The sequence below is a fragment of the Streptomyces sp. NPDC049687 genome (assembly GCF_044465285.1).
Lineage (GTDB): Bacteria > Actinomycetota > Actinomycetes > Streptomycetales > Streptomycetaceae > Streptomyces.
Map to the genome: position 1 here is coordinate 283598 of NZ_JBITLN010000006.1, position 115343 is coordinate 398940.

A 115343-nucleotide genomic window follows, 5' to 3' on the forward strand; every position below is an offset into this window, starting at 1 on the left:
GTCGCGGCTGAGGAAGCGGGCGAACGACGAGCCGAGCAGCAGGAAGAAGGCGACGTGCACGACCGCCGCCAGCCGCCGCTCCTCGGGTGGGGTGTGTCTCATCCTCCGTGTCTAGCGTGGCGCACCCCCGACCGCATCAACCGATCGGCTGACATCGGGATCGTCCGAACCGCCCCCGGACCGGCTCCTGTCGACCGAGCCGCATCCGACGGACGCGCCCGGAGACTGGCATCGACACCCGCCGCCATCCTCCGGAAAGGTCCCCGATCCCATGCCCGCCAAGAACCTCACCGCCAACCGTGCGGCCCTCGGCCACCGCGTCGGCTACGCCCTGCGCCACCCCGACCGCGTCCCCCGGCATCTGGCCCGCGCCGCCCGTGACCTGTGGCTGCGTCACCGCCACCCGGACCACGTCTCGTACTACCGCGCGGTGATGCGGTCCGACACCCGCGCCGACCCGGACGCGGCGGTCGGCAGCCGCAACCGTGAGCGATGGCTGGCGCTGGGGGCGATGCAGTTCGACTACCTGGTCGGCCACGGGCTGCGCCCCGAGCACCGCATGCTGGAGATCGGCTGCGGCAACCTGCGCGGCGGCTGGCGGTTCATCCGGCACCTGGAGCCCGGCCACTACACGGGCCTCGACATCTCGCCCGACATCCTCGTTGCCGCGCAGGACACGATCGTCGAGATGGGCCTGCAGAAACGGCTGCCGTACCTCACGCCGGTGCGGGACCTGACCCTGCGGTTCCTTCCCGACGCCCACTTCGACGTCGTCCACGCGCACAGCGTCTTCTCGCACTCGCCGCTGCCGGTCATCGAGGAGTGCCTCGCCCATGTCGGCCGCCTGCTCGCGCCGGGCGGCTGGTTCGACTTCACCTTCGACCGCACCGAGGGCGAGGAACACCACGTCCTGCGGGAGGACTTCTACTACCGCACCGAGACCCTCGTCGCACTGGCCGAGAAGCACGGTCTGCGGGCCCGCTTCATGGACGACTGGGAGGCGCTCCCGCACGGCCAGTCGAAGATCCGCGTCACTCGCCCCGACAACCTCGGACAACGCTGACCCGGCCCCACCTGGTCTTTGTAAAGTGAACCTCACCAGTCCACGTGAACACGGAACCTGTGAGGTACACCCGAACCATGCCGACCGAAACGTTTGAGTTCCAGGTAGAGGCACGTCAGCTGCTGCAGTTGATGATCCACTCGGTCTACTCGAACAAGGACGTCTTCCTGCGCGAGCTGGTCTCCAACGCCTCCGACGCGCTGGACAAGCTGCGCCTGGCCAAGCTGCGGGACGACACCCTCGATGCCGACGTCTCCGACCTGCACATCGAGATCGACACCGACGCCGGGGCCCGTACCCTCACCGTGCGGGACAACGGGATCGGGATGTCGTACGACGAGGTCGGCCGGCTGATCGGCACGATCGCCAACTCGGGAACGGCCCAGTTCGTCAAGGAGTTGCGCGAGGCCCAGGAGGAGGGCGGCGCCGAGGGGCTCATCGGGCAGTTCGGCGTCGGCTTCTACTCCGGCTTCATGGTGGCGGACGAGATGACCCTGGTGACCCGGCGCGCGGGGGAGACCCACGGCACCCGATGGTCCTCGCGCGGCGAGGGCACGTACACGCTGGAGAGGGTCGACGACGCGCCGCAGGGCACCTCGGTCACGCTGCACCTGAAGCCCGCGGACGACGAGGACAAGCTGCACGACTACACCTCGGCCTGGACGATCAAGGAGATCGTCAAGCGGTACTCGGACTTCATCACCTGGCCGATCAGGACGGTCCCGAAGCCGGGCGAGGACGGCGCCACGCCCGAGCCCGAGACGCTGAACTCGATGAAGGCCCTGTGGGCGCGCTCGCGCGAGGAGGTGTCCGACGACGAGTACCACGAGCTGTACAAGCACATCAGCCACGACTGGCGCGAGCCGCTGGAGACGATCCGGCTCCAGGCGGAGGGCACCTTCGAGTACCAGGCCCTGCTGTTCGTGCCGTCGCACGCCCCGCACGACCTCTACACCCAGAACTACAAGCGCGGTGTGCAGCTGTATGTGAAGCGCGTCTTCATCATGGAGGACTGCGAGGCGCTGCTGCCGCCCTACCTGCGCTTCGTCAAGGGCGTGGTCGACGCGGCGGACCTCTCGCTGAACGTCTCCCGCGAGATCCTCCAACAGGACCGGCACATCCGGATGATGCAGCGTCGGCTGACCAAGAAGGTCCTGTCCACGGTCAAGGACATGAGGGAGACCGCCCCGGAGCGGTACGCCACGTTCTGGCGGGAGTTCGGTTCGGTCCTGAAGGAGGGGCTGCTCACCGACTCCGACAACCGTGACACCCTCCTCGCCGCCGCGTCCTTCGCGACCACCCACTCCGACGACGAGCCGACGACGCTCAAGGCCTACGTCGAGCGGATGAAGGAAGGCCAGGAGGACATCTACTACCTGACCGGCGAGTCCCGCGAGAGCATCGAGAACTCCCCGCACATGGAGGCGTTCCGCGCCAAGGGCATCGAGGTCCTGCTGCTCACCGACCCCGTCGACGAGGTCTGGGTCGACGTGGTCGGCGAGTTCGAGGGCAAGCGGCTGCGGTCCGTCGCCAAGGGCGAGGTCGACCTCGGCGCGGAGGACGGCGAGCAGGCGGAGGGCGAGCGGGAGAAGCGGGGTGAGGAGTACGCCGGTCTGCTCGGCTGGATGAAGGAGCAACTGGGCGACGACGTCAAGGAGGTGCGCCTCTCCTCGCGCCTCACCGTCTCCCCGGCCTGCATCGTCTCCGACGCGGGCGACCTCACCCCCGCGCTGGAGAACATGTACCGAGCGATGGGGCAGGAGGTGCCGAAGGCGCCGCGGATCCTCGAACTCAACCCCGACCACCTGCTGGTCAAGGGCTTGAACCAGGCCTACAGGGAGCGCGAGGACCGCACCGGGCTGGCCGGGACCGCCGAACTGCTGCACGGTTTGGCGGTGCTCGCCGAGGGTGGCCGACCGAAGGAGCCCGGGCGGTTCGTGAAGCTGGTGGCGGACCATCTGGAGCGCGCTCTGTAGCGACCGTCGTGGGGTTTCCGGGCAGGAGGGGGCCTGCCCGGAATCTTCACGGTGCACCCACCAAAAATTCTGGTTGCTTGAGTCAATTAAATGGGCCTACGATGCTGCCCGTCGCGCAGACCAGCATCCCCGGAGGCCCGACCATGTCCCACGCGCATCCCCGGCCCGCACCGACAGGGGGGTCCGCCGCGCCGCGGGCCGGCCTCGTCGTCGCCGTGCTGGCCTTCGGCGGGATCGTGGTCTCGCTGATGCAGACGCTGGTCATCCCGATCGTCCCCGAACTGCCGAAGCTGCTGGACGCGCCGGCCTCGGACACCGCCTGGGCGGTCACCGCCACCCTGCTCGCCGCCGCCGTCGCGACCCCTGTCATGGGCCGGCTCGGCGACATGTACGGCAAGCGCCGGATGCTGCTGGCCAGCATCGTCATGCTGATCGCCGGATCGGTGACGGCCGCGCTCAGCGACACGCTCCCGCCGATGATCGTCGGCCGGGCCCTGCAGGGGCTCGCCTCCGGTGTCATCCCGCTCGGCATCAGCATCATGCGCGACGAACTGCCCGCCGAGCGGCTCGGCTCGGCCACCGCGCTGATGAGCGCCTCCCTCGGCGTCGGCGGTGCCCTGGGTCTGCCCGCCGCCGCGCTCATCGCGGACCACTACGACTGGCACACGCTGTTCTGGACGTCGGCCGTGCTCGGCGCGATCGCCGCCGTGCTCGTCCCGCTGATCGTGCCCGAGTCGACGGTGCGCGGCGGCGGCCGTTTCGACGTGCTGGGCGCCCTCGGCATGGCGGCCGGGCTGGTCTGTCTGCTGCTGGGCATCTCCAAGGGTGCCGACTGGGGCTGGAGCAGCGCCACCACGCTCGGGCTGTTCGCCGCCGCCGCCGTAATCCTGCTGCTCTGGGGACTGTTCGAACTGCGCGTCCGCGACCCCCTGGTGGATCTGCGCGCCACCGCCCGCCGCCAGGTGCTGGTGACCAACCTCGCCTCGACGGCCTTCGGGTTCTCCATGTTCGCGATGTCCCTCGTGCTTCCCCAGCTCCTGCAGCTGCCCGAGGCGACGGGCTACGGTCTGGGCAGGTCGCTGCTGGTCGCGGGACTGGTGATGGCCCCGACGGGGCTGGTCATGATGGCCACGGCGCCGCTCTCCGCGCTGGTGTCGAGGGCGCGGGGGCCCAAGGTGACCCTGATGCTCGGCGCGGTGATCGTCGCCGCCGGGTACGGGCTCAACATCGTGCTGATGGACGCCGTATGGGAGCTGGTGCTGGCCTCCTGCGTCATCGGCGCCGGCATCGGTTTCGCCTACGGGGCCATGCCCGCGCTCATCATGGGCGCGGTGGACCCCTCCGAGACCGCGGCGGCGAACAGCCTCAACACCCTGATGCGGTCCATCGGCACCTCCACCGCGAGTGCCGTCGCCGGGGTGATCCTGGCGCAGATGACCACGGCCTTCGAGGGCGTCGCGCTGCCTTCCGAGAACGGGTTCAAGGTGGTCATGGCGGTGGGGTCGGGTGCGGCGGTGCTGGCGCTGCTGGTCGCGGCGTTCCTTCCCCGGCAGCGGAAGACCGCCGAGGAGAGGCCCGCCGAGGAGGAGCCCGCGGTGGTGGGGCCGGACGCGGTCGAGCGGGACGAGCAGGCCGAGGGTGCCGCCGTCGCCGCCCCGCTGGCCCGTGCGGTCGCCGAACTGGTCGCGACGGTGCCGGGACTCGGCGGCGGGCATCCGCTACGCGGCCATGTGCGGGGCACGGAGGGCGTGCCGGTGGGCGGGGCCGCCGTGACCCTGATCTCGCTGGGCGGACGGCAGGTGGGCCGCGCGGTCACCGAGGGCGACGGCTCCTATGCCGTCGAGGCGCCGGGGGAGGGCACGTACGTGCTGATCACCGCCGCCGGCGGCCACCAGCCGCACGCGACGACCGTGGTGGTCGGGGCGACTCCGGTGACGTACGACGTCCTGCTCACCGGGAGCAGCGGGCTCGCCGGAGTGGTGCGCTCCGCCGACAGCGCGGCGCCGGTCGCGGGGGCGGTGGTCATCGTCACGGACGTGCGCGGGGATGTGCTGGCCTCCACGCGGACGGACGGCATGGGTGAGTTCGTCGTCGCGGAGCTGGTGCCGGGGGCGGTGACCCTCGCGGTCAGCTCGCCCAAGCACCGGCCGCTGGCGCTGCCCGTGGAGATCGGCGCCACCGGCGTCACCCGGGTGGACGTCGAGCTGTGGGCCGGCGCGCAGGTCCGGGGCACGGTGCGCGGCGCGGGCGCCCCGGTGGGCGATGCGCGGGTGACCCTGTTGGACGCCGCCGGCAACGTCGTCGCCTCCGCCAGGACCGGGAGCGACGGGGCGTACGCCTTCTCCGACCTGGACGGCGGTCAGTACACGGTCATCGCGACCGGCTATCCGCCCCGGGCGACCGGCGTCAGCCTCGCGGGCGGAGACGTGGACGACCACGACATCGAACTCGCGCACGTCGGCGAGTAGTTCACCCGTTCCTCCTCGAGCGGACCGGCATCCGCCCCACTCGGGTGCCGGTCCTTTTCCCGGCACCGCCGTCGTTCCGGAGACCGCCGCTCCTTCTCGGAGACGGCCGTTCCGTCTTGGTAACTCGGCGCCGGCCCCTCAGATCCGGCCGGCCCTCCGCTGCCGACGCAGCAGCAGCCCCAGATAGAACCCGCCGACCACCGCGGTCACCACGCCCACCGGCAGCTGGGCCGTCTCGTGGACGCGCTGGGAGGCGAAGTCGGCGGTGACGACGAGGAGCGCCCCCGCGCAGGTGGCCGCCGCGAGATTGGGGCCCGGAACACGGGTGAGACGGCGGGCCAGTTGGGGTGCGACCAGCGCCACGAACGGGATCGGGCCGGCCGCGGCGGTGGCGACCGCGCAGGCCGCGGTGGCCAGGACGAGCATCATCAGCCGGGTGCGCTGCACCGGCACCCCCAGCCCGCCCGCCGCGTCGTCGCCCATCTCCAGCACCTTCAGCCGACCGGCCGCCGTCGCGACCAGCGGCACGACGACCAGGAGTCCGTACGCGGCCGGGCGGACCTCCTGCCAACCCCGGCCGTTGAGGCTGCCGTTGAGCCACACCATGGCCTGCGCGGCCTGGGTGAAGCGGGCCTTGGCGAGCAGATAGGCGTTGACCCCCTGGAGCAGCGCGCTCACCCCGATGCCGACCAGCACGAGCCGGTAGCCGTGGACACCGCGCCGCCAGGCGAGCAGGTACACCAGCAGGGCGGTGGCCAGACCGCCGCCCACCGCGCCCACGGCGATCCGCCCGCCCGTGCCGCCGGCCACCAGGACGACCAGCAGACCTCCGGTGGCGGATCCGTAGGTGAAGCCGACGACGTCCGGGCTGCCGAGCGGGTTGCGGGTCAGGCTCTGGAAGAGCGCCCCGCTCAGCCCGAGCGCCGCCCCGACCAGGACGCCGGTGAGCAGCCGGGGCAGACGCAGCTCGTTGACCACGAAGTTCGTGCGCCGGCTGCCGTTGCCCAGCAGGGTGCGCACCACGTCCGCCGGGGAGATCGAGTACTCCCCGGTGCCCAGGGCGAGGACGCCCACACCGGCCGTGAGGGCCAGCATCGCCAGACAGACGGTGAGTGCCCGGACCTCCAGCCGTACCGACAGGCGGTGGGAGCGGCTGCGGACGACGCGTGCGCGCCGGACGGCCGGACTGGTCGCCGTCATGCCGCCACCACCCTGCGGTGGCGCACCAGCGCGATGAACACCGGCGCGCCGACCACCGCCGTGACCACGCCCGCGTCGAGTTCGTCGGGGCGTACCGCGACCCGGCCCAGGACGTCGGCGAACAGCAGCAGGGAGGGCGCGAGCAGCAGGGACAGCGGCAGCGTCCAGCGCTGGTCGGCGCCGGCGATCAGCCGGGCCATGTGCGGCACGGCGAGGCCCACGAAGACCAGCGGCCCCACCGCCGAGGTCGCCGCCCCGCACAGCAGGGTCACCGCCGCCAACCCGAGGAAACGGGTGCGGTCGAGACGGGCGCCGAGCGCGCGGGCGGACTCGTCGCCCAGCGCCATCGCGTTGAGCGGCCGGACGAGGGACAGCGCCAGGACCAGTCCGGCCACGACGAACGGGGTGAGGGTGGTGAGCGTGTGGGCGTCCGTCCGGGCCAGCGAGCCCACGCTCCAGAACCGCAGCTGGTCCAGGGCCTGCGCGTCCAGCAGCATGAGCGTCTGTCCGACGCCGGTGAACACGGCGGCCACCACGGCCCCGCCCAGCGCCAGCCGCTCCGGAGTGGCCCCGCCGCGTCCGCCGGAGGCCAGCGAGTAGGCCAGCAGACCGGCGGCCACCGCGCCGGCCATCGCACACCACACCGACGCCCACACGCTGGTCAGACCCAGGACGGTGAGGGCGAACACGACACCCGTGGCCGCTCCCGCGTTGATGCCGAGCAGCCCGGGGTCCGCCAGCGGGTTGCGGGTGAGCGCCTGGATCAGCGCGCCCGCCACGCCGAGCGCGGCTCCGGCGGCGATTCCGGCGAGGGTGCGGGGCACGCGTACGTCCCAGACCACGGAGGCCGCGATCGACCCGTCGTCGTGCAGCAGGACGTGCACCACCGTCGAGGGCGCCAGCGAACGCGACCCGATCGCCAGGCTGAGCAGGACCGCCCCCAGCAGCAGGAGCAGCGCGCCGAACACGGCGAGGGTGCGGGCGGCGGTGCGCCTGCGCACGGGCGGGCGTTCGGAACGTCGTACGGTGGCGGTGGCGCCCCCCGGGTCAGCCGTCAACTGTGCCCTCCGCACGCAGGAGTTCGGTGATGCGGCGCCCCAGCGCCTTCTTGTCGATCTTCCCGACCGAGGTGCGCGGGAACGCGTCGACCAGCTCCACGCGGTCGGGCAACTTGTACGCGGCGACTCCGCGTTCGGTGAGGAAGAGGGCCAGCTCCCGCTGGGTGGGGGCCTCGCCGCGCGGGACGAGACAGGCACAGGTGCGCTCGCCCAGGGTCGGGTCGGGCATCCCGACCACGGCCGCGTCGTGCACGCCCGGATGGGCCAGGATGTGGTTCTCCAGCTCCTCGGCGGAGATCTTGTCGCCGCCCCGGTTGATCTGGTCCTTCTCCCGTCCCTCGACGACGAGATGGCCCGAGGGCAGGACCCGCACCAGGTCCCCGGTGCGGTAGAAGCCGTCGGAGGTGAAGGCTCGCGCGTTGTGCTCGGGTGCCCGGTAGTAGCCGCGCAGGGTGTAGGGGCCGCGGGTGAGCAGCTCGCCGGTGCCGCCCGGTGGGACGTCGTGGCCGTCGGCGTCCACGACCCGGATCTCGTCGGCGGGGGAGAGCGGCCGGCCCTGGGTGCGCAACACCAGCTCCTCGGGGTCGTCCAGGCGCGTGTAGTTGAGCAGGCCCTCGGCCATGCCGAAGACCTGTTGGAGCGTGCAGCCCAGGGCGGGCCGGACCCGGGCGGCCGGCTCGGCGCCCAGCTTGGATCCGCCGACCTGGAGCAGCTCCAGCGAGGAGAGATCGGCTTCCTCCCACTCCACCGCGTCCAGCCACAGCAGGGCGATCGGCGGCACGACGGCCGTGGCCGTCACCTTCTCCCGCTCGACCAGTGCGAACGCGTCCTCGGGGCTGGGGGTGGGGGAGAGGACGACCGTGCCCCCGGCCATGAGGGTGCCGAGCAGGCCGGGGCAGGCGAGGGCGAAGTTGTGCGCGGTGGGCAGGACCACCAGGTACACGGTCGACTCGTCGAAGCCGCAGACCTCGGCGCTGGCCCGCACGTTGTACCCGTAGTCGTCGTGCGTACGGGGAATCAGCTTCGGCTTCCCTGTCGTGCCGCCGGACAGCAGCAGCACCGCCACATCCGACGGATCCGGTACCGGCAGGGGGACGGGATCGGCGTCGACGTCCGCCAGGGCGGTGAACTCGGCCGGGTCCCCGGCGACCAGGACGTGCTCGACCGAGGGCACCGCCTTGCGCAGGGCGCGCGCGAGGCCGCGGTGGTCGAAGTGGTCGTGCACGTCGGGGATGGCGTACGCGGTCGCGCCCGCCGTCTCCGCCACGTGCACGATCTCGCTCTCGCGGTGCGCGGGCAGCGTCAGGACCGGAATCGCCCCGGCCCGCAGCAGACCGAAGAACAGCACCACGAAGGCGTCCGTGTTGGGGAGTTGGACCACCACGCGGTCACCCGTCCCGATGCCGAGCCGACGCAGGCCCGCCGCCGTGCGGTCGGCGCGCAGGTCCAGTTCCGCGTACGTCCAGCGGTCGCCGTCGGCGTCCACGAGCGCCGTACGCCCCGGAGCGCGCTCGGCCGTCTCCCGCAGGAGCCGGTCCAGCGGCTGCCCCCGCCAGTACCCCTCGGTCCGGTACTGCTCCGCCGGCGCTTCGGGCCACGGCACCCAACCGTCGAGCATGATCGACTCCCGCCTGCTGTTGAGGAAAGGCTTGCCTGACGCTCCGTCGGGGGTCAAGCCCGCAGGGGGATGGCCCGACGAGCCCGGACGTGTGATCTGGACGCGCCTCCGATCCGGAGGCTAGGGTCTTCGTGAATTAGGTTAGGTTAACCTAAGTTCAGGGAGGTAGGTCCTTGCTGCGGTATCGGAGCGCGGAGGCGGAACTTCCAGGAGAGCCCGTCGAGTTGGCGGCGGGGCTGGCCGAGTCGGGCCTGTTCGACCGATACGTCGTCTATGAACGCGAGGGCGACTTCTGGTTCGCCGGAGGGGCGCTCGCGGAGGTCGTCGTCACACGATCCGAGATCCGCTGCAGCCGCCTCGGCGAAGAGGACGCGGCCCCACTCGAACCGCACCCGCTGGGCCAGGTCCGGGAACGGCTTGCCCGGGTGGACGTCGAGGACTGGCGCGCCTACGGCTGGATGGCCTTCGAGCTCTCCCATCTGCACGCCGGCCGGCCCGACCGGGCGGGCGACGGCGAACTGCTCCATCTCCTCGTGCCGCACAGCGAAGTGAGGCTCCGTCAGGACGGGACCGCTCTGGTGCGCAGCGCGGACCAGGAGACCCTGGAGGTGCTGCTCGCCCTGCTCCGGAACCCCGTCGTGCGGCCCGCCCCCGTGCCCCGGCCGATCGAGGTGACCGACACCGAGGGCCGCTACGCGGAACTGGTCGCCCGGGCGATCGAGGAGATCCGGACCACCGGTCTGCAGAAGGTGATCCTCTCCCGGACCGTCCCGGTGCCCTTCGGGGTCGACTTCCCGGGCACCTATGTGTACGGCCGCACCCACAACTCACCCGCCCGCTCCTTCCTGCTGAACCTCGGCGGGCGCCGGGTCGTCGGCTTCAGCCCCGAGACCGTGGCCGAGGTCGGCGCCGACGGGGAGGTGGTCACCCAGCCCCTGGCGGGCACCCGCGCCCGTGGCCTCGGCGAGCAGGAGGACGAGCGGCTGCGCGCCGAACTCCTCTCCGACCCCAAGGAGATCTCCGAGCACGTGCTCTCCGTGAAGCTGGCCGAGGAGGAACTCGCCACCGTGTGCCGACCGGGCACGGTCTCGGTGCGCGACCTGATGAGCATCCGGCGGCGCGGCAGCGTCCAGCACCTCGGATCCAGCGTGCACGGCCGGCTCGCCGACCAGGCGAATGCCTGGGACGTCCTGCGGGCCGTGTTCCCGGCCGTCACGGCCTCCGGCATCCCCAAGGCCCCGGCCTTCGACTGCATCGCACGGCTGGAGGAGGGGCGGCGCGGCATCTACAGCGGGGCCGTCCTGATGGCCGGCAGCGACGGCGGCCTCGACGCGGCACTGGTGCTGCGCAGCCTGTTCGAGGAGGACGGCCGCACCTGGCTGCGGGCCGGGGCCGGCATCCTCGCGGGGTCGACGCCGGAACGCGAACTGGAGGAGACCTGCGAGAAGTTGCGCAGCGTCGCGCCGTACGTCGTGCCCGCGCCGGGGCAGGAGCCGGCGTGCGCTTAGGGGAACTCGTCGTCGACGTCGGACCGTTGCGGGAGAGCAGGAACTTCCGGCTGGTGTTCGCCACCCAGGCGATCTCCATGCTCGGCACCCATCTGACCTCCGTCGCCGCAAGCCTGCAGATCTACGACCTGACCGGCTCCTCGGTCCAAGTCGGCCTGATGAGTCTGGTGTTGGGCCTGTCCCTGCTGGTCGGCCTGGTGGCCGGAGGCCTCCTCGCCGACCGGACGGACCGGCGCCGGGTGATCCTGGTGACCCGGGCGATCACCACCCTGGGCATCGCGGGCCTCGCCGTGAACGCGGCCCTGCCCCACCCGCAGGTGTGGTTCGTCTACGCCGCCGCCGTCCTCGCGGGTGGCGTCAGCGGCCTGGGCGCACCGGCCATGATGGCGGTCACCCCGTCCCTGGTCGTCCCCGGACAGCTCGCCGCGGCCGGGGCGTTGACCACGCTGACCGCCCAACTCGGCGGCATGATCGGCCCGTCGCTCGCCGGAGTGATCGCCGCCGGCCCGGGCATCGCCCTGTGCTTCGCGATCGACGCGGCCGTGTACGTCGTGGGCCTCGCGCTGCTCGCCCCGCTGCCGCCGCTGCCCCCGGACGGCCCGGCCGAGGCGCAGCACCCCCTGAAGGCGATGCGGGAGGGACTGCGCTTCCTGCGTGGCAACCAGGTCGTGGCCGGGCTGCTGCTCATCGACGTGTGCGCGGTGGTGTTGGCGATGCCGTACGCGCTCTTCCCCGAACTGGGCACCGAACACTTCGGCGGCGGCCCGTCCACCGTCGGCCTCCTCTACACCGCCCCCGCGGTCGGCTCCTTCTTCGGGGCGCTCACCAGCGGCTGGACGGGCCGGGTGCACCACACCGGGCGAGCGCTGATCGGCTCGGTCGCGGTGTGGGGCGTGGCCGTCACCGGCTTCGGACTGAGCCCCGACCTGTGGCTCGCGCTCGTCTTCCTGGCCCTGGCCGGCCTCGGCGACACCGCCTCGGAGATCCTGCGCCGGGCCCTGCTGCTGCACGTCACACCGGACCACCTCCAGGGGCGGGTCGGCAGCCTCTGGCTCGCCCAGGCCACCGCCGGGCCCTCCGTCGGCAACGTCGAGACGGGCCTGGTCGCCCGCGCCCTCGGCTCCTCCACCGGCGCGGTCGCCCTCGGCGGCCTCGTCTGCCTGGCGGGCGTGGCGACCCTCACGGTGGCGATGCCGGGACTGCGGCGGGCGACGCTGCACGGACCGGGAGCCGCGGGACCGCCCGCGGGCGAGGGGGCCGAGGCGCCCACGGACCGGCAGGGCGGGAGCCCGGCGGCAGTGCCTGCGGACGAGCGGGCCGGAACGGCTGACGCGGGCGACTGACGGCCGGGGGGAGGGGCGGTGCCGGCCGCGTCCGGTGACGGGGCGAGGGCGGCGGGGACCGCCGTGTCGGACAGCAGGAGGAGAGGGACAGGGAGGCCGGGGCGGTATGCCGAGTGTGCGGGTCAACGGAGTCCGGCTGCACTACGAGGTCGACGGTGACGAGAGCGGTGACCCCGTGGTGCTGGTCATGGGCCGCGGCGCGAGCCTGCGGGCCTGGCATCTGCACCAGGTGCCCGCCCTCACCGCCGCCGGACACCGCGTCGTCACCTTCGACAACCGGGGCATCCCGCCCAGCGAGGAGTGCGCCGAGGGCTTCACCGTCGACGACCTGGTCGCCGACACCGCCGGGCTCGTGGAGCACCTCGGCCTGGCCCCCTGCCGGTTCGTCGGCACGTCCATGGGGGCGTACGTCGTCCAGGAACTGATGCTGGCCCGGCCCGAGTTGGTCCTCCAGGGCGTCCTCATGGCCACCCGGGGCCGTCGTCGGCTGGTCCTGGGCCGACCCGATGGCCGGCCTCGCCATTGCCGCCATCGCCATCAAGGAAGGCCGCGACGCCGGCAGGGCAAAGGCTGCTGTACGCCCGCTGCGGCGAGCAGCGCGGCGCTGGAGGCCGCCGCGGACGAAGACGGGTGCGGCTGCCGTCCTGGATGCTCCTGCTGCTCGTGAACATCACGTTGCCAACTCGTCGTCGGCTCGCTCGCCCCGCTGATACTGGCCGGGCAGCGGCGGGAGGGCGGGCAGCAGGGTGGAGTGGACGGTGTGGGCGGGACTGGCCGCGGGGCTGCTGATCGCGGTGGTGACCGCGCCAGTCGGGGTGTCAGGAGCGGTGTTCCTCCTTCCGGTCCACCTGAGCGTCTTCGGTGTGCCGAGTCCGGCGATCACGCCGACGAATCTGCTGTTCAATGTGGTGGCCGGGCCGGGCGCCCTGTGGCGGTACCGCCGCGACGGCGCTCTGCGCGGCGGCCTGGCCCGGCGTCTGGTCGTCGGCACCCTGCCCGGCGTCGTCCTCGGAGCCGCGATCCGCGTCTTGGCTCTCCCCGGCCCCGGCGTCTTCCGGCTCCTGATCGCCATCCTGCTGCTGCCGCTCGGCTTGTGGCTGTGTGTCCGTACTCTCGCTCCGGCCCGCCACCGGCCGGACGCCGCGACAGAACCGTCCACGGCCGCGCTCACCGCCCTGGCTCTCGGGGTGGGTGTGATCGGCGGCATCTACGGCATCGGCGGCGGATCCCTCCTCGGGCCGGTCCTCGCCGCCCGCGGCCTGCCCATGACCAGGGTGGCGCCGGCCGCCCTGGCGGCCACGTTCGCGACCTCCGTCGTCGGTGCCACCGCGTATGCGGTCCTGTCCCTGCTCAGCTCCGGGGACGTCGCTCCCGACTGGTGGCTGGGGCTGGCCTGCGGGGTGGGCGGCCTGGTCGGCGGCTACCTCGGGGCCCGGCTTCAGCCCCGCCTGCCCGAGACCGTGCTGCGGCTCCTGCTCGGCATTCTCGCCACCGCCGTCGGCGGGATGTACGCGCTCCAGGCCCTGACGTGAGCCCGTCCGGGCTCGAGCGCGCCGCCTGTCACATAGCGGCCGCCGTTCCGGCACTACGAGGAAGCCGTCCACGAGACATCCTTCGCCCGCTGATCCTTGCGCGGCGCCGAGGCGAAGACGTCAGCCACGAAGAACGCCGACTTCGCCCGAGAACGGTTCATTTCATGTGCATCCGCACCACCAGCATGCCCCCACACAGGACGGCGAGACAGACCTGAATGAACTGCCAGCGCTTCAGCCGTGCCGCGGCGCGCTCGACAGGGGCCCGGGTCTGGGCGAGGGCGCGGTTGACGGTGCGCTGAGTGGGAGTGAGCTCCCCGCCGGGCGGTCGTTTGAGGCTGGTGGTGACCCAGGGGCTGCCGCCCGTGTGGGCGCGACCGGCGAGGATCGGGACACCTTGTCGCTCGCAGATCCGGACGATGTGCCGGTACCAGCCCCCGTAGCGGCGAACCTCACATTAGGTTAGCCTCACCTAAGTGTCTATCCAGGGGGTACTGGTGCAGCGCACCCTGCTCAACGGAAAGATCCACCGGGCCACCGTGACCCAGGCCGATCTGCACTACGTGGGATCCCTGACGATCGATCAGGACCTCATGGAGGCCGCCGACATCGTCGAGGGCGAGGTCGTCCAGGTCGTCGACATCGACAACGGCTCCCGCCTCACCACCTACGCCATCACCGGCGGACGCGGCAGCGGAGTCATCGGCGTCAACGGCGCCGCCGCCCATCTACCTGACCAGTTCTCCGGGTCCTTCCCCCAGCCGCCCCAGGAGAGGAACTGAGCCATGGCCAATCCCTTCGACGACGAGAACGGCGTATTCCGCGTACTGGTCAACGACGAGGGCCAGTACTCCCTCTGGCCGGACTTCACCCCCGTCCCGGGCGGTTGGACCAGCGTCCACGGCCCGGACAGCAGGGCCGCCTGTCTGGAGCACATCGAGCGCCACTGGACGGACATGCGCCCGCGCAGCCTGGCCGAGGCCATGCGCGGGGCCGGCGACTGATGGCGCCCCGCCCGGTCGTGGAGGACGTCCTGCCCCTGTCGCCCACGCAGGAGGGCATGATCTTCCACGCGCTGTACGACGCCGACGCCCCCGACGTCTACACCGGCCAGATGTCCCTCCGTCTCGAAGGACCGCTGGACGCGGACCGGATGCGCACCGCCGCCGGCGCGCTGCTCGCCCGCCACGCCAACCTGCGCGCCGCCTTCCGCACGCAGCGCTCCGGCCGCCCGGTCCAGGTCGTCGCGAGCGCGGTGCGGACACCCTGGCAGGACACCGACCTGACCCCCCTGCCGCCGGACGAACGCGAGCCCGCACTGGAGCAGTTGCTCGGGCGGGACCGGTCCGAACGCTTCGACCTGGCCCGCCCGCCCCTGCTCCGGTTCCGCCTGGTCCGGCTCGCCGAGCGCGATCACCGCCTGGTGATCTCCTCCCATCACCTGCTCTGGGACGGCTGGTCCGCCCCCGTCCTGGTCCGCGAACTCTTCCGGCTGTACGCCACGCACGGCGACCTCACCGCCCTGCCCCGCGTCCGCCCCTACCGCGACTACCTGGCCTGGCTGGCCCGGCAGGACCGGGATGCCGCCCGGCAGGCATGGCAGGCGGTGCTGGCCGATCTCGACGAGCCGTCACTTCTCGTACCCCGTCCGGACGGCCGACCGGCCGGGCAGCCCGAACGCCTCGTCCTCCGCCTCACCCCACGGGACACCGCCGCACTCAACACCACCGCCCGCACCCGCGGCCTGACCGTCAGCACGGTCCTTCAGGGCCTGTGGGCGGTCCTGCTCGGCCGGCTCACCGGCCGAGAGGACGTGGTCCTGGGCGCCACCGTCTCCGGCCGCGACGCGGACGTGCCCGGCATCGACACGATGGTCGGCCTGTTCATCAACACCTTGCCCGTGCGCGTACGGCTGCGCCCCGCCGAGCCCCTCGCCGACCTGCTCGCCCGCGTCCAGACCGAGCGGTCCGCGCTCCTTGGCCACCAGCACCTCGGCCTCGCCGACATCCAGCGCGCCGCCGGGCACCCCACGCTCTTCGACACCCTGCTGGTCTTCGAGAGCTACCCCATCGACGACGACGGCATCGCCCGCGCCCTCGGCTCCGACGGCACCCTGCGCATGACCGGCGTCTCCGTCCACGACGCCACGCACTACCCATTGACCCTGACCGCGCTCCCCGGCCCGCGGCTGACCCTGACGCTCGCCCACCGGCCGTCCGCTCTCGACGGCCCGGCGGCGCAACGGATCGCGGCGCAACTCCTGAGCCTGTTGAGGGCGTTCACCGAGGATCCCTCCCGCCCCGTCTCCGCGCCGGACCTCCTGTCCGACGACGAACACCGCACGCTGCGTGAGCGTGCGAGCGGCACGGCCCGCCCCCTCCCGCACCCCACGGTGCCGGCCCTCCTCGCGGACCAGGCCGCCCGCACCCCGCAGGCCATCGCCGTACTGCACGGCGAGACCACCCTCACCTACGCCCAACTCCACTCCCGCGCCGACCGATTGGCAGCAGCCCTGGCCGAACGGGGCGCGGGCCCGGAGTCCGTGGTCGCCGTGGCCCTGCCCCGTGGCACGGACCTGGTGACCGCCCTGCTCGCGACCTGCAAGGCCGGGGCGGCCGTCCTGCCCGTCGACCCGGCCTATCCCCGCGAACGCATCGCACTGATGCTGGAGGAGGCCGCACCCCGACTCGTCGTCTGCGCACCGGCCACCGGTGAACAGTTCGGTATCGCACGGGAGCTGGTGTGCCCGCCGGACCGGACCGCCAGCACGCGCCCCGGGGCCCCACCCCTCAGGCCCGACCACCCCGCCTACGTCGTCTTCACCTCCGGCTCCACCGGCCGCCCCAAGGGCGTGGTGGGCACCCAGCGAGCCCTCGCCAACCGGCTCGCCTGGGCGCGGGAGTCGGCAGTCGGCGACGAGCCGGGAGTCCGTATCGCCAGGAGCCCCCTCAGCTTCATCGACGGACTCACCGAACTCCTCGGCGCTCTGGCCACCGGTGACGCCGTGGCCCTCGCCGACGACGACGCGACCGGCGATCCCACCGCCCTCGCCGCCCTGGCCGCCCGCACCCGGGCCACCACCCTCACCGCCGTCCCCAGCCTCTACGCCACCCTCGTCGAGTCGACCCCGCCGGGCGCCTTCGCCACCGTCCGCACCTGGATCTCCAGCGGCGAACCCCTGCCCGGCCCCCTGGCCGAGGCGATCACCCGACGGCGGCCGGGGGCCCGACTCCTCAACCTCTACGGCTGTTCGGAGGCCGCCGGCGACAGCCTCGCCCACCTGTACGACGGTGCGGAGGGCCCGGTCCCGCTGGGGCGGCCCATCGCCAACACCCGTGTCCACGTCCTGGACGCCCATCTGCGCCCGGCGCCCACGGGAGCGGTCGGTGAGCTGTACCTCGCCGGGGACGGACTGGCCCGCGGCTATCTGAACCAGCCCGGCCGCACCGCCGAACGGTTCGTCGCCGACCCCTACGGCCCGCCCGGCAGTCGCCTCTACCGCAGCGGCGACCTGGCCCGGCAGCGGGCCGACGGCACCGTGGAGTTCCTGGGCCGGGCCGACGACCAGGTCAAGATCCGGGGCTTCCGCGTCGAACCGGGCGAGATCGAGACGGCCGTACGGGCCCTGCCGGGAGTGGCGCGGGCGGCGGTGACGGCCCGCCGGGACGGTTCGGCGCCACAACGGCTGGTGGCGTACGTGGTGCCCGAACACGGCACAGTGGCGGAACCAGCCGCCCTGCGCCGTGCCCTCGCCGAGCGGCTGCCCGCCCACCTCGTCCCCTCCGCGGTCGTCGTTCTGGACGCCCTGCCCCTCACACCCAGCGGCAAGCTCGACCGCCGCGCGCTCCCGGCCCCCGACTACTCCGGGGCGAACACCTACGCGCCACCGCGCACCGAACCCGAGAAGGAGCTGTGCGCCCTCTTCGCCGAGGTGCTCGAACGGGAACGGGTCGGCGTGCACGACGACTTCTTCGAACTCGGCGGGGACAGCATCGTCACCGTCCGGCTGTCCGACCGGGCCCGACGGGCGGGGCTCACCCTCTCGCCCCGGGACGTGTTCACCCACCGCACCCCCGCCGCCCTCGCCGCGTCCCTCCCGGACGACGGCCCCGCCGCGGAGGACTTCACGGCGACCGGCGCGCCGCTGGTGTCGCTCAGCCCGTCGCAGCTCGACAACGTCAAGGCGAGGTGGAGGACCCGATGAGCAACGAGCCCGCCGGCTTGGCGGACGACGGCACCCTGGTCCAGGACGTCCTGCCGCTGTCCCCGCTGCAGCAGGGCCTGCTGTTCCACGCCCTGTTCGACGAGGGTGCCCAGGACGTCTACACCATGCAGACCCTCGTCGAGATCGAGGGCCCCCTGCGCCCCGCGCTGCTGCGCACCGCCGCCGAGGAACTCTTCGCCCGCCACGCCAACCTGCGCGGCGCCTTCCTCCACGAGGACCTGGAGGAGCCGGTCCAGGTGGTGCTCAAGGAGGTCCCCGTGCCCTGGCGCGAGGCCGTCGCCTCCGACGAGGACGAGGTGGCCCGGCTCGCGGCGGCCGACGCCACGGCCCGCTTCGACCTGACCGACCCCCCGCTCCTGCGCCTCACCCTGGTCTCCCACGGCGACAGCCGCTGGGTGCTGATCCTCACCAACCACCATCTCCTGCTCGACGGCTGGTCGATCCCGCTCCTCGTCCGCGAACTGCTCCAGTTGTACGCCGCCCGCCTCGCCCCCGGCCGGACCGCGCCTTTGCCCGGCGTCCGGCCGTACCGCGACTTCCTGGCCTGGCTCGCCTCCCGCGACCGGGACGCCGCTGCCCGCGCCTGGCGGGAGGCACTGGCCGGAGCCACCCCCACCCTGCTGTCCCCCAGGCCCGCCGGCGTGGTCCCGGTGCCACCGGAACTGCACACCGTGCGGCTGACCGAGCAACTGACGGCCGAGGTGGGCCGGCTGGCACGCACCTGTGGCGTCACCGTCAACACGCTCGTCCAGGGCCTGTGGTCCCTGCTGCTGTCCCGGCTCACCGGCCGCGACGACGTCCTCCTCGGCGCCACCGTGGCCGGCCGCCCCGCCGGACTCACCGGCGTCGAGGACATGATCGGCCTGTTCATCAACACCGTGCCGGTCCGCGCGACCGTACCGCCCGGTGAGACCGTCAGCGCCTTCCTGCGCCGACTCCAGGACCGGCAGGCCGAGTTGCTGGAACATCAGCACCTGGGGCTCACCGAGATCCAACGGCTCTCCGGGACCCGCGGGGACCTCTTCGACACTCTCGTCGTGTTCGAGAACTACCCGATCGACAGCGCGGCGGTGGCGGAGGCGGAGGCTGCCTCGGGGCTGCGGATCACCGGCGTCCAGGGCTCCGGCGCCACCCACTACCCGCTGACCCTGGCCGTCCTCACCGGACAACGCCTCGCGGTGGTGTTCGAGTTCCGGCCCGACTGCTACGAGCGGACGCAGGTGGAGGAGCTGGCCGCACGCTTCGAACGTCTCGTCCGTGCGGCGCCGGCCGACCCCGACGCCCCACTGGCCTCCCTCGACGTCCTCGCGCCGAAGGAGCGGGACGCGCTGCTCGCGGCCGGGGCGGGGGAGCGGTCGCCGGTGCCGTACGCGACGCTGCCCGAGGTACTCGAGGAACGTGCGGCGGGTACCCCGGACGCCCTCGCCGTGGTCGGCGGGGGGCGACGGCTCACCTTCGCCGACCTCACCTCCCGGGCCAATCGGCTGGCGCGGCTGCTCGTCGAGTCGGGTGCGGGGCCGGAGCGGATCGTCGCCCTCTGCCTGCCCCCGACTCCGGACGCCGTCGTCGCGCTCCTCGCCGTGCAGAAGGCCGGTGCCGCCTATCTGCCGCTGGACCCCGCCTGGCCCAGGAAGCGGACCGCCGGGATGCTGGCGGACGCCCGCCCGGTCGCGCTGCTGACCGTCACCGGGAACGACCTGCCGACCGACGTGCCCGTCGTACTCCTCGACACCCCCGCCCTCCTCGACCGTTTCCCCGACACGGACCTCACCGACGCCGACCGCCTTGCCCCGCTGCTCCCCGAGCACCCCGCCTACGTCATCTACACCTCGGGTTCCACCGGGCGCCCCAAAGCGGTCGTCGTACCGCAGCGGGCGATCGTCAACCTCTTCGCCGCCCACAACGCCGCCCTGCACACCCCCGCCACGGCGGCCACCGGCGGACGGCCCCTGCGGATCGGGCACGCCTGGCCCACCGCCTTCGACGCCTCCTGGCAGCCCATGCTGTGGATGTTCGCCGGGCACGAACTGCACCTCGTCCCCGAGGACGTCCGCCGCGATCCCGACGCGCTGCGCGGCTTCCTCGCCGCGCACCGCATCGAGTTCATCGAGCTGTCGCCGTCCCTGGTGGGGGAGTTGGTCACCCGGGAGGGCTGGCGGGCCGACCTCAAGGTGCTGGGGGTCGGCGGCGAGGCCGTGCCGCCGGACCTGTGGCGCACCCTGAGGGAGACGGACGGACTCGCCGTCCACAACCTCTACGGACCCACCGAGTGCACCGTCGACTCGGCCGACTGCGACCTCGCGCTCAGCGAACGGCCAGCGATCGGCCGGCCGGTCGCGGGAGGCCGCCTGCTCATCCTCGACGGACACCTCAACCCGGTCCCCGTCGGCGTCGAAGGCGAGCTGTACGTCGCCGGCGCCGGCCTGGCCCGGGGCTACCTCGGGCGCCCGGGCGCCACCGCGAGCCGCTTCGTCGCCGACCCCTTCGCCGGGCAACCGGGCGCCCGTATGTACCGCACGGGGGACATCGCCCGCTGGACCGAGGACGGCCTGGTCGAGTGCCTCGGCCGGGTCGACGACCAGGTGAAGATCCGCGGCTACCGGATCGAACCCGGCGAGATCGAGGCCGTGCTCCTCGACCACGCACTCGTCGAACGCGCGGCGGTCGTGGTCCGCGAAGACGCTCCGGGCGTGCGCCGCCTGGTCGCCTACGTCGTCACGGTCCCCTCGGCGCCGCCCGCCGCCGACACCGCCGAGCTGCTGCGCCGGGCCGTCTCCGCCGTCCTGCCCGACTACATGGTGCCGTCCGCGTTCGTCCCGGTCGACGGCTTCCCGCTCACCCTGAACGGCAAGCTGGACACCGCCGCCCTCCCCGTCCCCGCCCGGCCGGACGGGCCCGCCGCCCAGCCGCCCACGACCCCCACCGAACGCCAGCTCGCCGACCTGTTCGCCCGGGTGCTCGGCCTGGAGGAGGTCGGGGTCCACGACAGCTTCTTCGCGCTCGGCGGCGACAGCATCGTGTCCATGCGGCTGGCCGGCCGGGCCCGCGCGGACGGGCTCGCGCTCTCCCCCCGCGATGTCTTCGAACAGCCGACCGTGGCCGGGCTGGCACGGCGCGCCACCGCGACCGCGCCTCGTGCGGCGGACCCGGCCGCGGGGACCGGTGACATCCCGCTCACCCCCGCCCTGAGCCGCCTGGTCCACCGGGGCGGACCCTTCCGTGCCCTCAGCCAGGCCCGGTTCCTCAGGACCCCGGCCGCGATGGATCTCGACGGGCTTCGCCGCATCGTCCAGACGCTCCTGGACCGGCACGACATGCTGCGCGCCACCCTCACCCACGAGGACGGCGAGTGGCGACTGCGCGCCGCCCCCGTCGGCACGGCCCGCGCCGCCGACCGCGTACGCCGGATCGACGCCGCCCAGCTCGACCACACAGCGATCGGCACCCTCGTACCCGAGGCGTTCGACGATCTCATGACCGAACTCGACCCCGCGTCGGGGGAGCCGGCCCGGTTCCTGTGGTTCGACGCGGGGCCGGGACGTGAGGGGCGGCTGCTGGTCGTCCTGCATCACCTGGTCACCGACGCGGTTTCCTGGGGCATCCTGGTCGCCGACCTGGCCGCCGCCTGGGAGGGCGGACCGCAGCCGCCGCCGGTGACCTCCTTCAAGGAGTGGGCGCGGGCCCTGCACACCGAGGCCCGCTCGCCGAAGCGGACCGCCGAACTCGCCCTGTGGCAGCGGATCGTGGACCACCCCGAGCCGCCACTGGGAGCCGCACCGCTGGACCCCGCGAAGGACACCGTCGCCACGGTCCGCGGCCACTGGAGCGTCCTCGGCCCGGAGGTGACGGCAGCTCTGCCCGGGGAGTCGGTGCAGGACGTGCTGCTCACCGCGCTGGCCCTCGCCGTCCCCGACTGGCGTCGCGAACTCCACGGCACGCGAGCCGGCGACGACACCCGCGTCCTGATCGCCCTGGAGAGCCACGGCCGCGAGGAGCACCTTCTCCCCGGCGCCGACCTGTCCGGCACCCTCGGCTGGTTCACCAGCCTCTTCCCGGTCCGGCTCGACGCGGGCGCGCCCCCCGCGGACGACGGGGTGGCCCGGATCCGCGCCCAGCTGGCCGCACTCCCCGACAAGGGGATCGGATACGGCCTGCTGCGCCACCTCAACCCCGACACCGCCGCCTACCTCGCCGGACTGCCGGAACCGCAGATCGGGTTCACTTATCTGGGCCGGCTGACGCTGAGCGAGCGACGGGCATCCGACGCCTTCACCGGTGCGCCCGAGACAGGCGCCATGGGAAGCGGCGCCGACCCCGGGATGCCCGCCGCCCACCCCCTCGCCGTCGACGCGGGCATCACCGACGGGGAGGACCCCGCCGGACCGGTCCTCAAGGTCTGCTGGCGCTGGCCGGAACGCCTCTTCGCGGAGCCGGAGATCGAACGGCTGGCCGCCCTGTGGACCACGTCCCTGGAACTCCTGCTGAAGGGCGGTACCCCGTGACGCGGACGAGCCCGGCCGCTGATCTCGCGGCCCGCAGGCGCGAACTGCTCCGCCGCCGACTGGAGTCGGCCGGCCTGGCCGACACCCCGGCCCGCTCCGAACGCATCCCGCCCCGTCCCCCGGAGCGGGGGCCGCTGCCGCTGTCGTACGCCCAGTCCCGGATGTGGTTGCTCCAGCGCCTCGACCCGGACAGCCCTGCGTACAACGTCTGTCTGGCCATCCGGTTGCGCGGTCCGCTCGACGCACGAGCCCTGCACAGGGCCCTGCAGGGCCTGCTCGACCGGCACGAGGTGCTGCGGACCCGTTACCCGGCCGGTGACGACGGCACTCCGGAGCAGGTGATCGACGCGAGGGCCGAGGTGGTCTTCGAGAGCGTCGACCTGGCGGGATTCCCGGAAGAGAAGAGCGCCGAGTCGGCGAGGGCCGCCTCGGCGACCCCCTTCGACCTGGCCGCCGCGCACCCCCTGCGGGCCCTGCTGCTCCGGCACGCTTCGGACGACCACACGCTGGTACTGACGGTCCATCACATCGCTTGGGACGGCGGAACGTTCGACGTCCTCTCCCGCGACCTCTCCGTCCTCTACCGCGCGGCCGCCGAGGGAACGCCGCCCGAGTCGGCCCCGCTGCCCGTCCAGTACGCCGACTACGCCGTCTGGCAGCGCGCCACCTGGACCGACGAGCGGCTCGCGGCGGACCTCGACCACTGGCGGACCGCGCTCACCCCGCCGCCCCGGCCGCTCACCCTGCCGGTCGACGCCCCGCGCGCCGACCGGCCCACCGCGCACGGCGGCCGCCGCTTCCGCACCTTCGCGCCGGAGGTGACCGACCGCCTCACCACCTGTGCGCGGAACGCGGGCGCCACTCCCTTCATGGCCCTCCTCGCGGGCCTGGCCGCCCTCCTGCACCGCACCACCGGCGCCACCGACATCCCCATCGGCTCGGCCGTGATGAACCGCGACCTCGCCGGACTCGACCAGCTCGTCGGCAACTTCGGCAACACCCTCGCCCTGCGCGCCGACCTCACCGGAGACCCGGGATTCGCCGAACTCCTCGAACGGGTCCGCCGGTCGTGCACCGACGGCTACGCCCACCAGGACATGCCGTTCGACCGGCTCGTCGAGCTGCTGCGCCCGGAACGCCACCCCGGCCGCTCGGTGTACTTCGACGTCATGCTGCTCTTCCTCACCCAGGGACTCCAGGGCCCCGAACTGCCCGGCGTGAGCGCCGCATGGGAGACCGTCCACAACGACACCACCCAGTTCGACCTCTCCCTGGAGGCGTTCCTCGTCGGCGGACAGCTGCGGATCGAGGCCACCTACCGCAGCGGCCTGTTCGCCGCCGCCACCGTCGACCGTCTGCTGGGCCAACTGGAGACGCTGCTCGCCGCCGCGCTGGCCGAGCCCGAACTACCGGTCTCCGCACTGCCGTTGATGGGGGAGGACGACAAGCGACGGGTCGTCGAGGAGTGGAACGCCACAGGCCGGCCCGTTCCCACGACCACCCTGGTCGACCTGCTCGCGCCCCGCAGCCCGAACGCCCTCGCCCTCGTCGCCGAGGACGCCCCGCACGGTCTCACCCACGCCGCACTCCACGCCCGCGCCAACCGCCTCGCCCGTCTCCTGATCGCCCGGGGGGTCGGCCCCGAACGCCTCGTGGGCGTCGCCCTCGACCGTGGCACCGACCTGGTGGTCGCCCTGCTCGCGGTCCTCAAGGCGGGCGCGGCCTACGTCCCGCTGGACACCGGATACCCCGCCGAACGCCTGGCGTTCGTCCTCGAGGACGCGGCACCGCAGGTGGTGCTGACCTCCGCCGAGGCCTCCGCGCGGCTCCCCGCCGACCGGGTACCGCTGCTGTTCCTCGACGACCCGAGCAGCGCGGCCGCCCCGGACGCCGAGCTCACCGACGCCGACCGTCTGATCCCCCTCCTCCCCGAGCATCCCGCCTACGTCATCCACACCTCCGGCTCCACCGGCCGCCCCAAGGGGGTCGTCGTCCCGCACGCCGCGATCGTCAACCGGCTGCTGTGGATGCAGGAGACCTACCGACTGGCCCCGGACGACAGGGTGTTGCAGAAGACGCCGACGAGCTTCGACGTCTCCGTCTGGGAGTTCTTCTGGCCCCTCGTCAGCGGTGCCACCCTGGTCCTCGCCCGCCCCGGCGGCCACCGCGACCCCCGCCACCTCGCCGATCTCATCCGCGAACAACGCGTCACCACGGCCCACTTCGTGCCCTCCATGCTCCGGGTCTTCCTGGACGACCCCGCCGCCGCCCAGGCCCGGGGCGTCCTGCGCCGGATCGTCTGCAGCGGCGAAGCCCTGCCCACGGAACTCGCCGACCGCTGCACGCACCTGCTGCCGGGCACCGCGCTGCACAACCTCTACGGCCCCACCGAGGCCGCCGTGGACGTCACCGCCTGGCCGGCCGCCGAGGGCACCCGCTCGGCCGCCGGATCGGTGCCGATCGGCCGCCCGGTGTGGAACACCCGCACCCTCGTCCTGGACGCCCGACTGCGCCCGGTACCGCCTGGCGTCCCGGGTGAGCTGTACCTGGGCGGGGCCCAACTGGCCCGTGGCTATCTCGGCCGCCCCGCCCTGACCGCCGACCGCTTCGTCGCCGACCCCTTCGGCCCGCCCGGCGCCCGTCTCTACCGCACCGGCGACCTCGTGCGCTGGAACAGCGACGGAGCACTGGAGTTCCTCGGCCGCTTGGACGACCAGGTGAAGATCCGAGGCTTCCGCGTCGAACCGGGCGAGACGCAGGCGGCGCTGGCCGCACTGCCCGGCGTGTCCCAGGCAGCGGTGACAGTACGTCAAGACAACTCGGACGAGCCGCAGTTGATCGCGTACGCCGTACCGCGACCCGGAGCCGGCCCGGAACCCCTCCGGATGCGCGAGGACCTCGCCCGGACGCTGCCGGACCACCTCCTGCCCGCCGCCGTGGTGCTCCTGGACGAGCTGCCGCTGACTCCCAACGGCAAACTCGACCGCCGCGCCCTGCCCGCCCCCGACCTCGCCGCCCTGACCACCACGACCGGCCCGCGCAGCGACTCGGAGGCGGTACTGTGCGCGCTCTTCGCCGACCTGCTCGGTCTGCCGGCCGTCGGCGTGCACGACGCGTTCTTCGCCCTCGGCGGCCACTCTGTCCTCGCGACCCGCCTCGTCGCCCGCGTGCGCGCCGAGCTGGGCGTGGAGCTCCCGCTGCGGGCCGTGTTCGACACGCCCACGCCGGCCGGCCTCGCCCCGCTCCTGGAGACACCGGCCGTACCGGCCCACGCCACCCTGCGCCGCTACGACCGCCCCGACCGCCTCCCCCTGTCCTCCGCCCAGGCCGGACTCTGGTTCCTGCACCGCATGGCGGGCCCCGACCCCAGCTACAACATCCCCACGGCCTACCACCTCACGGGCCCCCTCGACCCGGCCGCCCTGCGGACCGCCCTCGACGACGTGGTGGCCCGCCACGAGGCCCTGCGCACGGTGTACCCGGACGTGGACGGCACCCCTCACCAGCAGGTCCTGCCCGAGGCGTCCGTCCCCTTCGCGCAGGTGTCCACCCGCCCCGAGGATCTCGACGCCAGGATGCGTGAAGGGGCCGCCCACCGCTTCGCGCTGGACACCGAGATCCCCGTACGCGCCACGCTCCACGCCCTCGCCCCCGACGAGCACGTCCTCCTGCTGCTCGTCCACCACATCGCCACCGACGGCTGGTCGGCCGGCCCGCTGCTGGCCGACCTGGAGACCGCCTACAGCGCCCGGCTCCGGGGGACGCGACCCGAGTGGCCCGCACTCCCCGTGCAGTACGCCGACTACACCCTGTGGCAGCAACGGCGAGACGAAGAGGGGGACTTGGCGTACTGGACGCGGCAACTGGCCGATCTGCCGGAGGAACTCCAGCTCCCCATCGACCGGCAGCGTCCCGCCGTCCATGACCACCGTGCGGGCGCCGTGGACTTCACCGTCGACGCCGAGACCCACCGCGCCCTGCGGGAGCTCGCCGCCGACACCGGCGGCACCGTCTTCATGGCGCTCCAGGCCGCCGTGGCCGTGCTGCTCGCGCGGCTCGGCGCCGGGGACGACATCCCGCTGGGCGCCCCCGTCGCCGGGCGCGGCGCCCCCGCCCTCGACGACCTCGTCGGCCTCTTCGTCAACACGCTCGTCCTGCGGACCGACGTATCCGGCGACCCCACCTTCCGTGCGCTGCTCGGCAGGGTCCGCGAGACCGACCTGGAGGCCTACGCCCACCAGGACCTGCCGTTCGAACGGCTGGTGGACGCGCTCGCCCCGACCCGCTCGACGGGCCGCCACCCCCTGGTCCAGGTGATGCTCGCCCACCAGCAAGCTCCCGACGAGCAACGGGAGTTCGCCGGGCTCACGCTCAGCGATCGCCGCGTAGACTTCTACACCGCGAAGACCGACCTGGCCTTCCACCTGTTCGAGAAGGCCGACACGGGCGGGATCACCGGCTCCCTCGTCCACAGCGAAGATCTCTACGACCGCGAGAGCGCGCGGGACATGACGGAACGGCTCGTCCGGCTGATCGCCGATCTCGCCCGCCACCCGGACCGCCCGATCGGCGCCGCCGACGTCCTCACCCCCCACGAACGCACCCTGCTCCTGGGCGAGTGGAACGACACCGCCCGGCCCATGCCCGTCACCACCCTCACCGCCCTGGTCGAGGAACAGCTCGCCCGCACCCCGGACCTGATCGCCGTCGAGTACGGCACCCCGGACGGCCCGTCCCTGACCTACGCGGAACTCGACGCCCGCGCCAACGCCCTCGCCCACCGCCTGCGGGAGCTCGGCGTCGGGCCCGAGCGCTGTGTGGGCATCCATCTCGAACGGTCCGTGGAGATGGTCGTGGGCCTGCTCGCCGTGCTGAAGGCGGGCGGCGCGTTCGTGCCGCTCGAACCCTCCTGGCCGGCCCGCCGGATCGCCGAGGTGTGCCGCGGCGCGGACCTCACGGCGGTGCTGAGCCGTACGCCGGAGGACCTGGACGGCCCTCCCGTGGTCGAGGTCGATCTCAGCGGCCCGACACCCGTTGCCGAGGCGCCCGAGGTCACCGTCGACCCCGAGGGCCTCGCCTACGTCATCCACACCTCCGGCTCCACCGGCGTCCCCAAGGGCGCGATGATCCGGCACCGGGCCATCGCGCACCGGCTGCTGTGGCAGCGCGTCCTGCTCGGCTTCGGCCCCCGCGACGCCGCCCTGTTCAAGGCACCCCTCGGCTTCGACATCTCCATCAACGAGATCTTCCTGCCGCTGGTCCACGGCGGCCGCGTGGTCATCGCCGAACCCGGCGGCGAGCGGGACGTCGACTACCTCCTCGACACCCTCGAACGCCACCGGGTGACCTTCACCTATCTGGTCTCGTCGATGCTCGACCTGCTGCTGGAACTCGACGGCTTCGCCGCGCGGGCCCGCTCCCTCTCACACGTGTGGTGCGGCGGCGAGGTCCTCACCCCCGAGCTGTTCGCCCGCTTCCGCGCCGCGAGCGACGCCGTCATGTACCACGGCTACGGCCCCGCCGAGGCCACCATCGGCGTCAGCCACGTCGTCTACCGCACCGGAGCCATCCGCAGCGCCGTCTCCATCGGCCGCCCCAACTCCAACACCCGCCTCCACGTCCTCGACGACCGTCTCCGGCCCACCCCCGTCGGCGTTCCCGGCGAGCTGTACGCCGGCGGCGTCTACCTGGGGCGCGGCTATGTCAACGACCCCCGCCGCACCGCCGACCACTGGGTGGCCGACCCCTTCGGCCCGCCCGGCGAGCGCCTCTACCGCACCGGCGACCTGGTCCGGTGGCGCCGCGACGGCACCCTGGAGTTCCTGGGCCGGGCCGACAACCAGGTGAAGATCCGCGGCATGCGCGTCGAGCTGGAGGAGATCGAAGCGATCCTCGAACAGCACCCGGCCGTACGGCGCGGCGTGGTCGTCGTCCGCGAGGACACCCCGGGTGTCAAACGCCTCGCCGGCTACTGCCTGGCCGCCCCGGACGCCGTGGCCGACCTGCGCGACTGGCTGCGCGGACGGCTCCCCGAGCACATGGTCCCGGCCACCCTCACCGTGCTGGACGCCTTCCCGCTGCTGCCCTCGGGCAAGGTCGACCGGGCGGGCCTGCCCGCCCCCACGACCACCACGAGCGCGGGGAACCGGCCGCCCGCGAACGAGCGTGAGCGGCTGCTGTGCAGGCTCATCGCCGACGTCCTCGGCCTGTCCGACGTCGGCGTCGACGACAACTTCTTCACCCTCGGCGGCGACAGCGTCGTCTCGATCCGCCTGGTCACCCTGGCCCGCCGGGCCGGCCTGAACCTCAGCCCCCGGCAGGTATTCCAGTCACCCACTCCCGCAGGCCTGGCCGCGCTCGCGGCCGCGCCGGAGCCGGCCGCGGTCGCCCCCACCGACGACCCGGTGGGCGAACTGGAGCTCACGCCCGTCATGCACGGCTCCTACGACGGCCTCGCCCAGGCCGTGCTGCTGGTGACCCCGCCCGGTCTCACCCTCGAAGCGCTCACCGCGGTCCTCCAGGCGGTCCTGGACCGGCACGACATGCTGCGGGCCCGGCTCACCGGGGCGCCCGGCGCAGACCTGCGGCTCGTCGTCCCCGCCGAAGGCACCGTGCGGGCCGAGGCGTTGGTCAGCTGTTCGGGGGATCTCGCCGCCGCCCTCGCGCGACTCGATCCTCGGGCGGGCCGCATGCTCCACGCCGTATGGTCACCGGAGACCCGCCGACTCCTCCTCGTAGCCCACCACTTGGTCGTCGACGGGGTGTCCTGGCGGATCCTCGGCACCGATCTCGCGGAGGCCTGGCACGCGGTCTCCTCCGGCACACCACCGCGGCTGCGCCGCACGGGCACCTCCTTCCGCCGCTGGAGCGAACTCCTCGTCCAGAACGCGCGGACACCCAAGCGCCTCGGCGAACTTCCCTGGTGGAAAGAGGCTCTGACCCGAAGCGGCCCACTCCTCGACCGCGTCTTCGACCCGACGGCCGAGCTCCGGGAGCGGACCGTCGTCCTCCCCGACGACATCACCGCACCGCTGCTGACCTCCGTGCCCGCCGCCTACGGTGCCGCCGTGCCCGACGTACTGATCACCGCGCTCGCCTTGGCGGCGACCTTGTGGCGGGGAGCAGCCGGCCCGCTGCTCGTCGGCCTGGAGGGACACGGCCGTGAGGAGCAACTCGCCGACGGGGTCGACCTGTCCACCACCGTCGGCTGGTTCACCACCGTCCACCCCGTCGCCGTCGACCCCGGCCCGCTCGATCCCGATGAGGCCCTGACCGGCGGACCGGCCGCCGGGGCCGCCCTGAAGCGCGTCAAGGAACAACTGCGCGCCGTCCCCGACCACGGTCTCGGCCACGGTCTGCTGCGCCACCTCAACCCCGACACGGCGCCAGAGCTGGAGAAACTTCCGCAACCCCAGGTCGGATTCAACTACCTGGGCCGGTTCACCGCGTCGGCCGCCGGAGAGGAACCCTGGGCGCCGGCCCCCGAGGCACCCGTGGTGCGGGTGCCGCCGGCCCCCGGACGGGCCGCGCCCTTCGGGCTGGAGATCAACGCCGTCGCCGTCCAGGACGCGGACGGCGTCCGGCTGCACGTCTCCGCGGCCTGGCCCGAGGGCTTCCTGACGTCCGCCGAGGCGGACGGGCTGCTGGAGCTCTGGGAGCGCGCCCTGCGCGGCCTCGTCCGCCACGTCCGGGCCGCCCCGGACACGCTCAGGGGCCTCACCCCGTCGGACCTTCCTCTGGTGGACCTGACACAGGAGGACATCGACGACTTCGAGAACGACCTCGACGAGTTCTGAGTGATTCCGAGTGAGGGAGCGGAGGAACCGGTGACATCACACCCACCGACCGCGGACGCATTGCTCCGTGCGGTCACGGACACGTTCGACCCCGACGAGCGGCCGGGCGAGGACGACAGCCTCATCTCCTGGGGCCTGGACTCGATCACGCTCATGAGGATCGCCGGCGGCTGGCGGCGACAGGGCGTGCGGATCGGCTTCGCCGAACTGGCCAAGGAGCCGACCCTGCGCGCCTGGCGTGCCCTGCTGGCCGACCGCGCCGGCAGCGCGGAGCCGGCCCCGCCACCGCCCCCCGCGCCCACGCCGGACTCCGCGCCCTTCCCCCTCGCCGTCATGCAGCACGCGTACTGGATCGGCCGCGGCGAGGACACCCCCCTCGGCTCCGTCGCCGCGCACCTCTACGTCGAGTTCGACGGCGCCGGCGTCGGGCCCGGCCGCCTCGAGGAGGCCGTACGGGCCCTGGCGGCACGCCACGGCATGCTGCGCGCACGCTTCACCGACGACGGCCGCCAGGAGATCCTCCCCACGCTCGCGCACCCCGCCACGACCGTCCACGACCTGCGGGAAGCCGACGAGAAGACGGTGGCGGAACGCCTGGAGGAACTCCGTGACACGTCCTCGCACGCCCGGCTGGACGTGGCGGACGGCCAGGTCTTCTCCGTACAGCTGTCACTGCTGCCCGAGGGACGCACCCGGCTGCACGTCGACGTCGACATGCTCGCCGCCGACGCGCTCAGCTACCGCGTCCTCCTCTCCGACCTCGCCAAGCTCTACGCGGACCCGCGGGCGCCGCTGCCACCGATCCGCACCGGTTACCCCGACTACCTCGTGGAACGAGCCGATGTACGGCGGCTGAGCCGGGACCGGGCGCAGGAGTGGTGGCGCCGGCGCGTGCCCGAGCTGCCCAGCGCCCCCGACCTGCCGCTCGTCCCCGAGGCCGAACGCGCCGACCCCACCCGGGTGACCCGGCGCCACCACTGGCTGCCGCCCCAGGAGAAGCTGCGGCTCACCGCCCGCGCCCACCAGCACGGGCTGACCCCCGCCATGGCGGTCGCGACCGCGTTCTCGGAGGTGCTCGCCGCCCGGAGCGGACAGCCGCGCTTCCTGCTCAACGTCCCGATGTTCGACCGGCGCGGCTCGCACCCCGACGTCGATCTGCTCGTCGGCGACTTCACCAGCTCCGTGCTCCTCGACGTCGACCTAACCGGTGACGCCCCGTTCGCCGCACACGCCCGGCGACTCCAGGACCGTATGCACACCGACGCCGCCCACTGCGACTACTCGGGCGTGGAAGTCCTGCGCGACCTCTCCCGCGACCGGGGCGAACAGGTCCTGGCGCCGGTCGTGTTCACCAGCGCGCTCAACCTCGGCGAACTGTTCGACAGCGGGGTGCGCGGGACCTTCGGCGAGCCCGTGTGGATCATCTCGCAGGGGCCTCAGGTGCTGCTCGACGCCCAGGTCACCGAGGTCGACGGGGGCCTGCTGGTCAACTGGGACGTCCGCGAGGACGCCTTCCCGGCCGGGCTCGTCGACGCGATGTTCGCCGCCTTCCACGGCCTGATCACCCGCCTCGGCACCGACGACACCGTCTGGGACCGAGCGGTACCCGCCCTGCTCCCGGCCGACCAGACCCGGGTGCGCGCCGCCGCAAACGCCACCGCAGGCCCGCGCAGCCACCGCCTCCTGCACGAGGCGTTCTTCGCCCGAGCAGCCGAGCGACCCGACGCCCCCGCCCTGTTCTGGGGCGACGAAGGGGTCCTGACCTACGGTGAGTTGGCCGACCGTGCGCTGCGCTGTGCCGCCGCTCTCGTCGGGCGCGGCATCCGCCCCGGCGACACCGTCGCCGTCAGCCTCCCCAAGGGCCCGGACCAGATCACCGCCGTCCTCGGCGTCCTGGCCGCGGGTGCCGTCTACGTCCCCCTCGGCGTCGACCAGCCACCCGCCCGCCGCGACCGCATCCGGGCCACCGCCGGATTCCGCACGATCCTCACCGACGGCCGGCCGATCGACGGCCAGGACGCGCTGCCAGTGGCGGACGCCGTCCTCGGCGCACCCCTCGGGGCGCCGGTGCGGGTGGACGAGGAACAGCCCGCCTACGTCCTGTTCACCTCCGGCTCCACCGGAGAGCCCAAGGGCGTCGAGGTTCCGCACCGGGCGGCCGTCAACACCATCGACGACCTCAACGACCGTTATGCCGTGGGACGTTCGGACCGCTGTCTGGCTCTCTCCGCGCTGGAGTTCGACCTTTCCGTGTACGACGTCTTCGGGCTCCTCGGCGCCGGCGGTTCGATCGTGCTCGTGGACGACGACGACCGCCGCGAGGCGGGGGAGTGGGCGCACCTCATCCGCACCCATCACGTCACGCTGATCAACTGTGTGCCCCCGCTGCTCGACATGCTGCTCCTCGCCACCGGACCCGGCGAACTCACCGGACTGCGCGTGGTGTTGCTCGGTGGCGACCGGGTCGGCACCGACCTGCCCGGGCGTCTCGCCCGACGGGCGCCCGGCTGCCGCTTCACCGGACTCGGCGGCACCACCGAGACCGCCATCCACTCCACCGTATGCGAGGTGACCGACGGTCGGGTACCGGCCCACTGGCGGTCGGTGCCGTACGGCACCCCGCTGCGCAACGTGCGCTGCCGGGTCGTCGACGCGCGCGGACGGGACTGCCCGGACTGGGTGCCGGGCGAGCTGTGGATCGGCGGGGACGGGGTGGCGCTCGGTTACCGGAACGATCCGCAGCGGACGGCCGAGAGGTTCACCGAGGCGGACGGCGTGCGCTGGTACCGCACCGGTGACCTCGCCCGGTACTGGCCCGACGGCGGTCTGGAGTTCCTCGGCCGGCGCGACCACCAGGTGAAGGTGCGGGGCTTCCGGGTCGAGCTGGGCGAGGTGGAGGCGGCCCTCGCCGGGCACCCCGCCGTACGCCGGGCCGTCGCCGGGACCGGTCAGGGGCAGGGCGTCCAACTGACGGCCGCCGTCGCCGCCGTAGGGGTCACGGAGGACGAACTCCGGACGTGGGTACGGACGCTGCTGCCGCCCCACATGGTTCCGGCCCGGATCGCGGTCGCCGGGGAGCTGCCGCTGACGTCCAACGGCAAGCTCGACCGGCGTGCGGTGAGGGAGTTGTGGGAGGGGGAGGAGTCCCAGAGCGAGCATCGGGCGCCGGAGACCGCGCTCGAGACGGTGGTCGCGGGAATCTGGGCGGACGTCCTGGCGGTGGCACGGGTCGGGCTGGACGACGGGTTCTTCGCCCTCGGGGGCGACTCCGTGCTCGCCACCGTGATCGTGGCCCGGCTGCGGGAGGCGCTGGACACCTCCGAGGTGTCCGTCCGCTCCCTGTTCGCGAGCCTCACCGTCGGCGGCATGGCCGAGCGGCTCACCGCCGAGGAGTCGGCACCCGGCCGGCTCGAACAGGTCGCCGCCCTGCACCTGGAGATCGAGTCGATGTCGGCGGAGGCGATCGACGCGGCGCTGGGGGAGGGGTAGGGGACGAGGGGCCGCGGGACTGCACCCGCGGCCCCGGGGCTCACTCGTCGAGCTTGGCGAACCCGGGCTCCAGGTTGTCCAGCGCCCAGGGGATGCCCAGGGCCGACGGGCTGCGCAGCTGGCTGATCGTCTCGACGTCGGTGACGACGTAGTCGCCGTTCTTCACCGCGGACATGCTCTTCACCAGGGCGCTCGACTCGAACGCCTGCTGCAGGTCCTTCGAGGTGAACGCGATGACCGCCAGGTCGGCGTCGAGCTTGTCGAGCTGCTCGAAGGAGAGTTCGCCGGTGGGGGAACCGTTGACCGTCTTGATGTTCGTGATGGACGGGGTGAGCTTCAGTCCCAGTTCGCCCATCAGTTTGGCCGCGAAGTCGTCCTCGGAGGCGATCGTGTAGATCTTGGCCGGGGTGTTGCCGATGGAGAGGCTGTACGTCTTGCCGGCCAGGCCCGGGTGGGCGGTCCTGACCTTGTCGACGGCGGCCTCGGTGTCGGTGATGACCTTCCCGGCCTCCGCCGCCTTGCCGACGGCCTCCCCCACCACCTGGACGTGCTCCTGCCAGGACTGGCCGCCCCAGGCCCTCTCGTAGCCGATGGTCGGGGCCACCGCCGCCAGGTTCTTGTAGTCCTTGTCGAGCTGGAAGTCGGAGGTGGCCAGGATCAGGTCCGGCCGGAGCGCGGCGACCTTCTCGAAGTCGACGCCGTTCATGGTGTCGAGCAGCGTCGTCTTCTTGGTGTCGATCCTGTCCTTGAGCCACGGATAGACGCCGTCGGAGGCGAAGGCGTCTTTTGAGATGCCGACCGGGGTGATGCCCAGCGCGTAGAGCGCGTCGATGTCGTCGGTACCGCCGCCGCCGATCACCACGATCCGCTCGGGCGCCTTGGTGATCTCCGTTTCGCCGAACTTGTGCCGGACGGTGACCGGGAACGCGGCGGAGGAGGCGCTCGCCTTGTCCGAGGAGGCCTGCTCCTCGTCGTCCTTGACGGACCCGCAGGCCGTCAGTCCCGCGGCCAGGGGGAGAGTGAGAAGGGTCGTGAGGAGCTTTCTCGACATGCGGATCCTTTCCTTCACTTCCTTGCCTTGAAAGGGAGTGGGTCAAGCGGTCCTGGGCTCACGGCCGGTCCGTGAGGTAGCCCCCCATGGCGCGGAAGTAGTCGCCGGCCGCGTACTCCGTGCCGTCGTCCGTGCGCAGCCGGCGGACGAGCAGCCCCGGGTGCCGCCCGGTGTGCGCTTCGGGGCCGGCCACGATCGCCACGCCGTCGCCCTCACGGATGAAGATCCGCCCGGGGGTCCCCCCGTAACGCCCTTCGGAGACCGCGGCCGAGACGATCCGCAGACGTCGGCCTCGGTGGTAGGTGAACGCGTTCGGATACGGGTCGGACTGGGCCCGCACGAGCCGCTCCAGCCGGTCCGCCGGCCACCGCCAGTCGATGCGGCTGTCCTCAAGCGCCCTTTTGTGGAAGAAACTCGCCCGGCGGCGGTCCTGGGGCTGCCACCGGCCGCCGTCCCGGCCGGAGGCGATCAGGTCGAGGGACTCGCGCACGATCGGCCCGATCAGGTCGACCGTGCGGTGGAACAGGTCCGTCACCGTGTCGGCGGGCCCCACCGGAACCGCGCGCTGGACCAGGATGTCCCCGGCGTCGAGCTCGGCGTTCATGCGGTGCGCGGTCACACCGACCCGTTCCTCCCCGTTGATCAACGCCCAGATGAGCGGGGAGAAGCCGGCGTACGCGGGCAGCAGCGAGTCGTGGATGTTGAGCGTGCCGTGCGGGGGCAGGTCGAACAGCTCGGGCGGCAGCCAGGTGCGCCAGTTGTTGGCGACGATGATGTCCGGACGGGCCGCGCGGACCGCTTCGAGGAGTTCGGGGTCGTCGGGGCGGTTGCGCAGCAGGACGGGGATGTCGTTCTTCTCGGCCAGTTCGGCGACGTTGTCGTCCCAGATCTTCTCGTAGGCGTGGTCGCTCTTGGGGTGGGTGAGCACGAGGGCGACCTCGTGATCGGAGTCGATCAGGGCCTGGAGCGTGCGGTGCCCCCAGGTCTGGTAGCCGAGCATGACGACGCGCAAGGCGGTTCTCCCCTCCGACGGCTCCATTGCAAGGTTAGGCTTACCTTATCTAACATGTGGCTGCCTGAGGGAGGCGATGCCACGGTGAATGCACCGCATCTGGGATCGGACATCAGCCACGACGTCCTCGGAATAGGTTTCGGCCCGTCAAATCTCGCCCTGGCCATAGCGATCGAGGAACACAACGCCGGACTCCCGCCCGAGCGCCGGCTCAACGCCCTCTTCCTGGAACGCCAGCCGCGGTTCGGCTGGCACCGGGGCATGCTCATCGACGACGCGACCATGCAGGTCTCGTTCCTCAAGGACCTGGTGACGTTACGGAACCCGGCGAGCGACTTCAGCTTCCTGTGCTTCCTGCGCGAGCGCGGCCGGCTCGTCGACTTCCTGAACCAGAAGACGCTCTTCCCACTGCGTGTGGAGTTCCACGAATACCTCGAGTGGGCCGCCGAACGGGTGCGCCACCTCGTGGCCTACAGTCACCACGTCGTCTCCATCGACCCGGTGCGGGACGAGACCGGGACCGTGACCTGCTTCGACGTGGTCTGCCGGGACCCCGCGCGTCCCGGCCGCACCCTGACCCACCGGGCCCGCGACATCAGTGTGGCGGTCGGCCTGGAGCCGCACGTGCCGCCCGGTGCGGAACTCTCCGAACGTGTCTGGCACAACAGCGAGTTGCTGCCCCGGGTGGCCGAACTGACGACCGAGGGAGCGCCGGTGCGCCGCGCCGTCGTGCTGGGCGCCGGGCAGAGCGCCGCCGAGACCGTCGACTACCTCCACCGTTCCTTCCCCGAGGCCGAGATCTGCGCGGTCTTCGCCAAGTACGGCTACACCCCGGCCGACGACAGCCCCTTCGCCAACCGCATCTTCGACCCGGAGGCGGTGGACGTGTACTTCACCGCGCCCTCCGAGGTGAAGCAGTCCCTCTTCGACTACCACCGCTCCACCAACTACTCCGTGGTGGACATGGATTTGATCGAGGCCCTGTACGCGACGGCCTACCAGGAGAAGGTCACCGGCCGTGAGCGGCTGCGCTTCCTGAACGTCTCCCGCATCCGTGACGTACGGCCGAAGGGCGACGGCTCGCTCGGCATCGCCGTGGAGTTCCTGCCCACGGGCGAGGAGCAGACCCTGGAGGCCGACCTCCTGGTCCATGCGACCGGATACCGCCCCCGCGACCTCACCGCCCTGCTCGGCGAGGCCGCGAAGGTCTGTCTGCGCGACGACGGGGACGCGGTCCGCATGACCCGCGACCACCGCGTGGAAACCGCCCCCGACGTCACCGCCGGCATCTACGTCCAGGGCGGCACCGAGCACACCCACGGCCTCACCTCGACCCTGCTGTCCACCACGGCGGTCCGCGCCGCGGAGATCCACGGCTCCCTGCTCGAACGGCGGACGACCCCGGTCTGACCACGCGGATCACCCCACGCCGGCCGCGCGCGGCACCACCGCCCCGCCCGGCGCGGGCGGCTCCCGCTTCGCGCGACACCGGCCCTCTCCGCATGCTTGAAGTGGCTCGAACGCCGACTCTATGTTGCAGGAGCAATCACCGGCGGGGAGAGATGGGGCATGACCTACGTCGAGGACGAGTTGACCAGTCAACCCGAGTGCTGGATCCGGGCCGCGCACGAAGCCGAACGGTTCGCGGGGGTGCTGCCGGTGCCGGGGGAGCGGGTCGCGGTCGTCGGCTGCGGCACCTCGTACTTCATGGCCCAGGCGGCGGCCGCCCTGCGCGAGGACGCGGGCCGGGGCGAGACGGACGCCTTCGCCGCCTCCGAGTTCCCGTGCCACCGTCCCTACGACCGGGTCGTCGCCCTCACCCGCTCCGGCACCACCACCGAGGTGCTCGACCTGCTCACCAGCCTCAAGGGACGCACCCGCACCACCGCCGTCACCGCCGACCCGCACACCCCGGTCATGAAGGCCGCCGACCAGGTCGTCGTCCTCGACTACGCCGACGAACGCTCCGTCGTGCAGACCAGATTCGCGACCACCGCCCTCACCCTCCTCCGCGCCCACCTCGGCCTGCACACCGACGCCGTCGTCACCGACGCCCGCACGGCCCTCGCCGAACCTCTGCCCGAAGGGCTCGTGGAATGCGGCCAGTTCACCTTCCTGGGGCGCGGCTGGACCGTGGGTCTGGCCCACGAGGCGGCCCTCAAGATGCGCGAGGCCTCCCTCTCCTGGACCGAGGCGTACCCCGCGATGGAGTACCGGCACGGCCCCGTCAGCATCAGCACCGCCGGTACGGCCACCTGGATGTTCGGTGAGGCGCCCGACGGCCTGGCCCAACAGGTGGCGGACACCGGCGCGTTGTGGGTGCCCGGCGGGCTCGACCCCCTCGCCGAACTGGTCCGCGCCCAGCGCCTCGCCGTGGCCGTCGCCGCCGCCCGCGGCCTCGACCCGGACCGGCCCCGCCACCTCACCCGCTCGGTGATCCTCTGACCGGCCGACCCCGGAGTTGCCGTGCCCCTCACCACCACCGGCGAGCTGGTCACCCGTGCCCGCGCGGCCCGCACCGCCGTCCCCGCCTTCAACATCATCACGCTGGAGCACATCGAGGCCGTCGTCACCGGCGCCGAGACCGTCGGCGCGCCCGTCGTGCTCCAGGTCAGCGAGAACGCGGTCAGGTTCCGCAGCGGGCGGCTGCTCCCGCTCGCCCGCGCCGCCGCCACCGCCGCCGAACGGGCCGCCGTACCCGTCGCGTTGCACCTCGACCATGTCCGCAGCGACCCCCTGCTCCGCCAGGCCGCCGACGCCGGCTTCAGCTCGGTCATGTACGACGCCTCCCCGCTGCCGTACGACGAGAACCTCGCCACGACCCGGGCGGCCGCCGACTGGGCGCACTCCCAAGGGCTCTGGATCGAGGGGGAGTTGGGCGAGATCGGCGGCAAGGGGGCCCACGCGCCCGGCGCCCGGACCGACCCCGCCGAGGCGCAGGCCTTCGTCACCGGCTCCGGGGTCGACGCCCTCGCCGTGGCCATCGGCAGCGTCCACGCGATGACCACCCGCACCGCCGCCCTCGACCACGCCCTCCTCGCACGGCTCGCGGCAGCCGTCGACGTGCCGCTCGTCCTGCACGGCTCCTCCGGGGTCCCCGACGGCGAACTGACCGCCGCCGTCGCGGGCGGCATCGCCAAGGTCAACATCGGCACCGCCCTCAACCAGGCCATGACCGACGCGATCAGGGAGTACCTCGACGACCGTCCCACGGCGGTCGACTCACGCGGCTATCTCGGCGTGGCACGCCAGGCCATGGCGAGCACGGTGGAACGGACCGTCCGCCTGATCAGGTGCGTCTGACCGACCTCAGCACCACGAACTTCGGGTCACCGGCGACCAGTTCGCAGTTGCCGAACAGCCGCCTCAGCTTCACGTGGTAGCCCAGGTGCCGGTTGCCCACCACCCACAGTTCGCCGCCCGGCCGCAGCGTGCGCCGCGCACCCGTGAACATCCGCCACGCCGTCGCGTCCGTCGTCGCCTGGTGGGAGTGGAACGGCGGGTTGGTCAGCACGACGTCCACACTGCCGTCCGGCACCCCGGTCAGCCCGTCCCCGACCCGGAACTCGGCGTGTCCCGGCACCCCGTTCGCCTTGTACGTCGCCTGAGCCGAGGCCACCGCCTGGAACGACTCGTCCGTGAACAGCACCTCGGCCTCCGGGTTGGCCAGCGCCACCGCCGTACCGACGACGCCGTTGCCGCAGCCCAGGTCGACGACCCTGCGGGTGCCGTCCGTCGGCGGCAGGTGCTGGAGGAAGAACCGGGTGCCGATGTCCAGCCGGTCGGCGCAGAACACCCCCGCGTGGTTGACGACCGGGCGGCCGGACAGCCGGGCGCCGACGTCGCCGGGAAGGTCGTAGGCGTACGGCCAGGGGTTGGCCGGCCGGTGCAGCGACGGGTCCGGGGCGCAGAAGATCAGCCGCGCCTTCTGCCGGGCCAGGGAGGTGCGGGTCGGGCCCAGGATCCGCTCGAACAGCTGCAGGGTGGAGGTGTGGATCTCCTTCACCATGCCGGTGCCGACCACGACCGTGTCCGCGTGCACGGCGGGCGCCAGCCGCAGCAGTTGGTCCTCCAGGAGCGCCAGGCTCTTCGGTACTCGTACCAGGAGCACGTCGATGCGCTCGGGCACCGGATCCTGCGTGGTGAGCAGCCGTACCGAACCGGCCTCGACGTCGGCCCGCGCGAGGTTCGCCCGGGTCGCCTCCTGACCCAGCCAGGAGTCGGTGATCTGCACCGGGCCATGGGCCGCGAGCGCCGTGACCAGTGCGCCCCAGCGGTCGCCCAGCACCACGACCGTGCCGGACAGGGGGACGTCCTGCTCGGCGAGGTGGCGGAGCAGATAGGCGTCGGAGGCGTCCCAGGCACGCAGCCTGTCGCGCGGATCCTCGGGGTAGCGGGCCAGGGCGACCTCGCCCCACGGCGTCGTCATAGGGTCGTTCATCGTGCCCCAGGCTAGCCGAGCCGCAGCTCAGACCGGGTGTCAGCCGGGTGCGGGAGGATGGGCGCATGGACGGCGAGCTGTTTCCCCGCGAGCGCGCCCTGGTCGCGCCGGGCGCGGTGCACGTGCCCGACTGGCTGGACGCGGACCGGCAGCGCGAACTCCTCGACGCCTGCCGGGAATGGGCCCGGCCCCCCGCCGGCCTGCGCACGGTCCGCACCCCCGGCGGGGGCACCATGAGCGCGCGGCAGGTCTGTCTCGGCTGGCACTGGCATCCGTACGCGTACGCCCGCACGGTCGTCGACGGGGACGGGGCGCCGGTGAAGCCCTTCCCCGCGTGGCTGGGCGAGCTGGCGCGGCGCGCGGTGGCGGACGCGCTCGGCGCCGACGCCGGGCGGTGGACGGCCGCGTACGACATCGCACTGATCAACTTCTACGACGGCGACGCCCGCATGGGCATGCACCGGGACGCCGACGAGAAGTCCGACGCGCCGGTGGTCTCCCTGAGTCTCGGGGACGCCTGCGTCTTCCGCTTCGGCAACACCGAGACCCGTACCCGGCCCTGGACCGACGTGGAGCTGCGCAGCGGCGACCTGTTCGTGTTCGGGGGCCCGTCCCGGACGGCGTACCACGGGGTGCCGCGCGTTCTGCCGGGCACGGGACCGGCGACGCTGGGGCTGACGGGGCGGCTGAACGTCACCCTGCGGGTCAGCGGTTTCACCGACGCCACCTGAGGAAACCGAGGAGCGGATCATGGGAGACTCCCCCTCATGAGCGGCAAGGCGGACCCCCGGCCGGCGGGGGAAGGAACCACCTCGAGGGCGCGTTTGGACCGGGGGCGGGGTGCGCTCGGGCCCGCGTTGGAGCTCGTGCACACCGGGCGGGCGCCCACCCGTGCCGTGCTCACCGCGGAACTCGGCGTCACCCGTGCCACGGCCGGCGCGGTCGCCGCCGAACTGGAGGCGCTCGGCCTGATCCGGGTGGACGCGCGCCCCGGTGCCGCCGCGGGTTCGCAGGGCCGGCCCTCGCACCGGCTCGACGTCGCGGAGGAGGGCCCGGTCACCCTGGCCGCCCAGGTGCACGCCGACGGGTTCCGTGCCGCGCTGGTGGGTCTCGGCGGGCGGATCGTCGCCACCACGCCCAGCTGCGAGGCCGTCGACGCCGACCCCACGAAGGTGCTCGGTGCCGCCGTCGACGCCGGCGCGGAGCTGCTGCGGGAGACCGGCCGCCGGTGTGTGGGCGCCGGGCTCGCCGTACCGTCCGCCGTCGCCGAACCCGAGGGCCTCGCCCTCAACCCGCTCCACCTGGCGTGGCCGGTCGGCGCGCCGGTGCGGGAGATCTTCGCCGAGCGGGTCCGCGCCGCCGGGATCACCGGCCCCGCCTTCGCGGGCAACGACGTCAATCTCGCCGCCCTCGCCGAGCACCGGCACGGGGCCGGACGCGGCGCCCGTGACCTGCTGTGCGTGGCCACCGGGCACCGGGGTGTCGGCGGCGCGCTGGTCCTCGACGGCCGACTGCACACGGGCAGTTCGGGCCTCGCCCTCGAAGTCGGCCACCTCACCGTCAACCCCGAGGGCCGCCCCTGCCACTGCGGCAGCCGCGGCTGTCTCGACGTCGAGGCCGATCCGCTGGCCCTTCTCAACACCGCCGGCCGCGACCCCGGCCCCGAGGGCTCCCTTCTCCATCAGGCCGACGAACTCATCCGCGAGGAGTACGGCGATCCGGTCGTCCGCGCGGCCGCCGAGGCCCTCATCGACCGGCTCGGGCTGGGCCTGGCCGGTCTGGTGAACATCCTCAACCCCGACCGGATCATCCTCGGCGGTCTGCACCGCACCCTCCTGGACGCCGACCCCGACCGCCTGCGCGCCGTCGTCGCCGACCGCAGCCTCTGGGGCCGCAGCGGCGGAGTCCCCATCCTCGCCTGCACCCTCGACCACAACAGCCTGGTCGGAGCGGCCGAGCTGGCCTGGCAGCCGGTGCTCGACGACCCGCTTGCGGCGCTGAGCGCGGCCTGATCCCCCAGGGCCCGGCGGGGACCGACCCTCGCCCCTGCCCGGCCTCTCGCCAAGGGGCGGCGGCGACCCGCGGGCCGGTCGCGGACCCGGATCACACAGGGGGTCGGCGTCGGCCCCGGGCCGCTGGATCGGAAACAGGATGTCGGGCGGTTCCTCGGGGACATGGAGGTGCGAAGTAGGTTTGATGTCATGACCGACCAGATCACCGTGAGTGTCCTCGGAACCGGCATCATGGGCGCGGCGATGGCCCGCAACCTCGCGCGCGCCGGACACACCGTGCGCGCGTGGAACCGCACCCGCGCCAAGGCCGGGCCACTGACCGCCGACGGAATCACCGTCACCGACAGTCCCGCCGAGGCCGTCCAGGAGGCGGACGTCGTCCTGACCATGCTGTACGACGGTCCCGCCGCCCTCGACGTCATGCGCGAGGCCGCCCCCGCCCTGCGCTCCGGCGCCGTCTGGGCGCAGTGCACCACCGCCGGCATCGAGGCGATCGGTGACCTGGCCGCCTTCGCCCACGAGCACGGCCTGGTCTTCTACGACGCGCCGGTGCTGGGCACACGCCAGCCCGCCGAGGCCGGGCAGCTGACCGTCCTCGCGGCCGGCCCGGCCGACCACCGGGACGCGGTCGCGCCCGTCTTCGACGCGGTCGGCGCGCGCACGGTGTGGACCGGAGAGGACGGCGGCGCGGGCAGCGCGACCCGCCTGAAGCTGGTGGCCAACAGCTGGGTCATCGCGGCGACCGCCGCGGCCGGTGAGGTCGTCGCCCTCGCCCGGTCCCTGGACGTCGACCCGGAGGAGTTCTTCGGGCTCATCGAGGGCGGCCCGCTGGACATGGGCTACCTGCGCGCCAAGGCCGGCCTGGTCCTCGACGACCGGCTCACCCCGGCCCAGTTCGCGGTGGCGACGGCGGCGAAGGACGCCCGTCTGATCGTCGAGGCGGGCCGCAGGAACGGCGTCCGCCTGGACGTGGCGGCCGCGAGCGCGCAGCGCCTGGAGCGGGCGGCCGCACAGGGGCACGCCGACGAGGACATGGCCGCCGCCTACTTCGCCAGCTTCGACGAGAACGCCTGACAGGAACCACCTGAGGCCGGGTGCCCGGAACGCGGCCCGGGCCGTCACACCCCGACGGCTCGGCGCGGCCGGGGAACCCGGTGATCGACAGCGCGCTCCCGGGACACGGCCCGACACGATCGGGCCACCGCTCCCGCCAGGCCCTCAGCGCCACTCGACGCCGAAGGCCCGCGTGGAGGTGTACTCCCCAGGGGGTACACGCAATGCCGCTGGCGGTACGACGACCCGGACCCCCTCCCGGCGGGACTCTCGAGGCATCGCAGCACACGAGGACCCCTGAGGAGATGACCGAGATGAACACCCTGGCGAACTGGGACGGCGGCGGCCCCGGCCCCTGGATCCTGTTCTTCCCGCTGATCTGGGCGGCCGTCGTCGTCGGCGTGGTCACTCTCCTGCGCCGCACCGCGGGGCGCGGACGCCGCGGGCCCTGGCACCCCGTGGACCGCCCCACCGGCGACTCGCCCCTCGCCGTCCTCGGCCGGCGCTTCGCCTCCGGCGAGATCGACGAGGACGAGTACTGGCGCCGGCTGTCCGTCCTGGACGAGCAGTTCGGCCGCTTCGACCACAAGGGCGGTGCGGCATGACGACCGTGACCGGCACACGGACGGCCGCCCGGGTCACCGACGCCGTGAAGGTGTACGGCGTCGGCGACACCGCCGTACGGGCCCTGGACGGGGTGACCCTGGCCTTCCCGGCCGGACGGTTCACCGCGATCATGGGCCCGTCGGGCTCCGGCAAGTCCACCCTGATGCACTGCGCGGCCGGCCTGGACACCCTCACCTCGGGCACCGCCCACATCGGCGACACCGAACTGGGCGCCCTGGACGACCGCCGTCTCACGCTCCTGCGCCGCGACCGGGTCGGCTTCGTGTTCCAGGCGTTCAACCTGGTCCCCACCCTGACGGTGGAGGAGAACATCCGGCTGCCGCTGGACCTCGCGGGCACGCGCGGCGAGGCCGAGTGGATCGACGCCCTGGTCGATGTCGTCGGCCTGCGCGACCGGCTCCACCACCGGCCCTCGGAGCTCTCCGGCGGCCAGCAGCAACGCGTCGCCGTGGCCCGGGCGTTCGCCGGCCGCCCCGACGTCGTGTTCGCCGACGAGCCCACGGGCAATCTCGACTCCCGCTCCGGGGGAGAGGTGCTCGGGCTCCTCGCCCGTACGGTGCGCCAGACCGGCCGCACGGTCGTCATGGTCACCCACGATCCGGTGGCCGCCGCCCACGCCGACGAGGTCGTCTTCCTCGCGGACGGACGGTTCGTCGACCGCATGGAGACCCCTACCGCCGACCGTGTCCTGGACCGCATGAAAGCGTTCGAGGTGCCGTCATGACCGCGTCCCTGCGCCTCAGCCTGTCGTCACTGCGCGCCCACAGGCGCAGGTTCGCCGGAACCTTCCTCGCCGTCTTCCTCGGCGTGGCCTTCCTCGCCGGAACCCTCGTCATGGGCGACACCCTGCGCGCGAGCTTCGACTCGATGTTCGGCAGCGCCACCGCCGGCACCGACGCCGTCGTGCGCGGCGCCGACGCCATCACCACCCCCGGCGAGAGCCGGGGCGTGCGCCGACCGGTCGACACCTCCCTGGTCGAGGCCATCGAGGCGGTGCCGGGCGTGGCGGCCGCCGCCCCCGACATCCAGGGCGCCGGCCAGCTCGTCGGCGGCGACGGCAAGCCGATCGGCGGCCAGGGCCCGCCCACCCTGGCGGGCAACTGGATCACCGACCCGAAGCTCAACCCGTACCGGCTCGCCGAAGGCCGGGTCCCCGCCCGCACCGGCGAGGTCGTGGTCAACCGCGGCACCGCCGAGAAGGGCGGCCTGCGGATCGGTGACACCACCATCCTCCGTACGCCCGACCCGGTGCGCGTGACGATCGTCGGGCTCGCCACCTTCGGCGGCGAGGACGGCATGGCCCAGGTGACCTACACCGGCATGACCCGCGCCGACGCCGAGAAGTACCTCACCGCCCGCCCCGGGCAGGCCGCGAGCATCGTGGTCCGCGCCGACCCCGGGGTGAGCCAGACGCAGCTCGTCGACCGGCTGACTCCCACCCTGCCCAAGGGAGTCGAAGCGATCACGGGTCAGGAGTCGGCGCAGGAGAACAACGACATGATCGCCAGTCAGTTCCTGACGGTCTTCACCACGTTCCTGCTGGTGTTCTCCGGAGTCGCCCTGCTCGTCGCGACCTTCTCCATCCACAACACCTTCGCCATCGTCGTCGCCCAACGCACCCGGGAGAACGCCCTGTTGCGTGCCCTGGGCGCCTCTCGCCGCCAGGTCACCGTGGCCACCCTCGTCGAGGCGAGCGCAGTCGCCGTGACCGCCTCGGCGGCCGGACTCGCGGGCGGCATCGGCATCGCGGCCGGACTCCAGGCGCTGTTCCCGGCCATCGGTTTCCCCTTCCCCGAGGGCGACTTGGTGATCAGCGGCCTGTCGTGGGCCCTGCCCCTCGCGGTCGGCGTCCTGGTCTGCCTGGGCTCCGCGCTGGTCCCCGCCGTACGCGCCGGACGTACCGCTCCACTGGCAGCGCTGCGCGAGACGGCCCTCGACGCCTCCGGCGTCTCCCGGCCGCGCGCCGTCACCGGCACCGTTCTGATCGCCCTGGCGATCGCGGTCACCCTCACCGGCGTCCTGGTCTCCCCTTCCGTGTGGCTGGCGGGCTCCGGCGCCGTCCTCGCCCTGGTCGCGTTCGTCGTCCTCGGCCCGGTCGCCTCCCGTACGGCCGTACGCGTCCTCGGCAGCCCCCTCGACCGGCTCCGGGGCGTCACCGGCGGCCTCGCCCGGCGCAACGCACTGCGCAGCCCGAAGCGGACGGCCGCCACCGCGAGCGCCCTGATGATCGGCGTGGCCGTGGTGTCGCTGTTCACCGTGTTCGGGGCCTCACTGAAGGCCACCATGGACCAGACCGTCTCCCGGTCCTTCGCGGGCGACGTCGCCGTCAGCACGCCCTCCTTCGGCGCGGGCGGCAGCGGGCTGAGCCCGAAGCTCGCCCCCGCGATCGGCGCGCTCCCGGAGGTCGACACCGCCGTGGGCCTCGGCCGCGGGGTCGCCGAAGTGGACGGCAAGGGACGGGCGCTGACCGTCACCGACCCGGCAGCCCTGGCACGCACCTTCGACCTCGGCGCCGTGCGGGGAGATCTGCGCACCCTCGGCACCGACGGCCTCGCCCTGAGCGAGAAGGAGGCGGACCGGCAGGGCCTCCACATCGGCGACCGGGCCCGGCTCGCCTTCACCGACGGCGAGAAGAGGACCTTCACCGTCCGGGCGGTCTACGGCCAGTCGGAACTCGCCGGCGACTACGTCATCACCCGCGCCGCCTGGGCCCCGCACCGCACCCAGGACGCCGACACCCTGATCGCCGTCTCCTTCGAGGACGGCGTGAGCACCGACACCGGCAAGGCGGCCGTCGAGAAGGCCGCCGCCCCCTACGGCAACCCCGAGGTCCAGACCCGCGACGCGTACGCGCGGTCCTCGGCCGGCGGCATCGACATGATGCTGACCCTGGTCTACGCCCTGCTCGCCCTCGCGGTCCTCATCGCGCTCCTCGGCATCGCCAACACCCTGACGCTGGCGATCCACGAACGCACCCGCGAACTCGGCCTGCTGCGGGCCGTTGGGCAGACCCGGTCCCAACTGCGGGCCATGGTCCGCTGGGAGTCGGTCCTGGTCGCCGCCTTCGGCACGGCGGGCGGCCTGATCCTCGGCGCCTTCCTCGGCTGGGTGCTGGTCCGGGCCTCCGACGGGGCGAGCGACAGTGCGTTCGCCTTCGCGGCACCGCCCACGCAACTCGCCGTGGTGGCCCTCGTGGGCCTCGCCGCCGGAGCCCTCGCCGGCCTGCGTCCGGCCCGGCGTGCGGCCCGCCTGGACGTACTGCGGGCCGTCGCCACCGAGTGACGTGCCTCCGAAAGGCAGGTCACCGCCCGGTCAGCCGACGACGGCCGACCGGGCGGGAGCATGGGCGGCCCGGTGCGCGTCCACGGCGACGACCTCCGGGAACCGCGGCGCGATCTGCTCCCGGGGCGTACGGCGCGGCGGACGCGCCGACCGCTCCGGGGCGGAGACCGCGGCGGGCAGTGTGAACCAGACGACCTTGCCGGAGTCGCCGTCCGGCCGCGCGCCCCAGCTCTCGCTCATGGCGGCCACCATGGCGAGCCCGCGCCCGCCGGTGGCCAGGGGCGCGGCGTCCTCGACGTCTCCGAGCACCGGAAGTCGCGGATCGTGGTCGTGCACGGAGACGGTGAGCCGCTCCAGCAGCAGCTCCATCTCCACGACGCACATCTTGTCGGGCTGGGCGTGCAGGTGGACGTTGGTCAACAGCTCCGTCACGCCTAGCGCGGCCCGGTCGATGAGGGCATCCAGATGCCAGTAGCGCAACTGCGCCGATACGATTCTGCGGACCTGGCCGATCCGCGACGGCAGGGCTTGGAGCTCCACCGTGCAGTGCCTGCTTGGGTTGCTGATCACGGCTGCGACTCCCCGACTGAGGTCCGGAAGAACACGGAGTTCGGATCGATCGAGCAGAGCTGCTGCGCAAGGCGGCCGCCTGCTGCGGTGTCCGGCGGGCTGGTTCGCAGCGTTATCGCCGGTAAACCCAGAGTGACGTGAGAACAGCGTGACTCAGGGGGTGCGGTGGCGCAACTCGCGGTCGCTCAGCGGTTGCGTCCCGCGGCCTTCCGTACGGCCTCGATGAACCGGCTCGCCGCGGGCGGCCCGGGCTCGCCCGGCGCCGGGTCGTGGTCGCCGAGCGTCAGCAGGTACCGGTTGCCGTTGAGGTCGGCCAGCGCCCGGTCCTCCGGGGCGAACCAGGGCTTGGAGGCGCGGACCGCCTGTACCGGCGCGCTGTCGATCTCGCTGCCGTAGCTGGTGAGCAACTCCAGCCTGCCGCCGCTGATCCGGACCTGCCCGGCCCGGGTGAGCGAGCGCAGCCTCTTTCCGATCCGCACGCCCGACGCCGTGAACTCCGGCTCCGCCATGCCTCCCCGCCCCCTTGCGTTCGAACTCAGGTGAACGAACTCGTCGTCTCAGTGATCCAGTGTGCGCCCCGGTCCGGGGACCCGCGTCCCGTCCGGGGCCCTCAAGGCCGACGGGAAGGTGACGACAGGCCCTGGGCCCGTCCGGGAGCTCCGCCCCACCCGGTGCAGTCTGCACGCGCCCGGCCTCGAGCACCAGTACGCATGACACACCGAAGGGGCTCTTCAGGAGCACTCGCGCGAATGCGCCCCCCGTGTGCCCGCACCCGCTCCCCAGGACCGCCTTTGAGGCCCCCAAAGGAGTGTTTATGCAGGTGAGAAGCGGTGTCGAAGGTGCTTATGATCGGTGCGTCGGCCGCGCCGGGCGCCGTCGGCGCGCAGCATGTAAGGAGCTCCTGCCGTGACCACCCCTCAGCAGACCCGGACCGGCGCCACCCTCGACGTCGACCACAGCGACACCCTGTACCGCGACTGGCTGAAAGAAGCCGTCCGGAAAGTCCAGGCCGACGCCAACCGTTCGGCCGACACCCACCTCCTGCGTTTCCCGCTCCCGGACGGCTGGGGCATCGACCTCTACCTCAAGGACGAGTCGACGCACCCCACCGGCAGCCTCAAGCACCGCCTCGCCCGCTCGCTCTTCCTCTACGGCCTCTGCAACGGCTGGATCCGGCCGCAGCGCCCGGTGATCGAGGCGTCCAGCGGCTCCACGGCCGTGTCCGAGGCGTACTTCGCCAAGCTGATCGGCGTGCCCTTCATCGCCGTCATGCCGCGCACCACGAGCGCGGAGAAGATCCGCCTCATCGAGTTCCACGGCGGACAGTGCCACTTCGTCGACGACCCGCGCACGATGTACGAGGAGTCGGCCCGCCTCGCGGCGGACACCGGCGGCCACTACATGGACCAGTTCACCTACGCCGAGCGGGCCACGGACTGGCGCGGCAACAACAACATCGCCGAATCCATCTTCCGCCAGCTGGAGCGGGAGCGGTTCCCCGAGCCCGCCTGGATCGTCGCCACGGCCGGCACCGGCGGCACCTCCGCGACCCTCGCCCGCTACGTCCACTACACCCAGCGCGACACCCGTATCTGTGTCGCCGACCCCGAGAACTCCTGTTTCTTCGAGGGCTGGACCACCGGCGATCCGGACGTCACCTGCGACTGCGGCTCACGCATCGAGGGCATCGGCCGGCCGCGCATGGAGCCGAGCTTCGTCCCGGGTGCCGTCGACCGCATGATGAAGGTCCCGGACGCGGCCAGCGTCGCCGCCGTACGGGCCCTGGAGCAGGCGATCGGCCGCAAGGCGGGCGGCTCGACCGGCACCGGCCTGTGGAGCGCGCTCAAGATCGTCGCCGAGATGGTCGCCGCCGGCCACCGGGGCAGTGTGGTCACCCTGCTGTGCGACCCCGGCGACCGCTACCTCGACAAGTACTACTCCGACACCTGGCTGGCCGAACAGGGCCTGGACATCGCCCCGTACACCGCGGCGATCGAGTCCCTGCTGGTGACGGGCGTGTGGCCGGAGTGAGTCGTAGACCGTGCGGCTGAGCCACAAGCCCTACGACGGTGTCGTGAGCCGCCGTTCCAGCCGGCTCACCGCGTCCCGGAAGGACCGCCCCAGCCCCGGCCTCGCCAGCCGCAGCGCACCCCTGACCGGCCCCGGCCCGTCCGCGGCGAACGTCCACCGCACCTGCGTCCCCGCGCCGGCCGGCACAAGCCGCCACTCCTCGACCAGCGCCCGGACCAGCGGCGCGTTGGTGACGTCCACCCGGTAGGCGTACAGCTCCGGATCCTTCGCCGCGAGCACCGTCTCCCGGAACCGCGTACCGCCCAGCAGCCGGATGTCCCGCCCCGCCCCGCCGTCGAGCGGCTCGGCGGACCTGACGGCCGGAAACCACTCGGCCCAGCCGGAGACGTCCGCGGCGAGTGCCTGGAAGACCCGCTCCGGGGAGACGGAGACCTCCCGCGCGAAAACCATCCGCACCGGAGCGGTCCCGACGAAGTCGAGCCCTTCAGCGCGCAGACGACGGACCATGACGACAACCCCCCCAGGGCGTGTGTGACAGTAGCGTCGTCCGCCCGGAGGGCGGGCGGGACCTGCACCACACGCCCTGGGCCGACGGTCGCGTCACCCTAACGGGCACCCCGTCAGAAGTCTTCCCCCGCGACCGATTCACCGGCCACCACCAGCCGCCGCAGATGCTCCGAGATCTCCGCGCGGGCCGCGCCCGGCAGGCCCGCGTCCGTGACCAGGGTGTCGACCTGCTCCAGCGCCGCGAACGAACTCAGGCCCACCACGCCCCACTTGGTGTGGTCGGCGACCACCACCACCCGGCGCGCCGACTGCACCAGACGCCGGTTGGTCTCGGCCTCCGCCAGGTTCGGCGTCGACAGGCCGGCCTCCGCCGATATCCCGTGCACACCGAGGAACAGCAGATCGAAGTGGAGCGCCGCGATGGCCTGGTCGGCGACCGGGCCCACCAGCGAGTCCGACGGGGTGCGCACCCCTCCGGTCAGAACGACCGTGGCCGCGCCCTGGCGGGGGCCCGAGGTGCGCTGGGCCACGTGGAAGACGTCGGCCACCCGCACCGAGTTCGTCACCACGGTCAGGTCCGGCACGTCCACCAGCTGATGCGCCAGCGCGTACGTCGTCGTACCGCCCGACAGCGCGATCGCACTGCCCGGAGCGACCAGCTCCGCGGCGGCCCGCGCGATGTCCTCCTTGGCGGTCAGCTCCAGGCCCGACTTCGCCTCGAAACCCGGCTCGTGCGTGCTCGCCTCCACCACCGGTACGGCGCCGCCGTGCACCTTCTCCAGCACGCCCTGCCGGGCCAGCGCGTCGAGATCGCGCCGGACCGTCATGTCCGACACGCCGAGCTTCCGGGTCAGCTCGTTGACCCGGACACCGCCCCGGCGTCGTACCTCGTCGAGGATCAGGGCGCGGCGCTGCTCCGCGAGGAGGTTCTGATTCTCGCTCACGTACGCTCCGGTCCTTTCCTCGAACGGCTCGACAGGCCGGCTCACCTGCTGCGACGGGGATATTCTCCCCGGCCGCGGTGCGCGGGCGTCCCATCCTCGCACGACCGGCCCCGCCCTGTGCCACCACCCCGACGCGTGCATGCCAGCCGGGACGGATGATCTCCGCGCGTCGCGCGGATCGGGAAGATTCCCCGACCGGAGGTGTAGGAGACCCCCGAAGTGGAGATCCTTGTGCCCGCACGGGCACATCGAGGCGTGTCATGGGGGAAGTGCGAACAGTGGAACGTTCCTCTGCGGGCAGAGCGGCCCTGGAGCTCCTGGTCCATGGCGTGGGCGGGGCCACGCCCGAGAAGATGCTGAACGATCCGCGCACGGTGCGGATCACCGGCGACGACACGGCGGCGGTGTACCGGCGCGCCGAGGACGCCGACGCGGACGCTCCGGCGGCCGACGCGAACACCACGGCCGGCGACCACGGCGGCCGGCCGATCCCGGAGGCCTACGTCTGGTCCAACCTCACCTCCGGCAACGGCACCCGCGCCCTGTGGCTGTTGCTGCTGCCTTTCATGGTCGTGAACCTCGCCCACTGGATGCGCCCGGCCGCACGGGAAGGCACCCGCGCGGTCCGCCTGTACGGGCTGCTCGTACGGCTCGCGGGCCTGAGCCTGACGGTGCTGCTCGTCGCCGCGGCCTGCGAGGTCGCCCTCGACCTCACCGCCTGGCAGTGCGCGGGCACGCCCGCGTGCGCCGCCCGCCACTCCTGGCTGGGCTTTCTGTCCCCCACCGGCTCGAACGGCGGGTGGTGGAGCCTGCCGGGCCGTCGGCTCGCCCTCGCGGCCCTGGTCCCGACCGCCCTGACCGGCCTCCTCTGGTACCTCGCCCACCGCACCTGGCGGGCGTACGAGTCCCAGGAGCCCCTCGACCGCGGGCCCGGGCCCGAGAACGGCCCGGGCCACACCGCACTGAGCCGCCCCGGCTTCTGGTACGGCCGCCGACTGGTGGCCCGCCTGCGCGCGGCCCACACCGCGGCGGGCCTGCTCACGGTGGCCGCGGCGGTCGGCACGGCCGCGGCCCGTGAGGACCGCCGCCCCGGCGGTCCGGCCCTCCTGGACACGCTCGGCCGACTGCTGGAGGTGTCCCTGGCCGCCGGCGCGCTCGCCGTGGTCTGGGTGGTCTGCCGACGCGGCCGCAGCGAACGCCGTCTGGACCGCCGTATCGACGCCCACCTGGTGCACCGGCTCCCCCTCACCGCCCTCGTCCTCCTCACCCTCACCCTGGTGTACGCCGCCTGGGCCCGCCCCGGCTGGCGGTCGTCGGGCCGCCTCCCCGGCGACGCCGCCTTCGGCGGAATCGCGCTGGCCCAGGGAGCGCTGGTGATCGCCCTGGCCGTGGTCGCCCATGTCCTGCACCGGGGGCCGAAAGGGGCCTCCGCGCCGGGGGGACCCGAAGCGGCCGATGCGGGGCGCTCCGCGTTACGTGGTCTCGGCGGGCCCGCTGTCGCCATGCTGGCCTGTGCCCTGGGCGGAGTCATGTCCGGCGGCGTGTCGCAGCGCGTCTCGGACTGGCTGGACGGTACCGGGACCTTCCTCCACGGCCCGCCGGTGCTGCTGACCTGGCAGGCCTCCGTGATCCCCGTCCTGCTCGTCGTCCTGCTCGTGCTGATCGGGCTGCTCGGCCGGCGGGCCTGGCTGCTCACCCGGGCCGAGCGCCTCTCGGTCGCCCGCGACTACGACGCCGATCCGGGTGACCCGGCCCGTACCGGCCGTATCGCCCGCACCCGAGCGATGGCCACACTCACCGACCGCGGACCGCTCCTCGTCGCCGTCACCTCCACCACGACCCTGCTCCTCGGCGCGGGCGCCCTCGTCGGAGCCTTCGGCACCGGTAAGACGCCGGTCCGGGCCACAGAGGCGGCCGGGCCCTTCGTCCAGGGCGCCGCCCAGACCGCGCAGGCGCTCGGATCATGGCTGATCGGCCTCGGCTTCATCCTCTTCGTCACCTGGGGCAGGCGCGCCTACAAGGACGCCTCCGCACGGCGCACCATCGGCATCCTCTGGGACGTCGGCACCTTCTGGCCGCGCGCCGCCCACCCGTTCGCCCCGCCCTGCTACGCCGAGCGCGCGGTGCCCGACCTCACCTGGCGCGTGGCCACCTGGACCCGGGCCACCGGCGGCCGCCTGGTCATCTCCGGCCACTCCCAGGGCAGCGTCCTCGCAGCGGCCGCCGCCTGGCAGCTGAAGCCCTCCGACCGCAAACGCGTCGCCCTGCTCACCTACGGCTCCCCGATCGAACGCCTCTACGGCCGTTGGTTCCCTGCCCACTTCGGTCCGGCCGCGCTCGTCGCCCTCCACGAGGACATCGACTGCTGGCGCAACCTGTACCGGCTCACCGACCCCATCGGCGGCCCCGTGCGCCTGTCCGGCGACGACTGCGGCCCCGAGGTCGACCGCGAAGCCCTCGCGGACCCCCTGGCGTACGGCCGCACCGCACAGCACCCGCTGCCCGCCCCCATCCTGGGCCACTCCGACTACCAGGCCGACCCGGCCTTCGCCCAGGAACGCGAGCGACTGCTGGCCCGGCTGCGCCCGGAGGTGCCCGTCCAGCGGGGCTGACCCCGATCAGGGCAGCTCGGGCAGGTCGTCCGCGTACAGCAGCGTCAGATCGTCCGTGCTGGGCTCCGGCAGCTGCGCGACCCGGCTCGCGTGTCGCTCCACCATCGCCTCGAACGTCTGGCGTGCCGTACGCCCGTTGCCGAAAGCGGGTCCCTTGGGGATCTCCGCGAAGTACTTCAACAGTGCCTCCGTGGTGCCCGGCGCGAGCCGGTACTCGTGCTCCTCGGCCTGCTGCTCCACGATCCGCAGCAGCTCCTCGGGGCCGTAGTCACCGAAGGTGATGGTCCGGGAGAAACGGGACGCCACGCCGGGGTTGACCGTCAGGAAGCGCTCCATCTCGGCCGTGTAGCCCGCGACGATGACGACCACGGAGTCCCGGTGGTCCTCCATCAGCTTCACGAGCGTGTCGATGGCCTCCTTGCCGAAGTCACGCCCCGCGTCCTCCGGCGACAGCGCGTACGCCTCGTCGATGAACAGCACACCGCCGTGCGCCCGTTGGAACGCCTCCTGGGTGCGGATGGCCGTGGAGCCGATGTGTTCGCCGACCAGGTCGACCCGGGACACCTCGACGAGATGGCCCTTCTCCAGCACGTCGAGCGCGGCGAGGATCTCGCCGTACAGACGGGCGACGGTCGTCTTGCCGGTGCCGGGGGAGCCGGTGAAGACCAGATGGCGCTTGACCGAGGCCGCCTTCAGCCCCGCCCGCTGCCGGCGCCGGCCGACCTCGATCATGTCGGTCAGCGCCCGCACCTCGCGCTTCACACTCTCCAGGCCCACCAGCGCGTCGAGTTCACCGAGCACGTCCTTCGACGTCCGCGCCGAGGTCTCCGGCTCGCCCGAAGCGCCCGGCTCGGGCACGGTCGCCCGCTGCTCGGGGATCGGACCGAGCAGGCCGGAGGAGTGGGCCGCGGTCTGGACGGCCGTCTCCGACGCCGCCGGATTACGGGCGCCGCTCTCGTCGCTGGTGCAGTCCTCGACCAGGGGCCCCGAACCGGGCGTCGCCTCCGCCCCGCCGTCCGCGAACTCGTACCCCCCGCGCGCGCAGCGCTCCGTACGGCATCTGCGCAGGGTCGTACGGCAGCCGTCTATCACGTGGAAGCCGTAGCCGCCGCTGTTCGTCACCCGGCAGTGGAGGAAGCTGCCGCGGCCCCCGGCGGAGACGTAGAAGCCGGCCTCGGCGGGGGAGTCGACCGTGCAGCGCTCGACGGTGGGGTCGGCGCCCTTGGTGACGATCACACCGGTCTGGACGGTGTTCACCGTGCAGTTGTTGAGCGTGCCGCCGCTGCCGTGGTCGCGGAACCAGGCGCCGGTCGCCGCGTCCCGGATCCGGCAGTCGTCGAGCTGGGCGGTGGCGCCGTCGCTCACCGACACGGCCGTGTTGCGCACCTGCGACAGGTCGCTGTCGACGACGTCCGCGCGCGAGCCGCGGTCCAGGACGAACAGGGCGTCCGGCACGTCGTGCACCCGGCAGGCATCGAGTACGGCGGTGGCGCCGTCGCTCACCCAGACGGCCGGGTAGTCGCCGGTGCTGTCGAAGATCTCGCACTGGTTGGCGTCCACACGGGTGCCCGGATCCCACACCGACAGCCCGTTGCGGCCGAACTGACGCACCGTCGTGCGTGTCAGTGTCAGCACGGAGCGGGACCGCAGGTCGACCGCGTTCTCCGGGATGTCGTGGATACGGCAGTCGGCCAGGGTGAGCACCGCGTCCGTGTCGAGCGTGACGCCGTCGGCGGTGGTGCGGTGCACCTCGCAGTCGGTCAGGTGGGCGGTGGCCCGCGCGGTGATCTGCACCCCGCTGCCCCGGACCTCGTAGATCTCGCAACCCACCGCTTCCAGGCCGGTGTTGTCGCCGGTGACGCTCACGCCGGTGCCGGAGGCGTGGTGCACCCGGCAGCGCTCGAGGCGGGGGTGCGCGGCCCCGCGCACCGCGATGCCCGCCTGCCCGGCCGCGACGATCTCGCACTCCTCGAAGACACCGCCGCCGCCGTCGACCACGGCGATGCCGATGCCCGCCGGGTTGTCGACCGTGCACCGGCGGACCGTCGGACGGGCGCTGCCGCGCACCTCGATGCCCGAGGCGGACCGCGTGACGATCCGCATGTCCAGCAGTTCCGGCGTGCCCTCCTCGACGAGCACCGCCGGGGCGGCCATGTCCTGGCCCTCCACGTGCAGGTCCTGCACCACCGCCGAGGCACGCACCGTCAGCGGCACCCCGTCCACGGGCGCGATCCGCACGGATCCGGGGGAGCCCTCCGGGCCGCGCAGGGTCACCGACCGGTGCACGACGAGGTTCTCCCGGTAGGTGCCGGGAGCGATGGTGAGGACGTCGCCCTCGGCCGCGGCCTCCAGGGCGGCGGCGAGCGATGCGTACTCACCCGTGCGGCGGCGCCACCTCGATGTGCCGGTGTGCGTCACCTGGACCGTGCCCTGTGCCATGGCGTTGCTGTGCCCCCACCTCGTCGTACGCGGGTTTGATGCCGAATCATGCAACATTCGGCCGGACCACCGTAGCGTGCGCGCGGGTGGTGGGCTGACCAGAGACGCGAAGGCGTCAGCTGCCAGTACCGGTACGGCCCCAGTCGGGGCCCGCCCGGTCCCAGGCCTGGTCCCAACGTGCGTACCGGCGGCGGACCATACGCCAGACGATCATCCGCCGGCCGCCCTCGACCGCGCCGGCGGTGAGCAGGGCCGCGCCGAATCCGGCGAGCACCGCGTGTGTCGTGGCGGTGGCGGAGTCCAGTGGGCGGGCCACCAGCCGGCCGTGTTCGTCCGTCCATATCGCGAAGTGGTCGCCTCGGCGCGGGGTCTTGAGGCTCGCGAGGACCGTGCCGTGCCGGGTGGTGCCGTCCGGGGCGGTCCAGTCGGCGAGGACCCGGCTGCGGGCGTCCCGTCCGGAGGCGGTCTCGGGGTCGGCCTCCAGCGGCGAACCGGCCACCTTCCGCACCACGGTGGCCGTGACCTCGTGCCGGGCCTGTCGCTGCGCGCGGACCGCCTGCTGCAGGGAGTCCTGTGCCACGGCGCCGACCAGGGAGCCGGCCACGGGCGCGACGAGGAGGATCAGCAGCAGCGCCGACAGCGCCACCCACGCCTCGACCAGATCCGTCCTGCGGCGCAGCGGATTGTGCCGCCAGCGCCAGATTCCGCCGATCGCTCGCACCGTCCCGCACCCCCCTTCCCGCTCCGTGATAACCCCCACTGGAGCCGTTCACGCAGGAGCCCGGTCAAAGAGAGAGCGAAATCACCTGCGCCCGGGACCTCTCATGAACTTCTCATGAGAGCCCAACGCTCCAGGGCCCGGCGGAGGTTCCCGGACCGTACGGTCTCGCGGGACACGGCCGGATCTGCCCGGCGGGAGCTACTCGATCACCCGTACCGGATCGCCGGCCCGGATGGTGCCGCGCGTGAGGGGAACCAGGTTCTGCCCGAAGACCAGCTTGCCGCCGAGCCGGCGGTGCCGGCCCAGGGTGTGCAGCGGTTCCCTGCCGCGCGCCGTGGTGGCCTGGTCGGTGGTGGTCACGACACACCGCCCGCAGGCCTTGGCGACCCGGAAGGCCACCTCACCGATCTCGAGACGCCTCCAGCCGTCCTCGGCCCAGGGGGCGGTGCCCGCCACGACCACGTTCGGCCGGAAACGGTTCATCGGCAGGGGACCTTCGGCGGCATGCTCGCCCTCAGCCATCAGGGAGTTGAGGGCCTCGAGCGAGGCGACCGTCGTGACCAGCAGCGGATAACCGTCGGCGAAGGAGACGGTCTCACCGGGCAGCGCGTACTCGGGGTCGACGGGCCGGCGTGTCGCGGGGTCGTCCATGTGCACCAGCCGCACGTCCGCCCCCAGGTAGGCGCTGCACCAGGCGTGCGCGGTGCCGTCGGCGAGGACCCCCTCCACCTTGTCGCGGAAGATCTCCAACGAGACCGTGCTCACCGGGTCGGGAACCGCCACCGCCAGCGGCTCGAGCCCGGGTGCGGACAGACGCAGGCCGCCGCCGGGCAGAAGCTCGGCGGCGGCCTGCGCGAGGCGCGGCTGCTGGCGTTGTGTGACGACCTTTCCCCCGTCGTCGATCAGCGCCCAGCGTCGGTCTCCGGCCAGCCCCCAGGGCTCCACGACGGCCTCCCGGGGCGACTGGCCCCGGAACGCCTTGACCGGATGGATGTGAATCGACAGCAGCTCCGCGTTCCCCATGGGGTCATCCTGCCAGGTGGCACCGACGACCCCCGGGTCGGCTCAGTAGCCGCGGTACTGCTGGTTGTTGTACGGATCCTGGTACTGGGGCGCGGCCGGCCGGGGAGCGGCGGGACGCATCGCCTCGTAGCCCATGCCGGGCGCCGCCGGGCGCGGCTGCTGCGGCGCCTGCGGACCCGGGTAGCCACGGGGCGCCCCGGCCTGCTGCGGGATGTACGCGGCGGGCGCCTGCTGCAGCGGGGAGGGCTGCTGCGCCTGTGGGTAGCCGTACGACGGCTGGGACGGGGCCGCCGGGAGGGCGGGCAGTGCCGACGGCAGCGCGGGCAGGTGGCTGCTGCTCGGCGTGTCGTACGCGGCGGGGACCCGGATCGGGGCGATCTGCGGGGTTCCCCGCTCGGCCACGAGCGAGTCGTAGATCGGAGTGTCCGGGAAGGCGGAGTAGTAGCCGCCATAGGTGGAGCGGGGGGAGGTCATGGCACATAAGGTAAGCCCACGATGTGCTGGTTGGGGAGACCGATAAGAGGGTTGTTTTCCGTGTCGGCGGTGCCTTGGGATGCCCAATGCGAGCGAACTCGGCGAAAAGGGACGGCGAATACCGTTGTGATCGTGTAAAAGCCGAGTTCCGGGCGGGTTACCCGCGGGTCGGGAGGACTGTTCCCGCGCCTTTCGTGGGCCTGTGCTGTCCTGCGCAATAGGTTGGCCGGGTAGACAACCCGAGGGCGCGGGGGACGGCCCTGCGCGCGGACACGTGAGGGGGCGGACATGTCGATGCCGAAGGGCTCCAACACGCCGGTGCCGACGACGGCGCTGCGGGTCGAGCTGGGCTGGCGCTCGGGGCCCGGTGTGCCCGACGCGGACGCGTCGGCGCTGCTGCTCGTGGGGGGAAAGGTCCGTTCCGACGCCGACTTCGTCTTCTACAACCAGCCGGCGCACTCCTCCGGCGCGGTCCGCCACGAGGGCAAGCGGGACGCCGACGGCCGGGTGACGGACACCCTCCTCGTCGACCTCGCGCGCGTGGAGCCCGCGATCGAGACCGTCGTCCTGGCCGCCTCCACCGACGGCGGCACCTTCGCCCAGGTGCCCGACCTCTACATCGAGGTGCGGGACGACGCCGGGGGCACCGTCGCCGCCCGGTTCGACAGCACCGGCGCGACGGTCGAAACGGCCTTCGTGCTCGGGGAGTTCTACCGCCGCCAGGGCGCCTGGAAGTTCCGCGCCGTCGGACAGGGTTACGGCAGTGGCCTCGAAGGGCTGGCCACGGACTTCGGCATCACCGTGGACGAGCCGCAGCACGCGGCACCCTCGCCGGATCCCCGGACCGTGCCGGTACCCCCGACCGCCCCCGACCCTGCGCCGGCCCCGCCGGTCACCGTGCCCCCGTCCGTCCACCAGGCCCCGCCGCCTCCTCCGCCGGCCCCGCCCGCCACGCCGGTCCGGTTGACCAAGGTGACGCTCACCAAGGCCGCTCCCTCGGTGTCGCTCACCAAGCAGGGCGGCACGACGGGTGTCATGCGCGTGAACCTCAACTGGGAGGTGCGCAAGCAGTTCTCGGGGTGGGGCAGCAAACGCGGCCGCGCGGTCGCGCTCCACAACGACCTCGACCTCGACCTGTGCGCCCTGTTCGAACTCGCCGACGGCCGCAAGGGTGTGGTCCAGGCCCTCGGCAACGCCTTCGGCGCCCTGCACCAGCCGCCGTACATCCACCTCGACGGCGACGACCGCACCGGAGCCCTGTCGAGCGGCGAGAACCTCACCATCAACCTCGACCACCGCAACGACCTGAGGCGCGTCCTGGTCTTCGTGACCATCTACGAGGGCGCCCGCTCCTTCGCCGATCTGCACGCGACAGTCACCCTGCAGCCCCAGTACGGCGCCGCGATCGACTTCTCCCTGGACGAGTGCACCGTTCCCTCGACCGTGTGCGCCCTCGCGCTGATCACCAACAACGGCGGCGACCTCATCGTCCAGCGCGAGGCCCGCTACCTCGTGCCCGACCGCGGGGTGAGTCCGCAGCGGACCGTCGACCGCGCCTACGGGTGGGGCATGAACTGGACGCCGGGCCGCAAGTAGACCTCTCCGGCAAGGCGTCAGCCCTCGTCGGCCACCGTGTCCGGACGCGCGTAGGTGCGGCCCTTCCAGGCCGCCCCCCGCCCCCGGTAGTGCTGCACCGCGGAATCCACCGTCATCAGGAGGTAGAGGAACGCGGTGAACGGCAGCAGGGGAGCGAGCCACAGCGGCTGCCGGTAGTAACGGAGCATCGGGACGTACGTCCCCGTCATCACCGTCCACGCCAGGCCGCCGAACACCGCCGTGGCCGTACCGCCGACGGCGAGCCCGGTGAGCAGGGCGAGCGGCGGGACCAGGTACACCAGCGCCAGGCCGAGCACCGTACCGGCCAGCAGCAGGGGGTTGTGGCGCAGTTGGGCGTAGGCGCTGCGCGACACCATCCGCCACAGGTCGTGCAGCCGCGGATAGGGGCGCACGCTGTCCACCCGGTCGGCCAGCCCCAGCCAGACGTGACCGCCGGCGCCCTTCACCGCCCGCGCGAGCGCCACGTCGTCGATGACGGCGTGGCGGATGGCGTCCGGGATCCGCGCCCGCTCGGCCGCCTCGGCGCGCAGCAGGACACAGCCGCCCGCCGCTGCCGCCGTCCGCGCCCCGCGCCGTCCGATCCGGCGGAACGGGTACAACTGCGCGAAGAAGTACACGAAGGCCGGCACGACCAGCCGCTCCCACCGGCTCTCCACCCGCAACCGCGCCATCTGCGAGACGACGTCGAAGTCCCCGGTGCCGGCCGCCGCCACCAGCTCCCGCAGGCTGCCGGGTGCGTGCGCGATGTCGGCGTCCGTCAGGAGCAGGTACTCGGGCTCACGCGCGCGTGCCAGCGCGATCCCGTGGCGCACCGCCCACAGCTTGCCCGTCCAGCCGGCGGGCGGCTCTCCCGGCGAGTCGACGGTCAGCGTCGGCCCGCCGTGCCGCCGCGCGAGTTCGCGGGCCAGTTCCCCGGTGCCGTCCGAGCTGCCGTCGTCGACGAGGAAGACCTCCACCCGCCCCGGATAGTCCTGCGCGAGCAGCGACGGCAGACTCGCGGACAGCACCGCGGCCTCGTCACGGGCGGGGACGACCACACAGACCGAGGGCCACTCCTCGGGCTCCCCACGGTCCGGCAGCCTGACGTCCGTACGCCAGAAGAAGCCCTGACAGAGCAACAGCCACAGCCAGGCGGCCAGGGACACGGCGGCGATCCACACGACGGCGCTCACCCGCGCAGTCTGCCCCACCCGGCCGAGCGGCAAGAGCACATCGTCTATCGTGGCCGGGTGAAGATCGCGCTCATGGACTCCGGAATCGGGCTGTTGGCGGCCACCGTCGCGGTACGGCGCCTGCGACCCGATGCCGATCTCGTGCTCTCCCTCGACCCCGACGGCATGCCCTGGGGTCCGCGCACCCCGCAGGACCTCACGGCGCGCGCCGTGGCCGTCGCCGAGGCGGCCGCCGCCCATCGGCCCGACGCCCTCATCGTCGGCTGCAACACCGCGACCGTGCACGCGCTGCCCGCGCTGCGCACCCTCCTCGAGCCGGGCATCCCGGTGATCGGCACCGTCCCCGCCATCAAGCCGGCCGCGGCCGGCGGCGGTCCCGTCGCGATCTGGGCCACCCCGGCCACCACCGGCAGCCCCTACCAGCGCGGCCTCATCGAGGACTTCGCCGACGGTGTCACGGTCGCCGAGGTGCCGTGCTGGGGCCTGGCCGAGGCCGTGGAGCGCGCGGACGAGGCGGCGATCGACGCCGCCGTCGCCGCGGCCGCCGCCCTGACCCCCGAGGACGTCACCACCGTCGTCCTGGGCTGCACCCATTACGAACTGGTCGCCGACCGCATCCGCGCCGCCGTGCAACGCCCCGGGCTGCCGCCCCTCGTCCTGCACGGCTCGGCCGGTGCCGTCGCCGCTCAGGCCCTGCGCCGCATCGGTGCCCGTCCCGCGCCCGAGACGGCCGCCCTCGGCTCCGTGACCGTCCTGCTCAGCGGACGCGAGGGCGGTCTCCCACAGCCCGCGCTCGCCTACGCGGAAGGCCGACTGCTCCAGGCCGTCAGCCCCGCCCGGTAACGACGGCCACCGGGCCTACGGGCTCACGTCGCCCCCGCCCGCTCGGCGCAGTCACCCTGCGCTACGCCCTACCCGCGCAGCGAAACCTGAGTAACCTCATGCCTATGAGGGACCACTCCCACGACCACCCCCCGGGCGAGGACACCCCGTTTCCCGAGGTCTGGACCGGACGGGCCACCAACCGGTTCCAGTGGCTGCTCGCGCTGGTCGGCGCCGCCTGTATGGCGCTCGGCATCGAGCTCGCCGTCGACTCCGCCTGGACGTCCGGTACCGCTCCCCTCGTCATGTCCGTCGTCGGCTGCATCGCCGCCGGACTGTTGGTCCTCTTCGGTACCCTCGCCTTCGTCCACGTCGACCTGAAGCTCGACAAGGAGTCGGTGGAGGTGCGCTGCGGCCACATCGGGGTGCCACGCCGCCGCATTCCGCTGGCCCACGTCGCCGGTGCCGAGTTCGAACCGCATGTCACCCCGCGCCACTGGGGCGGCTGGGGTTACCGCTGGCGTCCGGAGAAGGGCACCGCCGTCGTCGTACGCCGTGGTGAGGGCGTGGTGCTGCGGCTGTGGGACGGGCACACGTTCACGATCACCGTGGACGACGCCGAGTCCGCCGTGGCGGCGATCAAGGCCCGGCTGCGGGCGCGGACGCCGGGTCCGGCGCACTGACGTCAGACCGCCGGGCGGTCGCGGCGGCGCTCCCTCCCCGCCTCCGCCGGTACCTCCGCCACGGGCTCCTCGATGAGCGGCCGGGCCGTCGCCAGGCCGGCCAGCAGTCCCGCGCCGACCGACACCGTGGTGAAGCTCAGCGCGTTGCCGACGGCGGCGAGCGCCGCGACAGCGGTGAGCGCGGCACCCGCCGAGAGAACGACCGGCGTGGGGCGGGGCGCTCGCCACAGGGCGAACAGCACCCAGCAGAAGGCCGCCGCGAGCAGCAGCACCCCTACGACACCCTGCTCCGCCGCCAGCTGCAGCGGCGCCGAGTGCGGCTTGCCGTCGGAGAGCGTCGACTGCGCCGCCGTGGGGCTCAGCTCCCCGAAGCGGCCGGGTCCCACCCCGAGAGCGGCGTCGCCGTGCGCCAGGTGCAGGGCGTCGCGCCACAGGTCGACCCGGCGGGGCGTGAGCCGGTCCTCCAAGGACGCGGTGAGCCCCGCGGGCAGCGTGTTCCCGGCGATCGCCCAGGTCAGACCGGTCAGCACGATCGTCGTCAGAGCCAGCCCGGCGAGGCCCGGCCCCCGGTGGCGCAGCCGGCCGGCGGCCAGGGAGCACAGCAGTACGGCACAGCACGTCACGACCGCCGTGATCGAGCCCAGCAGCGCCCCGGCGACCACGACCGTGCCGGCCAGCAGCCGCAGCGCGAGCCGCAGCACGGGCAGGGGCGTCGCCCAGGCGGCACAGCACGCGGCACCGGTCGACAGCGTCAGCACCGCCGCCGTGGCACCCGCATGGCCCAGCGGCGAGGCGATCTCCGGTCCCGGCGCGAGCCGCGGCAGCGTCACCGTCAGGGTGAGCCCGGCCAGCGCCGCCGCACAGGGAGCGGCCACGGGCAGCAGCACCCCGCAGATCCGGCCCGCCGCGTACCCGGCGGCCACGGCCAGCACCGCGAGCAGCACGCCCTCGGGCCGACCGTCGTGCACGGCCGCGGTGACCAGGGACCAGCCGGCACAGGCCCCGAGCACCGCCACCCCGGTGGCGTCGGAAACGACTCGTCTTTCTCCGTCGGCGTCCGTACCGGCCGCCGACGTCACCCCTGTGGAACCCGTGGACCCCACCCGTCCCCCCGAACCCGGTCGCCCCCCGGCGTCTGCCACCCCGGACGCGTGTGCGAACGGAGCTCTGGCACACCGTAACGGCTGATGGGCGGTTTGTGGATGCGTTGCGCGCAACGGTCGATCCCTCGGGGCGGACCGCCTCGCGGACCGTCCTGTCGGCCGAAAGGTCACCCGCCGTACACTCCCGGAGTGACCGTCACCGCAACTTCCGTGGGCCAGCCCGACCGGCTGGAGCCCCAGGCCACGCCGGTTTCCCGCCGTGCGCGGCTCCTGCGTCCGCTCCCCGCCGCCGCGGCGGCGCTCTCCGGAGTGCTGCTCTACGTCAGTTTCCCGCCGCGCACGCTGTGGTGGCTGGCCCTGCCGGCCTTCGCCGTCTTCGGCTGGGTGCTGCGCGGACGCAGCTGGAAGGCGGCCCTCGGCCTCGGGTACCTCTTCGGTCTGGGATTCCTGCTGCCGCTCCTGGTGTGGACCGGCGTCGAGGTCGGCCCCGGACCCTGGCTCGCCCTGGTGGCCATCGAGGCGGTCTTCGTCGCCGTCGTCGGAGTCGGCGTCGCCAAGGTCTCGAAGCTGCCGGCCTGGCCGGTGTGGGCGGCCGCCCTCTGGATCGCGGGCGAGGCCGCACGCGCGCGTGCGCCGTTCCGCGGCTTCCCGTGGGGCAAGATCGCCTTCGGCCAGGCGGACGGGGTCTTCCTGCCGCTCGCCGCACTCGGCGGCACCCCCGTCCTCGGCTTCGCGGTCGTCCTCAGCGGGTTCGGCCTCTACGAAGTCGTGCGTCTCGTCCTGGAGCGGCGACGCACGGGCGAGGTGCGACGGTCCGCCGCCACCGTGGCCCTGCTCAGCCTGGCCGTCCCGTTCGGGGCCGCCCTCGCATCGCGCACTCTGGTGAGCGACACGGCGGAGGACGGCACCGTGACGGTCGCCGCCATCCAGGGGAACGTCCCCCGCCTCGGCCTCGAGTTCAACGCCCAGCGCCGCGCCGTCCTCGACTACCACGCGCGCGAGACGGAGCGCCTGGCCGCCGAGGTCGAAGCCGGCAAGGTGGCCAGGCCCGACATCGTGCTGTGGCCCGAGAACTCCGCCGACGTCGACCCCTTCGCCAACGCCGACGCCGCCGCCGTCATCGACAAGGCGGCCAAGGCGATCGGTGCCCCCATCTCGGTCGGCGGGGTCGTCGAGCGGGACGGCAGGCTCTACAACGAGCAGATCCTCTGGGACCCGGAGAAGGGCCCCACCCAGACGTACGACAAGCGGCAGATCCAGCCGTTCGGCGAGTACCTTCCGCTGCGCTCGCTCATCGGGGCGATCAACAGCGACTGGACGGCGATGGTCCGGCAGGACTTCAGCCGGGGCACCAAGCCGGGCGTGTTCGACATGGACAACGCCAGGGTGGGCCTGGTCACCTGCTACGAGGCCGCCTTCGACTGGGCCGTGCGCTCCGAGGTCATCGACGGCGCCCAGCTCATCTCCGTGCCCAGCAACAACGCCACCTTCGACCGCAGCGAGATGACCTACCAGCAGCTCGCCATGTCGCGCGTGCGCGCCGTCGAGCACAGCCGCACCGTGACCGTGCCCGTCACCAGCGGCGTCAGCGCGATCATCATGCCGGACGGGAAGATCACCCAGAAGACCGGAATGTTCGTCGCGGACTCCCTGGTGCAGAAGGTGCCGCTGCGCTCCTCGGAGACGCCCGCGACCCGGCTCGGCATCCTCCCGGAGATCGCCCTGGTGCTCGTCGCCGCGGGCGGTCTGGGCTGGGCGATCGGCGCGGGCGTACGCGCCGGGCGGGGCGCGACCGCGCAGTCGTAGGCTGCCGGTACGACGTCGTACGCCTGCCCTTGTGACGTCGTGCGCCCTGTGCGCGTCCCCGTGGCACAGGACCGGCCCGCGTTAGGGTCGGTCCATGCCGACCCCCGAGTTCATCACCGAGATCCGGGCCTCCGCGGGCCACCAACTGCTCTGGCTTCCCGGCGTCAGCGCCGTCGTCTTCGACGACCAGGGCCGGGTGCTGCTGGGGCAGCGCGCGGACAACCGTCAGTGGACCGTGATCACGGGCATCCCGGAGCCCGGCGAGCAGCCCGCCGACTGCGCCGTGCGCGAGGTGGAGGAGGAGACGGGCGTGCGCTGCGTTCCCGAGCGCGTCGTCATGGTCCGCTCCGGGCGGGAGGTGGAGTACCCCAATGGCGACCGGTGCGTGTTCATGGACGTCACCTTCCGCTGCCGGGCGCTCGGCGGCGAGGCGCGGGTCAACGACGACGAGTCCGTCGAGGTCGGCTGGTTCGCTGTGGACGCCCTGCCGCCGATGCGTGCGGGACAGCTGTTCCGCATCAAGCAGGCGCTCTCCGACGCACCCACGTGGTTCGAGTCCACGCTGTCCGACTGAAGAGCCGGGTCCGGTCACGTGCGGTGAGGACGGTACGCTCACCGCGCCGACGGCGGCGGCCGGGCCGCGCGCCGCGGCCGGCGGCGCCGGGCCCACGGTCCGGGGCAACGACCGGGACACCGACCGTGGGCGACATGAACGATCACCGCGAGGCACCTCTCGACCCCGCCGGTTCAGCGGAACCCGCCCCCCGCACCGGGGAGAGCGGGACATCAGCCTGAATCTTCTTCCGCCGCTGCCCGGACACGGCCGGGAGCGGACGTGCTCAGCTCCGCTCCCACACGGGCGGCGGTCTCGCGCAGCCAGATGTGGGCCGCGTCGTGGGTGTGGACGGGGTGCCACCACAGCGCCTCCTGGAGCGGGACGACGTTGTGGGGCGGTTCCATCATGCGTACGGCGGCGACCCCGTTCAGCCGCTCGGCCAGGCGCTGCTGCACCAGGGCGATCCGGCGGGTGCCGGCGACCAGGAAGGGCAGCACCTGGAAGCTGTCGGCGGAGACCTCGACGCGAGGCTCGATGCCGAGCATGCTCAGCTGCCGGGCGGCCGGGGCGTCGTAGGTGCGCTGGTAGGTGACCCACGGCAGCCTTGCCAGGTCGTCCATGGTCAGCCGGTCTCCGACCTCGTCGCTGGACTCGGCGACGAGGAAGACCCAGCGGTCGGTGAACAGCTCGACGGTGGGAAAGCCGCCGATCACACCGTGCGGCATCAGGAGACCGTCCGCCGTGCTGAGCAGCGTCGTGGGGTCCTCCGTGACGTCGGGCGGGATCCGCTGGAAGCGCAGCCGCACCCCGGGGGCCTCGGCGTGCACGGTCCGGGCCAGTTCGGTACCGAACACGGTGACGGCGTAGTCGGACGCGAGCAGGGTGAACTCGTGCTCCTCGCTGTCCGCGGCGAAGTCGGCCCTGCTGCTGAAGACCCTTTCCAGCAGGTCGCAGGCGGCGGCGGTGCGATCCAGGAGGGCGCGGCCGAGGGCCGTCAGCTCGTACTGGCCGCCGACGCGGGAGAGCAGCTCGTCGTCGAAGTGGCGGCGCAGCCGGGCCAGGGCCGCGCTCATCGCGGGCTGGCTGAGCCCGATGCGCTGTCCGGCGCGGGTGACATTGCGTTCCTCCAGCAGGGCCCGCAGGGACAGGACGAGATTGAGATCGAGGCCGGACAGGTACACAACGCCTCCAGAACGAGGCCGCCCCGGACAGCGGCATCTACGCGGTGGATGATCAACATCTGAAGAATCGATTTCCCAGATCGGCGGGGTGGAGCCAGATTAGTCGCACCGCAATCTGGAGGACATTCCCGTGAAACCCGCAGCCCTTTCCGCGTCCTTCTCCGGACCCTTCGCCCTCGGCACCCTCTCCGCTCCCGACCAGGTCCCCTTTCCCGCTCTCGTGATCCCCGAGGGGCGTGTCCTGGATCTTCGTACGGCACTCGGCGACCCCGCCACGACGACTCGGGGGATCTTCGAGCGATGGGACGCGGTCCTGCCCCGGCTGCACGCACTCGCCGAGGACGCGGACGCCGGCTGGCAGCCGCTCGACGGACTGCGCGCGCACGCCCCCGTCGAGCCCCGCCAGATCTTCCAGTCCGGCGCCAACTACCGGCAGCACGTGATCGACCTCGAGGTGGCCCACCGCTCTCCCGACGATCCGCGCACGGTCGAGCAGGCGCGGGCCGAGATCGCGGCGATCATGGACCGCCGGGCGGCCGAGGACCTGCCGTACGTCTTCATCGGCCTGCCGAGCGCCGTCACGGGCCCGTACGACGATGTCGTCCTCCCCGGCTGGGCCGAACAACCCGACTGGGAGCTGGAGCTGGCCGCCGTCATCGCCGAGCCGGCGCACCGGGTGTCCGTCGAGGACGCCCTGGACCATGTCGCCGGCTACACCATCGCCAACGACCTCACCGACCGTGCCACCGTCTTCCGCCGGGACATGAAGGCCATCGGCACCGACTGGCTGCGCAGCAAGAACGCGCCCGGCTTCACCCCGCTCGGCCCGTGGATCGTGCCGGCCGGTTCGGTCGCCGACCCCGGCGACCTGCGGGTCACGCTGAAGCTGAACGGCGAGACCATGCAGGACGAGTCGACCAAGGACATGCTCTTCGGTATCGCCCGGCTGGTGTCGTACGCCTCGCAGACCGCCCGACTCCTCCCCGGCGACCTCGTACTGACGGGTTCCCCGGCCGGCAACGGCATGCACTGGGGGCGGCTGCTGCGGGACGGCGACGTCATGGAGGGGACCATCACCGGGCTGGGCGTCCAGCGCACCCGCTGCGTCGGGGAGGCCTCGTGAACCGCCACGACCCCGAGGGTGCGATCGCCGAGGCGGCGAAGAAGTACGCGAACTGGGGGCGTTGGGGCGAGGACGACGTGCTCGGGACCCTGAACCACCTCGACGCGGCCAAGCGGCGCGAAGGGGCCGCACTGGTCCGCCGGGGCGTCAGCTTCTCCCTCGCCCAGTCCTTCGACATGAACGGCCCGCAGAAGGGCTGGCGCCGGCGCACCAACCCCGTGCACACCATGCTCGACACCGGCACCGACGCCGCCCTCGGCAACCAGGGCTTCCCGCACGGCATCGGCGGCGCCGACGACGTGATCGCGATGCCGTTGCAGTGCTCCACCCAGTGGGACGGGCTCGGGCACATCTTCGACCACGGCAAGGCGTGGAACGGGCGGCAGGCCGAGAAGGTCGTCACCTCCGACGGTGACCTCGTCACCGGCATCGAGCACATGGCGCCGTACGTCGCCGGCCGTGGAGTCCTCCTCGACGTCGGTCGCGTGATCGGTGACGGAGGCGAACTCCCCGACGGCTTCGCCATCACCGAGGAGCACCTGACCGCGACCGCCGAGGCGCACGGCGTGACCGTCGGCCGCGGCGACATCGTCGTCGTACGCACCGGACGGCTGGCCCGCGCCCGCCGCGAGGGCTGGGGCGACTACGCGGGCGGCGACTCGCCCGGCCTGTCCTTCACCACGGCCGGCTGGCTGCACCGCACCGAGATCGCCGCGATCGCCACCGACACCTGGGGCTTCGAGGTGCGGCCGAACGAGTTCGACGGTGCCTTCCAGCCACTGCACCAGGTGGCCATTCCCAACATGGGCCTGCTCATCGGCGAGATGTGGGACCCCGACGCACTCGCCGCCGACTGCTCGGCGGACGGCGTGTACGCGTTCTGGCTCACCGCCGCGCCCCTGCCCATCACCGGGGCCGTCGGCTCCCCGGTCAACCCGATCGCCGTCAAGTGACCGGCGGAACGAAGGAGTTCCCCATGACCACAGCACCGCGAAGAGTCCTCGTCGTCGGCGGCGGCGCCTCCGGCAACGCCGTGACGATCCTCCTGCGCCGGGCCGGTATCGACGTGGACCTGATCGAGGCCAGGCCCGACTGGAACGCCACCACGGGCTCGGGCATCACCCTCCAGGGCAACGCCCTGCGCGTCCTGCGCGAACTCGGCGTCCGGGAGCAGGTGGAGGCGTCCGGGTTCGCCTTCGGGGAACTGGGTGTGACGACCCCCGACGGGACCGTCCTGCACGTCCAGCACGACATCCGCACCGGCGGCGACGACCTGCCGGCCACGGTCGGCGTGCAGCGCCCCCGGCTCCAGCAGATCCTCATCGACGCGGTGCGCGCCTCGGGGGCCGCGGTCCGCCTGGGCATCACCGCCGAGACCCTGGAGCAGGACGCCGACGGCGTCTCGGTGCGCCTCAGTGACGGCACCACCGGCCGCTACGACCTGGTGATCGGCGCCGACGGCCTCAACTCCGCCACCCGCGCGGCGATCGGCATCACCGACAAACCCGAGCCCACCGGCATGGCCATCTGGCGCACCCCCGCGCCCCGCCCCGCGGCCGTCACGCGCACGGACCTCGCCTACGGCGGCCCGGCGTACATCGCCGGATACTGTCCGACCAGCGAGAACACCATCTACGCCTATGTCGTCGAGGCCTGCCGCGACCGGGCTTCGATCCCCGTGGAGTCGTACGCGGACGAAATGCGCCGGCTGGCCCAGCCGTACGGCGGTGTCTGGCCCGAGATCGTCGAGCACATCACGGATCCGGCGAAGGTCAACTACACCTGGTTCGACCGGCTGTTGGTCGAGGGGTCCTGGCACCGCGGCCGGGTCGTGCTGATCGGCGACGCCGCGCACTGCTGCCCGCCCACCCTGGCGCAGGGTGCGGCCATGTCCCTGGAGGACGCCTCCGTGCTGGCCGAGATGCTCACCGGCACCCGGCACTGGGACGACGAACTGCTCCAGGCGTTCTACGAGCGCCGCATCCCACGCGTGCGATCCGTCGTCGAGGCCTCCGTACAGCTGGGGCAGTGGCAGTTGGACGGGGTGCGTGACGCGGACGTCCCGGGGCTGATGGCCCGCACCATGAATCCCCTCAAGGATCTCCCGTGACCTCGCCGACCGTCGATGTGCACGCGCACGTCCTGCTGCCCGAGGTCGAGGCCCTGGTGGCCGGCCATCCCCGGCTCGCCGAGGCCCGGGCGCTGGACGCCCGCCGCAACGGTCCCGCGGCGCTGGCCGTCAACGGCCCCATGGTGAGCGAGCGCATCCCGAGACTGACCGATGTCGCCGTGCGGCTGGCCGCCATGGACGCGCAGGGCGTGGACGTCCAGCTGGTCAGCCCGTCGCCGTCGCACTACCACTACTGGGCGGACGAGGAGACGGCCGAGAAGCTGTCCTCACTGGCCAACGAGGCGACGGCCGCGCACTGCGGCGGGGCGCCCGGCCGACTCCACGGCCTCGGTCTGGTTCCCCTGCAGCACCCGCGGTCGGCGGTGCGTGCCCTCGAACACGCCATGGGCCTGGGCCTGTCGGGTGTCGAGATCTCCTCGCACGCTCCGGGCCGCGACCTGTCGGATCCGGCGTACGAACCCCTCTGGACGCGGGCCGAGGAGACGGGCGCGATCCTCTTCCTGCATCCCTTCGGCTGCACCCTCGACGAGCGCCTGGACCGGTGGTACCTGTCCAACACCGTCGGCCAGCCGACCGAGAACGCGGTCGCGCTGTCCCATCTGATCTTCTCCGGGGTGCTGGACCGGCACCCGGAGCTGAAGATCGTCGCCGCGCACGGCGGCGGTTATCTGCCCACCCACATCGGCCGCTCCGACCACGCCTGGCAGACCCGTTCCGACGCGGGCGCCGGCTGCTCCCGTCCGCCCAGCAGCTACCTGAAGCGCCTGTACTTCGACTCCCTCGTCCACGACCCCCACACCCTGCGGGAGCTGATCCGGGTCGCGGGTCCCGACCGGGTCCTGCTCGGCTCCGACTACCCCTTCGACATGGGCACCGAGGACCCCGTCGGCGCGCTGCGCGCGGCCCGGCTGTCCGATGCCGACTTCCACGCCGTACGGGGTGGCAACGCCGCCGCCCTCCTCCGGAAGGACTGACCTCATGCGTCTGCTCACCCATCTGCGGCACGTCGACCTCGCCGTGCCCGACTACGACAAGCAACTCGACTTCTACGCGGGCGTCTGGGGCCTGACCCAGGTCGCCGAGGACTCCGGGATCTCCTTCCTGGCCGCCGAAGGCAGCCCCGAGCAGTACGTCGTGCGGCTGCGCAAGGCCGAGGAGAAGCGCCTCGACCTGGTCTCCTACGGTGCGGCCTCCGTGGCCGACGTGGACACGCTCGCCGAGCGACTCCTCGCCGCCGAGGTGCGGCTGATCTCTCAGCCGGGCAAGGTCGGCACCCCCGGCGGCGGTTACGGCTTCCGCTTCTTCGACGTCGACGGGCGCACCATCGAGGTCTCGGCGGACGTAGAGGTCCGACAGCACCGCAGGATCGAGGAGAAGGAGGCGATCCCGGTCAAGCTGTCTCACGTCGTCCTCAACTCACCCGATCTGAACCGTACACGGGAGTGGTACGAGCGCCACCTCGGCTTCCGCCTCTCCGACACCCTCATGCACCCTCGAATGGGCGAGGCGATGCACTTCATGCGCATCAGCAACCAGCACCACTCCATGGCCATCGCCCAGGGCCCGCACACCGCCCTGCACCACATCTCCTTCGAGATGCGCGGCCTCGACGAGTACATGCGCGGCTCGGGGCGGGTCATCCGCTCCGGTGCCCGCAAGCTCTGGGGCCCGGGCCGGCACATGGCGGGCGACAACACCTTCACCTACTTCCTGGACCCGCAGGGCAACACGGTCGAGTACACGACCGAGCTGGAGCTGCTGGACGAGGACACCTGGCACCCGCACGTCTACGACTTCTCAAAGCCCGAGGTCACCGACCAGTGGGGCACGGCCAACCCGATGAACGAGCTGATCGCCAAGGAGTCGTTCAACGACGTCGACCGCGGCGTGTTCGTCGCTCCGCCGGTCTGATCGGGCGTTTCGCGCCCCGGGAAGACCAGCGGGGAGGTTCAGCCCCTGACGGCGCGGACGACGTCGACCAGGGGTGTGGCGGGGTGGCCGGTGAGGCGGGGCACGGCGTCGCTGACACCGTCGAGCCCGCCGGCCGCGATGGCCGTGTAGGTGGACACCCAGGCGTCGAGCTGCCACGGCGGCGCGCCGTAGGAGGCGCGGGAGGCATACGCCTCCTCGACCGTCTCGGGGCGGTAGGTGATCGCGCGGCCGAGTACCTCGGACAGGATGCCGGCGGCGTCGTCCAGCGTCAGGGACTCGGGCCCGGTCAGGTCGTGAACGGCACCGGCGTGCTCGGCCGGACGGGTCAGGACCGCGGCGGCGGCGTCGGCGATGTCGTCCTGGGAGACGAAGGCGGCCCGCCCCTGCCCGGCCGGACCGCGGATGACGCCGTCCTCTCCGACCAGATCGGGAACGAACTCCGCGTACAGGTTGTCGCGCAGGAATGTGTACGCCATCCCGCGGGCCCGGATGTGCTCCTCGGTGTGGAAGTGATCGCGGGCCAGCGTGAACGTCGCATCGGGTGCGGCGCCGAAGAAGGACACGTACACCAGGTGCCCGACACCCGCCTCCGCCGCGGCGTCCACGAAGGCCTTGTGCTGGTCGAGCCGGTCGGAACTCTCGGAGGCGGACACCATGAACACGGTCTCCGCGCCGCTCAGTCCGCGCACGACGGCGTCGTGGTCGCCGTAACCGCCGAGGACCGCCGCGGCACCGGGCAGCGCGGGCGCCCGATCGAGGCTGCGCACCAGCAGTCGCTGCGCCACGCCCCGCTCGGCCAAACGACGGGCCACACGCCCGCCGAGGCGTCCCGTGGCCCCCGTGACCACCACCGTTGCTTCGGACGATTCGGTCATGACTGGCATCGCTTCCGGTCGTGTCGGTCTGTGAGCGGCTCATGGGGAGACTACGCCGCGTCCGTGGCAACCGGCCGCCGAAGGGCGAGCATGGCGTGGTGCCCGACCAGTGCGCCGAGCTCGAACAGGCCGCGCTTCCCGTCGGCGGAGTCAGCTCGACTCGCGCACCACCAGGCGGCACGGCACGGTGTGCACGCCGGGCCGCGGCTCGGCGTCGATGGCCCGGAGCAGCTCCAGGGCGGCGATCCGGCCGATCTCGGTCAGGTTCGTGTCGACGGTGGTGAGAGGCGGGCGGCTGGCCAGGGCCATGGTGTCCCAGTTGTCGTAGCCCACCACGGCGATGTCTCCCGGAACCGCCACCCCGCGCTCGCGCAGCGCGTCCGCCACCCCCCGGGCGATCTGGTCGTTGCCGCAGAAGAAGGCGTCCGTCCCGGGCGCCGTGCGCAGCACGGCCTCGGCGGCCCGGCGGCCCCACGCCTCACTCCACTCGCCGTAGTGGATCCGCCCGGTCGACGGCTCCAGTGAGGCGCTCGCCAGGTGCTCGACCGCGTACTGGGCCCGCTCACGGGCGGCGGCGTGGTGCTCCGGTCCGGTGACGTGAGCGATCCGGGTCCGTCCGGTGCCCACCAGATGCTCGACGGCCAGGCGCGCGCCCCCGTGGTCGTCGGTGACGACGGAGGTGTCGGCGGGGTCGGTCGAGGGGGACAGCGCGTAGACGACTGGGACGGAGTCGACCCCCGGCAGCGGCGGCCGGGGATCGGTGCGGCGGCCGGTGACGATGATGCCGTCCACCCGGCGGTCCATGAGGTTGCGCAGGTGGTGCTGCTCCCGGATCGCGTCGCCCCGGGTGTCGCACAGCAGCACGGAGATCTTCCCGGCGCCCAGCGCGTCCTCGGCGCCCAGCAGCACGGGCGTGCTGAAGCGGCCGATCCCGTCCGTCGTCATCAGGCCGACCGTCCAGCTGCGGCCGCTGTGCAGACTCTGCGCGTGCTGGTTGGGCCGGAAGCCCAGCTCCTCCACCGCGGCCAGGACCCGTTGGCGTGTCTCGGGACGCATGCGCCCGCCGCCGCTGAGGGCCTTGGAGGCCGTACCGACGCTGACACCGGCGAGCGCGGCGACATCGGTCAGCCGGGCCCGGCCGGCCGGGGGAGAGTCTGGAGCAGAGGTCACGGGCAAACCTTTTCCTCGACTGGGCGGACGCCCGACATGGTGACAGGCGGCGAAGGGATGCGCCAGTCCGTGGGAAAGAAGAAAAAAGCCTTGCTGCGTCTCTTGACCGATTAGGTCCGCTGCCCTCTACTTCACGTCGAGAAAACGGTTGCGCAAGAGCAGGCTCCGGTGAGCCCGTCATCCACCCTCTGCGCCCTCACCCCCGGAGAGTCATGCCCCGCACACGCTCCACTCCGTCCGCCCCGGGACCGGTCCGCCTCGGCCCGGACGCCCGTGCCGCGTTGAGGCCCGCAGCCGTCGGCATCGACCCGGGTTTCTGGCACGCCCGCCGCGCGACCAACGCGCACGCCTCCATCCCCCAGGGGCCCGGGCTGCTGGAGTCCGCCGGAAACCTGCACAACCTGCGGCTGGCGGCCGGCAAGGACACGGGCGAGTTCCGGGGCGCCTACCCCTTCGTGGACACGGACGTGTACAAGTGGCTGGAGGCGGCCGCCTGGCAGCTCGCCCAGACCCCGGACGACGACCTCGCGGGCGAGGTCGACCGGATCGTCGCCCTGGTCGCCGCCGCCCAGCAGCCCGACGGCTATCTCAACACCTGGTTCCAGCTCGTCAAGGGCGGCGAGCGCTACCAGGATCTGCGCTGGGGCCACGAGCTGTACTGCGCGGGACACCTCATCCAGGCCGCGGTCGCCCACCACCGTGCCACCGGCAGCTCCGAACTCCTCGACGTGGCCGTCAGGTTCGCCGACCACATCGACTCCGTCTTCGGCCCGCCCGGCAGCGGCAGACCCATCGACGGCATCGACGGCCACCCGGAAGTGGAGACCGCCCTGGTCGAGCTCTACCGGGAGACGGGGGAACGCCGCTACCTCGACCTGGCCGCCTACTTCGTCGACCGGTACGGCCACGGCCTGCTCGGCGGCGAGGCCTACTGCCAGGACCGCGTCCCGCTGCGCGAGGCCACCAACGTCGAGGGGCACGCCGTACGGCAGTTGTACCTGCTGGCCGGGGCGACCGATCTGGCGACCGAGACCGGCGACGCCGAACTCCGCGCGGTCGGCGAGCGGTTGTGGCGGGCGATGACCGCCACCAAGACCCACCTCACCGGCGGGCTGGGCGCCCACCACGACGAGGAGGACTTCGGCGACCCCTACGAACTGCCCACCGAGCGCGCCTACTGCGAGACCTGCGCCGCCATCGCGTCGATCCAGTGGAGCTGGCGCATGGCCCTGCTCACCGGCGAGGCCCGCTACTCCGACCTGATCGAACGCACCCTCTACAACGGCTTCCTCGCCGGCGTCTCCCTCGACGGCGAGCGCTGGCTGTACGTCAACCCGCTCCAGGTCCGCGACGGCCACACCGACACCGGCGGCGACCAGTCGGCCCGCCGCACCCGCTGGTTCCGCTGCGCCTGCTGCCCGCCCAACGCGATGCGGCTGCTGGCGAGCCTGGAACACTACCTGGCCAGCGGCGACGACACGGGCCTGCAGATCCACCAGTACGTGAGCGGGCTCTACACCGCCGAGGGCATCGCCGTACGCGCCGAGACCGACTACCCCTGGCACGGCACGATCCGCCTCACCGTGGAGGAGACCCCCGCCGACCGGCCCTGGACGCTCTCCCTGCGTGTCCCGCAGTGGTGCCGCGACATCCGCGTCCGCTGCGCCGGACAGCCGTACGACTCTTCGGCGTCCGAGGGCTGGCTGCGCCTGGAGCGCACCTGGTCGCCCGGCGACGAGGTGGTGGTGGAGCTGACTCTCGAACCCCGGCTCACCGCCGCCGACCCCCGGGTGGACGCCGTACGCGGCTGTGCGGCGATCGAGCGCGGGCCGCTCGTGTACTGCCTGGAACAGGTCGACCACCCCGGTGGCGGCCTGGACGACATCGTCCTCGACCCCACCCGCCCACTGGCCGTGAAGCACCGTCCCGACCTCCTCGGCGGGGTCACGACGGTCGTGGCGGCCGGCCGTCGGCGTGACATCCCCGACCACGGCTGGTGGCCGTACACCGCCACGGACACCACGACCGACGCACCGGACGACGGCGATCCCGTCGAACTGACCGCCATCCCCTACTACGCCTGGGCCAACCGCGAGGACGGCGGCATGCGCGTCTGGCTGCCCCTCTCCTGACCCCCCTGCCGCGCCACTTCTACGACAACGAGGTCCCCCCGTGATACCGACCCGCCGCACGCCCCTTGTCCCCACCCGCCGCGCCCCCCTTGTCCCCGCCCGCCGCGCCCCCCTTGTCCCCGCCCGCCGCGCCCTGCTCGCCGCGCTCGCAGCCGTCGGCACCCTCGCCTCCCTCACCGCCTGCGCAGGCGGCTCCGACAGCTCGGGCTCCTCCGACGCCGCCGGGGGGACGTACACCTTCTGGGACCCGTACCCGCAGTTCGACGCCTCCTCCCCGTGGGGCAAGCGCGTCGCCCAGTGCGGTACCAAGGCGGGTGTCACCGTCAAGAGAACCGCGTACGACACCACCGACCTCGGCAACAAGGCGCTGCTCGCCGCCCAGCAGGGCAACGCGCCCGATGTGATGCTGGTGGACAACCCGGTCGTCTCCACGCTGGTCGAGGCGGGCATCCTCAACAAGACGAGCGATCTGGCCCTCGACACCAAGTCGATCCAGCAGAACATCATCGGCGCGGGCACCATCGACAACGCCGCCTACGGCATCCCGATCGGCGCCAACACCCTCGCCCTCTACTACAACAAGAAGGTCCTGTCCGCCGCCGGCGTCGACCCGGCCTCCGTCAAGGACTGGACCTCCCTCACCGCCGCCCTGCAGAAGGTCAAGTCGGCCGGGAAGAAGGGCATCACCTTCTCCGCCATCAACACGGAGGAGGGCAGCTTCCAGTTCCTGCCCTGGTTCTGGGGCGCCGGCGGCGACCTCACCGAGCTGAACTCGGCGAAGGGCGTGGCCGCCCTGTCGCTGTGGAAGGGCTGGGTGGACGACGGCCTGGCGCCCAAGGACGTCCTGCAGAACACCCAGACCACCAGTTGGCAGGAGTTCGCCACCGGCGACTACGCCTTCGGCGAGAACGGCACCTGGCAGCTCGGCAACGCCGACAAGGCCGGCTTCGACTACGGCATCATCAACATCCCCGCCCGCAACGGCGGTTCGGCACCGGTGCCGACGGGCGGCGAGTTCGTCACCGTGCCCGTGCAGAAGGACACCGCGCGCTACGACGTCAGCAAGAAGATCGTCACCTGTCTGACCAGCGACGCCAATCTCCTCGCCAGCGACACGACCCTGACGTATGTGGCGCCCACCGCCGCCGTCCAGGCGGAGCAGGTGAAGCAGAACCCGAAGCTCAAGCCCTGGGTGGAGGCCGTGGCCTCGGCCCGCGGCCGCACCAGCGGCGGTCTGGGCACCAAGTACCCGACCATCTCCGAGCCGATGTGGACCGCCGTCCAGGCGACCCTCTCCGGCAGCAAGAGCCCGCAGGCCGCGATGGACACGGCGCAGGCGAGCGCGCGGAAGAACTGAGGCCGACACCATGACCATCGCCCGCGTCGACCGGCCGCGGCGGGCGCCGGCGGTGACGAAGGCGAGCTCCGCGCCCGCACCGCCGCACCGCGGGCAGCGGCGCCGGAGCCGGCTCACCGCACTCGCCTTCGTCGCCCCGCTGATCGCCTACCTCGCCGCCTTCTACCTCTATCCCCTCTACCGCAACCTCGACCTGAGCCTGCGCGACTACACCGTGCGGTCGTTCGTGGCGGGAGACGCGCCCTTCTCCGGCTGGGACAACTTCCAGAAGATCCTGGACGACCCGACGTTCGGCCCGGCCCTGCGTCACACCATGGTCTTCACCTTCGTGTCGATCGCCGTCCAGTACGCCGCCGGTCTCGCCCTCGCGGTCTTCTTCAACCGGCACTTCCGGCTCTCCACGGTGCTGCGGGCCCTGTTCCTCATCCCGTGGCTGCTGCCGCTGATCGTGTCGGCGTCCACGTGGTCGTGGATGTTCAACAGCGAGTCGGGGGTGGTGAACTACTTCCTGCACTTCCTCGGGATCGATCCCGTCGGCTGGCTCACCTCGCCCGACTGGGCCCTGACCTCGGTGATCATCGCCAACATCTGGATCGGTATCCCCTTCAACCTGGTGATCCTCCACAGCGGCCTGCAGAACATCCCGGCGGAGCTCTACGAGGCGGCCGCGCTGGACGGCGCGAGTGCCTGGCAGGTGTTCCGCAGGATCACCTTCCCGCTGCTGCGGCCGGTGTCGGCGATCACGCTGCTCCTCGGGCTCGTCTACACCCTCAAGGTGTTCGACCTGATCTGGATCATGACCAAGGGCGGCCCCGGCGACGCCTCCTCCACCCTGGCGACCTGGTCGTACCAGCTCGGCTTCGGCACGCTGCTGCCCAAGTTCGGGCCGGGCGCCGCCGTCGGCAACCTCCTCATCCTCATCGCCCTCGTCTTCGGGCTGCTGTACATCCGCGTCCAGAGGAGGCAGGAAGCGTGAAGTCCCGTAGCGGCTCCCGTCGGTACACCGTCATCGGGCTCGTCCTCACCGCGCTGATGCTGTTCCCGGTGTACTGGATGATCAATGTGTCCCTCACCCCGCAGCAGGACATGCGCAAGTCCCCGCCCGACCTGCTCCCGCTGCACCCCACCTTCGAGGGCTATCGGGCCGTCCTCGACGACCAGCTGCCCTACCTGGGCACCAGCCTCCTCATCGGCCTCGGCACGGTCGTCCTCACCCTCCTCCTCGCCGCCCCGGCCGGCTACTCCCTGGCGAAACTGCGTCCACGCGGCGGCGCCCTCGGTCTGGTCCTGCTGATCGCCCAGATGGTTCCCGGCATCGTCATGGCGATGGGCTTCTACGGCATCTTCCTCGACCTCGGCCTGCTGAACTCCTGGTGGGGGCTGATCGTCGCCGACTCCACCATCGCCGTGCCCTTCGGTGTCATGATCTTCACGGCGTTCATGTCGGGCATTCCCGGCGAACTGATCGCCGCCTCCCGGATCGACGGCGCGGGCACCTTCCGCACCTTCTGGTCGGTCGTCCTGCCGGTGAGCCGCAACGCGCTCGTCACCGTCTCGCTCTTCTCCTTCCTGTGGGCCTGGTCCGACTTCGTCTTCGCCAACACCCTCGACGGCGGCGGCGATCTGAGGCCGATCACCCTCGGCATCTACAAGTACATCGGCAACAACAACCAGGAGTGGAACGCGATCATGGCCACCGCCGTGGTCGCCTCCGTCCCCGCGGCAGTCCTGCTGGTCCTCGCCCAGCGCTACGTGGCCGCGGGTGTCACCGCGGGCGCGGTGAAGGACTGAAGACCCCCTCCCCCTCCCTCCCTTAGAGGAGAACCCCCTGTCATGAGCCGCACAAGACCACTGGCCGCCGTCCTGGGCGTAGCCGCCCTGACCGCCACCGCCGCCCTCGCCACGGGAGCCCCGGCCGGGGCAGTGCCCACCTCCGCCACCACCCTGGTGGTCAATGCCAACCAGACCCTGCGCCCGGTGACCCATGTCGCGACCGGCAGCCTCTACGGCCTCGCCGCCGACGGCACGCCCGCCGACAGCCTGGTCACCCCGCTGAAGCCGAACACCTTCGTACAGATGGCCCCGGGCGGCTCCCAACTGCCCAACGGCGAGCCCGCGCCCGCCGGTGACGCCCTCGTCGTGGCGCCGAAGGCGGCCCGCGCCGGCGCCAAGGTCGTCGTACGCATGCCGGACTGGTACCCCGACTTCCCCTACAAGTGGGTGAGCTGGACCGACTGGCTCTCCGCCGTCGACAAGCAGGTCGCCTCGGTCCAGTCCTCCGGCGCGACGAACATCGCCGCGTACGAGCTGTGGAACGAGCCCGACTGGACCTGGGACACCACCGACGCGGGCGCCTTCGACGCCGGTTGGGCACGCACCTACAAGGAGGTCCGTGCCAAGGACACCAGGACGCCGATCCAGGGACCGAGTCACTCGGCGTGGAACCAGTCCTGGATGAGCTCGTTCCTGACCGACGCCAAGGCGAGCGGCACCGTCCCGGACGTCGTCGCCTGGCACGAACTCCAGGGCAGCAAGGACATCGCCGCCCACGTCTCCGCCTACCGCTCCCTGGAGTCGAGCCTCGGCATCAGCCCCCGCCCGATCGCCATCGAGGAGTACGGCACCCCCGACGAGATGGGCAACTCCGGCGCCCTCATCGGCTACGCCGCCAAGTTCGAACGGGCGGGCGTGCGCGACGCCGAGCTCGCCTTCTGGAACCACTACGGCACCCTCGGCGACACCCTGACCGACACCGGCGGTTCGCCCAACGGCTCCTACTGGACGTACAAGTGGTACGGCGACATGTCCGGCAACATGCTCGTCACCACGCCTCCCGCCCAGACCGGCATCGACGGTCTCGCCTCCCTCAACGGCGCCGGCAACCAGATCGGCGTCGTCGCGGGCGGCTGCGCCGGCTCCTGCGCCGTGACCGTGAACGGCCTGTCGTCCCTGTCGGCCTTCGGCAGCACGGTGCACGTCAAGCTGGAGTACAGCCCGCACACGGGCCGTACGACCGCTTCCCCCGGCCCGATCACGATCTCCGAGGCGGACTACACGGTCTCGGGCGGTTCCGTCACCGTGCCGGTGACGATGAACGCCTCCGACGGCTACCACCTGGTCATCACCCCCAGTGGCACCAACACCTCGCTGGCCGGGCGCTACCAGATCACCAACAAGAACAGCGGCCTCGCCCTCGACACCCTGAACGCGGGCACCGCTCAGGGCACCTCCGTCGTCCAGGCGACGTCCACCACGGGCACCGACCAGAACTGGACCCTGGTGGCGGCCGGATCGGGCCTGTACAAGATCGTCAACCAGAAGAGCGGACTGGTGCTCGGCATCAACGGCATGAGCACCTCGGACGGCGGCACCGCCCTGATCTGGGGTGACAACGGCACCGCCGACCACCTGTGGCAGGTCGTCCCCGCCCGCGACGGCTACTACAAGATCGCCAACTACAACAGCGGGCGCCTGCTCGGCGTGGACCAGATGAGCACCTCGTCCGGCGCCCAGGTCCTCCAGTGGTCCGACAACGGCACCGCCGACCACCTGTGGAGACTGACCGCGCGCTGACCCCCCGAGGCAGCTGTGCCCCTGGCCGATGTCGGCGGCCGGGGGCACAGCACGCTCCCATGCCCGCGTCAGCGCCGGAGGGGAGTGTCACCCCATCCCGTCGAGGACGACGCTCGGCCCGCCCTGAGAACCATGTGTGCGAGCCGGCTGCGCGCGATGGGGTCCGAGCAGGCCGACACGAGGCTTGGTGAATCATTCATCCATCGGCATGTTGACTTCAGGCTTGGTGAACCAGAGGATCGTGGGGTGACGAACTCCGCCCCCCGGCCCGCCGGACCGGCTCTGCCCGCCGCCCTCGACGAGGCGGCCCACCGCTGTCTCGTCGCGGGGTTCGACGGCACGACGACCGTCCCCGACACCCTGAAACAGCTCATCGACCGCGGACTGGGCGGGGTCATCCTCTTCACCCGCAACGTCCGCGACGCCGACCAGGTTCGCGAGCTCACCGGCTCACTGCGGGCGTTGCGCGCGGACCTGCTGGTCGCCATCGACAACGAGGGCGGCGGCATAGGCCATCTGGTGGCCGCGGGCGCGCCCGAGGTGCCGGGCTCCTGGGCGCTCGGCGTCGCCGACGACCCACGGCTCACCGCCGCGTGCGCGGACGCCCTGGCCGGACATCTGCTCTCGCTCGGCATCACCACCTCCTACGCCCCCGTCGCCGACGTCCAGAGCCGGATCGAGAACCCGATCGTGCGCACCCGTGCCTTCGGCGCCGACCCCGAGCTGGTCTCCCGGCATCTGCGGGCCTGGATCACGGCCACCGAGGCGCGCGGCGTGGCCTCGTGCGCCAAGCACTTCCCCGGCCACGGCGGGACCGTGACCGACAGCCACCACGAGCTCGCCCTCGATCCACGACCGTACGACCGGCTCGACCTCGCGCCCTTCCGGTCGGCGGTCGACGCGGGGGTGCCCATGCTGATGAGCGCCCATGTCGTCTTCCCGGCTCTCGACCCCGACCGGCCCGCCACCCTCAGTCCACGCATCCTCTCCGGGCTGCTGCGCGGCGAGCTGGGCTTCGACGGCGTCCTGGTGAGCGACGCGCTGGAGATGAAGGCCATCGCCGACCGTTACGGCGAGGCGGCCGGCGCGCGTCTCGCGCTCGCCGCCGGAGCGGACCAGGTCATCGTCGCCGTACCGGATCTGGAGGTCACCCTCGCCTGCCGGGACGCCGTTCTCGACGCCCTGCGGGCGGGTGAACTGACCGAGGACCGTGTGACCGAGGCCGCGGAGCGGGTGCGGCGGCTCGCGCTGCGGTACGCGGTGCCGTACCGGCCGGGCGAGGTGGCCGCGTGGGACGCGGGGGCCGGGCTCTCGGCGGCGCGACGGGCCGTACGGAGCGGGGAGACGTTGCCGGAACCGGTGCCGGGCGCCCACGTCGTCGACCTGTTCCCGCCCCCGCACCCCGCCCTCAACTGGGGCGGCGAGGACCTCCTGACCGAGCTGCGCGCCCTCGACCCGACGGCCACGGGGACGGCGGTGGCCGGGGAGCCGGGGGACCCGGGGGCTGTCGTGGGGGAGGTGCTGCGTGCCGCGGAGGGGCGGCCGCTGGTGGTCGCCGTGTGCGATGCCGTGCTCCATCCCTGGCAGGGGAGTCTGCGGGACGCGCTGGTCGCGGCGCGACCGGACGCGCTGCTGGTCTCCACCGGGTTGCCGGAGTGGGACAGCGCGGTGTGCGCGCACGGCAGGGGGCGGGTCAATCTGCGCGCGGTGGCGGAGGTCCTGACCGGGCGGACGTCCTGACCGGGCGGACGTCCTGACCGGGGGCGGGGGGATCCGGGGCCGGAGTCCCGGCCGGTCCCGGATCCCCCCGCCCCCGCCCGCCTCATTTCGCGTCGACCAGCTCCGTGATCCCCCTCGCCCCCAGGTGCCCCGAGTCCTCCGTCCGCTCCGCCAGGACCACCGCCGGGCGGGTGCCCTCCTGGCGCAGCCGCATCCAGGCCTCGAAGAACACGCCGCCCGGACCGGAGACCGAACGCGTGGACGGGGTGCAGTCCAGGACCAGGGCTGTGGCGCGGGGCGGAGGCGGGGCCGCGGCGGCGCGGAGTTCGGCCACCGTGGCGGAGAGGGCGTCGGCGATGGGCTTGGGGTGGCCGGTGGGGTCGAACAGGCCCAGGGTGTACTCCAGTTCGGGGAAGTCGGCCAGGGAGCGGTCGACATCGTGGGAGCACCACCAGGTGACGCCCCACAGCCGTGCGCAGCCGGCCGCGTTGAGGAGCGTCGCGCGGGCGAAGCCGGGGGCGTCGGCCGCCGGGATGTGGGGCTCGGGCGCACCGGTCTCCTGGACCCAGACCGGGCGGGCCGGGTCGGTGGCGTACGCCTTCGCCAGCTCCGTCCCGTACTCGGCGAGATGGTGCACCTGCGGCGAGCGCGGGCCGTAGCGGCGCGCGCAGTCGGCGGAGAACACCCAGGGGTGGACGGTGGTCACATCGCCCTTGCGGGCCGAGGCCTCGGGGGTGAACGGGTGGTCGTCGCCGTACCAGGCGGCGTCGTACGCCGAGTGCGTGACCAGACCGCCGTCGGCGCCCAGCCCGTCGCGCGCGGCGGCCAGCAGGGTGTCCAGGTAGTGGTCCACCTCGGCCACCGACACCGGGTTGTGCTCGACCAGGTTGTTGAGTTCGTTGCCGAGCTGGAGGCCGATGAGGCGGGGGTGGCCGGACAGGGCCCGGCCCAGTGTGCGTAGCAGCACCGCCTGGGCCTCGATCGCCTCCGGGTCGGTGAACACGTTGCGGTGGTGCCAGCTGCGCGTCCACTCCGGGTAGAAGTCGAAGCTCGACAGATGGCCCTGCACGCCGTCCACGAGGACGTCCAGGCCGCACTCGGCCGCCAGGTCCACCAGCTGCACGAGCTGGTCCACGGCGGAGGCGCGGACCAGGGTGCGGTTGGGCTGGAGCAGGGGCCACAGGTGGAAGACCCGGACGTGGTCCAGGCCCAGCCCGGCGATCTGGGCCAGATCCTCGCGCGCGAGCCCGGGATCGAAGTCGTGCCAGGCGTGGAACCAGCCCCGGCGGGGGGTGTAGTTGACACCGAACCGGGGTGCCGGCGCGGGCGCGGGCGTGTCGATGGCGTCCTCCTCGGGAGACCGACCTTGTCAGCGGAGAATGTATCAACCACCATGGGGAGCAATGCATAGTGATTTGAACCAAGGTCGTCTCGACCTCGTGGTCGGCCTCGACGCCGGCGGCACCCGTACCCGGGCCGTTCTGGCGGACCTCGGCGACGGCCGCCCCCGGGGCGAGGGCACGGCCGGACCGGGCAACGCGCTCACCGTGCCCGGTCCGCAGCTCGCCGACCACCTCACCGAGGCCCTCGCACAGGCCGTGCCCGCACCGCTGCGCGGCCGGGTGGCCGCGGTGGCGGGCGGGTTCGCCGGCGCCGGCCACCAGGGGCAGGGGACCGACGAGCCCGGCCGGGTGCGCGCCCGCACGGCCCTGGCCACCGCGCTCGCCCGGCTGGGCATCGCCGCCGCCACGGTCGACGTCCACAGCGACATCGAGACCACGTTCGCCGCCGCCCCCGGCCACCCCGCCGACGGCCTCGTCCTGGTGGCCGGCACCGGTGCGGTCGCCGCCCGGATCACCGCACGGATGCCCACCGCGACCTCCGGCGGCGACGGCTGGCTCCTCGGCGACGACGGCAGCGGCTTCTGGATCGGCCGCGCGGCCGTACGGGCGGCCCTGCGGGCGGCCGACGGCCGGGGCGCGCCCACCGTCCTCGTCCGCGCGGTCGGCCGCGAGCTCGGCCTGCCCCCGGGGGTCCTGCCTCCGGAGCCCTACGGCGTCACGGACGCCGTGCCGTGGAGCGCCGCCCTGCGCACCGCCTACCGCGCCCACCTGCTGCCCGCCCTCATGGACCGGCCGCCGGTCCGGCTCGCCGACCACGCGCCGCTGGTCGTCGGGGCCGCCGAGGAGAAGGACGCCGTCGCCGCGGAGATCCTGCGGGAGGCCGCCCGCCGCCTCACCGAGAGCGTGACGGCACTCGCGCCACGCCCGGGCGAACCCCTCGTCGTCACCGGCGGCCTGCTGGCCCCGCACGGCCCCCTGCTGACCCCCCTGACCGAACGCCTCGCCGACCTCGCTCTCACCGTCACCCCGGTGTCGGACGGCTCCCCGGGCGCCGTGGCCCTGGCCCGGCTCGCCCACGGCACCAGACGCTGACGCCCGCTCCCAAGGACCTCCCCATGCCCCTTCAGGACCCCGCGGTCGCCCCGCCCCCGTACCTCGACCCGGCCGTCCCTCTCGACAGCCGCGTCGCCGACCTCCTCTCCCGGATGACCCTGCGCGAGAAGGCCGGTCAGCTCAACCAGCGGATGTACGGCTGGCACGCCTACCGCCGCACCCCGGACGGGAATTTCCGGCTCACCGAGGCCCTGCGTGCCGAGACCGAGCGCTTCGAGGGGCTCGGCGCGCTCTACGGGCTGATGCGCGCCGACGCCTGGTCCGGCGTCGGACACGGCGAAGGGCCGGGCGTCGAGGACGGCGCCGACCTCGCCGACCTGGTCCAGCGGCATGTCCTGGAACACAGCCGGCTGCGCATCCCCGCCCTGTTCGTCGAGGAGGTGCCGCACGGCCACATGGCCCTCGACGGCACGGTCCTCCCCGTCAACCTGGCCGTCGGCGCGACCTGGGACCCCGACCTGTACGAGACGGCCGCCGCCCACGCCGCCGCCGAGCTGCGCGCCCGGGGCGGCCATGTGGCGCTCGTCTCCGCGCTGGACATCGCCCGGGACCCGCGCTGGGGCCGTACCGAGGAGTGCTTCGGCGAGGACCCCTACCTCGCGGCCCGGCTGACGGAGGCGCTGGTCCGCGGGATGCAGGGCACGGGGGAGCTCTTCGCCGCCGACAAGGCCCCCGTCGTCCTCAAGCACTTCGCCGGCCAGGGCGCCACGGTCGGCGGCCGCAACTCCGCGGAGTCCGAGCTCGGCCCGCGCGAACTGCACGAGATCCATCTCCCGGCCGCCCGCGCCGGCGTCCGCGCCGGTGCCGCCGCGGTGATGGCCGCCTACAACGAGGTGGACGGCCTGCCCTGCTCCGGCAACCGTGCCCTCCTCACCGGACTCCTCCGCGACCGCTGGGGTTTCGAGGGCCTGGTCATGGCCGACGGCCTCGCCGTGGACCGGCTGGCCCGCATCACCGGCGACAAGGTCTCCGCAGGTGCCCTCGCCCTCGACGCCGGGGTCGACCTCAGCCTCTGGGACGAGGGCTTCACGCATCTGGCGCAGGCCGTCGAGCGGGGCCTGGTGAGCGAGGCGGCACTGGACGCCGCCGTCGCCCGCGTCCTGCGCCTGAAGTTCCGCCTCGGCCTGTTCGAGCAGCCGTACGCACGCCGCGTGTCGCTGCCCGCGCACGCCGGGCGCGCCCTCAGCACCGATCTCGCCCGCGCCTGCGTCACCCTGCTGCGCAACCCGGCCGGCGTCCTGCCGATCGCGCCCTCCGTGCGGCGCATCGCCGTGCTCGGCCCGCACGCCGCCACCACCGCCCACCAACTCGGCGACTACGCCGCCCCGCAGCGCCCCGGCACGGGCGCGAGCGTCCTCGACGCCCTGCGCCGGCTCGCCCCGCCCGGCACGGACATCCGCCACGCCCGGGGCGCCGCCCTCACCGGCGCCGACCGCACCGGCATCCCCCGCGCGGTCGCGACGGCCGCCGCCTGCGACCTGGCCGTGCTGGTGCTGGGCGGCAGCAGCGCCCGCACTCCCGACACGGAGTTCGACGCCAACGGCGCCGCACGGACGGTCGTGTCCGAGATGACCTGCGGCGAGGGCGCCGACCTCGCGGGGCTGCGGCTGGGGGAGGCCCAGCACGCGCTTGTGGACGCCGTCGTCGCGACGGGCACGCCGACGGCGGTCGTGCTGATCCAGGGCCGCCCGCATGTCGTACCGGACACCGCGGCCGCCGTTCTCACGGCCTGGTATCCGGGCCCTTGGGGCGGCGAGGCGATCGCCGAGGTGCTGCTCGGACGGGCGGAGCCCGCCGGACGGCTGCCGGTCTCCGTCCCGCGCTCCGTGGCCCAACTCCCCGTGCACTACAACCACAAGGACACGGAGTACGGCGGGTACCTGGACGAGAGCGCCGAGCCGCTCCACTCCTTCGGGCACGGGCTGTCGTACACGAGCTTCTCCTACGGCCCGCCCCGGCTGACCGGAGACCTCGTCGAGGTCGAGGTCACCAACACCGGCACCCGGCCCGGCCGCAGCGTCGTCCAGCTCTACGTCCGCCGGCTGCGCACGCCCGTCTGGCCGCGCGCGCTGGAGCTGCGAGGGTTCGAGGGTGTGCGGCTCGCGCCTGGGGAGTGCCGTACGGTCGCCCTGCGCCTCGGCGCGGACCAACTGGAGCTGGTCGGCGCCGACCTGGAGACGATCGTACCGACCGGGCCGGTCGAGATCCGGGTCGCGGCGTCCGCGCGCGAGGCGCTCACCGCCGTACCGCTCGTGTTCGATCAGAGTTTGACGGCCCCGGCCGAGACTCCCCGGTAGAACCACCGCTGTGTGATCACGAACAGCACCAGCACGGGGATCACGGAGATCACCGAACCCGCCATCACCACCCGCTGGTCGTAGCCGAACGACGAGCTCTGCAGCCGGGACAGCCCCAGCGTCAGCGTCATGTGGTCCTCGGAGCGCAGCACGATCAGCGGCCAGAGGAAGTCGTCCCAGGCGCTGATGAAGGTGTTGACGGTGACCACCAGGACCGCGCCCCACGCGGACGGCAGGTACAGATACCGGAAGCGCTGCCACTCGTTCGCGCCGTCGAGCATCGCCGAGTCCTCGAGCTCGCGCGGTACCGCGAGGAACGCGCCGCGCATGAGGAGGACGTTGATGGCGCCGACGAACCCGGGCAGCCACACGCCCACCACGCTGTCCACCAGACCCAGGTCGCGGATGCTGAGGAACAACGAGACCATGATCGACTCGAAGGGGAACATCATGGACGCGACCAGCACGACCCAGACCGCCTTGCGGCCCTTCCAGCCGGGCTTGGAGAGCATGTAGCCGGCCGTCGTGGAGAACACCAGCTGGCTGGCGATCGACAGCACGACCACGATCATGCTGTTCCTGATGTACGTGGCGACCGGCACCTGCTCGAAGACCTGGCGGTAGGCCCGCAGGGTCGGGTGGTGCGGCAGCAGCGAGGCGTTCGAGCCGAAGACGTCCTCGCCCGTGCTCTTCAGGGAGGCGAGGAGCTGCCAGACCAGCGGGCCGACGGTGATGCCGAGCACGATGAACAACAGCAGGTAGCGCACGGCCAGTTCGCGCGGACGGCCGTACTCCCGCCAGCGTGGCATCGGCCGCCGGGCCTTGTGCACCGCCGTCGTCATGACTCGTCCTCCTTCGTCAGGCGCTGCGCCAGCAGGGTCAGCCCCAGCGTCAGCAGGAACAGCGCCACACTGACCGCCGAGCCGTACCCGGCGTTGCCGGTGATCGGGTCGAGGCCGACGTCCTTGATGTAGAAGGGCAGGGTGCGGTCGGCGCCGCCGGGACCGCCCGTGGAGCTGCCCAGCATGTAGATCTCCGTGAACACCCGCAGCGAGCCGATGCCGGTGAGCGTGCCGACCAGCATCATGGCCTGGCGTACGCCGGGCACGGTGATGTGCCAGAAGCGGCGCGCGGCACCGGCGCCGTCCATGGACGCCGCCTCGTGCAGCTCCCTGGGCACGTTCCCCAGCGCGGCCAGGTAGAAGATCATGTACCAGCCGAGGCCCTTCCACAGCGTCAGGCCCATCGCCGACAGCAGGATCAGCCACGAGTCGGACAGGAACGGGATGGCGCTCCGGATCAGATGGGCCTTCTGCAGCCAGGTGTTGACCAGCCCGTCGTCGGCCAGCAGCCACTGCCAGCTCAGGCCCACGACCACGCTGGAGGCGAGGACAGGGGTGTAGAAGGCCGAGCGGAAGAAGCCGATGCCGGGGAGGTTCTTCTCCACCAGGACGGCCAGCAGCAGCGGCAGCAGCACCATCAGGGGGACGACGACCAGCGCGTACAGGAGGCTGTTGCGGGTCGCCAGCCAGAAGTCCGAGTCGTCCAGCATCCGGGTGTAGTTGTCCAGCCCGACGAAGCTCGCGGCGCCGCCGAGCGGCTTGGCGTCGGTGAACGACAGCAGGACGGTGTTGAGGAAGGGGAACACCCCGAACACCACGGCGCAGACGATCGCGGGCGCGGTCCACAGCCATGGCAGCCACCAACGGCGGTACATCGCCGCTCCGTTGGCGCCGGGCACGGGACCGGGCAGGACGGCCCGGGCGAGGCGGCGGATACGGGAGGGGGCCCGGCGGCCCGGCACGGAGAAGGTGTGCTCCGTACCGGGCACGGACACCGGCTCAGCGGTCTGAGTCGCCACGATCAGCCCGCCTGCTTCAGCAGGTCGTCGACCTTCTCCTGGGCGTCCTTCACGGCCTGTGCCGGACTCTTCTTGCCCTGCATGGCCAGCTGCACCTGGGACACGATCGCGTTCTGCGCCGCCGGGGAGAGGTTGGTCTGGTAGGCGGTGGCGGTCTTCAGCTGCTCGGCGACGAGTTTGCGGGCCTCCGAGAACGGGTCGTCACCGGTGACCTTCTGGAAGAACGGGTCGTCCAGCGAGGCCGTGGTCGTCGGGAAGATCACCACGTTCGGGTCCTTGCACCAGGCCGTCTGGTTCTCGGCGTTGGTCAGGAACTTCGCGAAGGCGAGGGCCGCGGGCGCCTGCTTGCTGGTCGCGGCGACCGCTATGTACTGCGGAGCCCCGGTGGTGTGGCCGAGCGCGTCGAAGGGCTGCTGGCCGACGCCGGTCTTGGCGTAGACCGAGGGGCTGTTCTGCTTCACGAAGCGGACGAAGCTCGGGTTCGTCGAGCCGTAGGCGACCTTGCCCTGGCTGTACAGCGTCGAGGGATCGTTGCTGGAGGACAGCGAGTCCTTCGGCATCGCGCCTTCCTTGTAGAGCTTCGCCATCCAGGCGACCCACTGCGTGGTCCTCGGATCGTCGCCGAAGACCGCGGTCTTGCCGTTGTCGGACAGCACCTTGATGTTCATCTGGTCGAAGTCGGCCGGGATCCGCCAGACCGGGTTGGCCATCGTCGCGTAGAACTTGCCGTCGCTCGCCTTGGCGATCTTCTCGTAGTCGGCGAACAGCCCGAACATGGTCGTCGGCGGCTTGTCCGGGTCGATCCCGGCCTTCTCCAGCAGGTCGGTGTTGTACGTGAGGACGATGCCGCCGGTGTACCAGGGGAACACGGTGTGCTCGGGCATGCCCGAGGAGTCCTTCATGGTGCTGGAGTTCCAGAACGCCGGCACGAACGGCTTGGCCGAGGACGGGTCCTTGACGCCGAGGTTGAGCAGGTAGCCGGCCTTGGTGAGGGCGGTCCCGGTCTCGGAGTTGAGGTTGAGGACGTCCGGCAGGGTGCAGGCCTGGGCGTCGGCGACGGTGCGCTGGGTGAAGGTGTTGTCGCCGGGGTCGTCGATCCACTTGACCGAGGTGCCGGGGTTGGCCTTCTCGAACGCTTTGATGACTCCGTTGAAGAACTTCCCGAAGTCCTTCTTCAGATTGGTCGTCTGGAAGGTGATCTTCCCCTTGACGTCCCCGGTGAGCTTCCCGGAACCGACGTTGCCCTGGTCGACCTTGCAGCCCCCGGCCGTGGCCTCCCCGCTGTCGGAGCCGCCCGACAGGCCGCAGCCGGCCGCCGTCAGGGTGAGGGCGATGACGCCCGCGACGGTTCCGGTCAGTCTTCCCGCACGCATGTTGCCTCCTGCGCTTGCTGGTTCAAATCACCAACTTGGACTCCGATTGATGAAAAGGTGGACCAGAATTCATCGGAGGTCAATGGCTTGCCGTGTTGCGTTTAGGTTCCGGCTGTTACCGGAGCGTTCAGTGCCGGTGCTCGTGGTCGGGGTGCGAGGGGTCGCCCGGGTGTTCGTGCCCGGGCGCGAACTCCACGCCGGCCCGGGCCCGGTCCAGCCAGTCGAAGAAGGCGAGCCGCCCCAGCGCCCGCCGCAGTTCCCGCACCACCTCGTCCCGGACCTCCCGGAACGGCAGGAAGTCCCCCGGACCCGCCCCGCCGTAGGGGTCGACGCCGCGCCGGAGCGCCTCCCGGGTGAGATAGCGGTCCGGATTGCGGTCGTAGTAGGCCCGCGCGGCCTCCTCCGGCACTGTCTGCTCGGCCTCCAGCGCCGCCAGCAGGGCGCGTGCGGCGGGGGAGTGGGCGAGCGCCACCGCGACGATGCTCCCCAGGTCGGCGACCTCGGTCCCGGACACCGCGAGCACCCGTGCCGGGCATACGTCGGGAGGCGGTGCGAGACCGCGCTCGGCGCAGGAGCGGCGGGCGAGTTCGTCGACGACCACGACCTGCGTGGCCCACCGCCGGCGCTGCCGTTGCGCCCGTGCGAGGGCCTCCGACCGGGTCTCCCGGTCCCGGGCCGGGACGGCCGCCAGCAGCGCGTCCACCCGGGCGACCGGAACCTCCTCGCCACCGACCACCGCGGCGGGCCCACCCGCACGGTGGTGCGGGTGTCCGTGCCGCCGTCCGTCCGGTACGGCCTCCTCATGGCCCTCGGACGCGGCCTCGTCGCCCACGGTCACCGGGGGGCCGCTCACGCCGTCACCTCCAGCACGATCGCCTCCGTGTACGCCACGCAGCCGTGCCAGCCGGCCTTCGCCATCAGCCAGTACGAGCCCGGAGGCATGGCCGAACCGTCCACCTCCACCTCGCACACCGCGCTCGCCCCGGCGGCCACGGCGAACCCCTGGAGGCCCGGCCCGACACCGGCCCACGTCCCCCAGGACGACACCGCCCACAGTGCCCCGCTCACCGGTCCCCGCGTCGTGTTGCGCACGCTCACCGGCACCCGCACCCGCTCGCCCCGCCGCACCTCGACCCGGTCGACGCCCAGCTCCAGCACCAGACCGACTCCGGTGCGCCCGTCCGGCTCGCCCGCCGGCACCTCGCCCGGCACATCCAGGGCGACCACGTCCTCGTACGTCTGCCCGCCGTACGCCAGCCGCGCGGCGAGCCGGTGCCGGCCGGGGGCGGGGTCCGGCGGGGGCGTGACGGTGACCTCGGTGAGCGTGAAGCCGCCCGGGCCCAGCGTGTACGGCAGCGCGGCGGGCTCGGCGGTCCAGCCCGGCGGCACGTCCAGGGCCACCACCCCCGACACCGGAGCGTCCGTCAGCTCGGAGGAGACCCGGACCGTCGCGGTGACCGGGCCGTCGGCGGTGAGCGCGGCCGGCGAGAGATAGACGGCGACGGGCAGGTTGCCCCGGGGCGCGGGGCCGGAGTTGTGCAGCCAGTAGCGGGTGTGCACCGGCTGTGCGGGCTCGTGAGCGGCGATGCCCGGCCCCCCGGCCCCCGCGCCGGCCGACGGCGAGGCCAGCACGGTCGTCACCTCGAAGCCCGTCAGGTCCAGCTCCACCGCGCCGTCCGCGCCGAGGGCCAGGGGCTCGCCGGGCCGTTCGAGCACGTCCGCCCGCGTTCCCCCGGTCCACGCCGAGGGACCCGTCAGCCGGGCCCGCACCGGCCGTCCGTCCACCTCGTGCGCCCGCACGACGACCCCGGCCGCAGGGTCCGCGGGCGCCGTGCCGCCCCGGGCCAGCGGGGAGCCGGCCGGCTTCAGTGCGTCCAGCAGCACCCGTCCCTCGGGCTGGAGCGTCAGCAGGGCCGCCGTCCTGGGCAGGTCGGCCGGTGTTTCGCAGGGCCGCCGCAGCCGGGCGGTGAGCGGATGGTTGAAGGCGTGTCCGGCGCGCGGCCAGCCCAGGTCGCGCCAGTCGCCCTCGCCCGCGACGACGGCGTACTCGAAGGTGTGCGACCAGCGCTGCAGCTGGAAGGCGGAGCCGTCGGGAGCGGTGCGCCGGGGCGGGTCGACCCAGATGCCGGAGGGCCAGCCGGTGCAGGAGCGCATGAGGGACATGTGGAGATCGCCGGAGGAGGTGACGACACAGCCCGGCGTGCCCCGGTTGAGGAGCGCGAAGCTCCGGCCGTCCCAGGCGTCACCCGGCGGCAGCGCCTCGCCGCCGCCGGCCGCCGTGACCCGTACGGTCGCGTCGTCGAGGTCGGCGATCAGCGCGTCGACGGCCTTCGCGTCGTCCTCCGGGCGGGCGCCCGCCACCACGAGCAGCGGCAGCCGTTCCAGGTCGCGCAGGTCGGCGCCGGGCACCCACTCCTCGCGCAGCGAGGCGCGCGGCGCCACCCACACGGCGGCCAGGCCGTCCGTCGCCAGCTGACGGCGGAGCTCGCGGGCGGCCCCCGGGTCCCAGCCGAGAACCTCGGCGACCACCGGGTTGCGCTCCGGGCCGCCGACGGCGATCCGGATGTCGGGCAGATTGGAGTCGACCTCCAGGTCGCCGTAGCGCGGACCGCCCGCGATCGTCGAGGTGGCCGTGACGCCGGCGCGCACCAGGGCGGCGGCGAGCGGGGTGCCCAGCTCGCCCGCGCCGTCCCAGTCGGCGAAGACCAGTTCGGCGACGCCGAACGACCGGTGTCCGAGCAGCGCGCCGGTGTCGTCGTGGACGGCCGTGCGGGCCGTGGAGCCCAGGCCGAACCAGGTGTTGGCCGGGTTGTCCAGCGTCCAGGGGAACCGCTCGCTGTCCACCTCCACGAACCCGAAGCCGCGCCCGATCACCGCGTCCGCCACCTCGTGCACCGGCAGCCCGCCGCGCACGTCCGAGGGCCAGCGCACCCGGATCAGCCGGTCGGCGCCTTCGTAGCCGTCGACGGTGGTCGTCACGTCCAGGCGGTCCACGCCCGCCCACAGCGTCAGCCGCTGGGTGTACCGGAAGAGGCCCAGGTCGGCGCGGACGGTGATGCGGGAGCCGGCCGGGGAGTGCTCGACATCGATGTCAGCGGTCACGTCCCGGCTACGGGCGGCGGTCGTGCCGGTCGGGGTGAGGTGCCAGGGGCCCTCGCCGAAGCGGGGGTGCCTCGGGTACTCCTCCTGCACGACCAGCTCGTTGCCGATGTCCCCGGGGCGCAGCAGCTCCCGGCCGCCTTCGGTGAGCGCGCGCAGGCTGCTGACGCCGCCGCCGCGCGCGGGGTCGACCGTCACCTCGTAGAACTCGTTGCGGATGGTCGGCCCCTCGCCCGCCGTCCAGCCGGGCACCCGGCCCTCGGCGAGGGAGAGCGCCTTGAGGCCCATGCCGGGCACCTCGGGTACGACGACCCGCAGGGTGCCGTCCTCGCGCACCGCGGGCAGCGGCAGGCCGGTGATGTCCAGCGGGACCAGGCCCGGGTCGGCGACGGTCAGCACGTCCCGCCGCCGCCAGGTCGCGGAGTTGAAGACGACCAGGTCGGGGGCGCCGCCGGGCAGCGGGACCACCCTGCGGGCCAGCGCCTCGGTGGCGTCGGCGTGCACGGCCTCGGCGAGGTCGTGCAGCTCCCGCCAGCCGGTCAGCAGGTCGACGTACACCTGATCCGACTCGGAGCCGGTGATGGCGTCGTGGTGGGCGCCGTAGACCAGCTGCCGCCAGGCCTTGTCCAGGGCCGCGTCCGGGTAGGGGTGTCCGGCGACGAGGGAGGCGAGGGTGGCCCAGGCCTCGGCGTCGGCGAGCAGTGTCTCGCCGTACCGCTGGGCCTGCTTGGTGTCGATGTAGGAGACGTCCTTGCCGGTGTAGACGGGGTTCATGTCCCGGGTCTGCGGGCTGGCCGTACGTCCTTCGGCCGCCAGTTCGGCGCGTACGGCGGCGAAGAAGTCCCGGGGGATGCCGCTGATGAACCGGGGCCAGACGTACCGGGCGTTCCAGTCGCGGTGGATGCCCATCACCCAGCGGCACGGCGGGGCGTAGTCGCCGCCGACGGGCAGCAGGACGTTACGGGTGAGCGCGACCTTCTTCAGCCCCTTGAAGAGCTTGAGCGCCGCCGCCTCCGCCTCGGGGAGCGTGGGCGCGTTGTCGATGGCCCAGCCGGCGCCGTAGTGGTTGACCATGTAGGCCGTGAGCAGTCCGCGTCCGGAGGGGGCGATCCAGCTGAACTCGGCGGGGAACTGCATCCGTCGCGGGTCGCGCGGCTCCTCGCCGAACACCGACAGGGTGGGCCCCCACTGGTGGAAGGGGCCGCGCGCCCAGGAACTGGAGGTGACCCCCGCGTCCGCCATCAGCCCGGGGAACTGCGGGTCGTGCCCGAACGCGTCCAGCTGCCAGGCGGTCTCCGGTGCCGCCCCGATGATCCCGCGCTGGAAGCCGTCGCCGTACAGCGCGTTGCGTACGGTCGCCTCGGCGCCGGTGAGATTGGTGTTGGGCTCGTTGTAGGTGCCGCCCATGATCTCGACGCGGCCGGTGCGGATCAGCTGGCGCAGGAAGGCCCGCTCCTCCGGAAAGGCGTCCCAGTAGGGCTTGAGGTAGTCCACCTCGGCGAGCACGAAGGTGTACGCGGGGTCGCGCCGGGCCAGGTCGCAGTGGGCCCGGACCAGGCTCATGCCGGACTGGCCGCGTGAGTCGAAGGTCCGGGCGGGCAGGCCCGTGACGGCGGGGTCGTCGGCGACGTCCCAGGTCTCGGTGTAGGCGGCCTGGGTGTTCCACCAGACGGGGTCGTAGTGGAAGTGGCTGACCATGAACATGGTCCAGCCGGGCTCGGCGGCCGTGAACTCGGCGCTCCGGCCGGCCAGTCGGTCTCCGTCGGCGGCGGTGACGGTGATCTCGCGGCGGTCGCCGGGGAGGAGGCCTTCGGTGGCGACGGATATCTCGGCGCGCGCGGTCCCGTCCTCGCCGACGGTGACGACGGTCTCCCCGACGCCGCGGACGCCGGGTCCTTCCACGCCGACGCGGACCGGCCGGCCGGGGTCGTGCTCGACGCAGACGGCGATCACCTGGTGCGGCTGGGCCTCGGTGCCGGTGAAGAGCTCGGTCGACGCGACGGAGATGACACGCATGGGGCTCCTAGGAGTGCGCGGGGGAGCCCCATCCTGGCATCGAGGGATGGTTCAATCAATCATCTGTGGGGAGTTTGGTTGGTTCATCCATGCATTGCCGGTCGGTTCAGCGGGCCCGCCGGGACTTCACCGCGTGCGCCCCGGCGATGTGGTCGGTCAGCGCCAGGGAGGCGCTCGCCCGCTGGTAGGAGAGCTGGCCGACCCGGACGTAGAGGCAGTCGATGAGCATGAGCACCGAGTGACGCGCGCCGATGCTGCCGGTGCGGAAGCTGGTCTCCGAGGAGGAGGAGATCAGCCGCACGTCGGCGGCGCGGGCGAGCGGGGAGCGCGGGTCGGCGGTCAGGGCGATGGTGGTGGCGCCGCGCTCCTTGGCCAGCTCGAATGGCTCGATGGTCTCCCGGGTGGCGCCCGAGTGGGAGATGCCGATCGCCACGTCCGCCGGGGTGAGCAGGGCGGCGGAGGTGGTGGCCGCGTGCACCTCGGTCCAGCCGCGCACCGCGCAGCCGATGCGGAACAGCCGGGTCTCCGTCTCCTGGGCGACCGCGCCGCTGCCGCCGACGCCGTAGACGTCTATGCGCCGGGCGCGCGCCACGGCCTGGGCCGCGCGCTCGATCGCGTCCAGGTCGATCCGGTCGATGGTCTGCTGGATCGCCCGCAGATCGGCGGTGCCGACGACCTGGACGACCCGCTCCAGACTGTCGTCGGGGGAGATGTCCGGGCCGATCTCCGCGCTCCCCCAGTCCGAGGACTCGCCACGACCGCGCTCCTGGGCCAGCTCGATCAGCAGGTGCTGGTAGGAGTCGAGACCGATGGCCCGGCAGAACCGGGTGACGGTGGCCTGTGAGGTGCCGGTGCGCCGTCCCAGCTCCGCGGCCGAGCAGTGGGTGACGGCGGCCGGATCCTCGAGGATCAGCTCGCCGACCTTCCGCAAGGAGCCGGGCAGTCGCGGCAACTCGGTGCGGATGAGGGTGGTGACATCGGTCGAGGGCATGGGAAGAAGGTATCAGCCACCGATTGGGGCAGTCTCTGAATACCAGGACCGGTACTTCCGGTCGGACCCCCGGGCGAGCTGGGGTCATTGCCCGCGGGGCTGAGCGTATGATTTATTGATTCATAGATAGCTGCGTATGAGGTGGTTCAATCCACCACTGGGAGGTTTTCAGGGTGTCCGTCGAGTCCGCCAACGAGTCCGTGACCCAGCCGGTGAGCGCCGACCGCTTCGCGCGCGAGAGCCTGGCCGTCCTGAACCGCCTCACCGATTCCGCGCGCGCCGACGTGAGTGCCGCCGCCGCGCTGATCGCCGACTGCGTGCGCGCGGACGGTGTCGTGCAGGCCTTCGGTACCGGCCACTCGCAGGCACTCGTGCTGGAACTCGCGGGCCGCGCGGGCGGCCTGGTGCCCACCAACCGTCTCAGCATGGCCGACCTCGTCCTCTTCGGCGGCGGCCACCCCGGAGTCCTGGACGACCCGCTCCTGGAACGGGAGCCCGGCATCGCGGTCCGCCTCTACGAGCTGGCCGCCCCCCGCCCCCAGGACGTCTTCGTCGTCATCTCCAATTCCGGTGTGAACAACGTTGTCGTCGAGATGGCCCTGCACGCCAAGGAGCAGGGCCACCGCCTCCTGGCCATCACCTCCCTCAGCCACACGCGGCAGGTGCCGGCCGTCCACCCCAGCGGCAAGAAGCTCGCCGACCTCGCCGACGTCGTCCTCGACAACGCGGCCCCGCGCGGCGACGCCCTCCTCGAACTCCCCGGCGGCGGCGCGGTCTGCGCCCTGTCCACGCTGACCGGCGTACTCCTGGTCCAGATGACGGTCGCCGAGACGACCGCCCAACTCCTCGCCTCCGGCGACCGCCCGCCGGTCTACGTCTCCGCCAACGTGCCCGGCGGCTTCGAGAGCAACCTGGAACTGGAGAAGCGGTACGCCGGACGGATCCGGCGCACCGCCAGTTGAGACAGGGCTACGGCACCGGTACCGGGGTCAGCGCGACCGCCAGGGGATAGGCGCCGGTCGGCAGCGGGGTCCCGGGGGTGCCGGAGGCCGGGTCGACCGGCACCAGCTCGTTGCCGTCGGCCGTGGTGACGTACACCGTGGAGCCGTTCCAGTCGGGCGCCACGTCGAAGGCCGACCTGCCGACGGTGACCGGTGTTCCCGGGGCGCCGGTCACGGTGTCGACCGGCGTGACCGTGTCGCCGTTGCTGGGACTGACCCACAGGGTGCGGCCGTCCGGGGAGAGCGCCAGGCCGTAGGCCTGGCCGGTCACCAGGATGGTCGGCTCGGTGTCGTTGGTCGCGGTGTCGATCGGGGTCACCGTGGAACCCCCCGAGTCGGAGACGTACACGGTCTTCCCGTCGGGCGCCGCGACCACGTTGAACGGGGACGGCCCCACCCGTATCGCGGGCTCGGCCGTACGGGTCGCGAGGTCCACCGGTGTGACCGTGTCGTCGTGGATGTTCGCCACGTACAGGGTGGCTCCGTCGGGCGTGACCGCCATGTTCTCCGGACCCGAGCCGACGGGGATCGCGGTGCCTGCCGTCAGGGTGCCGGTGTCGACGGGCTGCACGGTGCCGTCCGTGTAGTCGGCGACCCAGAGCGTGCCGCCGTCCGGCGTGAGGGCGAGCCCGGCGGGGACCCTGCCCACCGCGACCGTGCCGGTGACCGTGCCGCTCGCCACGTCGATCACACTCACCGTGTCCGACCCCTGGTTGGCCGCGTAAGCGGTACGGCCGTCCGCGCTCACGACGACCTCGCCGGGGTTGGCGCCCACCTTGATCTCGGTACTCGTGCCGGCGGCGAGATTCAGGGAACTCACCGACGCCCCGCTGAAGTTGGCGGTCAGGGCCCGTGGTGTTCCCCGGCCGTCGGTCACCTGGACGGGTATCGCCCGGGTGAGACCGTCGGAGCCCCCTGACACCACGACCGGGCGGACGCCCGCCGAGGCGTTCTCGGCGGCCGTGAAGGTGACGGTGGCGGAGGCGCTGCCGCCCGCCGGGACCGTGACCGTGCCGCTGTCCGGGGAGGCGGCGACGCCGGCGGGCACGGAGAGCTTCCAGTCGACGGACCGGCCGGTGGTGGACCGTCGGTCGGCGAGGGTGAGGGTGACCGTGGCGCTCGCGCCGGGCTTCAGGGAGAGGGAGCCGGGCGAGAAGGACGGGTCCACGCCGGGATCGGGGGCGTGCTGGAGCATCGCCGTGTAGAGGAACTCGTCCATCACCCCCGGCGACACCTGCTGCGGGATCACGTCCAGCGCCTTGCGCTCGCCGCGCAGCCGGTTCCAGTACGTCGAGACGGCCTCGGTGTCACCCCGCTTGCCGGCCAGCAGCAGGTCCACTGCCGTCAGCCCGGCGGTGCCGTAGGAGCCCAGCTTGTCCAGCCAGGGCGAAGTCTCCGTGAGGAAGCCCGGGTCGGTGAGGTGGGCGCGCAACTGGGCGGGGGTGGCGGTCATGTCGGTGAAGTAGGACCGCAGGGCGGCCGCCGCCCGGTCGAGACCGCTGTCGGTCTCGTACGCAGCGCGGAACGCGGCGATGAGCGGGGTGAGGGTCGGGGACTCGGTGGTGTTCAGCTGGGAGGAGTAGTTGTTCTCGGCGAAGATCCGCAGCCACTTCGTGGCTGTTCCGGTGGGGTCGGCGAGGTCGCGGACTGAGGCGAGGAACGCGGCCCGGGGGTCGTAGCCGTCCGGGTTCCACAGGTAGGCCGCCGAGGTGAACAGCGCGAGCCTGCTCGCCTCACCCTGGATCATCGGGTTGGCGGTGACGCCGACGGCCTCACGCGCCACGTCCGCCTCCCTGCCGGTGTAGGGGCCGAGGAGCAGACGGCTGGTGACGTAGTCGTTGACCGGGTAGTTGTCCCACACCAGGATCGGGTGCCCGTAGACCGCGCGGGCCTGCCGCACCTGCGCGGCGGTGATCGTCGGCGCGATCACGCCGACGCCCGTCCACTCGACGACGACGCCCGGGTCCAGCCGCTCGCGCAGCCCCTTCTTGTACGGGGTGTCGGCGAGGTCGGAGTACTCGGTGGGGACCATCTCCAGCGGCTCGAGCCCGGTACGGCCGGCGGAGAACTCCTCCCACACCCGGTTCAGGAGGTGGGCCTGGGCGGCTCCGGCGGCCCCGCCCCCGCTGCCGAACTCCTGCTCGTCGGCGGGACAGTTCCACTTCGTGTAGCTGATGTCGTCCAGCGGGATCGCGAAGGAGCGCACGCCGATGGCGTACAGCGAGGCGAACTTGCGGACCAGCGCGGTGATGTCGGCGTCCGAGGAGTAGCAGACCGACAGGCCGGGGGAGAGGGCGTAGGTGAAGCGGACGTGGTCGGCGGCGGCCCGGTCGACGAGTTCCCGCAACTGTCCCAGCTCGGCGGCCGGGTACTCGTCGCGCCAGCGCTCCCGCAAGTAGGCGTCGTCCTTGGGCGAGTAGACGTACACGTTCTGCTTGGTGCGGCCGTAGAAGTCGAGTTGGCTCAGCCGTTCGGCGTGTGTCCACGGGGTGCCGTAGAACCCCTCGACGACGCCGCGCAGTCGGGCCGTGGGCCAGTCGCGGACCGTCACCTCGGGCAGGCGCGGGCCGGTGAGGAGCTGGCGGAGCGACTGGGCCGCGTAGAAGGTGCCGGTGGTGTCGGTGCCGGAGAGGGCGAGCAGGGCGCGGCCGGCGTGACGGCCCGAGGCCAGGACGTACCCCTCCGGGGGCAGCCCGGCAGGCGACTTGACGCCCAGTTGCTTCAACACGCCCGCCGTGGCGGGGTTTTCGCCGGGGCCGCCGACGAAGACGGTCAGGCCGGCGGCGGGCGTCCGGCGGTCGCCGGAGGGGACGGTGACGATCCGGTCGGCCCCGGCGGCGCGCAGGGCGGCCTCGACGACGCGCCGGGCGGAGGAGTCGGTGTGCGGGCCGACGACCTCCACCACACGGTCGGGCACGGCCAGTTGACGCCCTGTGGCCTCGATGTGCCGGGGCGTCGGCCAGAGCGCGGGTGCTGCGGGTACGGCCGGCGCGGCGGCGGCCGGGGGGAGCGAGGGCAGGGTCAGGCCCAGAACCAGGAGCAGGGCCCGCAGCAGGCGCCGGGGTCTGCGGGAACGAGGGGGGCGTGGGGGAGGAGAGGTGATTGAAGTCACCAGCAAATGCTAGAGATATTGAATCAATCATTCAATGGGCGGCCCGGGGCGCCATCGCGGAGCGGAGCGCGCGCCAGGGTTGCGGTCGGCGGCGTGGACGGTGATGGGCGAGGGTGGCGTCAGCGTCCTGGTGTCGACGGCGACCACCCATCTGCTGCGGCGACCGGTACCGGCGAGGACCTGAGCGCGCGTGCTGCCGGACGGCGTGGCTTGCGACTCGGCGGCGACTGTCTCATAGTCCCTGGTATGGACGCGCGCGAGACGGCGCTCCGACAGGCATACGACCACGCCGTCCGCTGGCTGGCGAGCCTCTCCGACCGCCGGGTCCCCGCCAGTGCCTCGGTCGACGGGATCGTGCGCGCGCTCGGTGCCGACCTGCCCGAGGGGCCCAGCGCGCCCGCCGACGTGGTCGACCTGATGGCCACGGCCTGTGAGCCGGGGCTCACCGCCTTTCCCGGCGGCCGCTTCTACGGCTTCGTGGTCGGCGGTGCCGAACCGGCCGCGCTGGCCGCGGACTGGCTGGTCAGCGCCTGGGACCAGAACTGCGTGATGCGTGCCGTCTCACCCGCGTACGCCGCGGCGGAGGAGATCGCCGGCGCGTGGCTGCTCGATCTGCTCGGGCTGCCGGGCGACAGCGCGGTCGGCTTCACCACCGGGGCCACGATGGCGAACTTCACCTGCCTCGCCGCCGGGCGCGACGCGGTGCTGCGGCGCACCGGTTGGAACGTCGCCCGCGACGGACTCACGGGCGGCCCGGCGGTGCACGTCGTCGCCGGCGAGCACCGCCACATGGCCATCGACCTGGCGCTGCGCTACCTGGGGCTCGGCCGGCCCGAGCTGGTGCGGGCGGACGACCAGGGACGCATGGAGCCCGAAGCGCTGCGGCGCACCCTGGCGGCCGGCGGACGGCGGCCCACGATCGTGATCCTCCAGGCCGGAGACATCCACTCCGGTGCCTTCGACCCCTTCGAGGAGACGATCCGCGCCGCCCGCGAGGCGGACGCATGGGTGCACGTCGACGGCGCCTTCGGACTGTGGGCCGCCGCCTCCCCCGCCCACGCGCACCTGACGGCGGGCTGCGCACACGCCGACTCCTGGGCGACGGACGCGCACAAGACCCTCAACGTCCCCTACGACTGCGGCCTCGCGCTCGTGCGCGACCCGTCCGCTCTCCGGGCGGCGATGGGCCTGCACGGCGACTACCTCATCCAGGACGAGCGGGGCGACCCCGTCGACAAGGTCCCCGAGCTCTCCCGGCGCGGCCGGGCGTTCACCGTGTGGGCCGCACTCAGGTCCCTCGGCCGGTCGGGCGTGGCCGACCTCGTCGACCGGCTGTGCCGGCACGCCTCCGCGTTCGCCACCGGCATCGCGGCGATCGACGGCGCGACCGTCCTCAACGACGTCGTCTTCACCCAGGTGTGCGCGGACTTCGGCGACGACGCACGCACGGAACGGGTCCTCACCCGGCTGCTCGACGACGGCACGGCATGGATCAGCGGCTCCACCTGGCGCGGCCGGCGCGTCATGCGGATCTCGGTGAGTAACTGGTCGACGACCGAGGACGACGTGACGCGCGCACTCGACGCGATCCGGCGCGCCTCCCTGAGCGCCTGAGATCCGAGCGGCCCCCCGGCTCTGGCAGGACGGCCTCGACGCGTGAGCACGCGCCGCGGCCCGGCCTGGCGCAGGTGAACCACGTCCTGTGTACACACGGCGCATGAACGGGCACAGTGGGTGGGGAACACAGCCGAGGACGAGGGGGACGTCATGGGCGGTGAGCCGGACGGCGGCTCCGGGATTCTGTCGGATCAGAACGCCGAGGCGGCGCTGCACCGGCTGCGCGCCATGACGGTCTCTCACAACCGGGCTCAGCGACTGGCCCATGCCCGTACCGGGGTCTCCCTGCTCCTGGCCGTCGTCGGTCTCGCCACCGCCTTCGTCTCCGAACTCACCGTCCCGGTGACCGTGCTCGGCGGGCTCTGGGCCGTGGCCCACTCCGTCGGCCTCACCTCGTGGGAGAGCAGTGAGGCCCGCCGGGCGGCGCTGCTGCAGGAGCTGTTCGACGTACGGCTGTTCCGGCTGGAGTGGAACAGCGTGCTGGCCGGCGCCCAGCCCGCGCCGCACCACGTCAACAGCCTCAGCCGGCGCTTCCGCGGCGACGAGGCCGAGCTGCGGGACTACTACGAGATTCCCGAACTGCCGCACCCCTACGACGTGCTCGCCTGTCAGCAGCAGAACCTCGGATGGGGTGCCCGGGTGCGCCGTCGCTATGCCCGGACCGTCCTCACGGCGATGCTGGTCTGGCTGAGCGCGGGCCTCGTGGTCGGCCTCGCGGCCCGGATGAACGTGCTCGACCTGGCCCTGCTGTGGTACGTCCCCTCGCTGGGCGCCGTGATGATGGGCCTGGACGTCTGCCGGACGCAGTGGGAGGTGGCCGGGGAGCGGGAGCGGGTGATGGAACTGCTGGAGGCCCGGATCGCCGCGAGCGGTGATCCGGCCGCGCTGCTGGGGTTCGCCCGGCAGGTCCAGGACGTGATCTTCCAGTCCCGGCAGCGGCACACCCGCGTACCGGAGTGGTTCTTCCGGCGCTTCAAGACCACGGACCGCGCCGACTTCCAGGCCGCCATGGCCGATCTGCAGCGGGTGGTGGGGCGTACGTCACCCCAACCGGGCTGACGGGGCGGCGCCCTGCGGTATCCGCGACGGGATCCCGGTGCCCGGCCGACGCCCGTCTGACAGACTGATGTGCCGTCAGCAACAGCCTGGGCCAGGGGGAAGGCGCGGTGGACAACGAGGACGGCATCGGGCGGCTGTTCGACGACGAAGCGGCTTCCCGGGCGCTGCGGCAGTGGGCCGAACGCGGACGACACGGCGGCACCGTCCAGCCGCACGTCCCGCCGTGGCGGCCCTCCGGGACGAGTGCCAGTGGCGCCCTGCTGACCGCGGTCCTGGTCACCCCCGACTGGGGCGCCGTGGTGGTCAAGGTGTCCGCCTTCCACGGTCAGGACGAGGGACGGGCCCACGCCCAGGCCGAGCGGACGGCGGGCGGCCGGATCGCTCCGCTCCTCGACACCTGGCCGGTGGACGACGGACGGATCCTGACCTTCCAGTCCCCGGCGGGCAACAGCCTGAACGAGGTGAGGACGGCGGCCGGCCTGAAGGCGGACGAACTCCCGCAGCTCTGCGCGTATGTGACACGGTGGCTCCTGACGGAGTGGAACGACGGCCTGGGTGGCGTGCGGCCCGAGATGGATTCCGCCACCGAGCTCCTGCGCGGCGAACTCGGCGCACTCGTCTCCGGGGGCGGCTCGGCCCTCGCCTACGGCTCACGCGTCGAAGGCCTGGCGCCGAACACCGCCTGGATCGACATCGACGGAGCGGATCTGCCGAACCCGCTGGCACTGGCCACCGGCGGCACGGGACTGCCCGACCCGGCCCTGCCCGTCATACGCGGGCGGGCACACGGCGACCTCCACCTGAACAACATCATGGTGCCGCACCGGGGCGGCCGGCCCCGCCACCAGGACTTCCAGCTCATCGACCCCGCCACGTACTCGGAGACCGCCCCGCTCGCGCGGGACGTGGTCATGCTGCTCCTGTCCGCGCTGGCCCCGCAGATCACGGCCCGCTCGGCCGGGGACGGCGACGCCCTGCTGCGGTATCTGGTGAACGAGCGGGACGAACTGCTGGATCACATCGCGCCCGCGACGAGCCGCCTGGTGACAGCGGTGCGCGAGGTGTGCCGGGACGCCGCCGGGGCAGGCTGGTACGACATCTGGACCCACCACTACCTGCTCTCCCTGATCGCCACGGGGCTGCGGTTCACCACGTACGACGACGTGGGAGACGACGGACGATGGTGGTTCTTCCGGCTGGCCGCGCACGCCGCGGACGCCCTCCTCGCCCCGCACCGAACCGGTCCCTGCCCGGCCGGACGCGCCGTCACCGCACCCGCTCCCGGTGGCCGCGGCCGAACGAGCCACGCCGCACCCGTCCCCGACGCCACCGGGCAGCCCGCCGAACTCCGCCGGCTCGAGGCCTACAGCCGTACGGCCGTCGCGGCCGCGGGACACCAGGGCGGCTCCGGTGCCGACGCGCAGCCGCTGGACCTGGCCGCGCTCGCCGTGCCCAGGGATGTGGAATGGTCGCTCCTCGGCCTGCTGGACAAGGGCGGGTCGGCATGTGTGACCGGCCCGCCCGGTACCGGCAAGACCACGCTGCTGTGGCGGCTCCACCGCCGGCTAGCCGCCCACCCCGAGGGTCCGCGGCCGTACTTCCTGCGGGCCGGCGACCTCTGGAACACCACGTCCGGCGCCGGGCTCACCCTGGAGACGGTACGCGCCGCCTGCCGCCTCCTGCCCGGCCCGGCGGTCCTCCTCTTCGACACCGCCGACCTGCTGGTCTCCGACACCTCCGGCCTGATCCTGGTGCAGGAACTCCTCAGCACCGCCGCCGAGTACTCCGTACGGGTCCTGATGACCTGCCGCGAAGGGGAGGCGCGCGTCCTGCGGCCGTACGTACGGGACTTCGAGCTCGAATGGAAGCAGCTCGGCCCGTACAGCCCGCGGGAACAGGAAGCTGCGATCCGCTCGCACGCCCGGTACTTCTACGCCGGACAGCCCGAGGTCTCCGTGCCCGAGGTCTGCCGCACGGTCGCGAACGCGGCGGTGCGAGGCCTGCCGATGCGCGAGGTGTGCCGGGCTCCCCTCACCCTGCGCATGCTGTTCGAGACCTTCGCGCCCCAGCCGCCCCTGGTCGAGGAGATCGACGCCACGCGGCTGTACGACCTGTACTGGGCCCACCGCGTGGGCCGCGACCAGCGCGCCGGAGAGGGCCCGCTGCCCGGCGCGGCGCGTCCGTCCGACCTGTCCGAGGCCGGCGAGGCCGTGGCCCGGGTGATGCTCGAAGAAGGCCGGCTCGACCTCTCGGCGACGGAGGTGGGCGCCGGTCTGCACGGTGCGTCCCGGCCGGCGGACGGCCTCGAGGGGCTCGTGGCGCGCGGCGTGGTCGAGCGGCTCGGGTCCGGTGCCGCGGAGCGCTACGCCTACTTCCACCAGACCCTGTTCGAGTACGCGGCCGGCCGCAGGCTCGCCCGTGCCGCCACGCCCGAGGGCTCGTCCCACCTCGGTCAGCTGCTCGACTGGCTGAAGCGCCACCCCGACGACCAGTTCCGGCTCGCGGTGGCGGAACAGGCCCTCGTCCAGGCGGGCCGCGCGAGCGGCCGGCCCGCCCAGGCATGCACCGCGCTGCTCACCCGGCTGCTCGCCGAGACCTGGGACGGCCGGCCCGAACTGCACGGGCTGCGGGCCATGGTGATGCGCGTCTACGCCCGGTTGCCCCGCCCCGACCACGAACTGAGAGAGCAGTTCAGGCCGGCGATCGAGGAACTGTCTCCCGTCCTGGGCAGGATCTATCTGGAGGCACTGCCCACGAGCTGCCGCCATGACCCGGCCCGGATCGTCGAAGAGCTGCTGCGCATCTGGCGCGGCGGACACGACGAACTGAAGAAGCCGCTGCTCGGCGCCCTGAGCTGGCTCGCGGAGAGCATGCCCGACAGCGTGATCTCCGTCATCGACCAGACCTGCTCCTCCCCTGCGCGGGGCACCGGTGCCTGCCGCGGCGAGCACTGCGCTCCCCGGGAGTGCCTGTGGGCCTGGCTGCTGACCCTCCACCCGTCGGAGATCCACAACTTCCTGACGGTGCTGGAGGCGCTCGCGCCGAAGCGGCCCGACTGGGTGTGGCCGCGGCTGCGCGCGCTCATGACGGACCCGCGCCGCGACCTGAAACCGATGGCCCGCTGTCTGCGGCTGGCGTCCCGCCGGCTGGACTGGCCGGAGCGGCCCTACTCCGCCGTACGGCCCGTCGTCCGCCACCGTTGGAGCCGTACCCGCCCGGCCAACAAGAACGGCATCGAACTCCAGGCGGCCCTCGGGACGTTGATGGCGAGCAACTGGCTGACCCACCCTCAGCCGCCCTCACCGGCGGCCGTTCTCACCGCTGCCGCCCGGCGCCCCGAAGAGCCGATGTCGTACCCGCAGGTGCGCGCCGTGGGGGAGCTGGCGCTCCAGGCGTCCTCCGAAGAGGTCCGGCATCTGCTCGACGTGGTGGCGGACGTGGCCCGTCCCGCGTCCATGCCCTTGCTCAGCGACGGTCTGCTGGTACCCCTCCTCACCGCCGCCCGGGCAGCCGCGGACACGATCGGCGGTGACACGGGGCCGAGCCGTCCCGCCGGGGCGGAGCCCGCCGCCACGGTCGCGGTCCGCGACTGGCTGGCCCGGCATCTGCGGGCCCTCGACCGCCCCGCCCCCCACGACTGCGCCCACCGGCTCGCGGTGCACACCTGGAGCCGCGGTCTCGACACGGCCACCACGGCCGAGCTCGTCGCCGCGGCCTGGCCGCAGGACGCCCCCGGTTCGGGCCCCAGCGGTGACGAGCCGGGAGCGGAGGAGAGACTGCGCCGGATCTGGCTGGGCGCCGCGGCCGGCGACGATGCCGCCGAGCGGCTCGGCCGCCGCCCACAGGCCGTCGACCTGCTGGTCGCCGCCGCGGCGTCCGGGCACCCCGACGCACGCCGAGCCCTGCGGCTGTGGCGGGCCGACCGGGCGAGTGCGGGCGACGTCAAGGGCCTCCGCCGCGGGCAGGGCGTGACGGACGCGGACGCGGACATCTCGCGCTCCCTGCAACGGCTGGTGCCCGAACACCCCGAACTGCTCGACGAGTTGTTCGCGGGGGGAGTCATCGACCCCCGGCTGGACCCCGGCTGGCTGAACGAGGCCCTCGGGCGAACCGGAGCGGACGTCGACCGGCGGCTCACCGCCGCGCTGCGCCGCCACGCCGGCACGCTGGAGCGGCTGTGCGACCTGACCTGGACCCGCGACTACGGTTCGACGGTCGCCCAGAAGTCCTTCCACCTGCGCGGCAAACTCGTCGCCCGCGACGTCCTTGGGCCCCCGACCGCCGCCCGGCTCGGCGAACTCCTCGCCGTGTTGGGTCATCCGCGTGACCTCACCGCCGCGCTGCTGCTGGTCGAAACCGTCATCGACCACAGCCCCAACGGCTCGCTCGGAACACCGGAATGGCACCGACTGGAGGCCGCACTGGGTGCCTTCACCCGGAGCGCGGACCCGGCGGGCCGTGCCGGGCCGGGCAGGCAGCGGCACGACGACGTCCAGGCGGTGGCCCGCCGGTGCCTGATGGGTCTGGTGTGCCGGCACCACGCACTGGACACCCCGGCGCGCGTCGCCCGGGCCCGCGCGAGCGCGCTGCGCCACCTCGCGGAGGTCCGGCAGGTTGACGACGTGACCGTGCTCGGGCGGTTCGTCGAACGCCTCACCGACACCGCGCCGCAGGTCGCCGTCGAGGTGGTCAACGCGGCCGCCGCCACCCTGCGCGTCCTGCCCACGGGCCAGGTGATGTCCCTGACCCGCCGCTGGTACCGCCCGGTCTCCCGGCTCGTCGAACGGGCCACGACCGACCAGTGGAAGGCGCTCGTCGAGGGTTCCTGGGAAGGCCCCCAGGAACTCCTGCGCCTGCTGATCCGGGCCGGCATCCGCAAACGCACCGACGATCCGGCGGCGTACCCGCTCTCGATCGCCGACACCAGCGCATGGCCCGACATGGTCCGGGAGACCGTACGCATCGGCAGCCTCCTCCGTACCGAGGGCAGCCGCAGGCGCTGGCTGCCGGACCGGCCGGATCCGGCCGGTCACGAGGTGCGGTAGGTGAGGCCCGGGTCGAAGGGTTCGAACGTGCCCTCGGTGAAGGACAGCATGTAGTGGCCCGGTTCCCGGGTCAGTGCCCTGCGGCGGTCGAGGATCAGCAGCTGGCGGACGATCGACACCTCCGCCTCCAGCGCCACCTCCACCTCCCGGATCCCGGGCGGCCGCCGCACCAGGACGTGGAGCACACGGCCGTGCGGCACGAGTTCCTCCTCGCCGTCGGCAGGGGTGAAGTCCCAGAGAACCCGGTTGCGACCCAGCCCCTGGGTGAACACGGTGTCCGTGCTCGTGGCGTCGGAGTTGTCGTGGGACGGCGCCAGATACACGGCGAGAACGTCGGGGTGCCGGAAGGCGGCGGCAACCCGCAGGCTGGTGTAGCGGCTGCCCCCGCCCAGCCGGTCCAGGTCGCAGGGGAAGGTGACGAACGAGTAGGCCCACCGGTCCCGGTCGACCTGGTGGGGAAGACGGGCCAGTGTCTCCCGGTCGGCGTCCATGACCGTGGCGCGGCCGAACGCGATCGCCGTCTCCAGCCGCCAACGGCGGTCGGCGGCACCCATGACGGCGTCCTCGGAGTACAGCTCGATGCGGCCGGCCGTTTCCCGGGACGTCCCTGACTCCTCGCCCATGCCCCGACTCCCTTCCCCACCGGCAGATCACGACCGGGCGAGCGGCAGCCTAGCGCGGCCCCGCGCTCCCGTCGCGACCGTGATGTCCCGCCGGTACCGATCTGCCACACTGAGGGACCTGGGCACCGGTTCGTGCGGAGGTGGCGTGGACGGAGGGCGGGCCGACGGCGCGGCCGACCGGCGCCTGGCCGGCTTTCTGGGAGCGGACGCCGCCCGGGGCCTGGCCCGGTGGGAGCGCTCGGAGGGCTGGGGGGCGTTCCTGCCGGCCGATCCGTGGACGTCCCGCGGTTTCACCGACGCCTTCGTCGCCTCCCTCCTCCTGCGTCCGCCGGACGGCGGGGACGACCTGAACGTGGTGGCCAAGGTCGTCCCGCCGGACAACCGGCGTGAACAAGAGGCCCACCGGCGGGCTTTGACCGACGCGGCCGACCAAGGCAGGCCCGCCGCCGCGGAGTTCGCCCGCAGCCACCTGGTGGGGCTGGTCGACGTCGATGCCGTCCCCACGCCCGCGGGCCGGTCGGTCTACTTCCAGCATCTCGCCGGGGGAACCGCGCTCTGCCGGCCTCTGGCCGACCTCGACCCCTCCCTGCAGGCCGACGACCTGGTCGACACCTGCCTCGCGGTGGCCCGCGCGGTGGCGGCCGACTGGAACGGACCCGTGCGCCACACGAAAACCCGCGTCGCGGCCTTCCTGGACGGGGAGTTACGCGAACCGCTCAGCGGGACCGGCTCGGTGGACCACTGGACGGCGCTCGCCGGGCTCTCCGACCCCGGCACCCGCCGGATCGTCACCTCGCAGGACCCCGAACCGCTGCCCAACCCGCTGCCCGCCGCCTTCCGGCACCCCTCCCTGAGCGGCCGGACCCTCGACGTCCTGACCGGCTTCGTCCACGGGGACCTGCACCTGGGCAACGTCCTGGTGGTGCGGGACGGGCGGGGCGTGCGCCCCGAGACCTTCCGGCTCATCGACCTGTCGACCTATCGCTCCACCGGACCCCGCGTCCGTGACCAGGTCCAGCTGCTGCTGTCCGCCCTGGCCCTGCTCTGGCCCGATCTCTCCGACCTGCACCGGGACTTCCTGCTGACGGACCTGCTCCGTCCGGAGGCCTCCCTCCACCCACGGCAGGATCCCCTGGTCGCCCGGCTGATCGCGGGGATGCACAGCGCCACCTGGGACCTCGTGCAGCCCAAGGGCTTCGGCGACACCTGGCTGCGCCAGTACGCGCTGGCGCTCCAGGCCGCGGCCCTGCGCTTCACCACCTTCACCAGCCTCTCCCCGGCACTGCGGTGGTGGCTCCTGCGCCTGGCCTGCCGGGCCGCCGGGCGCTGGTACGAGCTCGCCGGGGCGGACTGCGGCGACGAGCGGCCGAGGACCCTCGTGAACCCGTTCCCGCCACAGCCACCTTCCGGCGCCACGGCCGCGCCACCCGACGACCCGAAACCGGTACGCCCCGTCGCGCTCGGCGGGCGCCTCCTCGGCGAAGTACCCCTCCTGAGGCGCCCCGACGGGGAAGGGAGCCGCTGAGTGGCCCGCTCCGACTCCTACGACGGCGACATCACGCGCCACCGCCTGGCCGGGCTCCTCCACGACGCCTGGAACTCCGGCTCCGCCGACGCCGCCCGCCACCTCGCCGAACTGCCACCCCCGGGTCCGATCGCCCTGCGCTGCCGGTACCGGCACCTGCTGGACGCGACGGCCGGCGGCGCCGTCCTGGAGCCGGTGGACCAAGAGGAGTGGAACCGCTCCCTGACGGTGGAGACCGAGGGCGACACCGCGCTCCGCGAAGGGGACTACGCCCGTGCGCTCGCCCTCTTCGGAGACCTCACCGGCTCCCCGTCCACCGTCACCCGGGTGAACGCCTGGATCGGCGTGGGCGACGCCCACGCCCACCGCGAGGAACCGGAACAGGCCGTCGAGGCGTACGAACGGGCGGTGCGGGCGGCCACGGCGCCCCGGTACCGCTTCGGTGAACTGCGCGCCCGCGTCGGACTCGGACACCTGGCCAGGATCCACCACAGCGCCGGCAAGGCCGTCGAGCAGTTCGAGCGGGCCCTCACCCTGGCCGAGGAACTGAACGACCCCACCTACGCCGGCAACGCGCTGCTGGGGCTCGGCGAGTGCGAGGAGCGCCGGGGGAGACCCGAGTCCGCCCCGGAGCCGTACCGGAAGGCCCACCGTCTGTTCGAGTCCGTCCACGGCGTGACCGGTCAGGCCCACGCGGCGCAGCGGCTCGGCGCCGTCCTGCACCGCCTGGACCGCTTCGACGAGGCGATCACCTGGCTGGTACGGGCGGCACAGCTGTTCGACGAGGGCGACGACCCGGTCGGTGTCACGAACGTCCTCGGTGATCTGGGCGATCTCCTGCTGCGTCTGGGGGATCCCGACAACGCCGAGATCCAGTACCGGGCAGCGCTGACCATCGCCACCGAACACGGGCTGAAGCGGTCCCGGGCGCATGCCCTGCAGGACCTGGCCAGGGTCGCCCGGGCACGGAAGGACTGGGGAGGCGCGGCCGAGGGTTTCGAGCGGGCCTTCACGGCCTACCGCGACCTGGACGACCTGCTCGGCGTGTGCACGGCGTTGGGCCGGCTGGCGGAGGCCCGGGAGGCGCTGGGCGAGGCCGGCCGTGCGCTCGCCGACCGGACCGCCGCCGTCTTCGCCATCGAGGAGTACCGGGCGACGCACCGCGAGGCGGCCGCTCAGCGGGAGTACCGGGCCCGATTCGCCCAGGTGTACTCGGCCGCCCTGCGGGCCGCGGTCGCGGCGGGCGACAGGGCCGCCTTCGCCGTCGTGGCGGAGGCACTGGCCGGCCGCCGGCTGGCCGGGCTCGCCGAGTCCCCGCCGGACGCCGCCGCGCCCGCGCAGGCGGAGTCCACACGTCAGGCCATGGCGCACGCCGACCGCCGCTGGGCCGCCGCCCGGCGGGGCGAGGCCGGCAGGGCCCTGCGTGAGCGGCTCCTGCGCAGGATGAGCGATCTGGGGACCCCTGACGGCCCGCTGGACTCCGCCGAGGCGGCGATCGAGGACGTCCTGGCCGGTGTGTACCTGCCGCCCGACGAGGACGGCGCGGATCTGATCCGCAGCCTGCCGCCGGGCTCCCACACGCTCCAACTCGTCGTGGATCCCGCCGCCCCCGAGGTGGCGCACTGGCTCTGGCTCACCGCCGACGGGCACACGGTGCTGGGCAGCGCCGCGCTTTCCGGGGAGTGCCGGGGCCTGCTGACGGTGCTGCAGGAGGACAGCGACGAACGCAGTGCCCTGCTCCCCCGTCACCTCGCGCCCCTCGCCCGACTCCTTCCCGAAGAGCTGCGTGACCGTCTGGCCGGGCCGGGGGACCACCGGCTCCTCCTCCTGCCCGTCGGCGAACTGTGGCTCGTGCCCTGGGGCGCCGTACCCTTGCGGGACGGACTGGTCCTCGGACAGGCGGCCAGCTTCGCCGTGTGCCCCTCGCTCTTCCTGCAGCGGGCGCTGCGCCGCCGCGGCCCGGCGGGACCCGCGCCCACGCCCGCCCTCTTCTGGCGCAGCCCGGACATCACCCACCACGCACCCGGTCCCGCCCCGGGCGCCGGGCGGGAGCCGGAGTCGGTCCGGGACGCGGGCACGCTCAGGGAGAGCCTGGGGGCGGGCCGCCACACCGTGATCGTGGTCTGCCACGGACGCTTGGTGCCCGGTGTCGGTCACCACCTCGAACTGGACGGGGACAACCGGCTGCTTCCCGAGGACCTCCTGCGGGGCGTCCCCCCGCGCAGGCTCTACCTGATCACCTGCTGGGGAGCCGGGATCCCGGGGTCGGCCATGACCGATCCGATCAGCGTCGCCACCCTCGCCCTGGCCCGTGGCACCGTCGAACTGCTCGCCACCGTCGGGGAGTTCAACGACACCGCGATGGCAGAGGCGTTCGTACGGCAGGTGCTCGACGCATCGGCCGGCGCGGACGTTCCCGTGGCCGACGCCGTCCACCGCGCCGTCGTGGCGGCCTTCGCCCATCCGGACATGTGGAACTGCCCCGTCCGGGAGTGGGGCGCCCTGCTCCCCATCGGCACCTTCCTCGACCCACCCGCCCCGGACCCCGTGGAGGTGACCGCATGACGACCACGGCCCGCGGAAACGGTCCGCACCCTCCCGGGAACGAAGGTGCGGAGCCCCTCGACGACCAGGCGGCGGAGCTCATGGACCTGCTCGACGACGAAGCGGCCGGACGGGCCCTGGTCGACTGGGCCCTTCACGGTGAACACGGCGGGACGGTCCTGCCGACCGCGCCCCGCTGGCGTCCCTCCGGCGAGAGCGCCACCGGGGCACTGCTGACCGCCGTCACCGTCACCCCGGGCGTGGGCGACGTCGTGGTCAAGGTGTGCGCCGCCGACCAGCGGGGCGAGTCCCAGGCCCACGCCCGCGCCGAACGGACCGGCGGCGACCGGATCGCCCGGCAGATGTTCCGGCCCTGGCGGATGGGCGACGGACGGATGCTGACGTTCCAGGCCCCCGCCGCCGGCAGCCTGCGCGACGTCGACACGCTGGCGGCGCTGGCGGTGCCGGACCTCGCGGACGCCTGCGCCCACATCATCCAGTGGCTGCTGACCGGCTGGAACCCCGGACTCGAGAACATCCGCGCCCACCGCAGGACCGCGTCAGCCGTACTCCGGCAAGAGCTCGACGCACTGCTCTCCGACGCGGGTTCGGCACGGGCGTACGGCGCACGGGTCACCGGACTGGACACCACCACCTGCTGGATCGAGGCCGACGGCCTGGTCCTGCCCAACCCCCTGGCCATGGCCCTCGGCGTCCCGGGGATCCCCGACCCGGAGGTGAGCGTCCTGCCCGGACGGGCGCACGGCGACCTGCACCTGCAGAACATCATGGTGCCGCACCGGGACGGACGGGCCCGGCTCGAGGAGTTCCGGCTCATCGACCTGGCGACCTACGCCGAGGACGCCCCGCTCTCCCGCGACGTGGCCACACTGCTGCTCTCCGCCCTGGTTCCCCGGGTGCGCGAGCGACTGCCCGCCGAACAGGAACGCGCCCTGCTCCGCCATCTGGTGGACGCGAACCTGATGGATCCCAAGGCGGACAACCACCTGGCGCGGATCGTGCCGGAGTCGGCGCGCCTGGTGGAGGCGGTCCGGCGGACCTGCGCGGAGATCGTCCCGGAGGGCTGGCGGGACGGCTGGACCGACCAGTTCCTGCTGAGCCTCCAGGCCACCGCCCTGCGCTTCACCACCTACGACAACCTGCTGCCCGCCGGGCGGTGGTGGTTCTTCCGGCT

General features: G+C 72.9%; 75 protein-coding genes and 4 pseudogenes (2 of these 79 running past the window's edge). 49 read left to right on the forward strand and 30 right to left on the reverse strand.

Annotated features, from left to right (window positions below; translation table 11 throughout):
• A protein-coding gene (locus ACIBVL_RS20795; protein ID WP_399098682.1) for a sensor histidine kinase crosses the window boundary here: on the reverse strand, nt 1-102 show its beginning. Its footprint begins 1113 nt before the window's first position; the window shows 102 of its 1215 coding nt (coding positions 1-102); its start codon is at nt 100-102; its stop codon lies beyond the left edge, outside the window.
• Between the two features lie 169 nt (nt 103-271).
• On the opposite strand from ACIBVL_RS20795, the gene ACIBVL_RS20800 reads away from it, so the two are divergent.
• From ACIBVL_RS20800 to ACIBVL_RS20810, 3 genes are all read left to right on the forward strand, one after another.
• On the forward strand, nt 272-1063 hold the full coding sequence (locus ACIBVL_RS20800) for a class I SAM-dependent methyltransferase (protein WP_399098684.1): 792 nt from the start codon (nt 272-274) through the stop codon (nt 1061-1063).
• Nucleotides 1064-1140: 77 nt separating this feature from the next.
• A complete protein-coding gene (gene htpG, locus ACIBVL_RS20805; protein WP_399098685.1) occupies nt 1141-3039 on the forward strand; it encodes a molecular chaperone HtpG in 1899 nt (632 codons plus the stop codon).
• A 143-nt stretch (nt 3040-3182) separates the two neighbouring features.
• Nucleotides 3183-5507: an MFS transporter gene (locus ACIBVL_RS20810; protein ID WP_399098686.1), complete on the forward strand. Its 2325-nt coding sequence runs from the start codon at nt 3183-3185 to the stop codon at nt 5505-5507.
• Between the two features lie 138 nt (nt 5508-5645).
• On the opposite strand, the gene ACIBVL_RS20815 is transcribed toward ACIBVL_RS20810, so the two are convergent.
• The 3 genes from ACIBVL_RS20815 to ACIBVL_RS20825 are packed head-to-tail and all read right to left on the reverse strand — an operon-like array spanning nt 5646 to nt 9383.
• On the reverse strand, nt 5646-6707 hold the full coding sequence (locus ACIBVL_RS20815) for a FecCD family ABC transporter permease (protein ID WP_399098687.1): 1062 nt from the start codon (nt 6705-6707) through the stop codon (nt 5646-5648).
• Nucleotides 6704-7765, reverse strand: a complete 1062-nt coding sequence (locus ACIBVL_RS20820; RefSeq protein ID WP_399098688.1) for a FecCD family ABC transporter permease — start codon at nt 7763-7765, stop codon at nt 6704-6706. The genes ACIBVL_RS20815 and ACIBVL_RS20820 overlap by 4 nt, the downstream gene beginning before the upstream one ends.
• Nucleotides 7755-9383 carry a (2,3-dihydroxybenzoyl)adenylate synthase gene (locus tag ACIBVL_RS20825; RefSeq protein ID WP_399098689.1) on the reverse strand — a complete coding sequence of 543 codons (1629 nt, stop codon included), beginning with the start codon at nt 9381-9383 and terminating at the stop codon, nt 7755-7757. Before ACIBVL_RS20825 ends, ACIBVL_RS20820 begins: the two co-directional genes overlap by 11 nt.
• 173 nt (nt 9384-9556) lie before the next feature.
• On the opposite strand from ACIBVL_RS20825, the gene ACIBVL_RS20830 reads away from it, so the two are divergent.
• The 4 genes and pseudogenes from ACIBVL_RS20830 to ACIBVL_RS20845 all read left to right on the forward strand — a co-directional run bounded on the left by ACIBVL_RS20830 (nt 9557) and on the right by ACIBVL_RS20845 (nt 13766).
• Entirely contained in the window at nt 9557-10891 is a 1335-nt protein-coding gene (locus ACIBVL_RS20830) for a salicylate synthase (protein WP_399098690.1), read from the forward strand.
• Nucleotides 10882-12234 (forward strand): enterobactin transporter EntS, encoded by a 1353-nt coding sequence (gene entS, locus ACIBVL_RS20835; protein ID WP_399098691.1) that lies wholly within the window; start codon nt 10882-10884, stop codon nt 12232-12234. The genes ACIBVL_RS20830 and entS overlap by 10 nt, the downstream gene beginning before the upstream one ends.
• Nucleotides 12235-12340: 106 nt before the next feature.
• Nucleotides 12341-12715, forward strand: a pseudogene (locus ACIBVL_RS20840) (alpha/beta fold hydrolase); the annotation flags it as partial.
• A gap of 265 nt (nt 12716-12980) precedes the next feature.
• The gene (locus ACIBVL_RS20845) at nt 12981-13766 is read left to right on the forward strand and encodes a TSUP family transporter (RefSeq protein ID WP_399098692.1); all 786 of its coding nucleotides are present in this window, start codon (nt 12981-12983) and stop codon (nt 13764-13766) included.
• A gap of 214 nt (nt 13767-13980) precedes the next feature.
• Here the strand turns inward: ACIBVL_RS20845 and ACIBVL_RS20850 are convergent.
• Nucleotides 13981-14187: pseudogene (locus ACIBVL_RS20850) on the reverse strand (transposase family protein); the annotation flags it as partial.
• A 76-nt stretch (nt 14188-14263) separates the two neighbouring features.
• Between ACIBVL_RS20850 and panD the strand changes: the two are divergent.
• The 6 genes and pseudogenes from panD to ACIBVL_RS20880 form a co-directional block, all read left to right on the forward strand.
• Nucleotides 14264-14497, forward strand: a pseudogene (panD, locus tag ACIBVL_RS20855) (aspartate 1-decarboxylase); the annotation flags it as partial.
• Nucleotides 14498-14551: 54 nt separating this feature from the next.
• Nucleotides 14552-14770 (forward strand): MbtH family protein, encoded by a 219-nt coding sequence (locus ACIBVL_RS20860; RefSeq protein ID WP_399098694.1) that lies wholly within the window; start codon nt 14552-14554, stop codon nt 14768-14770.
• Nucleotides 14770-17970, forward strand: coding sequence for an amino acid adenylation domain-containing protein (locus tag ACIBVL_RS20865; protein WP_399098695.1), 3201 nt, complete (start codon nt 14770-14772; stop codon nt 17968-17970). The genes ACIBVL_RS20860 and ACIBVL_RS20865 overlap by 1 nt, the downstream gene beginning before the upstream one ends.
• Nucleotides 17967-22493, forward strand: a complete 4527-nt coding sequence (locus ACIBVL_RS20870; protein ID WP_399098696.1) for an amino acid adenylation domain-containing protein — start codon at nt 17967-17969, stop codon at nt 22491-22493. Before ACIBVL_RS20865 ends, ACIBVL_RS20870 begins: the two co-directional genes overlap by 4 nt.
• The gene (locus ACIBVL_RS20875) at nt 22490-30289 is read left to right on the forward strand and encodes an amino acid adenylation domain-containing protein (protein WP_399098697.1); all 7800 of its coding nucleotides are present in this window, start codon (nt 22490-22492) and stop codon (nt 30287-30289) included. The genes ACIBVL_RS20870 and ACIBVL_RS20875 overlap by 4 nt, the downstream gene beginning before the upstream one ends.
• Nucleotides 30290-30319: 30 nt before the next feature.
• Complete coding sequence (locus ACIBVL_RS20880) at nt 30320-33778, forward strand: amino acid adenylation domain-containing protein (protein ID WP_399098699.1); 3459 nt, start codon at nt 30320-30322, stop codon at nt 33776-33778.
• A gap of 40 nt (nt 33779-33818) precedes the next feature.
• Here ACIBVL_RS20880 and ACIBVL_RS20885 read toward each other — a convergent pair whose 3' ends face one another.
• Both ACIBVL_RS20885 and ACIBVL_RS20890 read right to left on the reverse strand, forming a co-directional pair.
• Nucleotides 33819-34829, reverse strand: coding sequence for an iron-siderophore ABC transporter substrate-binding protein (locus ACIBVL_RS20885; protein ID WP_399098700.1), 1011 nt, complete (start codon nt 34827-34829; stop codon nt 33819-33821).
• Between the two features lie 58 nt (nt 34830-34887).
• Complete coding sequence (locus tag ACIBVL_RS20890; protein WP_399098701.1) at nt 34888-35841, reverse strand: methionyl-tRNA formyltransferase; 954 nt, start codon at nt 35839-35841, stop codon at nt 34888-34890.
• Nucleotides 35842-35925: 84 nt separating this feature from the next.
• Between ACIBVL_RS20890 and ACIBVL_RS20895 the strand changes: the two genes are divergently transcribed.
• The 3 genes from ACIBVL_RS20895 (at nt 35926) to ACIBVL_RS20905 (ending at nt 39144) form a co-directional block, all read left to right on the forward strand.
• The gene (locus tag ACIBVL_RS20895) at nt 35926-37251 is read left to right on the forward strand and encodes a lysine N(6)-hydroxylase/L-ornithine N(5)-oxygenase family protein (RefSeq protein WP_399098702.1); all 1326 of its coding nucleotides are present in this window, start codon (nt 35926-35928) and stop codon (nt 37249-37251) included.
• A gap of 159 nt (nt 37252-37410) precedes the next feature.
• The gene (locus tag ACIBVL_RS20900; protein ID WP_399098703.1) at nt 37411-38286 is read left to right on the forward strand and encodes an SIS domain-containing protein; all 876 of its coding nucleotides are present in this window, start codon (nt 37411-37413) and stop codon (nt 38284-38286) included.
• A gap of 21 nt (nt 38287-38307) precedes the next feature.
• A complete protein-coding gene (locus tag ACIBVL_RS20905) occupies nt 38308-39144 on the forward strand; it encodes a ketose-bisphosphate aldolase (RefSeq protein WP_399098704.1) in 837 nt (278 codons plus the stop codon).
• Here the strand turns inward: ACIBVL_RS20905 and ACIBVL_RS20910 are convergent.
• A complete protein-coding gene (locus ACIBVL_RS20910; RefSeq protein ID WP_399098876.1) occupies nt 39131-40270 on the reverse strand; it encodes a methyltransferase in 1140 nt (379 codons plus the stop codon). The genes ACIBVL_RS20905 and ACIBVL_RS20910 overlap by 14 nt on opposite strands.
• Before the next feature lie 77 nt (nt 40271-40347).
• On the opposite strand from ACIBVL_RS20910, the gene ACIBVL_RS20915 reads away from it, so the two are divergent.
• The 6 genes from ACIBVL_RS20915 (at nt 40348) to ACIBVL_RS20940 (ending at nt 47256) form a co-directional block, all read left to right on the forward strand.
• Nucleotides 40348-41013, forward strand: a complete 666-nt coding sequence (locus ACIBVL_RS20915; RefSeq protein ID WP_399098705.1) for an alpha-ketoglutarate-dependent dioxygenase AlkB family protein — start codon at nt 40348-40350, stop codon at nt 41011-41013.
• A gap of 36 nt (nt 41014-41049) precedes the next feature.
• Nucleotides 41050-42294 carry an ROK family protein gene (locus tag ACIBVL_RS20920; protein ID WP_399098706.1) on the forward strand — a complete coding sequence of 415 codons (1245 nt, stop codon included), beginning with the start codon at nt 41050-41052 and terminating at the stop codon, nt 42292-42294.
• 189 nt (nt 42295-42483) lie between these two features.
• Entirely contained in the window at nt 42484-43368 is an 885-nt protein-coding gene (locus ACIBVL_RS20925) for an NAD(P)-dependent oxidoreductase (RefSeq protein WP_399098707.1), read from the forward strand.
• Nucleotides 43369-43661: 293 nt separating this feature from the next.
• On the forward strand, nt 43662-43952 hold the full coding sequence (locus ACIBVL_RS20930) for an SHOCT domain-containing protein (RefSeq protein ID WP_399098877.1): 291 nt from the start codon (nt 43662-43664) through the stop codon (nt 43950-43952).
• Nucleotides 43949-44698, forward strand: a complete 750-nt coding sequence (locus tag ACIBVL_RS20935) for an ABC transporter ATP-binding protein (protein WP_399098708.1) — start codon at nt 43949-43951, stop codon at nt 44696-44698. The genes ACIBVL_RS20930 and ACIBVL_RS20935 overlap by 4 nt, the downstream gene beginning before the upstream one ends.
• Entirely contained in the window at nt 44695-47256 is a 2562-nt protein-coding gene (locus ACIBVL_RS20940; protein ID WP_399098709.1) for an ABC transporter permease, read from the forward strand. Before ACIBVL_RS20935 ends, ACIBVL_RS20940 begins: the two co-directional genes overlap by 4 nt.
• 30 nt (nt 47257-47286) lie before the next feature.
• Here ACIBVL_RS20940 and ACIBVL_RS20945 read toward each other — a convergent pair whose 3' ends face one another.
• Entirely contained in the window at nt 47287-47826 is a 540-nt protein-coding gene (locus tag ACIBVL_RS20945; protein ID WP_399098710.1) for an ATP-binding protein, read from the reverse strand.
• 185 nt (nt 47827-48011) lie between these two features.
• Nucleotides 48012-48335 (reverse strand): hypothetical protein, encoded by a 324-nt coding sequence (locus tag ACIBVL_RS20950; RefSeq protein ID WP_399098711.1) that lies wholly within the window; start codon nt 48333-48335, stop codon nt 48012-48014.
• 397 nt (nt 48336-48732) lie between these two features.
• On the opposite strand from ACIBVL_RS20950, the gene ACIBVL_RS20955 reads away from it, so the two are divergent.
• Complete coding sequence (locus ACIBVL_RS20955) at nt 48733-49857, forward strand: PLP-dependent cysteine synthase family protein (protein WP_399098712.1); 1125 nt, start codon at nt 48733-48735, stop codon at nt 49855-49857.
• 30 nt (nt 49858-49887) lie between these two features.
• On the opposite strand, the gene ACIBVL_RS20960 is transcribed toward ACIBVL_RS20955, so the two are convergent.
• Both ACIBVL_RS20960 and ACIBVL_RS20965 read right to left on the reverse strand, forming a co-directional pair.
• The gene (locus tag ACIBVL_RS20960) at nt 49888-50364 is read right to left on the reverse strand and encodes an SRPBCC family protein (protein WP_399098713.1); all 477 of its coding nucleotides are present in this window, start codon (nt 50362-50364) and stop codon (nt 49888-49890) included.
• A 113-nt stretch (nt 50365-50477) separates the two neighbouring features.
• Complete coding sequence (locus ACIBVL_RS20965) at nt 50478-51308, reverse strand: DeoR/GlpR family DNA-binding transcription regulator (protein ID WP_399098714.1); 831 nt, start codon at nt 51306-51308, stop codon at nt 50478-50480.
• A 260-nt stretch (nt 51309-51568) separates the two neighbouring features.
• On the opposite strand from ACIBVL_RS20965, the gene ACIBVL_RS20970 reads away from it, so the two are divergent.
• Nucleotides 51569-53920 carry a hypothetical protein gene (locus tag ACIBVL_RS20970; protein ID WP_399098715.1) on the forward strand — a complete coding sequence of 784 codons (2352 nt, stop codon included), beginning with the start codon at nt 51569-51571 and terminating at the stop codon, nt 53918-53920.
• A 6-nt stretch (nt 53921-53926) separates the two neighbouring features.
• On the opposite strand, the gene ACIBVL_RS20975 is transcribed toward ACIBVL_RS20970, so the two are convergent.
• The 4 genes from ACIBVL_RS20975 to ACIBVL_RS20990 form a co-directional block, all read right to left on the reverse strand.
• The gene (locus tag ACIBVL_RS20975; protein WP_399098716.1) at nt 53927-56359 is read right to left on the reverse strand and encodes a right-handed parallel beta-helix repeat-containing protein; all 2433 of its coding nucleotides are present in this window, start codon (nt 56357-56359) and stop codon (nt 53927-53929) included.
• Between the two features lie 115 nt (nt 56360-56474).
• The gene (locus ACIBVL_RS20980; RefSeq protein WP_399098718.1) at nt 56475-57080 is read right to left on the reverse strand and encodes a hypothetical protein; all 606 of its coding nucleotides are present in this window, start codon (nt 57078-57080) and stop codon (nt 56475-56477) included.
• A 198-nt stretch (nt 57081-57278) separates the two neighbouring features.
• The gene (locus ACIBVL_RS20985; protein ID WP_399098719.1) at nt 57279-58103 is read right to left on the reverse strand and encodes an MOSC domain-containing protein; all 825 of its coding nucleotides are present in this window, start codon (nt 58101-58103) and stop codon (nt 57279-57281) included.
• A gap of 42 nt (nt 58104-58145) precedes the next feature.
• Nucleotides 58146-58577, reverse strand: a complete 432-nt coding sequence (locus ACIBVL_RS20990) for a DUF6643 family protein (RefSeq protein ID WP_399098721.1) — start codon at nt 58575-58577, stop codon at nt 58146-58148.
• 294 nt (nt 58578-58871) lie between these two features.
• Between ACIBVL_RS20990 and ACIBVL_RS20995 the strand changes: the two genes are divergently transcribed.
• Nucleotides 58872-60173, forward strand: coding sequence for a TerD family protein (locus ACIBVL_RS20995; RefSeq protein ID WP_399098878.1), 1302 nt, complete (start codon nt 58872-58874; stop codon nt 60171-60173).
• Nucleotides 60174-60190: 17 nt separating this feature from the next.
• On the opposite strand, the gene ACIBVL_RS21000 is transcribed toward ACIBVL_RS20995, so the two are convergent.
• Complete coding sequence (locus ACIBVL_RS21000; RefSeq protein ID WP_399098722.1) at nt 60191-61366, reverse strand: glycosyltransferase; 1176 nt, start codon at nt 61364-61366, stop codon at nt 60191-60193.
• 57 nt (nt 61367-61423) lie between these two features.
• Here ACIBVL_RS21000 and ACIBVL_RS21005 point away from each other — a divergent pair, with 57 nt between their 5' ends.
• Nucleotides 61424-62209 carry a glutamate racemase gene (locus ACIBVL_RS21005; RefSeq protein ID WP_399098723.1) on the forward strand — a complete coding sequence of 262 codons (786 nt, stop codon included), beginning with the start codon at nt 61424-61426 and terminating at the stop codon, nt 62207-62209.
• 104 nt (nt 62210-62313) lie between these two features.
• Nucleotides 62314-62871, forward strand: coding sequence for a hypothetical protein (locus ACIBVL_RS21010; protein ID WP_399098724.1), 558 nt, complete (start codon nt 62314-62316; stop codon nt 62869-62871).
• A gap of 2 nt (nt 62872-62873) precedes the next feature.
• Here ACIBVL_RS21010 and ACIBVL_RS21015 read toward each other — a convergent pair whose 3' ends face one another.
• On the reverse strand, nt 62874-63887 hold the full coding sequence (locus tag ACIBVL_RS21015) for an O-antigen ligase family protein (protein ID WP_399098725.1): 1014 nt from the start codon (nt 63885-63887) through the stop codon (nt 62874-62876).
• 276 nt (nt 63888-64163) lie between these two features.
• On the opposite strand from ACIBVL_RS21015, the gene lnt reads away from it, so the two are divergent.
• Nucleotides 64164-65780, forward strand: a complete 1617-nt coding sequence (gene lnt, locus ACIBVL_RS21020) for an apolipoprotein N-acyltransferase (protein WP_399098726.1) — start codon at nt 64164-64166, stop codon at nt 65778-65780.
• Nucleotides 65781-65874: 94 nt separating this feature from the next.
• Complete coding sequence (locus tag ACIBVL_RS21025) at nt 65875-66354, forward strand: NUDIX hydrolase (RefSeq protein WP_399098727.1); 480 nt, start codon at nt 65875-65877, stop codon at nt 66352-66354.
• Nucleotides 66355-66566: 212 nt separating this feature from the next.
• Here ACIBVL_RS21025 and ACIBVL_RS21030 read toward each other — a convergent pair whose 3' ends face one another.
• On the reverse strand, nt 66567-67517 hold the full coding sequence (locus tag ACIBVL_RS21030) for a LysR family transcriptional regulator (protein WP_399098728.1): 951 nt from the start codon (nt 67515-67517) through the stop codon (nt 66567-66569).
• Between the two features lie 130 nt (nt 67518-67647).
• Here ACIBVL_RS21030 and ACIBVL_RS21035 point away from each other — a divergent pair, with 130 nt between their 5' ends.
• From ACIBVL_RS21035 to ACIBVL_RS21055, 5 genes are read left to right on the forward strand one after another with little or no spacing between them, the layout of a single operon-like run.
• Nucleotides 67648-68640, forward strand: a complete 993-nt coding sequence (locus tag ACIBVL_RS21035; protein ID WP_399098729.1) for a fumarylacetoacetate hydrolase family protein — start codon at nt 67648-67650, stop codon at nt 68638-68640.
• Nucleotides 68637-69593, forward strand: a complete 957-nt coding sequence (locus ACIBVL_RS21040; protein WP_399098730.1) for a cyclase family protein — start codon at nt 68637-68639, stop codon at nt 69591-69593. Before ACIBVL_RS21035 ends, ACIBVL_RS21040 begins: the two co-directional genes overlap by 4 nt.
• A gap of 23 nt (nt 69594-69616) precedes the next feature.
• Complete coding sequence (locus ACIBVL_RS21045) at nt 69617-70750, forward strand: FAD-dependent oxidoreductase (RefSeq protein ID WP_399098732.1); 1134 nt, start codon at nt 69617-69619, stop codon at nt 70748-70750.
• Nucleotides 70747-71745 (forward strand): amidohydrolase family protein, encoded by a 999-nt coding sequence (locus ACIBVL_RS21050; protein WP_399098733.1) that lies wholly within the window; start codon nt 70747-70749, stop codon nt 71743-71745. Before ACIBVL_RS21045 ends, ACIBVL_RS21050 begins: the two co-directional genes overlap by 4 nt.
• Before the next feature lie 4 nt (nt 71746-71749).
• On the forward strand, nt 71750-72682 hold the full coding sequence (locus ACIBVL_RS21055) for a VOC family protein (RefSeq protein WP_399098734.1): 933 nt from the start codon (nt 71750-71752) through the stop codon (nt 72680-72682).
• Nucleotides 72683-72720: 38 nt separating this feature from the next.
• Here ACIBVL_RS21055 and ACIBVL_RS21060 read toward each other — a convergent pair whose 3' ends face one another.
• The gene (locus tag ACIBVL_RS21060; protein ID WP_399098735.1) at nt 72721-73578 is read right to left on the reverse strand and encodes an SDR family oxidoreductase; all 858 of its coding nucleotides are present in this window, start codon (nt 73576-73578) and stop codon (nt 72721-72723) included.
• A gap of 150 nt (nt 73579-73728) precedes the next feature.
• A complete protein-coding gene (locus ACIBVL_RS21065) occupies nt 73729-74748 on the reverse strand; it encodes a LacI family DNA-binding transcriptional regulator (protein WP_399098736.1) in 1020 nt (339 codons plus the stop codon).
• A 212-nt stretch (nt 74749-74960) separates the two neighbouring features.
• Between ACIBVL_RS21065 and ACIBVL_RS21070 the strand changes: the two genes are divergently transcribed.
• The 6 genes from ACIBVL_RS21070 to ACIBVL_RS21095 all read left to right on the forward strand — a co-directional run bounded on the left by ACIBVL_RS21070 (nt 74961) and on the right by ACIBVL_RS21095 (nt 83550).
• On the forward strand, nt 74961-76880 hold the full coding sequence (locus tag ACIBVL_RS21070; protein WP_399098737.1) for a glycoside hydrolase family 127 protein: 1920 nt from the start codon (nt 74961-74963) through the stop codon (nt 76878-76880).
• Between the two features lie 133 nt (nt 76881-77013).
• Nucleotides 77014-78237: an extracellular solute-binding protein gene (locus tag ACIBVL_RS21075; RefSeq protein ID WP_399098880.1), complete on the forward strand. Its 1224-nt coding sequence runs from the start codon at nt 77014-77016 to the stop codon at nt 78235-78237.
• Nucleotides 78238-78247: 10 nt separating this feature from the next.
• Nucleotides 78248-79213 (forward strand): carbohydrate ABC transporter permease, encoded by a 966-nt coding sequence (locus ACIBVL_RS21080; RefSeq protein WP_399098738.1) that lies wholly within the window; start codon nt 78248-78250, stop codon nt 79211-79213.
• Entirely contained in the window at nt 79210-80028 is an 819-nt protein-coding gene (locus ACIBVL_RS21085; protein WP_399098739.1) for a carbohydrate ABC transporter permease, read from the forward strand. Before ACIBVL_RS21080 ends, ACIBVL_RS21085 begins: the two co-directional genes overlap by 4 nt.
• 42 nt (nt 80029-80070) lie before the next feature.
• Nucleotides 80071-81810 (forward strand): RICIN domain-containing protein, encoded by a 1740-nt coding sequence (locus ACIBVL_RS21090; protein WP_399098740.1) that lies wholly within the window; start codon nt 80071-80073, stop codon nt 81808-81810.
• Between the two features lie 246 nt (nt 81811-82056).
• Nucleotides 82057-83550, forward strand: a complete 1494-nt coding sequence (locus ACIBVL_RS21095; protein WP_399098741.1) for a glycoside hydrolase family 3 N-terminal domain-containing protein — start codon at nt 82057-82059, stop codon at nt 83548-83550.
• An 82-nt stretch (nt 83551-83632) separates the two neighbouring features.
• On the opposite strand, the pseudogene ACIBVL_RS21100 reads toward ACIBVL_RS21095, so the two are convergent.
• A pseudogene (locus ACIBVL_RS21100) lies at nt 83633-84924 on the reverse strand (glycosyl hydrolase).
• 8 nt (nt 84925-84932) lie between these two features.
• Here ACIBVL_RS21100 and ACIBVL_RS21105 point away from each other — a divergent pair.
• Entirely contained in the window at nt 84933-85964 is a 1032-nt protein-coding gene (locus ACIBVL_RS21105) for an N-acetylglucosamine kinase (protein WP_399098742.1), read from the forward strand.
• A gap of 23 nt (nt 85965-85987) precedes the next feature.
• On the forward strand, nt 85988-88282 hold the full coding sequence (locus ACIBVL_RS21110; protein WP_399098743.1) for a glycoside hydrolase family 3 N-terminal domain-containing protein: 2295 nt from the start codon (nt 85988-85990) through the stop codon (nt 88280-88282).
• Here the strand turns inward: ACIBVL_RS21110 and ACIBVL_RS21115 are convergent.
• From ACIBVL_RS21115 to ACIBVL_RS21140, 6 genes are all read right to left on the reverse strand, one after another.
• Nucleotides 88246-89124, reverse strand: a complete 879-nt coding sequence (locus ACIBVL_RS21115) for a carbohydrate ABC transporter permease (RefSeq protein ID WP_399098744.1) — start codon at nt 89122-89124, stop codon at nt 88246-88248. The two genes, ACIBVL_RS21110 and ACIBVL_RS21115, sit on opposite strands and share 37 nt — an antisense overlap.
• Entirely contained in the window at nt 89121-90146 is a 1026-nt protein-coding gene (locus tag ACIBVL_RS21120) for a carbohydrate ABC transporter permease (RefSeq protein ID WP_399098881.1), read from the reverse strand. The genes ACIBVL_RS21115 and ACIBVL_RS21120 overlap by 4 nt, the downstream gene beginning before the upstream one ends.
• Nucleotides 90146-91516: an extracellular solute-binding protein gene (locus ACIBVL_RS21125; protein WP_399098745.1), complete on the reverse strand. Its 1371-nt coding sequence runs from the start codon at nt 91514-91516 to the stop codon at nt 90146-90148. The genes ACIBVL_RS21120 and ACIBVL_RS21125 overlap by 1 nt, the downstream gene beginning before the upstream one ends.
• 127 nt (nt 91517-91643) lie before the next feature.
• Nucleotides 91644-92369 (reverse strand): peptidyl-prolyl cis-trans isomerase, encoded by a 726-nt coding sequence (locus tag ACIBVL_RS21130; protein WP_399098746.1) that lies wholly within the window; start codon nt 92367-92369, stop codon nt 91644-91646.
• A complete protein-coding gene (locus ACIBVL_RS21135; protein ID WP_399098747.1) occupies nt 92366-96631 on the reverse strand; it encodes an NEW3 domain-containing protein in 4266 nt (1421 codons plus the stop codon). The genes ACIBVL_RS21130 and ACIBVL_RS21135 overlap by 4 nt, the downstream gene beginning before the upstream one ends.
• A gap of 106 nt (nt 96632-96737) precedes the next feature.
• A complete protein-coding gene (locus ACIBVL_RS21140; RefSeq protein ID WP_399098748.1) occupies nt 96738-97622 on the reverse strand; it encodes a MurR/RpiR family transcriptional regulator in 885 nt (294 codons plus the stop codon).
• Nucleotides 97623-97795: 173 nt separating this feature from the next.
• On the opposite strand from ACIBVL_RS21140, the gene ACIBVL_RS21145 reads away from it, so the two are divergent.
• Nucleotides 97796-98584, forward strand: a complete 789-nt coding sequence (locus tag ACIBVL_RS21145) for a sugar isomerase domain-containing protein (protein ID WP_399098749.1) — start codon at nt 97796-97798, stop codon at nt 98582-98584.
• A gap of 7 nt (nt 98585-98591) precedes the next feature.
• Here ACIBVL_RS21145 and ACIBVL_RS21150 read toward each other — a convergent pair whose 3' ends face one another.
• Nucleotides 98592-101735 carry a beta-N-acetylglucosaminidase domain-containing protein gene (locus tag ACIBVL_RS21150; protein WP_399098750.1) on the reverse strand — a complete coding sequence of 1048 codons (3144 nt, stop codon included), beginning with the start codon at nt 101733-101735 and terminating at the stop codon, nt 98592-98594.
• 246 nt (nt 101736-101981) lie between these two features.
• On the opposite strand from ACIBVL_RS21150, the gene ACIBVL_RS21155 reads away from it, so the two are divergent.
• From ACIBVL_RS21155 to ACIBVL_RS21165, 3 genes are all read left to right on the forward strand, one after another.
• Complete coding sequence (locus ACIBVL_RS21155) at nt 101982-103349, forward strand: pyridoxal phosphate-dependent decarboxylase family protein (protein WP_399098751.1); 1368 nt, start codon at nt 101982-101984, stop codon at nt 103347-103349.
• 120 nt (nt 103350-103469) lie between these two features.
• Nucleotides 103470-104411, forward strand: a complete 942-nt coding sequence (locus ACIBVL_RS21160; protein WP_399098752.1) for an S-4TM family putative pore-forming effector — start codon at nt 103470-103472, stop codon at nt 104409-104411.
• Between the two features lie 107 nt (nt 104412-104518).
• Entirely contained in the window at nt 104519-109456 is a 4938-nt protein-coding gene (locus ACIBVL_RS21165) for an NACHT domain-containing protein (RefSeq protein WP_399098753.1), read from the forward strand.
• On the opposite strand, the gene ACIBVL_RS21170 is transcribed toward ACIBVL_RS21165, so the two are convergent.
• Nucleotides 109441-110079: a hypothetical protein gene (locus ACIBVL_RS21170; protein WP_399098754.1), complete on the reverse strand. Its 639-nt coding sequence runs from the start codon at nt 110077-110079 to the stop codon at nt 109441-109443. The genes ACIBVL_RS21165 and ACIBVL_RS21170 overlap by 16 nt on opposite strands.
• 145 nt (nt 110080-110224) lie before the next feature.
• Between ACIBVL_RS21170 and ACIBVL_RS21175 the strand changes: the two genes are divergently transcribed.
• The 3 genes in view from ACIBVL_RS21175 to ACIBVL_RS21185 are tightly spaced (each overlapping or abutting the next) and all read left to right on the forward strand, a layout consistent with a single transcriptional unit that may run on beyond the window.
• The gene (locus ACIBVL_RS21175) at nt 110225-111604 is read left to right on the forward strand and encodes a hypothetical protein (protein ID WP_399098755.1); all 1380 of its coding nucleotides are present in this window, start codon (nt 110225-110227) and stop codon (nt 111602-111604) included.
• The gene (locus ACIBVL_RS21180; RefSeq protein ID WP_399098756.1) at nt 111605-114169 is read left to right on the forward strand and encodes a tetratricopeptide repeat protein; all 2565 of its coding nucleotides are present in this window, start codon (nt 111605-111607) and stop codon (nt 114167-114169) included.
• Nucleotides 114166-115343: the start of a hypothetical protein gene (locus tag ACIBVL_RS21185; RefSeq protein ID WP_399098757.1), read on the forward strand. 3862 nt of this gene lie beyond the right edge of the window; only the first 1178 of its 5040 coding nucleotides appear in the window; it begins with the start codon at nt 114166-114168; the stop codon falls past the right edge of the window. Before ACIBVL_RS21180 ends, ACIBVL_RS21185 begins: the two co-directional genes overlap by 4 nt.

Excerpts from the sequence above, each read along its gene's own strand:
- ACIBVL_RS20870 (WP_399098696.1), top strand. The coding sequence starts at position 17,967 with ATGAGCAACGAGCCCGCCGGCTTGGCGGACGACGGCACCCTGGTCCAG.
- ACIBVL_RS20970 (WP_399098715.1), top strand. The coding sequence starts at position 51,569 with ATGGGGGAAGTGCGAACAGTGGAACGTTCCTCTGCGGGCAGAGCGGCC.
- ACIBVL_RS20975 (WP_399098716.1), bottom strand. The coding sequence starts at position 56,359 with ATGGCACAGGGCACGGTCCAGGTGACGCACACCGGCACATCGAGGTGG.
- ACIBVL_RS20925 (WP_399098707.1), top strand. The coding sequence starts at position 42,484 with ATGACCGACCAGATCACCGTGAGTGTCCTCGGAACCGGCATCATGGGC.
- ACIBVL_RS21110 (WP_399098743.1), top strand. The coding sequence starts at position 85,988 with ATGCCCCTTCAGGACCCCGCGGTCGCCCCGCCCCCGTACCTCGACCCG.
- ACIBVL_RS20900 (WP_399098703.1), top strand. The coding sequence starts at position 37,411 with ATGACCTACGTCGAGGACGAGTTGACCAGTCAACCCGAGTGCTGGATC.
- ACIBVL_RS21155 (WP_399098751.1), top strand. The coding sequence starts at position 101,982 with ATGGACGCGCGCGAGACGGCGCTCCGACAGGCATACGACCACGCCGTC.
- ACIBVL_RS21140 (WP_399098748.1), bottom strand. The coding sequence starts at position 97,622 with ATGCCCTCGACCGATGTCACCACCCTCATCCGCACCGAGTTGCCGCGA.
- ACIBVL_RS20860 (WP_399098694.1), top strand. The coding sequence starts at position 14,552 with ATGGCCAATCCCTTCGACGACGAGAACGGCGTATTCCGCGTACTGGTC.
- ACIBVL_RS20940 (WP_399098709.1), top strand. The coding sequence starts at position 44,695 with ATGACCGCGTCCCTGCGCCTCAGCCTGTCGTCACTGCGCGCCCACAGG.
- ACIBVL_RS21090 (WP_399098740.1), top strand. The coding sequence starts at position 80,071 with ATGAGCCGCACAAGACCACTGGCCGCCGTCCTGGGCGTAGCCGCCCTG.
- ACIBVL_RS21105 (WP_399098742.1), top strand. The coding sequence starts at position 84,933 with ATGCATAGTGATTTGAACCAAGGTCGTCTCGACCTCGTGGTCGGCCTC.
- ACIBVL_RS21010 (WP_399098724.1), top strand. The coding sequence starts at position 62,314 with ATGAGGGACCACTCCCACGACCACCCCCCGGGCGAGGACACCCCGTTT.
- ACIBVL_RS20920 (WP_399098706.1), top strand. The coding sequence starts at position 41,050 with ATGAGCGGCAAGGCGGACCCCCGGCCGGCGGGGGAAGGAACCACCTCG.
- ACIBVL_RS20810 (WP_399098686.1), top strand. The coding sequence starts at position 3,183 with ATGTCCCACGCGCATCCCCGGCCCGCACCGACAGGGGGGTCCGCCGCG.
- ACIBVL_RS20910 (WP_399098876.1), bottom strand. The coding sequence starts at position 40,270 with ATGACGACGCCGTGGGGCGAGGTCGCCCTGGCCCGCTACCCCGAGGAT.
- ACIBVL_RS20960 (WP_399098713.1), bottom strand. The coding sequence starts at position 50,364 with ATGGTCCGTCGTCTGCGCGCTGAAGGGCTCGACTTCGTCGGGACCGCT.
- ACIBVL_RS21135 (WP_399098747.1), bottom strand. The coding sequence starts at position 96,631 with ATGCGTGTCATCTCCGTCGCGTCGACCGAGCTCTTCACCGGCACCGAG.
- ACIBVL_RS21125 (WP_399098745.1), bottom strand. The coding sequence starts at position 91,516 with ATGCGTGCGGGAAGACTGACCGGAACCGTCGCGGGCGTCATCGCCCTC.
- ACIBVL_RS20825 (WP_399098689.1), bottom strand. The coding sequence starts at position 9,383 with ATGCTCGACGGTTGGGTGCCGTGGCCCGAAGCGCCGGCGGAGCAGTAC.
- ACIBVL_RS21170 (WP_399098754.1), bottom strand. The coding sequence starts at position 110,079 with ATGGGCGAGGAGTCAGGGACGTCCCGGGAAACGGCCGGCCGCATCGAG.
- ACIBVL_RS21115 (WP_399098744.1), bottom strand. The coding sequence starts at position 89,124 with ATGACGACGGCGGTGCACAAGGCCCGGCGGCCGATGCCACGCTGGCGG.
- ACIBVL_RS20990 (WP_399098721.1), bottom strand. The coding sequence starts at position 58,577 with ATGACCTCCCCCCGCTCCACCTATGGCGGCTACTACTCCGCCTTCCCG.
- ACIBVL_RS21045 (WP_399098732.1), top strand. The coding sequence starts at position 69,617 with ATGACCACAGCACCGCGAAGAGTCCTCGTCGTCGGCGGCGGCGCCTCC.
- ACIBVL_RS20985 (WP_399098719.1), bottom strand. The coding sequence starts at position 58,103 with ATGGGGAACGCGGAGCTGCTGTCGATTCACATCCATCCGGTCAAGGCG.
- ACIBVL_RS21025 (WP_399098727.1), top strand. The coding sequence starts at position 65,875 with ATGCCGACCCCCGAGTTCATCACCGAGATCCGGGCCTCCGCGGGCCAC.
- ACIBVL_RS21055 (WP_399098734.1), top strand. The coding sequence starts at position 71,750 with ATGCGTCTGCTCACCCATCTGCGGCACGTCGACCTCGCCGTGCCCGAC.
- ACIBVL_RS20915 (WP_399098705.1), top strand. The coding sequence starts at position 40,348 with ATGGACGGCGAGCTGTTTCCCCGCGAGCGCGCCCTGGTCGCGCCGGGC.
- ACIBVL_RS20885 (WP_399098700.1), bottom strand. The coding sequence starts at position 34,829 with ATGTCGAGAAAGCTCCTCACGACCCTTCTCACTCTCCCCCTGGCCGCG.
- ACIBVL_RS20950 (WP_399098711.1), bottom strand. The coding sequence starts at position 48,335 with ATGGCGGAGCCGGAGTTCACGGCGTCGGGCGTGCGGATCGGAAAGAGG.
- ACIBVL_RS20815 (WP_399098687.1), bottom strand. The coding sequence starts at position 6,707 with ATGACGGCGACCAGTCCGGCCGTCCGGCGCGCACGCGTCGTCCGCAGC.
- htpG (WP_399098685.1), top strand. The coding sequence starts at position 1,141 with ATGCCGACCGAAACGTTTGAGTTCCAGGTAGAGGCACGTCAGCTGCTG.
- ACIBVL_RS21080 (WP_399098738.1), top strand. The coding sequence starts at position 78,248 with ATGACCATCGCCCGCGTCGACCGGCCGCGGCGGGCGCCGGCGGTGACG.
- ACIBVL_RS20800 (WP_399098684.1), top strand. The coding sequence starts at position 272 with ATGCCCGCCAAGAACCTCACCGCCAACCGTGCGGCCCTCGGCCACCGC.
- ACIBVL_RS20935 (WP_399098708.1), top strand. The coding sequence starts at position 43,949 with ATGACGACCGTGACCGGCACACGGACGGCCGCCCGGGTCACCGACGCC.
- ACIBVL_RS21070 (WP_399098737.1), top strand. The coding sequence starts at position 74,961 with ATGCCCCGCACACGCTCCACTCCGTCCGCCCCGGGACCGGTCCGCCTC.
- ACIBVL_RS20865 (WP_399098695.1), top strand. The coding sequence starts at position 14,770 with ATGGCGCCCCGCCCGGTCGTGGAGGACGTCCTGCCCCTGTCGCCCACG.
- ACIBVL_RS20995 (WP_399098878.1), top strand. The coding sequence starts at position 58,872 with ATGCCGAAGGGCTCCAACACGCCGGTGCCGACGACGGCGCTGCGGGTC.
- ACIBVL_RS20930 (WP_399098877.1), top strand. The coding sequence starts at position 43,662 with ATGAACACCCTGGCGAACTGGGACGGCGGCGGCCCCGGCCCCTGGATC.
- ACIBVL_RS21060 (WP_399098735.1), bottom strand. The coding sequence starts at position 73,578 with ATGACCGAATCGTCCGAAGCAACGGTGGTGGTCACGGGGGCCACGGGA.